The sequence below is a fragment of the Micromonospora globosa genome (assembly GCF_000717585.1).
Taxonomy (GTDB): Bacteria; Actinomycetota; Actinomycetes; order Mycobacteriales; family Micromonosporaceae; genus Micromonospora; species Micromonospora aurantiaca.
Genome location: NZ_JNZR01000002.1, coordinates 173014 through 288356, shown reverse-complemented (window position 1 = coordinate 288356; position 115343 = coordinate 173014). Strand labels below are relative to the sequence as shown.

The 115343-nt window shown below is 74.2% G+C and carries 86 protein-coding genes, 2 pseudogenes and 2 riboswitches (2 of these 90 only partly in view); of the genes and pseudogenes, 36 read left to right on the top strand and 52 right to left on the bottom strand.

Annotation, left to right across the window (positions count from 1 at the left end; genetic code table 11):
* The 4 genes from IF06_RS0103720 to IF06_RS0103705 all read right to left on the bottom strand — a co-directional run.
* A protein-coding gene (locus tag IF06_RS0103720; protein ID WP_030269010.1) for an alanine--tRNA ligase-related protein crosses the window boundary here: on the bottom strand, window positions 1–1060 show its 5' portion. Its footprint begins 134 nt before the window's first position; only the first 1060 of its 1194 coding nucleotides appear in the window; its start codon is at window positions 1058–1060; the stop codon falls past the left edge of the window.
* Window positions 1061–1516: 456 nt separating this feature from the next.
* Window positions 1517–2917, bottom strand: a complete 1401-nt coding sequence (locus IF06_RS0103715) for a glycosyltransferase family 4 protein (protein WP_030269009.1) — start codon at window positions 2915–2917, stop codon at window positions 1517–1519.
* A 169-nt stretch (window positions 2918–3086) separates the two neighbouring features.
* Window positions 3087–4226 (bottom strand): fatty acid desaturase family protein, encoded by a 1140-nt coding sequence (locus tag IF06_RS0103710; protein WP_013285873.1) that lies wholly within the window; start codon window positions 4224–4226, stop codon window positions 3087–3089.
* Between the two features lie 14 nt (window positions 4227–4240).
* On the bottom strand, window positions 4241–5332 hold the full coding sequence (locus IF06_RS0103705; RefSeq protein ID WP_030269008.1) for a ferredoxin reductase: 1092 nt from the start codon (window positions 5330–5332) through the stop codon (window positions 4241–4243).
* 84 nt (window positions 5333–5416) lie between these two features.
* Between IF06_RS0103705 and IF06_RS0103700 the strand changes: the two genes are divergently transcribed.
* The 12 genes from IF06_RS0103700 (at window position 5417) to IF06_RS33835 (ending at window position 17708) form a co-directional block, all read left to right on the top strand.
* Window positions 5417–6640, top strand: a complete 1224-nt coding sequence (locus IF06_RS0103700; RefSeq protein WP_030269007.1) for a PucR family transcriptional regulator — start codon at window positions 5417–5419, stop codon at window positions 6638–6640.
* A gap of 106 nt (window positions 6641–6746) precedes the next feature.
* Complete coding sequence (locus IF06_RS0103695; protein WP_030269006.1) at window positions 6747–7751, top strand: Acg family FMN-binding oxidoreductase; 1005 nt, start codon at window positions 6747–6749, stop codon at window positions 7749–7751.
* Between the two features lie 55 nt (window positions 7752–7806).
* Window positions 7807–8544 carry a serine/threonine protein kinase gene (locus IF06_RS0103690; protein WP_030269005.1) on the top strand — a complete coding sequence of 246 codons (738 nt, stop codon included), beginning with the start codon at window positions 7807–7809 and terminating at the stop codon, window positions 8542–8544.
* A gap of 837 nt (window positions 8545–9381) precedes the next feature.
* Window positions 9382–10695, top strand: a complete 1314-nt coding sequence (locus tag IF06_RS0103685) for a DegT/DnrJ/EryC1/StrS family aminotransferase (RefSeq protein ID WP_030269003.1) — start codon at window positions 9382–9384, stop codon at window positions 10693–10695.
* Window positions 10692–11876 carry an MFS transporter gene (locus IF06_RS0103680; protein ID WP_030269001.1) on the top strand — a complete coding sequence of 395 codons (1185 nt, stop codon included), beginning with the start codon at window positions 10692–10694 and terminating at the stop codon, window positions 11874–11876. Before IF06_RS0103685 ends, IF06_RS0103680 begins: the two co-directional genes overlap by 4 nt.
* Complete coding sequence (locus IF06_RS0103675) at window positions 11873–12844, top strand: sulfotransferase (RefSeq protein WP_030268999.1); 972 nt, start codon at window positions 11873–11875, stop codon at window positions 12842–12844. The genes IF06_RS0103680 and IF06_RS0103675 overlap by 4 nt, the downstream gene beginning before the upstream one ends.
* Before the next feature lie 4 nt (window positions 12845–12848).
* A complete protein-coding gene (locus tag IF06_RS0103670; protein WP_030268997.1) occupies window positions 12849–13679 on the top strand; it encodes an SDR family NAD(P)-dependent oxidoreductase in 831 nt (276 codons plus the stop codon).
* 29 nt (window positions 13680–13708) lie between these two features.
* Window positions 13709–14548 (top strand): class I SAM-dependent methyltransferase, encoded by an 840-nt coding sequence (locus tag IF06_RS0103665; RefSeq protein ID WP_030268995.1) that lies wholly within the window; start codon window positions 13709–13711, stop codon window positions 14546–14548.
* Between the two features lie 14 nt (window positions 14549–14562).
* Complete coding sequence (locus IF06_RS0103660; protein ID WP_013285863.1) at window positions 14563–15441, top strand: family 3 encapsulin nanocompartment shell protein; 879 nt, start codon at window positions 14563–14565, stop codon at window positions 15439–15441.
* A 13-nt stretch (window positions 15442–15454) separates the two neighbouring features.
* Window positions 15455–16735, top strand: a complete 1281-nt coding sequence (locus IF06_RS0103655; RefSeq protein WP_030268992.1) for an NAD(P)/FAD-dependent oxidoreductase — start codon at window positions 15455–15457, stop codon at window positions 16733–16735.
* Window positions 16732–17433 carry an aspartate/glutamate racemase family protein gene (locus IF06_RS0103650; protein WP_030268990.1) on the top strand — a complete coding sequence of 234 codons (702 nt, stop codon included), beginning with the start codon at window positions 16732–16734 and terminating at the stop codon, window positions 17431–17433. The genes IF06_RS0103655 and IF06_RS0103650 overlap by 4 nt, the downstream gene beginning before the upstream one ends.
* Window positions 17434–17537: 104 nt before the next feature.
* Window positions 17538–17708, top strand: a complete 171-nt coding sequence (locus IF06_RS33835) for a hypothetical protein (RefSeq protein WP_013285860.1) — start codon at window positions 17538–17540, stop codon at window positions 17706–17708.
* A 90-nt stretch (window positions 17709–17798) separates the two neighbouring features.
* Here IF06_RS33835 and IF06_RS0103640 read toward each other — a convergent pair whose 3' ends face one another.
* Window positions 17799–18059 (bottom strand): hypothetical protein, encoded by a 261-nt coding sequence (locus tag IF06_RS0103640; RefSeq protein WP_013285859.1) that lies wholly within the window; start codon window positions 18057–18059, stop codon window positions 17799–17801.
* Window positions 18060–18078: 19 nt separating this feature from the next.
* Complete coding sequence (locus IF06_RS0103635; RefSeq protein WP_013285858.1) at window positions 18079–19863, bottom strand: N-acetylglutaminylglutamine amidotransferase; 1785 nt, start codon at window positions 19861–19863, stop codon at window positions 18079–18081.
* A 233-nt stretch (window positions 19864–20096) separates the two neighbouring features.
* Here IF06_RS0103635 and glnA point away from each other — a divergent pair, with 233 nt between their 5' ends.
* Both glnA and IF06_RS0103625 read left to right on the top strand, forming a co-directional pair.
* Window positions 20097–21521, top strand: a complete 1425-nt coding sequence (gene glnA, locus IF06_RS0103630; protein WP_030268987.1) for a type I glutamate--ammonia ligase — start codon at window positions 20097–20099, stop codon at window positions 21519–21521.
* A gap of 141 nt (window positions 21522–21662) precedes the next feature.
* Window positions 21663–22805 carry a carboxylate-amine ligase gene (locus tag IF06_RS0103625; protein ID WP_030268985.1) on the top strand — a complete coding sequence of 381 codons (1143 nt, stop codon included), beginning with the start codon at window positions 21663–21665 and terminating at the stop codon, window positions 22803–22805.
* Window positions 22806–22839: 34 nt separating this feature from the next.
* On the opposite strand, the gene IF06_RS0103620 is transcribed toward IF06_RS0103625, so the two are convergent.
* Entirely contained in the window at window positions 22840–23667 is an 828-nt protein-coding gene (locus IF06_RS0103620; protein WP_030268983.1) for a PIG-L family deacetylase, read from the bottom strand.
* 73 nt (window positions 23668–23740) lie between these two features.
* Between IF06_RS0103620 and IF06_RS0103615 the strand changes: the two genes are divergently transcribed.
* The gene (locus IF06_RS0103615; protein ID WP_030268981.1) at window positions 23741–24454 is read left to right on the top strand and encodes a hypothetical protein; all 714 of its coding nucleotides are present in this window, start codon (window positions 23741–23743) and stop codon (window positions 24452–24454) included.
* Window positions 24455–24506: 52 nt separating this feature from the next.
* Here IF06_RS0103615 and IF06_RS0103610 read toward each other — a convergent pair whose 3' ends face one another.
* From IF06_RS0103610 to IF06_RS0103595, 4 genes and pseudogenes are all read right to left on the bottom strand, one after another.
* A complete protein-coding gene (locus tag IF06_RS0103610) occupies window positions 24507–27317 on the bottom strand; it encodes a glycosyl hydrolase family 95 catalytic domain-containing protein (RefSeq protein WP_030268979.1) in 2811 nt (936 codons plus the stop codon).
* An 88-nt stretch (window positions 27318–27405) separates the two neighbouring features.
* A pseudogene (locus IF06_RS31945) lies at window positions 27406–28712 on the bottom strand (cellulose binding domain-containing protein).
* 36 nt (window positions 28713–28748) lie between these two features.
* Window positions 28749–30113, bottom strand: coding sequence for a glycoside hydrolase family 43 protein (locus tag IF06_RS0103600; RefSeq protein ID WP_030268977.1), 1365 nt, complete (start codon window positions 30111–30113; stop codon window positions 28749–28751).
* 14 nt (window positions 30114–30127) lie between these two features.
* On the bottom strand, window positions 30128–31516 hold the full coding sequence (locus IF06_RS0103595; RefSeq protein ID WP_030268975.1) for a glycoside hydrolase family 43 protein: 1389 nt from the start codon (window positions 31514–31516) through the stop codon (window positions 30128–30130).
* 387 nt (window positions 31517–31903) lie between these two features.
* On the opposite strand from IF06_RS0103595, the gene IF06_RS0103590 reads away from it, so the two are divergent.
* Window positions 31904–32941 carry a LacI family DNA-binding transcriptional regulator gene (locus IF06_RS0103590; RefSeq protein ID WP_013285849.1) on the top strand — a complete coding sequence of 346 codons (1038 nt, stop codon included), beginning with the start codon at window positions 31904–31906 and terminating at the stop codon, window positions 32939–32941.
* Window positions 32942–32953: 12 nt separating this feature from the next.
* Here IF06_RS0103590 and IF06_RS0103585 read toward each other — a convergent pair whose 3' ends face one another.
* The 5 genes from IF06_RS0103585 to IF06_RS0103565 all read right to left on the bottom strand — a co-directional run bounded on the left by IF06_RS0103585 (window position 32954) and on the right by IF06_RS0103565 (window position 39892).
* A complete protein-coding gene (locus IF06_RS0103585; RefSeq protein WP_013477139.1) occupies window positions 32954–33964 on the bottom strand; it encodes a nitroreductase in 1011 nt (336 codons plus the stop codon).
* 2 nt (window positions 33965–33966) lie between these two features.
* Window positions 33967–35049: a GNAT family N-acetyltransferase gene (locus tag IF06_RS0103580; protein WP_030268971.1), complete on the bottom strand. Its 1083-nt coding sequence runs from the start codon at window positions 35047–35049 to the stop codon at window positions 33967–33969.
* On the bottom strand, window positions 35046–35486 hold the full coding sequence (locus IF06_RS0103575; protein ID WP_013285846.1) for a hypothetical protein: 441 nt from the start codon (window positions 35484–35486) through the stop codon (window positions 35046–35048). Before IF06_RS0103575 ends, IF06_RS0103580 begins: the two co-directional genes overlap by 4 nt.
* A 3-nt stretch (window positions 35487–35489) precedes the next feature.
* A complete protein-coding gene (locus IF06_RS0103570; RefSeq protein WP_030268968.1) occupies window positions 35490–37052 on the bottom strand; it encodes a phenylacetate--CoA ligase family protein in 1563 nt (520 codons plus the stop codon).
* 89 nt (window positions 37053–37141) lie between these two features.
* Window positions 37142–39892, bottom strand: a complete 2751-nt coding sequence (locus IF06_RS0103565) for an AfsR/SARP family transcriptional regulator (RefSeq protein WP_198039645.1) — start codon at window positions 39890–39892, stop codon at window positions 37142–37144.
* Between the two features lie 179 nt (window positions 39893–40071).
* Here IF06_RS0103565 and IF06_RS0103560 point away from each other — a divergent pair, with 179 nt between their 5' ends.
* From IF06_RS0103560 to IF06_RS0103550, 3 genes are all read left to right on the top strand, one after another.
* The gene (locus IF06_RS0103560; RefSeq protein WP_052166123.1) at window positions 40072–40842 is read left to right on the top strand and encodes an endonuclease/exonuclease/phosphatase family protein; all 771 of its coding nucleotides are present in this window, start codon (window positions 40072–40074) and stop codon (window positions 40840–40842) included.
* A gap of 111 nt (window positions 40843–40953) precedes the next feature.
* Window positions 40954–41364, top strand: coding sequence for a hypothetical protein (locus tag IF06_RS0103555; protein WP_030268962.1), 411 nt, complete (start codon window positions 40954–40956; stop codon window positions 41362–41364).
* A 7-nt stretch (window positions 41365–41371) separates the two neighbouring features.
* The gene (locus IF06_RS0103550) at window positions 41372–42415 is read left to right on the top strand and encodes a polyprenyl synthetase family protein (RefSeq protein WP_030268959.1); all 1044 of its coding nucleotides are present in this window, start codon (window positions 41372–41374) and stop codon (window positions 42413–42415) included.
* Here IF06_RS0103550 and IF06_RS0103545 read toward each other — a convergent pair.
* From IF06_RS0103545 to IF06_RS0103510, 8 genes are all read right to left on the bottom strand, one after another.
* Entirely contained in the window at window positions 42412–43383 is a 972-nt protein-coding gene (locus tag IF06_RS0103545; RefSeq protein WP_030268957.1) for an acetylxylan esterase, read from the bottom strand. The two genes, IF06_RS0103550 and IF06_RS0103545, sit on opposite strands and share 4 nt — an antisense overlap.
* Complete coding sequence (locus IF06_RS0103540; RefSeq protein ID WP_030268955.1) at window positions 43374–44063, bottom strand: N-acetylmannosamine-6-phosphate 2-epimerase; 690 nt, start codon at window positions 44061–44063, stop codon at window positions 43374–43376. Before IF06_RS0103540 ends, IF06_RS0103545 begins: the two co-directional genes overlap by 10 nt.
* Complete coding sequence (locus IF06_RS0103535; protein WP_030268953.1) at window positions 44060–44989, bottom strand: ROK family protein; 930 nt, start codon at window positions 44987–44989, stop codon at window positions 44060–44062. The genes IF06_RS0103540 and IF06_RS0103535 overlap by 4 nt, the downstream gene beginning before the upstream one ends.
* Window positions 44990–44991: 2 nt before the next feature.
* Window positions 44992–45930 carry a dihydrodipicolinate synthase family protein gene (locus tag IF06_RS0103530; protein WP_030268951.1) on the bottom strand — a complete coding sequence of 313 codons (939 nt, stop codon included), beginning with the start codon at window positions 45928–45930 and terminating at the stop codon, window positions 44992–44994.
* The gene (locus tag IF06_RS0103525; RefSeq protein ID WP_013285838.1) at window positions 45927–46994 is read right to left on the bottom strand and encodes an oligopeptide/dipeptide ABC transporter ATP-binding protein; all 1068 of its coding nucleotides are present in this window, start codon (window positions 46992–46994) and stop codon (window positions 45927–45929) included. The genes IF06_RS0103530 and IF06_RS0103525 overlap by 4 nt, the downstream gene beginning before the upstream one ends.
* Window positions 46991–48949 carry a dipeptide/oligopeptide/nickel ABC transporter permease/ATP-binding protein gene (locus tag IF06_RS0103520; RefSeq protein ID WP_030268949.1) on the bottom strand — a complete coding sequence of 653 codons (1959 nt, stop codon included), beginning with the start codon at window positions 48947–48949 and terminating at the stop codon, window positions 46991–46993. The genes IF06_RS0103525 and IF06_RS0103520 overlap by 4 nt, the downstream gene beginning before the upstream one ends.
* Window positions 48949–49905 (bottom strand): ABC transporter permease, encoded by a 957-nt coding sequence (locus tag IF06_RS0103515; RefSeq protein ID WP_013285836.1) that lies wholly within the window; start codon window positions 49903–49905, stop codon window positions 48949–48951. Before IF06_RS0103515 ends, IF06_RS0103520 begins: the two co-directional genes overlap by 1 nt.
* 102 nt (window positions 49906–50007) lie before the next feature.
* Complete coding sequence (locus IF06_RS0103510) at window positions 50008–51633, bottom strand: ABC transporter substrate-binding protein (protein ID WP_013285835.1); 1626 nt, start codon at window positions 51631–51633, stop codon at window positions 50008–50010.
* A gap of 138 nt (window positions 51634–51771) precedes the next feature.
* On the opposite strand from IF06_RS0103510, the gene IF06_RS0103505 reads away from it, so the two are divergent.
* From IF06_RS0103505 to IF06_RS32770, 5 genes are all read left to right on the top strand, one after another.
* Entirely contained in the window at window positions 51772–52503 is a 732-nt protein-coding gene (locus IF06_RS0103505; protein ID WP_013285834.1) for a FadR/GntR family transcriptional regulator, read from the top strand.
* Window positions 52504–52626: 123 nt separating this feature from the next.
* Window positions 52627–53583: a hypothetical protein gene (locus IF06_RS0103500; RefSeq protein ID WP_030268946.1), complete on the top strand. Its 957-nt coding sequence runs from the start codon at window positions 52627–52629 to the stop codon at window positions 53581–53583.
* Between the two features lie 59 nt (window positions 53584–53642).
* Window positions 53643–54134, top strand: a complete 492-nt coding sequence (locus tag IF06_RS0103495) for a hypothetical protein (protein WP_013285832.1) — start codon at window positions 53643–53645, stop codon at window positions 54132–54134.
* Between the two features lie 121 nt (window positions 54135–54255).
* Window positions 54256–55254, top strand: coding sequence for an ArsR/SmtB family transcription factor (locus tag IF06_RS0103490; protein ID WP_030268944.1), 999 nt, complete (start codon window positions 54256–54258; stop codon window positions 55252–55254).
* 139 nt (window positions 55255–55393) lie between these two features.
* The gene (locus IF06_RS32770) at window positions 55394–57148 is read left to right on the top strand and encodes an exo-alpha-sialidase (RefSeq protein ID WP_052166122.1); all 1755 of its coding nucleotides are present in this window, start codon (window positions 55394–55396) and stop codon (window positions 57146–57148) included.
* Between the two features lie 43 nt (window positions 57149–57191).
* Here IF06_RS32770 and IF06_RS0103480 read toward each other — a convergent pair whose 3' ends face one another.
* Genes IF06_RS0103480 through IF06_RS0103450 form a run of 7 tightly spaced genes read right to left on the bottom strand, consistent with a single transcriptional unit; the run spans window position 57192 to window position 64934 of the window.
* On the bottom strand, window positions 57192–58784 hold the full coding sequence (locus IF06_RS0103480) for an amidohydrolase (RefSeq protein ID WP_030268942.1): 1593 nt from the start codon (window positions 58782–58784) through the stop codon (window positions 57192–57194).
* A gap of 32 nt (window positions 58785–58816) precedes the next feature.
* Window positions 58817–59215, bottom strand: a complete 399-nt coding sequence (mnhG, locus tag IF06_RS0103475) for a monovalent cation/H(+) antiporter subunit G (RefSeq protein ID WP_013477152.1) — start codon at window positions 59213–59215, stop codon at window positions 58817–58819.
* Window positions 59212–59475: a monovalent cation/H+ antiporter complex subunit F gene (locus IF06_RS0103470; protein WP_013285827.1), complete on the bottom strand. Its 264-nt coding sequence runs from the start codon at window positions 59473–59475 to the stop codon at window positions 59212–59214. Before IF06_RS0103470 ends, mnhG begins: the two co-directional genes overlap by 4 nt.
* Entirely contained in the window at window positions 59472–60071 is a 600-nt protein-coding gene (locus tag IF06_RS0103465; RefSeq protein ID WP_030268940.1) for a Na+/H+ antiporter subunit E, read from the bottom strand. The genes IF06_RS0103470 and IF06_RS0103465 overlap by 4 nt, the downstream gene beginning before the upstream one ends.
* Window positions 60068–61639 (bottom strand): Na+/H+ antiporter subunit D, encoded by a 1572-nt coding sequence (locus IF06_RS0103460; protein ID WP_013477154.1) that lies wholly within the window; start codon window positions 61637–61639, stop codon window positions 60068–60070. The genes IF06_RS0103465 and IF06_RS0103460 overlap by 4 nt, the downstream gene beginning before the upstream one ends.
* Complete coding sequence (locus IF06_RS0103455; RefSeq protein ID WP_030268938.1) at window positions 61636–62103, bottom strand: Na(+)/H(+) antiporter subunit C; 468 nt, start codon at window positions 62101–62103, stop codon at window positions 61636–61638. Before IF06_RS0103455 ends, IF06_RS0103460 begins: the two co-directional genes overlap by 4 nt.
* A complete protein-coding gene (locus IF06_RS0103450) occupies window positions 62100–64934 on the bottom strand; it encodes a Na+/H+ antiporter subunit A (RefSeq protein WP_030268936.1) in 2835 nt (944 codons plus the stop codon). Before IF06_RS0103450 ends, IF06_RS0103455 begins: the two co-directional genes overlap by 4 nt.
* Window positions 64935–65125: 191 nt before the next feature.
* Here IF06_RS0103450 and IF06_RS0103445 point away from each other — a divergent pair, with 191 nt between their 5' ends.
* Together IF06_RS0103445 and IF06_RS0103440 are read left to right on the top strand one after the other, a co-directional pair.
* Complete coding sequence (locus IF06_RS0103445; RefSeq protein ID WP_030268933.1) at window positions 65126–66034, top strand: hypothetical protein; 909 nt, start codon at window positions 65126–65128, stop codon at window positions 66032–66034.
* A gap of 80 nt (window positions 66035–66114) precedes the next feature.
* Window positions 66115–67341 carry a PucR family transcriptional regulator gene (locus IF06_RS0103440; RefSeq protein ID WP_013285821.1) on the top strand — a complete coding sequence of 409 codons (1227 nt, stop codon included), beginning with the start codon at window positions 66115–66117 and terminating at the stop codon, window positions 67339–67341.
* 42 nt (window positions 67342–67383) lie between these two features.
* Here IF06_RS0103440 and IF06_RS0103435 read toward each other — a convergent pair whose 3' ends face one another.
* A complete protein-coding gene (locus tag IF06_RS0103435; protein WP_013285820.1) occupies window positions 67384–67614 on the bottom strand; it encodes a hypothetical protein in 231 nt (76 codons plus the stop codon).
* Between the two features lie 451 nt (window positions 67615–68065).
* Between IF06_RS0103435 and IF06_RS0103430 the strand changes: the two genes are divergently transcribed.
* The 3 genes from IF06_RS0103430 to IF06_RS0103420 are packed head-to-tail and all read left to right on the top strand — an operon-like array spanning window position 68066 to window position 70215.
* The gene (locus IF06_RS0103430) at window positions 68066–68905 is read left to right on the top strand and encodes a rod shape-determining protein (RefSeq protein WP_013285818.1); all 840 of its coding nucleotides are present in this window, start codon (window positions 68066–68068) and stop codon (window positions 68903–68905) included.
* Window positions 68906–68907: 2 nt separating this feature from the next.
* Complete coding sequence (locus tag IF06_RS0103425) at window positions 68908–69219, top strand: TraR/DksA family transcriptional regulator (RefSeq protein WP_013285817.1); 312 nt, start codon at window positions 68908–68910, stop codon at window positions 69217–69219.
* Between the two features lie 48 nt (window positions 69220–69267).
* A complete protein-coding gene (locus tag IF06_RS0103420) occupies window positions 69268–70215 on the top strand; it encodes an acyltransferase domain-containing protein (RefSeq protein WP_030268930.1) in 948 nt (315 codons plus the stop codon).
* Here the strand turns inward: IF06_RS0103420 and IF06_RS0103415 are convergent, their stop codons facing one another.
* The 6 genes from IF06_RS0103415 to IF06_RS0103390 form a co-directional block, all read right to left on the bottom strand.
* Window positions 70216–70791, bottom strand: coding sequence for a hypothetical protein (locus tag IF06_RS0103415; RefSeq protein ID WP_013285815.1), 576 nt, complete (start codon window positions 70789–70791; stop codon window positions 70216–70218).
* Between the two features lie 49 nt (window positions 70792–70840).
* A complete protein-coding gene (locus tag IF06_RS0103410; RefSeq protein WP_030268927.1) occupies window positions 70841–72064 on the bottom strand; it encodes a multidrug effflux MFS transporter in 1224 nt (407 codons plus the stop codon).
* A gap of 176 nt (window positions 72065–72240) precedes the next feature.
* Window positions 72241–74304 carry a 2-oxo acid dehydrogenase subunit E2 gene (locus IF06_RS0103405; protein WP_030268925.1) on the bottom strand — a complete coding sequence of 688 codons (2064 nt, stop codon included), beginning with the start codon at window positions 74302–74304 and terminating at the stop codon, window positions 72241–72243.
* Window positions 74301–75203, bottom strand: coding sequence for a thiamine pyrophosphate-dependent dehydrogenase E1 component subunit alpha (locus IF06_RS0103400; protein WP_030268923.1), 903 nt, complete (start codon window positions 75201–75203; stop codon window positions 74301–74303). Before IF06_RS0103400 ends, IF06_RS0103405 begins: the two co-directional genes overlap by 4 nt.
* Window positions 75200–75439 carry an acyl carrier protein gene (locus IF06_RS0103395; RefSeq protein ID WP_232236612.1) on the bottom strand — a complete coding sequence of 80 codons (240 nt, stop codon included), beginning with the start codon at window positions 75437–75439 and terminating at the stop codon, window positions 75200–75202. Before IF06_RS0103395 ends, IF06_RS0103400 begins: the two co-directional genes overlap by 4 nt.
* Window positions 75436–76446, bottom strand: a complete 1011-nt coding sequence (locus IF06_RS0103390; protein WP_013285810.1) for a 3-oxoacyl-[acyl-carrier-protein] synthase III C-terminal domain-containing protein — start codon at window positions 76444–76446, stop codon at window positions 75436–75438. Before IF06_RS0103390 ends, IF06_RS0103395 begins: the two co-directional genes overlap by 4 nt.
* Window positions 76447–76491: 45 nt before the next feature.
* Between IF06_RS0103390 and IF06_RS0103385 the strand changes: the two genes are divergently transcribed.
* Window positions 76492–78807, top strand: a complete 2316-nt coding sequence (locus IF06_RS0103385) for a lantibiotic dehydratase (RefSeq protein ID WP_030268917.1) — start codon at window positions 76492–76494, stop codon at window positions 78805–78807.
* Here IF06_RS0103385 and IF06_RS0103380 read toward each other — a convergent pair.
* From IF06_RS0103380 to IF06_RS0103330, 11 genes are all read right to left on the bottom strand, one after another.
* Entirely contained in the window at window positions 78775–84081 is a 5307-nt protein-coding gene (locus tag IF06_RS0103380) for a non-ribosomal peptide synthetase/MFS transporter (protein WP_030268915.1), read from the bottom strand. The two genes, IF06_RS0103385 and IF06_RS0103380, sit on opposite strands and share 33 nt — an antisense overlap.
* Window positions 84078–88415 (bottom strand): SDR family NAD(P)-dependent oxidoreductase, encoded by a 4338-nt coding sequence (locus IF06_RS0103375; protein WP_030268912.1) that lies wholly within the window; start codon window positions 88413–88415, stop codon window positions 84078–84080. The genes IF06_RS0103380 and IF06_RS0103375 overlap by 4 nt, the downstream gene beginning before the upstream one ends.
* A complete protein-coding gene (locus IF06_RS0103370) occupies window positions 88412–90727 on the bottom strand; it encodes a lantibiotic dehydratase (RefSeq protein WP_030268910.1) in 2316 nt (771 codons plus the stop codon). The genes IF06_RS0103375 and IF06_RS0103370 overlap by 4 nt, the downstream gene beginning before the upstream one ends.
* A complete protein-coding gene (locus tag IF06_RS0103365; protein ID WP_030268908.1) occupies window positions 90724–94239 on the bottom strand; it encodes a non-ribosomal peptide synthetase in 3516 nt (1171 codons plus the stop codon). The genes IF06_RS0103370 and IF06_RS0103365 overlap by 4 nt, the downstream gene beginning before the upstream one ends.
* Window positions 94236–95885: a beta-ketoacyl synthase N-terminal-like domain-containing protein gene (locus IF06_RS0103360; protein WP_030268906.1), complete on the bottom strand. Its 1650-nt coding sequence runs from the start codon at window positions 95883–95885 to the stop codon at window positions 94236–94238. The genes IF06_RS0103365 and IF06_RS0103360 overlap by 4 nt, the downstream gene beginning before the upstream one ends.
* Entirely contained in the window at window positions 95882–98230 is a 2349-nt protein-coding gene (locus tag IF06_RS0103355) for a non-ribosomal peptide synthetase (protein ID WP_030268904.1), read from the bottom strand. The genes IF06_RS0103360 and IF06_RS0103355 overlap by 4 nt, the downstream gene beginning before the upstream one ends.
* Window positions 98227–99582, bottom strand: coding sequence for a DUF6002 family protein (locus tag IF06_RS0103350; RefSeq protein WP_030268902.1), 1356 nt, complete (start codon window positions 99580–99582; stop codon window positions 98227–98229). The genes IF06_RS0103355 and IF06_RS0103350 overlap by 4 nt, the downstream gene beginning before the upstream one ends.
* Window positions 99579–100730 carry a hypothetical protein gene (locus IF06_RS0103345; RefSeq protein WP_030268900.1) on the bottom strand — a complete coding sequence of 384 codons (1152 nt, stop codon included), beginning with the start codon at window positions 100728–100730 and terminating at the stop codon, window positions 99579–99581. The genes IF06_RS0103350 and IF06_RS0103345 overlap by 4 nt, the downstream gene beginning before the upstream one ends.
* Window positions 100711–103338: an amino acid adenylation domain-containing protein gene (locus tag IF06_RS0103340; protein ID WP_030268898.1), complete on the bottom strand. Its 2628-nt coding sequence runs from the start codon at window positions 103336–103338 to the stop codon at window positions 100711–100713. The genes IF06_RS0103345 and IF06_RS0103340 overlap by 20 nt, the downstream gene beginning before the upstream one ends.
* The gene (locus tag IF06_RS0103335) at window positions 103335–104348 is read right to left on the bottom strand and encodes a class I SAM-dependent methyltransferase (RefSeq protein ID WP_013285799.1); all 1014 of its coding nucleotides are present in this window, start codon (window positions 104346–104348) and stop codon (window positions 103335–103337) included. Before IF06_RS0103335 ends, IF06_RS0103340 begins: the two co-directional genes overlap by 4 nt.
* Window positions 104349–104509: 161 nt before the next feature.
* Entirely contained in the window at window positions 104510–105274 is a 765-nt protein-coding gene (locus IF06_RS0103330; RefSeq protein ID WP_232236611.1) for a thioesterase II family protein, read from the bottom strand.
* A gap of 81 nt (window positions 105275–105355) precedes the next feature.
* Here IF06_RS0103330 and IF06_RS0103325 point away from each other — a divergent pair, with 81 nt between their 5' ends.
* Together IF06_RS0103325 and IF06_RS0103320 are read left to right on the top strand one after the other, a co-directional pair.
* Window positions 105356–107506: a hypothetical protein gene (locus IF06_RS0103325; RefSeq protein ID WP_030268893.1), complete on the top strand. Its 2151-nt coding sequence runs from the start codon at window positions 105356–105358 to the stop codon at window positions 107504–107506.
* A 118-nt stretch (window positions 107507–107624) separates the two neighbouring features.
* A complete protein-coding gene (locus IF06_RS0103320; protein ID WP_030268892.1) occupies window positions 107625–109262 on the top strand; it encodes an ABC-F family ATP-binding cassette domain-containing protein in 1638 nt (545 codons plus the stop codon).
* Window positions 109263–109271: 9 nt separating this feature from the next.
* Here IF06_RS0103320 and IF06_RS0103315 read toward each other — a convergent pair whose 3' ends face one another.
* Window positions 109272–110288 carry a sensor histidine kinase gene (locus tag IF06_RS0103315; RefSeq protein WP_162881604.1) on the bottom strand — a complete coding sequence of 339 codons (1017 nt, stop codon included), beginning with the start codon at window positions 110286–110288 and terminating at the stop codon, window positions 109272–109274.
* 8 nt (window positions 110289–110296) lie between these two features.
* Complete coding sequence (locus tag IF06_RS0103310; protein ID WP_030268889.1) at window positions 110297–110995, bottom strand: response regulator transcription factor; 699 nt, start codon at window positions 110993–110995, stop codon at window positions 110297–110299.
* Between the two features lie 101 nt (window positions 110996–111096).
* On the opposite strand from IF06_RS0103310, the pseudogene IF06_RS0103305 reads away from it, so the two are divergent.
* From IF06_RS0103305 to IF06_RS0103295, 3 genes and pseudogenes are all read left to right on the top strand, one after another.
* Window positions 111097–111662: pseudogene (locus IF06_RS0103305) on the top strand (DM13 domain-containing protein).
* A gap of 30 nt (window positions 111663–111692) precedes the next feature.
* A riboswitch (cobalamin riboswitch) is annotated at window positions 111693–111900 on the top strand.
* A gap of 130 nt (window positions 111901–112030) precedes the next feature.
* A complete protein-coding gene (locus IF06_RS0103300; protein WP_030268885.1) occupies window positions 112031–112543 on the top strand; it encodes an acyl-CoA thioesterase in 513 nt (170 codons plus the stop codon).
* A gap of 3 nt (window positions 112544–112546) precedes the next feature.
* Complete coding sequence (locus tag IF06_RS0103295) at window positions 112547–113170, top strand: LysE family translocator (protein ID WP_030268882.1); 624 nt, start codon at window positions 112547–112549, stop codon at window positions 113168–113170.
* 91 nt (window positions 113171–113261) lie between these two features.
* Here IF06_RS0103295 and IF06_RS0103290 read toward each other — a convergent pair whose 3' ends face one another.
* Window positions 113262–114107, bottom strand: coding sequence for a PrsW family glutamic-type intramembrane protease (locus tag IF06_RS0103290; RefSeq protein ID WP_030268878.1), 846 nt, complete (start codon window positions 114105–114107; stop codon window positions 113262–113264).
* A gap of 120 nt (window positions 114108–114227) precedes the next feature.
* A riboswitch (cobalamin riboswitch) is annotated at window positions 114228–114444 on the top strand.
* 114 nt (window positions 114445–114558) lie between these two features.
* On the opposite strand from IF06_RS0103290, the gene IF06_RS0103285 reads away from it, so the two are divergent.
* Window positions 114559–115343: the 5' end (the start) of a ribonucleoside-diphosphate reductase subunit alpha gene (locus IF06_RS0103285; protein WP_013285789.1), read on the top strand. It continues 1612 nt past the right edge of the window; only the first 785 of its 2397 coding nucleotides appear in the window; the start codon lies at window positions 114559–114561; its stop codon lies beyond the right edge, outside the window.

Genomic DNA, 115343 nt, shown 5'->3' with positions numbered 1-115343 from the left:
GCAGCCCGCGGAAGCGGCGTTCCTCGTCCACCAGCGTCGTGTGCAGCGAGCCGACGTCGACCGGCCGCGTGCTCGGATCGGGCACCTGGCGAAAGCGACGCAGCGTGTCCGCGTACACCTGGGGTGGCAGGTCGTCCAGGGTGCGCGCCGGGTCGTCGCGCCACAGCACTGTCAGCGCGCGGCGCAGCAGCCGCCGCAGCACGTACCCGCGGCCGGTGTTGCCGGGGCGTACCCCGTCACCGAGCACGACCACCGCGGACCGCAGGTGGTCGGAAACCACGCGCAGGTCCTCACCGCGCAGGTCCCACCGGTCGCGGACGACGTCCACCCACGGCCGCAGCCCGTCGCCGGTGAACACGGACCGGTCGCCGCGCAGCACCATCTCCAGCCGTTCCAGGCCCATGCCGGTGTCGATGCTGGAGTGCGGCAGCGGCGTGAGCCGCCCGTCGGGGTGCCTGTGGTAGCGCATCTGCACGTGGTTCCACACCTCCACCCAGCGCGTGTCGGTGCTCGGTGTGCCGGTGGGCGGGCCGTCGCCGGTCCACACGAAGATCTCCGAGTCCGGTCCGCAGGGGCCGGTCGGGCCGTTGGACCACCAGTTGTCCTCGCCGAGCGCCTCCACCGGGACGCCGAGCCCGGTCCAGGTGTCCCGCGCGGTGTCGTCCGGGCCGAGCCGGTCGTCGCCGCCGAACACCGTCGCGTGCAGTTCTCCCGCCGGGATGCCGAACCCGTCGGTGAGCAGCTCGAAGCCCCAGCGCAGGCTGGTCGCGATGTCGTAGTCGCCGAGCGACCACGAGCCGAGCATCTGGAACACGGTCAGGTGGGTGCTGTCGCCCACCTCGTCCAGGTCCGTGGTGCGCAGGCACCGCTGCACGTTCGCCAGTCGCCGTCCGCCCGGGTGCGGGCGCCCCAGCAGGTACGGCGTGAGCGGGTGCATGCCGGACGTGGTGAACAGCACCGGGTCGCCGGGTGGCGGAACGAGCGAACTCTCCGGCGCACGCCGATGGTCGTGCCGCTGGTAGTGGTCGAGGAACGTCCGGGTGATCTCGTCGGGTGTCATGGCGGGTGCCTTCCGGGTACGGGTGACCGGACGGCCCGCCGCGCGCGTTCACGGCGTCGACACGACGACGCAGGCGGACCGTTTCCGGTCGCCGGCGTGGGTGTGGGGCAGGTCAGGCGGCGGCAACCGGCGAGCGGGAAGCTCGCGCGGCTGCGGCGGTAAAGGTGCGCCTGCTCTGCATACTCCGACGGTAGCCCGCCCCGCACCGTCCCGCCCAACCCTTTTCCGCGCGCCCGCGTGCCCCGTGCGCCCCGTGCCCCGCGCCCCGCGCCCCGTGCCCCGCGCCGGCGCAAGATCAACGCAACTCCCCCGAGAAGGCGGGGTCACCGGCCCTCGGATGCCGCCATTTCGCCGATCTGGAGTTGACCATGGCCCCTGGAGACGAGGGTGGAACGCCATGGGTGTCAAAACGGGCCGGAGACACCCATGGCGTTCCACTCGGGCAGGCGGCGGGCGTCAGCGGGTGGGGGTGAGCAGGCAGCGGTAGAGCGCGTCCAGGCGTTCGGCCTGCGCCTCCCACGTCCACCCGGGCAGCGGCGAGTCCGGCCCCTCGTAGGCGGCGCGGTAGCGGGCCGGGTCAGCGAGCACGGCCCGGACCGCGCGGGCCAGGTCGGCGGCGTCGCGGGCGCGGAACACCTCGCCCTGCCCGGTGGCGCGGACCGTCTCGGCCATGGTCCGTACGTCGCTGACCACGATCGGCAGCCGCGCGTGCGCGTACTCGAAGAACTTCGTGATCAGCGCGATCTCGTGGTTGGGCCAGTGGTGCAGCGGGATCAGCCCGATGTCGGCGGTGGCGAGGAACGCGACGAGCTGCCGGTGCGGCACGTACGGCAGCACGTGCACCCGGTCGCCCACCTGATGCCGGGCCGCGCGGGCGACGACCTGGCGGACGTAGGCCGCGTCCGGGTCGGCGACGACAAGGGCCAGGTGTACGCCGGGCAGCAGCGGCAACGCCTCGACCACCGTGTCCACGCCGCGCTGGACGGCCATCGCCCCGCTGTAGACGAGCAGCGGCGTGTCCGGGGGCAGACCGCAGCGCTCCCGCAGGTCGGAGGCGGGCAGGTCTGCGGGCTCGGGGGCGGTCGGCTCGGAGGGCGCAGTCGGCTCGGGGGTGGCGGTGACCGGGGCGTTCAGGATCACTGTGGGGCGCTCGGGCAGGGCGTGGTCGCGTACCAGCAGGTCGGCGAGCGTGTCGGAGACGGTGACCACCGCGTCGGCGGCGCCGACGTACTCGCGGACGTACCCGAGATGCGCGGGCAGCCAGCGGGCGTTGTCGCGGCGGGGCCGGGCGCCGGGCAGCCACTCGTGCGCGTCCCAGACCAGCTTGGTGTCACGTCCGGCGGCGCGGGCGCGGTCCACGGCGCGGGCGGCCACGCCGAGCATCCGGAAGTCGTGCGCGTGGATCAGGTCGGGCCGCAGCTCGTCGACGACCGGTCCGGCGACCCGTTCGTAGTCCCAGAGCCCCGGCTCCAGCCGCCGCCAGGCCCCGTCGCGCAGCCGGGCCCGCCAGTAGCGGACCTGGGCGTGCTCCACCGGCCGGCGTGCCAGCCGGGCCGCGCGCAACGGCAACCCGCCCCGGGCCACCAGCCGCGTCCGCAGCCCGGACACGCCGCGCGGGCCGGAGACGGCGGACGGTGGAGTGGCGCGCGCGGCGGCGAGCGGCAGGACGCGCACCTCGGCGTCGCCGAGCCGCCAGCGGCGTTCGGCGTCGACGTGGGCGCAGCCGATCAGCGTGACGTCCCAGCCCGCGTCGGCGGCCGAGCGGGCCGCCTTCTGCACCCGCGAGTCACCCTCGACCGCGTTGTCGACGAGCATGACCACGCGCCGGCCGAGCCGCATCGTGTCGTCGCGCCCCATCGGCGATCCACCCCTTCACCCGTACGCCCGGACGGGCGCGAGTGTACGGGGATGCGGGACCGTCACGACGGCCGCGAAACCGGCCCTGAGCTGCGGTGACGCCGACTGTGCAGCCGACGGTCAGGTGCCGGCCGGTGGAAGTTCACCGGCCGTGCACCGGACGGGCTGGTCAGGCCGTACCGGAGGAGGCCAGCGCTGCCGGGGCGACCGGCTGCCGGCTGTCCTTGCGGTTGGGCAGCGACAGGCGGATGACCTTCCACCACGCGGAGGCGACCTGCTTGGGCAGCGGGCCGGTGGTGTAGTGCAGGCCGTACCTGTCGAACAGCGCCCGCACCTGCGGGGCGATCTCCTGGTAGCGGTTGCTGGGCAGGTCGGGGAAGAGGTGGTGCTCGATCTGGTACGACAGGTTGCCGGTCATGATGTGCAGCAGCCGGCTGCCGCTGATGTTGGCCGAGCCGAGCATCTGCCGCAGGTACCACTCGCCGCGGGTCTCGCCGTCGATGGAGGTCTTCTCGAACGTCTCCACGCCGTTGGGGAAGTGCCCGCACATGATCACGGAGTGGCTCCACACGTTGCGCAGCAGGTTCGCGGTGAACGTGGCGGCGAGCGTGGACAGGAACGACGGCCCGGACAGCAGCGGGTGCACCACGTAGTCCTTGAGCACCTGGCGGCGGATCTTGCGCCCGACGGCCCTGGCCTTGGCCCGGAACTTGGGGTCCTTGAGCTTGCGCTGCTTGAGGTGGTCGCCCAGCTCCATGTCGTACGCGGCGATGCCGTACTCGAAGAACGCGGCGTTGAGCAGGTTCCACAGCGGCTGCCCGAGGTGCATCGGGTGCCAGGGCTGGTCCTCGTCCACGCGCATGATGCCGTACCCGAGGTCGTTGTCCTTGCCGACCACGTTGGTGTACCTGTGGTGCAGCTCGTTGTGCGACTGCTTCCACTGGTCGGCCGGGGAGACGTGGTCCCACTCCCAGGTGGTGGAGTGGATCTTCGGGTCACGCATCCAGTCCCACTGGCCGTGCAGGACGTTGTGCCCGATCTCCATGTTCTCCAGGATCTTGGCGACCGTGAGCCCGGCCGTGCCGACGATCCAGGCCGGCGGGAACAGCGAGAACAGCAGCACCGCACGGCTGCTCATCTCCAGTGTCCGCTGGGTCTTGACCACCTTGCGGATGTAGCGGGCGTCCCGCTCCCCCCGGTCGGCGAGGACCCGGTCCCGGATCGCGTCCAGTTCCTTGCCGATGATCTCGATGTCCTCGGCGCTCAGGTGGGCGATCGGGTTGACGGCCTTCTTCTGGATCACGGTCACGTGGGTGGCTCCTGTCAGATATCGATGTCGCAGGTACCGGCGGCGGCCGACACGCACGTCTGGACCAGCACGCCGTCCCCCGGTACGGCAGTGGTGACGTCGCCGTTGCGCAGGTCGCGGACAGCTCCCTGGCGCAGCGGTACGACGCAGCCGAAGCAGATGCCCATCCGGCACCCGGAAGGCATCAGCACTCCGGCGTTCTCCCCCGCGTCGAGCAGTGTGGTGGCGCCGTCGGCCTCGACTGTCACGCCCGCCCCGGTGAAGGTCACGGTGCCTCCCTCGCCCGGCGTGATCACCGTCGGGCGGAACCGCTCGGTGTGCAACCGCTCGACGAGACCGTTCGAGGACCAGTACCCCTCGACCGCGTCGAGCATGCCGATCGGCCCGCACGCCCACGCCTCCCGGTCGAGGTGGTCGGGCACCAGGCCGGCCAGTTCGGCAACGTCGAGCAGGCCGTCGGTGTCGGTGTGCCGCTCGACCAGACGCAGCGCGCCGCGGTCGGCCAGGGCGCGCAGCTCCGTACCGAAGATGACGTCGTCGCGGGTCGGCGCCGAGTGCACGAGCACCACGTCGGCCCGGTCGGCCAGCCCGGAGCGCAGCATCCCCATGACCGGGGTGATGCCGCTGCCCGCGGTGAGGAACAGGACGCGCTCGGGCGTCGCGGCGGGCAGCACGAACTCGCCCTGGGCCTGGTCGAGGTGCACGATCGTGCCGGGCCGCAGCCGGCGTACGAGATGGTTGCTGACCTTGCCGTCCGGGATGGCCTTCACGGTGACGGAGATCCGGCCGTCTGTGGCGTCCGGCGGCGAGGTGAGCGAGTAGGCGCGCCACTGACGCACCCCGTCGACGTCCACGCCGAGGCGGATGTACTGCCCGGGCGTGTGGCCCTGCCAGGCGCGGCCGGGTTGGATCACCAGCGTGGCCGCGTCCCGGGTCTCCGGGCGTACCGCGACGATCTTGCCGCGCAGCGGGGCGCCCGCGCGCAGCGGCGCGATCAGGTCGAGATAGTCGTCCGGCAGCACCGGCGTGGTGACCGTTCCGGCCAGCCGCAGCAGCCTGTCCCGGAAGGTGACCTTCTGAGGGCGGCGGGAGGCAGTTGTGGTCATATGACCAGCGTGACCGCCCGATCGCATAACATCTTGACCGGCAAAGGTGAAACGGTCGCAGGTTTTTGTTCGGAGGGAACAAACATGACGTCGGAGGCCGGCACGGGGCAGCGCGCCGCGCACCTCAACCTCGACGCCGGGGTGGCGGAGACGCTGCGCGCCCGGCTGCCGATGGTCGCCGAGCGGACGGTCTCCGCGATCACCGCTGAGGTGCCGGACTACTCCGGCGCGCTCACCGGTGCCATGCGGGCGAAGATCGAAAACGCCGTACGCATCGCACTCGGCACGTTCCTCCAGCTCATCGAGGGTACCCAGGCGTTCGACCCGAGCACTCCCCTGGCCCCGGCGCTGGAGGCGGCGTACGCGCTGGGCAGCGGCGAGGCCCGCTCGGGGCGCAGCATGGACGCGCTGCTGGCCGCGTACCGGGTGGGTGCCCGGGTGGCCTGGCGCGAGGTGTCGACCACGACGGTACGCAGCGGGCTGGCCGCCGAGACGGTGGCCGAGTTCGCCGAGCTGATGTTCGCCTACATCGACGAGCTGTCCGCGGCGAGCGTGGCCGGGCACGCCGACGAACTGGCCAGTGCCGGCCGGATGCGCCGCCGCAGCCTGGAACGGCTCACCCAGCAACTGCTGGCGGGCGAGCCGGAGGAGTCGTTGCGGCGCAGCGCGGAGCGCGCCGACTGGCCGCCGCCGCAGACCCTCACAGTGGTGCTGCTGCCGCGCCGGCACCTGCGCGCGGTGCTGGCGCTGCTCAGCCCGTACACGCTGGAGAGCGGCGAGGACCTGCCCGGCATGAACCCGGTCGAGGAGCTGGCCGTACTGCTGGTGCCGGACATGCACGGCGGCCGGCGCCGCCAGCTCACCCGGCTGCTGCACGGGCACCGGGCGGTGCTCGGCCCGGCCCGGCCCTGGCACCGGGTCGCCGCGTCGTACCAGCGGGCCACCCGGGCGCTCGCGCTCGGCCTCGGCGAGGCGGACGCCGGGCCGGTCGACACCGAGCGTCACCTGGCGACGCTGCTGCTCAGCATGGATCCGGAAGCCCTGGCCGACCTGCGCGCGCAGGCGCTCGCGCCGCTGGCCGCGCTGCCCCCGGCCACCGCGCACCGGCTGGCCGAGACGCTGCGGTCGTGGCTGCTGCACCAGGGACGCCGCGACGACGTGGCGGCCGACCTGTTCGTGCACCCGCAGACCGTCCGCTACCGGATGGGCAAGCTGCGGGAGCTGTTCGGCGACCGGCTGCACGACCCGGCCACTGTGCTCGACCTGACCATCGCTCTGGCCGTACCTCCGGAGCCGGAGGAGGCCTGACGCCGCGCCGGGGCGCACGGCCCGGTGCGGCCGGGACCTCCGGCCCTGTCCGCCCGCGACGGTGGCGGGCAGGGTCGGAAGGGGACGAGCAACCAGGAGGGCCGCCATGAACAGCTCATCGACCCGCATCGAGCAGGACCCGAGGGTACGGGTGCTGGAGGCGGCCGCCCGGCAGTCCCTGCACGCCCCGTCGGTGTTCAACACCCAGCCCTGGCGCTGGCAGGTCACCGGCGACGCGCTGGAGTTGCGCGCCGACGCGGACCGGCAGCTCGCCCACACCGACCCGGACGGCCGGCTGCTCATGCTGAGCTGCGGCGCCGCCCTGCACCACGCGCGCGTGTCGCTGACGGCGGTCGGCTGGGCGGTCACCGTGGAGCGGCTGCCCGACCCGGGCGACCCGTCGCTGCTGGCCCGGGTGCGTACCACCGGCCCGGCCGACCTGGACGTCCCGGCGGGCCGCCTGGTCGACGCCATTCCGCGCCGCCGCACCGACCGGCGGGCGTACGGGGACCGGCCGGTGCCGGAGGCGGTGCTGGCCCGGCTCGGCGACGCCGTGGAGGCCGAGGGCGCGCACCTGCACGTGGTCCGGCCGGACCAGATGCCGATGCTCGCCGTCTCCACCGGTCGCGCCGCCGACGCGGAGCTGGCCGACCCCGCGTACCGGGAGGAGCTGCACCGCTGGACCCACCGCCCGGAGGGCAGCGGCGACGGGGTGCCCGCCGCCACCGCCGTGCGGCCGTCCCCGCGCCGGGTGCCGCTGCGCGACTACGCCCCCGGCGGGGCGGCCGGGCTCAGCGCGGGCGCGGACTTCGACCGGGGCGCGGCGTACCTGATCCTGTTCGGCGAGTCCGACGAGCCGGCCGCCTGGCTGCGCGGCGGCGAGGCGCTGTCGGCGCTGCTGCTCACCGCCACCGCCGAGGGACTGGCCAGCGCGCCGCTCAGCGACGCCGTGGAGCTGGCCTGGCCCCGCCGGATGATGCGCGACCTGCTCGCCGGCATCGGCGACCCGTACCTGGTGGTGCGCGTCGGCTGGGGCCCGGACGCGGAGCTGCCGCCGGCGCCGCGCCGCGCGCCCACCGACGTGATCGAGGTGGTGGACCCGCCGCGGTGACCCGGCGCGGTCCGGAGGGCCACCGCCGGCGCGGCGGTCGTCGTAGCCTCGACGCGTGTGGGATTTGGACCCGGCCGCCGCGTTCGTGGTCTTCGGCGACCAGGACTCCGGATGCGTCTCCTACGGCGTGGAGTCGGCGGGCCGGCGCTGGTTCGTGAAGCGGGCCGGGGCACCCGCGCCGCGAGAGTCGCTGACCCGCGCGTTGGGCCTGCACGCCGCGGTCCGGCACCCGGCAGTGGTCCGGCCCGAGCTGGTCCGCGACGGCACCGACGGCCCGACGCTGGTGTACCCGTGGTGCGACGGCGTCGTGCTCAACCACGCCACCATCGGCGGTCGCAGCGACCGGAGCGGGCTGGACCGCTTCCAGCGGCTGCCGGTCGCTGAGGTACGCGCGGCGCTGGACATCATCCTCGACGCCCACCTGGCCGTGAACGCGGCCGGGTACGTGGCGATCGACCTGTACGACGGTTGCTTCCTCTACGACTTCGACGCCCGCCGGATGCGGCTGATCGACCTGGACGAGTACCGGCCGGGACCGTTCGTGCTCGACTCCGACCGGCTGCCCGGCTCCCATCGCTACCTGTCGCCGGAGGAGCTGACCCGGGGCGCGACGATCGACGAGCGCACCACGGTCCATGCGCTCGGTCGTACGCTGCACCACCTGCTCGACGGTCCGTCCGGCTGGCGGGGCACGGCCGCCGAACGCGCGGTCGCCGACCGGGCCGCCCGGTCCGATCCGGCGGAGCGGTACGCCACTGTGTCCGCGTTGGTCCGCGACTGGCGAGCCGCCTGATCGACGGGCCTTGTCAGGCCGGGTCTCGACGACGCGCGCTCACCCCTGCGCGTAACTTTCCGTTACCGCGGCCCGATTCGACAGTGAATCACGGAGGGTGACGGCAGTCGCCGGGGCCGAATGGGTCGGATTGTCCGCAGCATGCTCCTGAACAGCGACGATGTGCGGCGAGCCGAGAGCTGGACGCACACCCCTTCGCGCCCTTTGCTCTGCAGCCACATACGCGGCAGTGGCCGTGAGTCACCGATGCGCCGATGGCTGCAGAGCAAAGGGCGCGGGGTGAGTTCTGCCGGGGAGCTGCGGAGGCTACTGTCGGTGACGGCAAGTCCCGACGGCGGCCGGACCTCGGCGCGGCCTGATCCCGCACGATCGGGCGCGGTGCAATCAGGCGCCGCACGACCAGGCCCGGTGCGATCAGGCCCGGTGTGATCAGGCCGGCTGCCATCGGGCCCGGCGCGACCAGGGGCCGCCCGACGTGCCGGGCGACCCCTGGGGCAGTGGATCGAGGCCACGGGACGGGCGCCGGGTCCGGCGGTCGGAGGCGCCGGGCCACGCCGACGGATCAGCGGGACGGCAGCGACAATTCCGCATAGTCCACTGTCGGCACGGCCCGGCGCCGAACATATTCACGTCTATCTGTTGACGAGTACAGGATCGACGACAATCATTACTCTCGCTGGATCGACGTACCATGAATGTCGGATCTGGTGGCATTTCTTACCCCTCGACGGGATCGCGCCGGGACTGCGATTCCGCCGGGCGACCATGCCCGGCGCACGCCCGGCCAATCCTACCGAGCTAATAGGAATTGTCGCCGCTCGCCCGAGGAGTCCGCCGGTGGACGGGAACAACGACGCTCCCGCACCGAGCCCGCCGAGGCCGGTGCAGAACGGCTCTGAGCTGCCCGAACAGCTCGCCCTGCACGGCGGACAGCCGGTGCGGCGCACGCCCTGGCCGACGTACGACAAGGGCGCCGTGTTCGTGCACACCGAAGACGAGGACGCGGCTATTCGCGCCGTCCGCAGTCACCTCTACTTCCGATACGACCATCGGCCGCCGAACGAAACCGAATGCGGGCGGTTCGAGGACGAACTGTGTCGCTATTTCGGCACCCGGCACGCGCTGGCCGTTTCCAGCGGGACCGCCGCACTGGCGCTCGCCCTGATGGGCGCCGGAGTGCCGCCGGGATCATTGGTGGCCTGCCCCGGATTCACTTTCGTCGCCACCCCCAGCGCCATTGTCCTGGCCGGTTGCCGGCCATTCCTGGTCGAGGTCGACGACGACCTGCGGATGGACCTCGACGACCTGCGCCGCCGCTGGCACCCCGAGATCCGCGCCGTCATGGTCGTGCACATGCGCGGCTTCGCCGCCGACGTCGAGGCGCTGTCCGCGTTCGCCGCCGAGATGGGCGTGCCGCTCATCGAGGACGCGGTGCCCGCGCTCGGCGCCGAACTCAACGGCCGCAAGCTCGGCACGTTCGGGGCCGCCGGGGCGTTCAGCACCCAGTCCGACAAGGCGCTCAACTGCGGCGAGGGCGGTTTCCTGATCACCGACGACAGCACGCTGTTCGCGCGGGCGGTGGCGCTGTCCGGGGCGTACGAGGGGCGGCTGCGGCGGCACTTCCCGGACGGCGAGCCGCCGCTGACCGGCCTGGACCTGCCGCTGCTGAGCCTGCGGATGGACGAGATCCGGGCGGCACTGCTGCGCGCCGAGCTGACCCGGCTGCCGCAGCGGCTGGCGCTGTTCCACCGCAACTACGCGCACGTCAGCGGCGCCCTGGCCGGGCTGCCCGGCATCGCGGTCCGGCGGCCGGTCGCGCCCGGGGCGTACCTCGGGGAGGCGTTCGTGTTCCGCGTACCAGGCGGCGACGCGGGCTGGTTCGCCCGCGCGCTGCGGGCCGAGGGGATCGACGCCCGCAACATCGGCGCGGACGACGACCTCAACGTCCGGGCGTTCTGGAACTGGCGGTTCCTGTACGACAGCGCCGACCCCGGCGAGATCCGCGCGACGCTGCCACGTACCGCACGGCTGCTGACCGAGACCGTCGACGTGCCGCTGTCGTCCAACCTCACACCCGGGGACTGCGACGACCTGGTCCGCGCGGTCCGCAAGGTGGCCGCCGCCCGTGAGACAGCCCTGGTCGGGTCGTGACCGGCGCGCAGGCCCCCGCCCGGCCCCTGCCTCGGCTCGCGCTCGCCGGGCTGCTCGGCGGACTGTTCACCGGCTACCTCGGACTGACAGCGGTGATCCCGGTGCTGCCCGGATTCCTGCGCGAACGGCACGACGCCGGCGACCTGACAGTCGGCGTGGTGGTCACGGTGACCGCGGTGACCGCGCTGCTGGTCCGGCCGGTCGCGGGCGCGCTCGCCGACCGGCACGGCCATCGGACGGTGATGCTGGCCGGGGCGCTCGTGGTGGCCGGTGGCGGCCTGCTCTACCTGGCCCCGCTGAGCGTGCCCGCGCTGGTCGCGGTCCGGCTGCTGCTCGGTGCCGGTGAGGCGGCGCTGTTCACCGCCGGTGCGGTGTGGATCGTGCAGCTCGCCCCGCACGAGCGGCGCGGCCAGCTCATCGGCCTGTACGGGGTGAGCATGTGGGGCGGCATCTCCGCCGGCACGTTCCTCGGCGCGACAGTGCAGCAGGCCGGCTATCCGGCGGTGTGGCTGCTCAGCGCGGTCGCCCCGGCGGTCGGCGCGGCGCTCGTCGCGCTGGTGCCCGCGCCGGCGCGTACCGCACCCGCGGCCAAGGGCGCCGGGCTGCTGCTGCGCCCGGCGCTGCTGCCCGGCATCGCGCTCACCTTCGGCGCCGCCGGGTACGCGGGTCTTGCCGCGTTCGTCGTGCTGCACCTGGACGCCCGGGGCATCGGCCACGGCGTGGTGGTGCTGAGCTGCTTCAGCGCCGTGTACGCCGGCACCCGCCTGGTCATCGGGCACCTGCCGGACCGGCTCGGCCCGCGCCGGGTGGCCGCCTGGTGCGGCGTCGGCGAGGCGGTCGGGCTGCTGGTCATCGCCGTCGCGCCGAACCTGCCGGTGGCGGTGGCCGGCAGCGTGGTGATGGGCGTCGGGTTCTCCCTGCTGCACCCGTCGCTGGCGCTGATGGTGATGAACCGCACCGACCCGGCGCGGCAGGGCGCGGCGATCGGGGCGTACACCTCGTTCTGGGATCTGGGCCTGGCGGTGTGGGGGCCGGCGACCGGCCTGGTCGCGGCCGGTCTCGGCTATCCGGCGGTGTTCGTCGCGGGTGCGGCCGGCGCGGCCGTCGCCGCCGCGATGGCGTTGCGCATCGGCCGGCCGGCGCCCGCGCCCGCCCAGGCGGTGGAGGTACGCGCGGCATGAGCGCACCGGTGACCGTCCTGAGCGTCAACGGCTGGTGCCGCAACGGCAGCACCATCATCGGCAACGTCCTCGGCGAGGCGCCCGGTGTGGTGCACGTCGGTGAGCTGCACTTCCTGTGGAAGAACTCGACCGGGCGCGGGGTGAACGACAGGTGCGGCTGCGGCGCCGCGCTGACCGCGTGTCCGCTGTGGTCGGCGGTGCTGCCGCTGGGCCGCCCGGCCGGGATGCCGGCGGACGCGCACGCCGCCGAGGTGATCCGGCGGCAACGGGCCCGGCTGCGGACCCGGCACACGTGGCGGGTGCTGCGCCGGGGCGCGTACGACGCGGACACCCGGGCGCACGCGGACCTGCTCGGCGCGGTCTACCGGGAGGTGGCCGCGCGCACCGGTGCCCGGGTCATCGTGGACAGCACCAAGATCCCCGGCGAGTCGGCGTTGCTGCCGCACGTGCCGGGCGTCGAGGCGTACTGGCTGCACCTGGTGCGCGACCCGCGTGCGGTGGCGCACTCGTGGCGGGAGCCGAAGGAGTACGTCTACGCGATGTCGGCGGCGCGCAGCACCGCGTACTGGCACGGGTTCAACCTCGCGTCGGCGGCGATCAACAGGCGGTACCCGGACCGGTCGGCGCTCCTGCGCTACGAGGACTTCACCGCCGACCCGGCCGGGACGATCGGCGCGCTGCTGCGGCTGGTCGGCGTGGACCCGGCGGCCAACCCGGTACGGGACCGGAGCGTCGAGCTGCGCGGCAACCACACGGTCACCGGCAACCCGGACCGGTTCCGGACCGGGCCGACCGTCATCCGGGACCGCGACGACGGGTGGCGGCGCACGCTCACCGGCCGGCAGCGGCTCGCGGTGGCGGCGCTGGCCTGGCCGCTGTCCACCCGGTACGGCTACCGGTCCGGCGGGCCGGACGGCGACCCGGCGTACCCCGGCGCGGCGGCCCGCGTCGGCGAGACGGAGAGGTGAGGACGTGGATCTGGGGCTCAAGGGCCGGGTGGCGCTCGTCGCCGGCGGCACCAGCGGCATCGGGCTGGCCTGCGCGAGGGAGTTCGCCGCGGAGGGCGCGCACGTGGCGGTCTGCGGGCGTGACCCGCAGCGGCTGGCCGCCGCCGAACGGGAGCTGACGGCGGTGGCGTCCGGCCGGGTCAGCGCGACCGGCGTGGACCTCACCGACACCGGCGCCGCCGCCCGCTGGGTGGACCGGGTCGCCGAGGAGCTGGGCGGGGTGGACGTGCTGCTGGTCAGCGGCGGCAGCCCGCCTGTGGGCACCGCCACCGGGTTCGGCACGGACGACTACCGGGCGGCTGTGGACCGGGTGCTGCTGCCGGCGGTAGCGGTGTCGATGGCCGCGCTGCCGCACATGCGTGCCGCGGGCTGGGGCCGGCTGCTGCTGGTGGCCTCCGAGACCGCCTGCGTGCCGATCGGCCCGCTCGTGCTGTCCGGGGTGACCCGGGCGGCGCTGGTCCGCTTCGCCCAGGGCCTCGCCGTCGACGTGGGCCGCGACGGCATCACCGTGAACGTGCTCGCGCCCGGCGGGGTGCGGACGCCGCCGATGGAACGCGCCGCGGCCCGGCTCGCCGGCGCGGACGGCGACGTCGAGGCGCGGCTGGCCGCGATGGGCCACCACAGCGCCGTCGGGCGGCTGGCCCGGCCCGAGGAGGTCGCCGCGGTGGCCGCGTTCCTGGCCGGCGAATGCGCGTCGTACGTGACCGCCGGGGTGCACCTGATCGACGGCGGCGCCGCCGCCACCGGCCCCGACCTGCCCCACCTCACCGGCGTCCGCAAGGACACCTACGCCTGACCCACCGATCGCCGCACAAGGGAGTGCCCATGTCCACGACCAGCCGGTTCACCGAGCGGGACGTCTCCGAGTTCTTCGACCAGACCACGCAGACCTACCTCAGCTTCTGGGACAGCGAGGGCGTGCTGCACACCGGCTACTTCGCCGGGGAGGACGACACCGACTACCACGCGGCGGCCGACCGGACCTCCGACATCCTGGCCGCGGACGCCGGGATCGACGCGTCGTCGAACGTGCTCGACGTGGGCTGCGGCTGCGGCAACTTCCTGCTGCGCCTGGCCGCCCGTACCGGATGCCGGGGCGAGGGGCTGGACCTGAGCATCGAGCGGGTGCGCTTCGCCGAGCAGCGGCGCGCCGAGCGGGGCGCCTCGCTTCCGGTGTCGTTCCGGCACGGCTCGGCCACCGCCCTGCCGTACGACGACGGCACGTTCACTCACGTGGTCAGCCAGGACGCGCTGTTCCTGGTGCCGGACAAGCCGCGCAGCCACGCCGAGATGTTCCGGGTGCTCGCCCCCGGCGGGGTGCTCGCGGTGTCCGACTTCCTCCAGCCCACCGAACGGATCGGCGAGGCGGCCCGCCGGCACGTCTACGACCGGGTGCGCTGGAACGACGGCTACTCGCTCGACGGCTACCGCCGGGCGCTGACCGAGGCCGGGTTCGTGGACGTGGTCGCGCGCAGTCTCGACGCGCACATCAGGCAGACGTACCGGGTGCTGGGCCGTACCGCCCGGGAGCGCGCGGAGACGACGGCGGACGAGGCGGCGCGGACCTGGATCCTCGGCTTCGCCGACTCGTGCGACGAGATCCAGGCGGCGATCGACAGGGGCGAGTTCGGCTGGGGCATGTTCGTCGCCCGCAAGCCGGCCTGAGGGAGGGACAGCAGATGTCGCAGCGCACCGACACCGTGAAGCGGACGATCGCCGAGGTGGTCGCCGAGCGGAAGACGCAGATGTCGCCCGGCGCGGCGTTCGTCGAGGCGTTCGCCAAGGACGGCTTCGACACCAGCGTCGACTACGACGTGACGATCACCGACTCGCTCACCAGTTCCCGGCGCAAGCCCCGCTACCCGTCGCGGAACATGCTCAAGGTGGTGGACCTGTCCCGGGATCCGCAGGACTACTACTGGCACGAGAGCCCGCCCCGCCCGGACGACCCGGCGGTGGACGGCGCGGACCTGCGCCGGGAGGCGGCCAACCACTTCCACCGCTCCCCCATCCCGCCGCTGCTCACCACCACCGCGTGGGTGCAGGTGCCGGACACGTTGTGGGAGGACCCGGTCAGCTTCGCGCAGTTCATCGACTACCGGCTGGTGGTGCGGCTGGCCACGGCCGAGAACCACACCATCCTGCGCGGCGAGGGCGGGCTGCTGACCATGCCGGACCTGGGCCGGCTCACCGACCCGGGACCGTTCGCGTCCACCGTCCTGGCCGCGTGCAACGAGGTCGAGCAGATGGGCAGCACCGCCGACGGGCTGATCATCAACCCGGCCGACTACTACCGCCTGCTGGGCAGCGGCTCGCTGATGCGGGACGTGGAGGACAACGGCGTGTTCATCGTGCGTACCCGGCTGGTCGACCCGGGCACCGCGATCGTCGGGGACTTCGGACACGGCGCGCTGCTGTTCGACGCCGGCCGGTCCACCATCGCGTTCGCCGAACCGCCGCCGGGCACGTTCGCCGAACCCGGGGTGGCACTGCGCGCCGAGATCTGGGAGCGGGTCGTGGTGAACCTGCCCACCTGCTTCTTCGTCGTGACGCTCTGACCGGCGGCGACTGATGACGACGCCGGGCCGTACCGACCCCGACGTGCTGGTGGTCGGCGCGGGCGTGGTGGGCCTGTGCTGCGCCTGGTTCCTGCGCCGCGCCGGGCTCAGCGTGACGGTGGTGGATCGGGGCGAGGTCGGCGACGCGGCGGCCTGCTCGGCCGGGAACACCGGCTTCGTCGGCACCCAGGGCTCGGCGCCGCTGGCCGAGCCGGGGGTGCCGGCCACCGGGATCCGCTGGCTGTTGCGCCCGGAGAGCCCGTTCGCGGTCCGGCCCCGGCTGGACGGCGCGCTGCTGGCCTGGCTCTGGCACTTCCGCCGGCACTGCACCGAACGGCACGCCCGCGCCGGGTTCGAGACGCTGCTCGCGCTCAAACAGCGCAGCCTCGCGCTGCTGCGCGAGATCTGCGCCGAGGACGAGCTGGCCGGGACGCTCACCGAACGCGGCATGATCCTCGCCTGCCACACCGAGCAGGGGTACGCGAAGGCGCGCCGGACGATCCCGGCGGCGACCGCGCGTGGCGTGCCGCTGCGCGAGCTGGACCGGGCCGAGCTGGCCCGGCTGGAACCCGGCGTCGACTTCGCGGTGGCCGGGACGCTGCTCAACGAGGAGGGCGCCGCGCTGCGCATCCCGGCGTTCCTGGTGGCACTCGCGCGGGCGCTGCGGGCCCGGGGCGTGGACGTCGTCACCGGCGCGGAGGTACGCGACTTCGAGGTGACCGGGCGGCGCGTACGCGCGGTGCGCACGGCCCGGGGCGAGCTGCGCCCGGCCGAGGTGGTGATCGCCGCCGGGGTGTGGTCGGCGGCCTGCGCCCGGATGCTCGACGTCGGGCTGACGCTGCAACCGGCGAAGGGCTACACCGTCACGCTGCCCGCCGGGCCGGGCACGCCCACCCGGCCGGTGCTGCTCAGCGAGGGCAAGGTCGCCGTGATGCCGCTGGGTGACCGGGTACGCGTCGGCGGCACGCTGGAGCTGTCCGGGCTGGACACGTCGATCTCACCGCGCCGCGTCGACGGGATCCTGCACACCGCGCGGCGGTACCTGCCTGCGCTGGACACCGGCCGCCGGCTGGACGTGTGGAGCGGCCTGCGTCCGTGCACCCCGGACAGCCTGCCGCTGATCGGGCGGGCCGACGGCTACGACAACGTCAGCGTGGCCACCGGGCACGGGCACATCGGGATGGGCCTGGCCCCGGCCGGCGGACGGCTGCTCGCCCAGCTCGTCTCCGGCGCCGAGCCGGACCTGCCGCTGGAGACGTTCGCCCTGGACCGCTTCCGGAAGGGGATCTCGTGAGCGACCGGCCGGAGATCGGCGTGCTCTGCCTCGACACCAGCTTCGACAAGATCCCCGGGCACATCCGCAACCCGGACACGTTCGACTTCCCGGTGCGCTACCGGGTGGTGGAGGGCGCCACGCCGCAGCGGCTGGTCCGCGAGGCCGACCCGGCGCTGCTGCGACCGTTCGTCGACGCGGCCCGCGACCTGGAGGCGGCCGGGGTCGCCGGGATCACCGGGGCGTGCGGGTTCCTCGTGCTGTTCCAGGCCGAACTCGCCGCCGCGGTGCGCGTCCCGCTGTGGTCGTCGAGCCTGGTGCAACTGCCGATGGTGCACCGCATGGTCGGGCGCCCGGTCGGGCTGCTGGTCGCCGACGAGGCCGCGCTGACCCCGCGCCACCTGGCCGCGATCGGCGCCGCCGACGTCCCGGTGGCGGTCACCGGCATGGCCGGGCAGCCGGAGTTCCGCGAGGTGATGCTGGAGGGGCGGCGCGACGCCCTCGACGTCGGGCGGCTGGCGGCCGAGGTGGACGAGCGGGTCGACGCGCTGGCCCGCGCGCACCCGGACCTGGGGGCGCTGGTCGTCGAGTGCACCGACCTGGTGCCGTTCGCCCACCGGATCCAGGCGCGGTTGGGTGTGCCGGTGTTCGACATCGTCACGCTGACCACGATGGCGTACGCGAGCCTCACCCGGCGGCCGTACCGTCCCGGTGGGTGACCGCGGGGCCGTCGCGCGGAAACCGGCTCCCGGCGCCCGTCCGGCGCTTAGCGTGGGACGAGGGGCGGCCTGCCCGGGGCGCCGGTGAGCGGAGGGAGAACGCGGTGACGGAGCCGGAGGAGGAGCAGGAGAAGACCCGCAAGACCGATCGGGTGCTGTTCTCGCCCGACGGCGACCCGCACCACACGCTCGCCGAGGCGCCCCAGCCGGACGAGCACCTGCCGCCCACCGTCACCCGGGACGGCCACACGGACGTGCTCGACGACGAGCAGTGAGCGCACCGTCCCGCCCGGGCTCGTCGGCCGGACGGGACGTGTCGCGGCCGGACCGGCGGATCGCCGTCACGCCGCCAGGACGTGCCGCGGTCAGACCGGCGGGATGCCGGAGCGGCCGATGTCCGACATGTCGTCGCCGATCTCGGTCCGGGTGCCGGCCACCGGCCCGGCACCGGCCTCGGTCCGGTCCTCCACGCAGGCGTCGCCCAGCCCGTGCATCAGCTCCCCGACGACCGCGAGCGCCGAGCCCTTGTCCGGGCAGGGCGCCCCGGTGGCGAGCACCTGACCGTCGCCGCCGACGACCGTGAACCCCACACTGCCGTCGGCCTCGCTCTCGATGACGAACTTCACAGCGCTCCTCCCGCTCAGCTCAGCTCACGCCGTGCGTCTGCAACCACAGCTCCAGCAGGCCCAGTTGCCACAACTTGTTGCTGCCGGCGGCGGCCTGGGCCCGGTCCGGCTCGGCCAGCAGCTCGTCGACGTACGCCCGGCGGAACAGCCCGCGCCGGCGCGCCTCGGGCGCACCCAGCGCCTCGACCACCAACTCTCGCACGGGACCGTCGACGTTGCGCAGCGCCGGCACCGGGAAGTAGCCCTTGGGCCGGTCGATGACCTCGGCCGGCAGCACCTCGCGGGCCACGTCCTTGAGCACACCCTTGCCGCCCTGCGCCAGCTTGTGCTCCGGCGGGCACGCCGCGGCGAGCGTGACCAGGTCCTGGTCGAGGAAGGGCGTACGCACCTCCAGCCCCCACGCCATGCTCATGCTGTCCACCCGCTTGACCGGGTCGTCGGGCAGCATCAGGTGCGTGTCCAGGCGCAGCACCGCGTCCACGGCGGTCTGCGCGCCCGGCGCGGCCAGGTCCGCGGCGACCAGTTCGCCGGAGGCGTCACCGTCGCAGGCGTACGCCGGTTCGACCACCTCGGTCAGCTCGGCGTGGTCGCGGTCGAAGAACGCGGCGGTGAACTCGGCCGTCGCGTCCTCTCGGGGCGAGCGGGCCAGCCGGTGGTGGTAGCCGTAGCCGGCGAACACCTCGTCGGCGCCCTGGCCGGACTGCGCCACCTTCACGTGCTTGGCGACCTGCTCGGAGAGCAGGTGGAACGCCACCACGTCGTGGCTGCCCATCGGTTCGGTCATGGCCGCCACGGTGGCGCGTACGGCCGGACCGAGATCGCCGTCGGCGAGCCGGATGCGGTGGTGGTCGGTGCCGAACGTGCGGGCCACCAGGTCGGAGTAGTGGAACTCGTCGCCGGTCTCGTCGCCGCGGCTGTCGAAGCCGATGCTGAACGTCTGGAGGTGGTGCTGTCCGGCGTCGTCGAGCAGCGCCACGATCATGCTGGAGTCGAGCCCGCCGGAGAGCAGCACCCCGACCGGCACGTCCGCGACCAGCCGGCGGCGTACGGCGGTGCGCAGCGCGTCCCCGACGGCGGCCCGCCAGTCGGCGGCGTCCATGCCGTCGTGGGCCGGGTCGCGCCGGTACTCGGGCCGCCAGTAGACGCGCTCCCGGCTGCGCCCGTCGGCCTCGATCACCCGGACGGTGGCCGGCGGCAGCTTGCGTATCCCGCGCAGGATCGTGCGGGGCGCCGGCACGATCGAGTGCCAGGACAGGTAGTGGTGCAGCGCGACCGGGTCGATGCCGGTGTCGACGTCACCGCCGGCCAGCAGCGCCGGCAGCGTGGAGGCGAACCGGAGCCGGCCGGGCGACTCGGCGAGGTAGAGCGGCTTGATGCCGAGCCGGTCGCGGGCCAGCACGAGGCGGCGGCGCCGCCGGTCCACCAGCGCGACCGCGAACATGCCGACCAGGTGGTCGACGAACCGCTCCCCCCACTGCGCGTACGCCACCAGGATCACCTCGGTGTCGCTGGTGCTGCGGAAGGTGTGCCCGGCCGCGCGCAGCTCGTCGCGCAGCTCCGGGTAGTTGTAGACGCAGCCGTTGAAGACCAGGGCCAGGCCGAGGTCGTCGCGGACCATCGGCTGGGCGCCGGCCTCGGACAGGTCGATCACTGTCAGCCGACGGTGCCCGAGGGTGATCCAGCCGTCACTCCACGTGCCCTCGCCGTCCGGGCCGCGTGAGCGCATGGCAGCGGTCATCCGGGTCACCGCGGCGGCGTCGGGGGCGGCCCCGTCGAATCTGGCCTCACCGCTGATCCCGCACATCTCAGCGTCCACCGGTCAGTCGGGGAGCACCCACCACGCCAACCTCCCGCCACGTCGTCTCCCGGGCGGTCCGCCGGGTACGGCGACTACCCGGCCTGTGGCGAAGGAAACCCGGATGGGCTGTTGGCGAGCCGGGCACGGCGCGCCGTCGTACGGTGGCGGTACGGGCCATGTCCCCGGGCGGTCCGGCCACGGGACGTGGCCAGGATCAACGACGCCTGCCAGGAGGACGTGTGTTCGCCAATTCCGAGGAACTCCTGCGATACCTCACCGACGAGGACGTGAAGTTCGTCGACGTACGTTTCTGTGACCTGCCCGGCGTGATGCAGCACTTCAACCTGCCGGTCGAGTCGTTCGACGACAGCGTGTTCACCGACGGTCTCGCCTTCGACGGCTCGTCGATCCGTGGTTTCCAGTCGATCCACGAGTCGGACATGCTGCTGCTGCCGGACGTGGCGACCGCGTTCGTGGACCCGTTCCGCACGCAGAAGACCGTCGCGTTGAACTTCTTCGTCCACGACCCGTTCACCCGCGAGGCGTACTCCCGCGACCCGCGCAACGTGGCGAAGAAGGCCGAGGCGTACCTGGCGGCGAGCGGCATCGCCGACACCGCGTACTTCGGGGCGGAGGCGGAGTTCTACATCTTCGACTCGATCCGCCACGAGACCTCGGCGCACCAGTCGTTCTACTACATCGACTCGATCGAGGGCGCCTGGAACAGCGGGCGGATCGAGGAGGGCGGCAACCGCGGCTACAAGACCGCGTACAAGGGTGGCTACTTCCCGGTGCCGCCGGTCGACCACTACGCCGACCTGCGCGACAGCATGGTCCGCCGGATGGTGGACGCCGGTTTCACCGTGGAGCGGTCGCACCACGAGGTGGGCACCGGCGGGCAGTCCGAGATCAACTACAGGTTCTCGACGCTGCTGCACTCGGCCGACGAGCTCCAGCTGTTCAAGTACCTGATCAAGAACGAGGCGTGGGCCGCCGGCAAGACCGCCACGTTCATGCCCAAGCCGCTGTTCGGTGACAACGGCTCCGGCATGCACACCCACCAGAGCCTGTGGCGCGGCGGCGAACCGTTGTTCTACGACGAGACCGGCTACGCCGGCCTGTCCGACACCGCCCGCTGGTACATCGGCGGCCTGCTGCACCACGCACCCTCGCTGCTCGCCTTCACCAACCCGACCATCAACTCCTACCGTCGTCTCGTCCCCGGCTTCGAGGCGCCGGTCAACCTGGTCTACTCCCAGCGCAACCGCTCCGCCTGCACCCGCATCCCGGTGACCGGCAGCAACCCGAAGGCCAAGCGCGTCGAGTTCCGGGTGCCGGACCCGTCGAGCAACCCGTACCTGGCGTTCTCCGCCATGCTCATGGCCGGTCTCGACGGCATCAAGAACAAGATCGAGCCGCCCGCGCCGATCGACAAGGACCTCTACGACCTGCCGCCGGAGGAGTGGGGCGACGTCAAGCAGGTCCCGGGCTCGCTGCCCGAGGCGCTGGCGGCGCTGGAGACCGACCACGACTACCTGCTCGACGGCAACGTCTTCACCGCCGACCTGATCTCCACCTGGGTCGACTGGAAGAACGCCAACGAGGTCGACCCGGTCCGGCTGCGCCCGACCCCGCACGAGTTCGCGCTCTACTTCGACTGCTGAGCCGTACCGCCACCGCCCCCGCCACCCGCGGGGGCGGTGGTCGGCGGAAACGGCCTCGGGCCGGCCCCCGCCCTCGTACCGTCGAGACATGACTCCGCCTCACGACGACACGCCGACCGTTCCGTGCCGGTGGAGCCGTCGGTGAGGCCGCGGCCCACCACCACCGCCACCACCACCCCGCAGATCCCCACCGTCCTGACCCTCGGGGTGGAAGAGGAGTTCCTGCTGCTGGACCCGGCCACCGGCGAGAGCATGCCGGTCGCCGACCGGGTACGCGGCGCGCTGTCCGGCACCGCCCGCGAGCAGAGCCGGCAGGAGTTCCGGCACAGCATGGTCGAGATGGTGACGCCGGTCAGTCCCGATCTCGGAGAGCTGCGGGAGCACCTGGTCACGCTGCGCCGGGCGGCCGCGCAGGCGGCCGACGCGGCCGGGGCGCGGCTGGTCGCCGTCGGCGCCACGCCGGTCTGCGAGGCCCACCGCACGGTGCCCGACGAGCAGCGCTACCACGACATGTCCCGCCGGTTCGGCCCGGTGGCCCACGACCCGGCGGTCTGCGGCTGCCACGTCCACGTCGGCGTGCCGGACCGGGAACTGGCAGTGCAGGTCTGCAACCACCTGCGCCCGTGGCTGCCGGTGGTGCAGGCGCTCACCGCGAACTCGCCGCTGCACGACGGGCGGGACACCGGCCACGCGAGCTGGCGCTCGATGCAGCTGGAACGGTGGCCGAGCATCGGACCGACACCGCACTTCGACTCCGCCGCCGACTACGACGCCACGGTGGCGGACCTGATCACCGCCGGGATCATGCTCGACGCCGCGATGGTCTACTGGTACGCCCGCCCGTCCGCGGCGTACCCGACGGTGGAGGTCCGGGTCGGCGACGTGTGCCCCACAGTCGACGACACGGTGTTGGTCGCCGGGCTGGTCCGGGCGCTCGTGGCCACCCTGATCGACGACGTCCGCGCCGGTGTGCCGGCACCCCGCATCCGGGACTGCCTGGTCGCCGCCGCGCACTGGCGGGCCGCCCACGACGGCGTCGACGGCAAGCTCGTGGACCTGCGCTCCGGTCGGCCCCGGCCGGCCTGGGACCTCGTCGACGACCTGGTCGTCACCGTCACGCCCGCGCTGGCCCGCCACGGTGACCTGGGTCTGGTCCGGCGCGAGCTGGACCGGGTGCGCCGGGACGGCACCGGCGCCACCCGGCAACGACGGATCATGGCCGGGACCGACGGGGACGTCCGCGCCGTGCTGGCGCACCTGGCCGCACAGACCGTCTCGACGTGAGTCGATGACCTCCCCGGACCGGACCGGCGACCGGTCAGCGCAACCCGGCGAACAGGTCGTCCTCGGGTGTGGCCGCGCCGGTGGTGTCCCGCACCCGCACGAACGTCTCCATGCTCATCAGCTCGGTGAACCGCTCCTGCCCCAGGCGCAGGAAGAAGATGTTCTCCGCCTGGCTGGCGTGCGCGGCGAGCGAGGCGAACTTCTGCCCGCCGTAGCCGCTGGTGTCGACCCAGGTGGTGATCTCGTCGTCCGGCAGGCCCAGCGCCGGCATCTCGTCGGTCGCCTCCGGCTCGGGGAACTCCACCCCGATCTCCTTCATGACGGTGCCGAACTGCTGGAACGCGCTGCGCGGCACTGTGGTCCAGTAGACCTTGGCCGGGATGCCGGTCTGCTCCACAGCGGCCATGGTGATCCGGTGGGCCTGGATGTGGTCCGGGTGGCCGTAGAAGCCGTTCTCGTCGTAGGTGACCACCACGTCGGGGCGGTAGCGCCGGATCAGCTCGGCCAGCCGGTCGGCCGCCTCGGCCACCGGCGTGTTCCAGAACGCGCCGGGCGCGTCGTTCGTCGCCCAGCCCATCATCCCGGAGTCGCCGTAGTCGAGCGTCTCCAGGTGGGTGACCTTCAGCGCCTCGCAACTGGCGGCCAGCTCGGCGCGGCGCATCTCGACCACGGCCTTCGGGTCGTGCCGGGGGTCGCCCGGTTTGATCCCGCCGGGACCGTCGCCGCACCCCCCGTCGGTGCACGTCACGAGCACAGTGGTGACGCCCTCGGCCGCATAGCGCGCCAGGACGCCGCCGGTGCTCGTCGCCTCGTCGTCGGGGTGCGCGTGCACCGCCATCAGGGTCAGGGATCGATCGGTCACCCCGTCACCATACGAGCATCGGCCGACGAACTAGCATTGCCCGGTCCGCAGACGGCGACGGAAGCGAGGCGCGATGGGTTGGCTCCAGCGGTTGCTCGGTGGCGGACGGGTCGAACTGGACCCCGCACGTCAGCAGGAGCTGCTGCGGGACGTGCGGCGGTCCTACGGGGCGCACGCCCGCCTCCGGTTCCCGGAGCAGGCCGACGCGATCACCCGGCTGCTGTCCGATGACGACGGTCTCGTGGTTGCCGCCGGGATCGTCTGCGAGGCCGCCGACCAGGCGCACGCCGACCTCCAGGGCCAGGCGCAGGAGGTGTTCCGGCGCACCGGGCGGCGGCTGCTGGTGCACCGCCGCAACTACCGGCCCCTGTGGAAGGAGGCCGGGCCGGCGCTGCGCTGGCCGCTCGGCGCGCTACCCAGCGGGCTGCACCCGTACGCGCAGGTCAGCGCCGCCGTGGCGGTGGTCGGCGGGCGAGCCGACCGGCTGGACCGGGTGACCGACCCGCAGCCGTTCGTGACGCGCCTGTTCGAGGTGCTCGACCTGACCACCGCCGGCTGGGAGTTCGGCCGGGTGCGTGTGGACACCGACAGCGCGACGCTCGTGGAGCGGCTGATGGGCACCGGCGCGCGGGTGCTCGCGACGATGGACGAACCGCCCCGGCTGCCGCCGGCCGTGCGGGAGATGATGCGCCGCAATCACCGCATCGCCGTGCACGACCCGGCCGGTCCCCGCGTGGTCGGCGAGCTGAACCTGGGCGCGCGGCTGCGCGAGACGCTGCTGGCCTGACCGGCGGCACACCCCGCCCCGGCCGGGTGGCCGAAGCGGGGTGCGTCGGTGCTCAGGTGGTCGTGCAGGTGAGGTTCGCCGGCGGGTTGTTGCTGCCGTTGACGGCACCGATGAAGCCGAACGTGGTGGAGCCGCCGGCCGGCAGCGAGCCGTTGTAGTCGACGTTGCGCACCGTCACGTTCGCGCCGTTCTGGGTGTGCGTGCCGCTCCAGATCTGGTTGATCACCTGCCCGTTCGGGAACGTCCAGGAGACCGTCCAGCCGCGGATCGCGGTGGCGCCGGCGGTCACCGTGACCTCGGCCTGGAAGCCGCCCGACCAGGAGCCGGTGATCGCGTACGTGGCACGCGCGCCGGACGGAGCCGGGGAGCTGGTGGTGGGCGCCGGGCTCGGCGTCGTACTCGATGTGGGTGTGACGGTCGGGGTCGGCGACGGCGTCACACCGGGCCGGGCCGCGCGGTAGGTGTGCCCGGCGCGGACGGTGAGCGCGACGACGTCGGACTCCGGCCGGGTGGTGGCGGGTGTGCTGCCGTCGGTGACGTCGGCGAGGGTGAAGCTCCCGGTGAACAGCCGGGACCGCAGTCGCAGCGTGCCGTCGCGGTCGGCGCGGACGGTGATCTCGTCGGCTTGGCCGCTGCTCCAGGTCAGCGACACCGTGTAGCCGCCCCGGCCGCGCAGGCCCGCGACCTGCCCGGCGGGCCAGGCGGTCGGCAGCGCGGGCAGCAGGTGCAGCTCGCCGGTGTGGCTGTGCAGCAGCATCTCGGCGATGCCCGAGGTGGCGCCGAAGTTGCCGTCGATCTGGAACGGCGGGTGCAGGTCGAACATGTTCGGCGCGAGCCGGTCGGTACGCACCAGGTCGCGCAGGAGCTTGTGGGCGCGGGCGCCGTCCTCCAGCCGCGCCCAGAAATTGATCTTCCAGGCGAGGGACCAGCCGGTCCCGTCGTCGCCCCGCAGCTCCAGCGTCCTGCGGGCGGCCTCGTACAGCGCCGGGGTGCCGCGCCTGGTGATCTGGTTGCTGGGATGCAGCCCGTACAGGTGGGAGACGTGCCGATGGGTGCGTTCGGTCTCGACCCAGTCGGCCAGCCACTCCTGCACGTTCCCCCGCGAGCCGACACGGCTCGGCGGCAGCCGGTCCCTGGCGGTACGCACCTGGGACCGGAAGGTGGTGTCGACGCCGAGCACCTCGCTCGCCCGGGCCGCGGCGTCGAACAGGTCGCGCAGGATCTGGTTGTCCATCGTCGGGCCGGCGCAGACGCTGGCGTTCGCGTGGTGCGCCAGCTCCGGCGAGTTCGACGGGTTCGTCACCAGGTAGCCGAGCGTCGGGTGGGCGACCAGGGTGTCGAGGAAGAACTGGGCGGCGCCCTTGAGCGCCGGGTAGTTGGCCTGGAGGAAACCGCTGTCGCCGGTGAACAGGTAGTGGTCCCAGATGAGCGTGCTCAGCCAGGCCCCGCCGGTCTGCCACATGCCCCAGAACGCGCCGTCCACGACCGACGCGCCCCGCCAGGCGTCGGTGTTGTGGTGGGTGACCCAGCCGCCGGCGCCGTACTGCGCCTGGGCGACCCGCGCGCCGGTCACGGTGAGGTCCTTGACCATGTCGAAGACCGGCAGGAAGCACTCGGACAGGTTCGTGGTGTCGGCCGGCCAGTAATTCATCGGCAGGTTGGCGTTGACCGTGTACTTCGAGTCCCAGGACGGCGTCAGCGAGTCGTTCCAGATGCCCTGGAGGTTCGCCGGCTGGGTGCCCGGCCGCGACGAGGAGATCAGCAGGTACCGACCGAACTGGAACAGCAGCGCGGCGAACTGCGGGTCGTTGGTGCTCGCGTGCTGCGCGATCCGTACATCGGTGGACTGGTCGGCGGCGGCCGTGCGGCCCAGGTCGATCGTGACCCGGTCGAACAGCGCCTGGTAGTCGGCGCGGTGGCGGGTGCGGAGCTGGTCGACGGCGACGCTCTTGGCGGCGTTCAGCCGGTTGCGGGCGATGCCCTGGTAGTCGCCGTTGACGGTGCGGTAGTTGACGTAGCTGGTGCCGATCGAGATCAGGACCGTCACGCTGGTGGCGCCGGACACCCGCAGCGTGCCGCCGGAGCTGCTGACCGTGCCGCCGGTGACGGCGGCGTTCGCCAGCGCGAGGAACCGTACCGAGCCGGTGACCCCCTCCATCGACCCGGAGACGCCGTCGAGCGCGATGGTCGCGCCGTCCGGGCTGGACACGGTGGTCCGCTGCGGGCTGTCGAACGCGGCGGAGAACGTGATCGCGTTCGCGCGGTCGGCGGTCAGCCGGAGCACCATGACCTGGTCGGGCGCGCTGGCGAACACCTCCCGCTGGTACCGGACGCCGCCCTGCACGTACGTGGTGGTGACGGTGGCGGTGGTGAGGTCGAGCGTCCGGTTGTACTGCGTCGCCCCGCTCGCCGAACCGAAGGCGAGCCGGAGGTCGCCGACGGTCTGGTACGCGAGCTGACCACCCGGGCTGCCCATCATGGTCTGGTTGATCAGGTCCTGGGCCGAGGTCCACTGGTCGGCGAAGACCCGACGCCGGATCTCGGCCAGGTTGGCCGCTCCCCTGGTGTTCGCCGAGTCGTACGGGCCGCCGGCCCAGACGGTGTCCTCGTTGAGCTGGAGCCGTTCGGTGTCGACGTTGCCGAACACCATCGCGCCGAGCCGCCCGTTGCCGATCGGCAGGGCACGCAGCCAGTCGGTGCCGGCCGGTTCGTCGTACCAGAGTGCCAGGTCGTTCGCGGCCAGCACCTGTGGTGGCGCCGCCGAGCCGGCGCGTGCGGCGGCGCTCCAGGCGGCCGGCACCAGCGCGGCACCGGCCCCGGCCGCGCCGGCCTTGAGGATGTTCCTTCGGGTCACGTCGGACATGGTCTTCTCCTCGCAGGCGGGTCGGGTGGTGGTGCGGCCGGTGCGCGGGCGGGTCGGCGTCGGCCCGCCCGCGCACCGGGTGCGGTGGCTACCTCGCGCAGGCGACGCCGTTGAGGGTGAACGCCGCCGGTGCGGCCGTGTTGCCGGTGTGGTTCGCCTGGAAGCCGAGGCTGACCGAGGCGCCGGGCGCGATGGTGGAGTTGTAGGAGACGTTGCGGGCGGTCACCTGACCGGACCCGGGCGAGTAGGTGGCGTTCCAGCCGGAGGTGATGGTCTGCCCGCCCGGCAGGGTGAAGACCAGCGACCAGCCGTTGATCGCGCTGCCGCCGGTGTTGGTGACGGTGAGGTCTTCGGTCAGGCCGGTGTTCCAGGCGTTCACCGTCGCGGTGACCCTGCAGGCGACGCCGGACGGCGGCGGGGTGGTCGGGCCGGGGGTGGTCGGCGCGGGTGTGGTGGGCGGCGGCGTCGTGCTCTGGAACTGGGTGAAGAACTGCCACGTCTCCCCCGGCAGCCAGGTACGCGAGCCGCTGTCACCCGGCGCGCCGTCCTGTGGGGCGGCGATGTGCCCCTCGTCGAAGGCCGCCCACACCACCGGGTACCCCGCCCGGCAGCCGTGTACGTGGTGGTGCGGTGGCTCAGGCTGCCCTGGCCCGGCTCGGGCGGGTTCTGCGTGGCGCAGCCGTTGTTGCGGACGAACCGGTCGCGCATCGTCCGCCCGCCGGCGATGCCGAGGACGCCGTCGCGGATGCCGTGCGCGGCGAAGTACGCGATCGGCTGCGTGCCGCCGCTGCATCCGCTGAGCTGGCCGCCGGCGTAGACGGCCACCGCCCGGAAGACGGTGGGCCGGGCGCAGGCGACCGCGTAGCTCATGGCGCCGCCGTAGCTGAACCCGAGCGCGAAGCGCTGGCTGGTGTCCACACACAGGCCGGCGTCGACACGGCGCAGGATGTCGTCGACGAAGGTGATGTCCTCGCCGCCGGCGTTGGCCCAGCCGTTGTTGAGCCCCTGCGGCGCGACGAAGATGGTGCTGTTGTTCGCCAGCCGCTGCAACCCGTAGTACGACCACACGTCGCGTTGGACGGTCTGGCCGGTGGCGACGTCGGTGGCGGTGCCGCCGCGCCAGTGGAAGCCGACGACCAGCCGGTACTGGCGGTTGACGTCGTAGCCGTCGGGCACCCGCAGGATGAACGTGCGGTTCTTGCCGCTGCTGGTGACGGTGTGCGTCCCGCTGGCCAGCGTCGGGGCCTTCCCGCAGCCGGCCGTCGCGGCCGCCGCGCCGACGTCCGCGGCCCGGGCGCTGCCGCCCAGTGAGCCGCCGACCATGGCGGCGCCCATGCCCAGGGCCAGCAGGATCGCGGCGGTGACCGACCCGGCTCTCGTTCTGCGCTTCGACATCTGAGGTCTCCTCCGGTGATGGTGGGGTGGGCCGGTCTAGCGGAACTGCCACCAGTTGACGTTGAGCAGGTAGCCGCTGCCGCCGGCGAAGCGCAGGAACACGTCCTGGGTGCCGGTGGCGCCACTGACCGGGCAGGTGACCGTGGTCCACGTCTGCCAGCCGCCGGTGCCGCCGACGGCGCAGGTGCCGGCCACGGCGCCGGTGGGGCTGCCCAGCCGCACCTCGATCCGGCCGCCGGCCGTCGCCGAGGCCACCCGGGCGGTGAACGAGCCGGCGCCGGCGCCGAACGCGACGCCCTTGACCTTGATGTAGTCGCCGTTCTCGATCCAGCCGACGTTCCTCCCGCCCTCGCTCGACGGTTCCGTCTCGACGCCCGCGGACCAGGCGATCGTCTCCGCCTCCTGGCGCACGTACGGGTTGAGCGTGCCGACCTGCGGTGCGCCGGCGCTGGTCATGTTGATCGTCGGGATGGTGCCGTCGGAGCGGTAGCTGAACTTCTCCACCGCCACGGACCGGGTGAAGCCGCCACCGCCCGGCAGCGCGCCGTTGTGGTAGAAGAAGTACGAGCCGCCGTTGAAGTCGATGATCGAGGCGTGGTTGGTGAAGCTGCCGCCCTGGCGGGGCATGATCGTGCCGCGGTAGGTCCACGGACCGGTCGGGCCGGGTGCGGTGGAGTAGCCGATGAACTCCGAGCAGCACTCGGCCGCGAAGACGTTGTAGTAGGTCCCGTTGCGCTTGTAGACCCAGGGCCCTTCCTCGTACAGCGTGGGACGGCTGGTGTTCCCGCTGCGGGCGCCGAAGCCCGCTGTGGTCAGCGGGATCTGGGTCGGGCCGCCGGAGAACGACACCATGTCGGCGTTCAGCCGCACGTACCAGAGGTTCGGGTTGCCCCAGTACAGGTACGCCTGCCCGGTGTCGTCGACGAAGGCGTGCGGGTCGATCTCACCGTTCTCCACCAGCGGACGGCCGATGGCGTCCCGGAACGGGCCGGTCGGGCTGTCGGAGACACCGACGCCGATCGCCATCCGGCCGGTGGCCCGGTTCTTGACCGGGACGTACCAGTAGAAGCGGCCGTTGCGGTAGACGGTCTGGCCGGCCCACGCGTCGGCGCTGGCCCAGCTGAAGGTGGCCAGGTTCATCGGCGAGCCGTGGTCGGTCCAGTTGACCATGTCGGCCGACGAGTAGACCCGCCACTCCTTCATGGTGAAGTAGGTCGAGCCGTCCTCGTCGTGGCCGGTGTAGAGGTAGACCCGGCCGTTGTGCACCAGCGCCGCCGGGTCGGCCGTGTAGATGGTCTGGACGACGGGGTTGTCCGCGTGGGCGACAGCAGGCGTCAGCGCGACCGCGCAGAGCATGCTCGCGAACAGCGCGACACCGCGTCGCAGGAGTCTTCTGGTCATGACGGCCTCCTCGGTCAGGGCGTGATGCGGAAGGTGGCGTCCTGGCGGTCGCTCGCGCTCGACGCCGAGCCGAGTGGGTCGATCCGCAGCAGGTAGTTGGCGTGCCGCAGGTAGCGGTCCGGGAAGTTGTGCGACCGGAACGAGGTCCACGACCCGTCGGCGAGTCCCGCGGTGCGGTGGAAGGTGGCGTCCGCCCGGAACGTGGCCGACCCGTCGTTCGGATCGAGGCGGATGGCGTAGTTGCTGTGCCGCAGAAAGCTGCCCGGCCGGTTCACCGACTCGAACGACACGGCGGCGGGGTCGGCCAGGCCGGCCACCATCCGCCACATCTGGTCCTGGTAGGGATCGAACGGGTACGCGTCGACCCGGCCGACCCCGTTGCTGTGCCGTACCACGTGGTCGGGCAGGTTCGACGACTTGAGCCGGACCCAGTTCGGGGTGCCCCACCGGGAGATCATCGCGTTGTACTCGGCGTCGCTGATCCCGACGATCGAGCCGTGCTTGGCGTTCAGCGGCGGCGTGTAGTCGCGCTGGTTGAGCGCGGTCCACGAGTTGCCGCCGATGTTCGAGGTGGACCAGATGTAGTAGTCGGCGTTGACCGGGCTGAACGAGTCGCCCCAGAGCCGCCAGCCGCTGCCGTCGTTGTTCTTGACCAGCAGTGGCGCCTCGATCGCGTTGCCCTGCCGCAGTCCACTGGTGTACGTGGTGAAGCTGTTCGGCGCGCCGGTCGAGGAGCGGGCGCCGTGCAGCAGGCCGGTGGACAGGTTCTTGTAGTAGAGGTACGTGGTGCCGCCGTCGACGACGACGTCACCGTCGAGCACACCGAAGCCGGGGCTGAAGAACACCTGCTGCGGGCCGACTGTGACGAAATCGGTTGTGTAGTTGACCATCAGCACGTCGCCGCCGCTGTTGCAGGAGTAGACGATGCCGTACTGGCCGCGGCCGGCGTCCCAGAACGCCGTGGGCGCCCAGGTGTGCGAGCTGGGCAGCGTGTGCATCCGGATCCGGCGGTAGCCGGTGAGAGCGGTGAGGTCGGTCGAGTCCCACACGTGCAGGTACTGGCTGTTCAGGCCGAAGTTGGTGCCCTTGAGATCGGTGGCCAGGATGACGAACCTGCCGTCCTGCTTGCGGAACACGAACGGATCCCGCAGGCCCATCTGCCCCTGCGTCGGGGTGACCACCGGGTTGTTCTGGTTCAGCGGCGTCCAGTTCAGACCGTCCCGGCTCACCGCCAGGTGCAGCCCGTAGTCCGCGCCCTGGAAGTTCGGCGTCTCGGTGAAGTAGGCCATCGCGTACGCGGTGTTCGCCGCCCAGGCCACGCCGGGAAGGCCGGTGACCGACGCCGCGGTGAGTGCGCCGGATGCGGCCACGGCCTTGATGAGTGCTCGTCGACTGATCGCCACGGATCGGAACCCCTCTGCCGCCACGCTCGTGCGCGTGGATGGGTGGGACGTGATGACGCGGGCCGGACCGGCGTCTGATGTCGGCAGGAAGGGCTGGTGTTAGCGCTAACAGGATGCTGCCCAGGCATCCTTTCCGTACGCGCTCCGCCACCCCACCGGCGCCGGGCTCCCGTCCGTGCGCCGCATCTGCCTATATGGACTCTCATGGATGGAGGCGTCGGCCGTCAAGATGTGACGAACAGGTTTCGCGAAAGTTCCCGCGGAAAGCCGGAGATCCACGACCCGACCCGGCAAAGTCCTCCGGGGCGCGAAATGTTATCGATAACCTTTCGCGGGCGGTCTGAGCGGCGCGTACTCGCCCTCGCGCCGCAGCCATAGACTTCCCTCGTGATCGAAGAAGGACCGCGGCCGCACCTGCGCAAGCCCCGGCGCGGTGACCTGCCCCTCGCGACGATCGCCGAACTCGCCGGAGTGTCCCCACCCACCGTCTCCAAGGTCCTCAACGGCCGGCGCGGGGTGGGCGAGCAGACCCGTCAGCGGGTGGAAGCCCTGCTCCGCGACCACGGCTACCGGCGACGGCAGACCACCGGCGCGGCCCTCTGCGTCGAGGTGGTCTTCCACCGGATGCTGTCCTCGATCGCCATGCAGATCCTGCGCGGCGTCCAGGAGGTCGCCGCCGCCCACGACCACACCGTCGGCTTCACCGACGTGCACCGGCTCGTGTCGGCCGGGCTGCCCTGGGCGGAGCAACTGCTGGTGCGGCAGCCGACCGCCGTCATCACGGCGTTCGCCCTGGTCACCGCCGAGGACGGCGAACGGTTCGAGGCCGACGGGATACCGCTGGTCGCCATCGACCCGACCGGCGACCTGTTCCCTACCCCCGCCGTCGGGTCCAACAACTGGAGCGGCGCGCTCGCCGCCACCCGGCATCTGCTCGAACTCGGCCATCGCCGGATCGGCGTGATCACCGGACCGGTCCGGGACCTGTCCGCGCGCGCCCGACTGGACGGGTTCCACGCCGCGCTGGACTACGCCGGTGTCCCGTTCGACCAGAGCCTCGAACAGCGGGGCGTGTTCACCTTCGAGGACGGCCGCGACCTCGGCGCTCAGCTGCTCGCCCGGCCCGACCCGCCGACCGCTGTCGTCTGCGGCGACGACCTGCAGGCGATGGGCGTCTACGCGGCGGCCCGGGACGCCGGTCTGCGGATACCGGAGGATCTCAGCGTGGTGGGCTTCGACGACGTCGAGCAGGCGGCCTGGCTCGCGCCACCGCTGACCACGGTGCGGCAGCCGTTCGCCGAGATCGGCGCCACGGCCGCCCGGCTCGCCCTGACCCTGGCCGACGGCCGCGCCCCGGCCCAGGAGCGGTACGAACTCGGCACCACTCTCGTGGTACGGGCCAGCACCGCGCCGCCGTCGCGATGACCCCCGGCGGTCCTACCCCACCCGGACCGCGGCGTCCCGCATCAGCACTCCCCCACCCGTGCGCTCGACCCGGCGCGCCGAGCGGGGCGCGGGCGCGACCGGCCGGCCCACCCGGGCCACGTGCACGATCCGCTCCGGCGCCACGTCCAGCAGCGTGCCGAGCGCGTCCCGGGTGGCGGCCACGTCGACGAGCTGACTGAGCGGATGCGCGGCCAGCCCGGCCGTGTGCAGCGTCAGCCACATCCGCATGAGCACGCGTCCGAACTCGACCTGCCCGGCCGCGTCCAGACCGGGCGGCGCGACGAGCGCCAGCACCCCGCCGCCCTGCGCCAGCGGGTCACCGCCCGCGGCGGCGAGCAGCCGGGGCAGCCCCAGCGGGCGCAACGCCGGGTACGCCGCGAGCGCCGCCCGCAGTCCGGTGGCAGTGGCCCGGCCCAGCCCGAGGCACCTGTCACTGAGCCCGTCCGCCCGGTAGCGCGGGCCCGACCGGTCCAGGCGCAGCCAGCGGCGCAGCTCCGCGACCACCGCCGGGTCGGCGTACACCTGCCGGTCGGCCGTGCGCAGCAACGCGCGCAGCCGCCCGGCCGCCGGCACGGCACGGACCGCGCCACCGGCCCGCCGGGCGACCGCGTCCACGGCCGCGACCACGTCGGCGTCCGGCCCGGCGGTGAACCGGCCCCGGTGGGTACGCCGGTCCCACACGTCGGCGGTGCGGAACGGCGTCCGGTACGGCTGCCGTCCCGGCCGTAGCCGCCCCACCCGCCGGTCGGACTCGTCGTGGTCGGCGGCCCAGTCCAGCCGCAGCCCCGCGTCGGCGGCGACGATCAGGCAGGTCTCCACGAACGCGCCCAGCGACAGCCGCAGGTCGCGCCCGGTCGGGTCGCCCGCGGGAAGCGCGTCGGCCGGATCCCAGCCGACGGTGATCGCCCAGCGCTCGTAGCGCAGCCGCCACGGCTGGGTGTTGTGTGCGCTCGGCGCCCGCCAGCACAGCGGCTCCAGCGCGTGGAACGCGGCGAGGTCCATGCTCACCGCTCCCTGGCGTAGAACGTGTAGCCGTGCAGCGGGCGCCCGCCGAGGCGTCGGTACTGGGCCGCCGACGCCGGGTTGTCCCACCCGACGTACGTGCTGCGCAGCGCCGTGTAGCCGCCGTCGTGCAGGTTGTGGTGCAGGTGCGCGGAGAGCAGCCGCTGGTAGCCGCGCCCCTGGAACTCCGGCACCACGCCCTTGACGATCAGCACCGCCTCCCGCCGGTACCGGCGGCGGGTGGCCAGCAGCCGAAGCTGGTTGACCGGGTTCAGGTCGCCGCGGACCGCGACCAGGAAGTCGCTGATGTCCGGCACGCAGAGCACGAACGCCACCGGCCGCCCGTCGCGGGTCAGGTAGAGCAGGAGCGACTCGTCCAGCAGGTACGCCAGGCCGTCGGTCTGCCGCCGCAGTTGCGCCGCGGAGATCGGCGTGTAGTAGCCGAGCTGGGCGAAGGAGTCGTTGAGCATCCCGCGCAGCAGGTCGAGCTGCTCGTCGAGCCGCCGCGTGTTCCCCCGGTGCAGTTCCAGCCGCGCGCCGTCGGGCTGGACCCCCAGCGCGGGCGGCGGCTCGACCGGCGGCGGGACCGGGCAGATCCACGTGTCGGAGACGAACCGCCCGGTGAACCCGTTCTCCTCGTACGCGTCCGGGTAGTACGGCGGGTTCCACGCGCTGTCCACGAAACCCCGGTCGGCGTACCCGGAGGTGATCACGCCGCCGGCCTGGTTGGGCAGCAGCGCCACCGGCCCGAACAGCAGGTCCCGGCCGGGCGTCGCGTACGCGCCGATCGCGTCGAACAGCGGCCGGGCGGCCGGCGCGGTGAACTCGGTGAGCCCGAACAGCTGGCAGCGGCGCCCCATCTCGGCGTCGAAGTCCGCGTCGGTGTGCAGCGTGGTCCGCCCGGCCACGGCGCCGGTGGCGTCGCGCAGCACGTACATCGGCACGCCGTCGCGCCACCAGCGGCGGATCTGCTGCCGGGGCGTCGGCACGTACCGGGGCTCGTCGGCGTACAGCCGGTCGGTGAGGGCGAGGAAGTCGCGCAGGCCGCGCCGGCCGGTCACGCGCTCGAACCGGTGGCCGGTCACCGGCGCACCGCCGGTCCGGTCGTCTCCGCGCCCAGCGGCGTGAACCGCTCGATGTGGCCCATCGCGCCGTCCTCGGCCCGCCACGCGCCGTTGGAGTAGCCGTCCGGGGAGGCGGTGTAGAGCCGGATGAACCCGGCGGTGGCGTTGCGGTCGCCGTCGGTCAGCCACATCATCAGCTTGCGGTGGTGCCGGGTCCGGGCGAAGCGCAGCAGCGCGTCCCGGTCGGTGAAGAACGCGATCGTGCCGAGCGTCAGCGGGAACTGCCAGTAGACGGTGTGCCAGCAGTAGCCGGACATCCGGCGCATGTCGCGCACCATCCGGATCCAGTCGGGGGCCAGGCGCAGCAGCACCAGCGGGTTCGCGTACCGGGTGCCGCCGATGAACATGGCGCCGGCGCGGGCCTGCGCGGGGGCGCGGGAGAAGTCACGGGTACGCATCGCTCACCTCACCAGGTAGACGTTCTTGAGCTTCTGCATGTCGGCGAACGGGCCGCCGTCCGGTTCGTGCAGCTCGACCCGCAGGTCGCCGGCGGTCGGGTCCTCCACCAGGGACTGCGCGAAGTCCCGCGACACCGAGGTCAGGTGCGCGCGTACCCCGTCGCGGCAGGCGTCGGCGAGCGCCGCGCGTGCCGCGGCGTCCAGCGGACGGCGCAGCTCGACGTGGATCACCGGCCGGGTCTCCAGCGCCGCGTCCTCGTGCAGCGTGAGACAGAACCTGTTGATCTCGGCGGCGTACGGGTTGCCGGTGTAGAGGCCGTACTCGACGTCCTGCGGGTAGAGGTTCGCGCCCAGGTAGGACACGGTGGAGTCGCTGCGGCCGAACAACAGCAGCAGCGGCAGCGTCATCCGCTCCTCCGCCACCGCGGTACGGAACTCGGCGCGGCGTACCGGGTCCGCGTTGGCCAGCTCGACGATCCGCCGGTACGGCACCAGCAGCGCCTCGTCGCCGACGTTGTAGCGCAGCCGGGGCTGGAGCACGTGCGGGCTGGCCACAGTGCAGAGCAGTTCCCGCCGCTCGTTCGTCTCCAGGTAGGTGGCGAACGGGTTGTACTGGAACACCATCGGCAGCCGCTGCTCGCCCCGGCCGAGCAGTTCCGCGCGCAGTCCCGCGTCGGTGCGCAGCCGCCGCCGCAGCCACACCGTGAACCGGGTCTCCGCGCCGATGCCGATGGTCAGGTCCGACGCCCCGTACGCCGAGCGCACCCGCACGAACCGCTGCTCCAGGTAGTCGCGCAGTGCCTCGGTCATCCCCTCGCCGCCGCAACTGGCGAAGATCCGGTACCGCGACCACTGGAAGTCCTCGGCGTCGAGCCGGTCCCGCAGGTGCTTGAGGAACGGCGGGTACGCGGTCACCAGGTAGTCGTGGCCGGGACCGAACTCGCGCAGCGTGTCGACGATCTTCCCGAGGTCCGGGCCGGTGTTCTTCACGGTCGCGATCCGGGCCATCGCCGCACCGGTGGTGGTGCCGGTCGCCCAGGCGCCCATCGAGTACGCGTTGATCACGAACGGCCGGCGCATCGGGAACGCCAGTCCGGTGTAGCCGGCGATGTCCCGGTGCACCGCCCGTAGTTCCCGCTCGCCGCGTGGCCAGTTGAACGGCCGCCCGGACGAGCCGGCCGACTCGTCGACCACCACGCCCCGATCCGGCATCCGCCCGTCCCGGCAGCGGGCGGAGGCGTCGTACGCCATGACGTACCCGCGCTTGTCGGTCTCCGGGAAGTCCCGCAGCCGGCGGCGCAGGCCGCCCGGGCGGGCCCGCAGGAACGCCTGGTAAGCAGGCACCCGCCGGGCGGCCCGCACGCAGGTCGACCGCGCGTTCGCGGCGGCGAGCCGGTCGAGGACCGGGTGGTGGCGCCGGGCCAGCCAGCGCCAGCCGGCGGGGTGGTGGGCGACGAGCCGGGCCAGCGCGGCGACCGCGCGGCCGGCGGGGGCCAGCGCGGCCTCGGCGGGCAGGGGCGTGTCGACGGTACGTGCAGCGGCGTGTCGGTGCAGCGTCTCGGCCATGACAAGCATCCTGTCGACGCCGCCGCGCCCGCACATGAGCGACGGGACGGTACTGCGCTGAGTACGCGTACCCAGCCGGGCGACGGCCGTCAGCCCAGCGCGGTCAGTTCGGCCACGACCTCGTCGGCGTCGGGGTGGCCGAGCCGCTGGAAGATCACCAGTGCGCGCCGCCACGCCTCGCGCGCGGCCCGGTGGTCGCCGGCGTCCCGATAGGTCTCGGCGAGCCGGCACAGACAGCCGCCTTCGCCGTAGCGGTCCTCAAGGTCGTGGCTGAGGTCCACGGCCCGCCGGTAGGCGGCCACCGCCCCCCGAAGGTCGCCGCGGCGATGGTGGACGAAGCCGAGTGTGTCGTGCACGGCGGCTACGGGATGACGGTGCACGGTGGACGTGAGGAGCGCCAGCGCCTCCTCGCAGTGGGCGACCGCCTGCGCGTAGTCGCCGTCCATCGCGTGCAACCAGGCCGCGTTGTTCAACGACATGGCCTGGCCCGACACGTCACCGGCGCGCCGGTAGAGGTCGAGCGCGCGCCGGTTGTGCGCGAACGCCTCGTCCCGGCGGCCGAGCCGGGCACACAGCCCGCCGAGGCTTCGCCGGGCCTGCGCCTCGCCGGCCGTGTCGTCCACCGACCGGAAGAGGTCGACGGCGGCACGGTAGCCGGCTTCGGCCTCGCCGGTACGGCGCAGGTAGGCGTCGGCCCGGGCGAGCGAGTGACGGGCGTGTGCCTCCGCCGCCGGGTCGGCCAGCCGGCGGGCCGCGGCGAGCGCGGTGCGCTGCACGGCGGTCAGCTCGTCCCAGTGGCCGCCGTCCTCCAGGTGGTACCGCAGGGCGAAGGCGAGCCGGCAGGCGTGCCTGTCGAACCCGGTTTCCGCCGCCCGGTGGCAGGTCGCCACCAGGACGTCGTGCTCGGCCCGGAACCAGGCGACCGCCTCGTCGCGTACGGCGAAGGGGCCCGCCGCGCCCGGACCCGCCGCCTCGTCCGGGTCGCGACGCCGGTCGGCGGCCTCGGCCAGGTCCGCGTAGTGGTCGAGCAGCCGGCGTGACGCCTCGTGCCGCTCCCCCGCCGACCCGGCGCGCTCGGCCGCGTAGAGGCGGACCAGGTCGTGTAGCTGGTACCTGCCGGGGGTGTGTTCCACCAGCAGGTGAGCGTCGACCAGCTCGCGCAACAGCGTCACGCACCTGCCTGCGGTCAGGCCGGCCGTGCCGGCGACCGCCGCGAGGCCGATGTCCGGACCGGCGGTGAGGCCCAGCAGGTCGAAGAGGCGTGCCGCGCCGGGGGTCAGGACACGGCACGTGGCGGCGAAGACGGCGCGCAGGTCGGCGCTCAGGTCGTCGGTGCTGAGGTAGTCGAGCCGGGTGCCGTGGTCACGCAGTCGCCCGGCGAACGCCGCGAGCGGGAGGTCGGGGTGCGTGACGGCGTGCGCCGCCGCGATACCGAGCGCCAGCGGCAGGCCCGCGCAGTGGGCCAGGATGTCGGTGACAGCGGCCGGGTCGGCGTCCGCCGGGTGGCCCAGCCGGCCGGTCAGCAGCTCACGGGCGTCGCGGTCATCGAGGAGGTCCAGGGGAACCGGGACCGCGCCGTGGCCGGTGACCAGACCGAGGAGCCGGCGTCGGCTGGTGACCAGCACGGTTGCCGACTCCGTACCCGGGAGCAGCGGCGTGACCTGCGCGGTGTCGTGGGCGTTGTCGAGCAGGATCAGCATCCGCCGGCCCGCCACGAGGCTGCGGTAACGCCCGGCCAGGGCGTCCGGGTCGGCCGGCATGGCATCGACCGGCACGTCGAACGCGTCGAGGAAGCCCCGCAGCGCCACCGCGGCCGGTGTCCGCTCCGTGACCGGGTCGAAGCCGTTGAGGTCGACGTGGAGCTGCCCGTCCGGGAAGCTCTGCCGGTTGTCGTGGGCCCACCGCAACGCGAGCCAGGTCTTGCCGATCCCGCCCGCGCCACTGATCACCGCGACGGGCATCCGCCCCTCCGCGTCGGCTCCGCGGACGGCGGTGTCCAGCCGGGCCAGGTCCCGGGCCCGGCCCACGAACCGGGTCGGGGGTGCGGGAAGCTGCCGCGGAACGCTGCGGCGCGGCACGGCCGTGGCCCAGGAGAGCGCCAGCGACGGATCGGCGTTGAGGATGCGGCGGTGGAGCTGCTGGAGGTCCGGATGCGGGTCCAGCCCCAGCGCCTCCCGCAGGTCCCGCCGCAGCCGGTGGTAGCGGTCGAGGGCCTCAGCCTGCTGCCCGCAGCGGTACTGGGCGAGCATGAGCTGCCCGGCCAGTTGCTCGTCCAGTGGATGCTCGCCGCTTCGCCGGACCAGGTCGGGCAGCACCACCGCGTGCCGGCCCAGCCGCAGCGCCTTGTCCGTCCGGTCCCGCTGGGCCGCCGCCCGGTCCTGCTCCAGGGCCTGCCGCACCAGGTCGAGCCACGGGCTGTCCAGGTGCGCGAACGGTTCCCCACGCCATAGGCCCAACGCCTCGTCGAACAGACGTGACGCCTTCTCGTCGTCGTCGGCCGCGCGCGCCTGCCCGGTCAGCTCGCGGAACCGGTGCATGTCGACCGCGGCCGGATCGGCCACGAGCACGTAGCCGCCGGAACGCCGCTCCAGGCGGGCGTCCGCGGCACCGGCCAGGAGCCCGCGCAGCCGGGACAGGTACGCGTACAACGCGCTGCGGGCGCGCTGCGGGGGCCGGTCGCCCCAGACCCGTTCCAGCAACTGGTCGGTACGGACGACGACGTTCGCCTCGGCCAGCAGCACCGCGAGGACGCACCGCTGCCGGGCGTGACCGGTCTGGACGAGACGGCCGTCGATCCGGAACTCCAGGTCACCGAGCAGACCGAACCACGCCCTCGACACCCGGCAGACCTCCCCATTGCCGCCCGTCGGCGTGCCGACACCCGCGGATACAAGGTTCCGGCAAGGTTTCGAGCGTACCGCCTCCGTCACTGTGAGCACAGAACGTCCGCTGTGGACGACCGACCCGAGGGAAGCTGAGGTACGGAGTGAGACGAGCGTGGCGACTCGTACTGTCGGGAGTGTCGGCGAGCCTGCTGCTGATCACCGCGTCTCCGGCGGGAGCATCGGCCGAGCCGTCGGCCGCGGCCGGTACGCGGTTCATGACCTGGAACCTGTTCGCGCCGGGCGACGCGGAGCCCGTCGACTACGCCCGGGAGATCGCCCGGCACAGGCCGGCGGTGCTGGGGGTGCAGGAGGCCTGCCGGGGGGCGGTGGAGAAGACCGTGGCGCTCCTGCGGGAGCAGGGGATGCACTACTACGTACGGTACGGAACGGTGATGAACGACCGCTGGAACTGCGGCTTCTGGGGTGGCAACGCCTACGGCCAGGCGATCCTCTCCCTGACTCCGCTCCGCAATCCCGTCAACCGCAGGTACTCGCAGGGAGGCACCGAGCCGCGCGGCTGGATGGCCGTCACCACCACCGTGAACGGCAAGGCCACCCGGATCTTCAACACCCACCTCGCCCAGGCGGGGCAGGCCGACGTCCGCGCCGTCCAGGTGAACGAACTGCTGCGCGCGACCCGCTCCTACCGGCGGGCCGTGGTGCTCGGTGACTTCAACACCGAGCCGCACCGGCGGGAGCTGCGGCCGGTCTGGAACACGTTCCGCGACGCCGATCCGCACTGCGGGCCGCAGGAGAACCCGCTGTGCACCCCGACTGCCGACGCGAGCCCGCATCGCAAGAAGTTCGACTACATGTTGCTGAGAGGGATCCAGCCGCCGGGCGTGCAGGCCGTCGACTCCGTCCACTCCGACCACGACGTGGTGATCGCCGAGCTGGCCGGATGAGCTGGGTGCCGGGCTCGTGAGGGGGCGAGCCCGGCACCCGATCGTTACCGTCAGTCACCATGACGACACATCCCTAGCCCGCCGGGCCGAGACCGGTGGAGACTCCGCCGCATGGAGAACGTGGAGCGTGAGCGCACGAACGAGCGCTTCGAGAAGGTGGCCGAGGAGACCTCGGAGACCGTGACCCACGCGGCCACGGTGCTGGAGGAGGAACTCGCGGCGGGGCTGGCCGGCGCCCGGCGGCTCGAGGAGAAGCTGACCGAGAGCCGGCGCGTGGACCCGGAGGCGTTCGACGAACTCGTCGCCCGGGTCCGCACCGACGGGCACGCCCTGATCGACACCGTGGTCGGGCAACTGAAGATGGCCGACGACCAGCGCGGCGAGGTGATCCGGCGGTACACCTCGGATGCCCACGACGCGCTGGACACCGTACTCAATCTGGCGCGGCTGGCCCCCGAGATCGCAAACGGGCTCGCGGACCGGCTGGCGTCGCCGGCCCCGAAGCGGCCGACGGACCGGTAGCCGCGCGATGGCGCCGACCACCGGGGTGGCCGGCGGGCACGTGGAACGAATGCTGGAGCGCTATCGCGGGCTCGCCCTCGGCGCGCTGCTCGACGACGTGCCCGACGACGGCCCGCGATACCTCTACGACCTGGTCGCGGAGTACCCACGGCGGTGGGGCAAGGGGCTGCGCGCCGCGCTGTGCCTGGCCACGTGCCGGGCGTTCGGCGGCGGCGACGCGGTGGGCCTCAACGCCGCGGTGACTGTGGAGCTGTTCCACAACGCCTTCCTCATCCACGACGACATCCAGGACGAAAGCGAGCAGCGGCGCGGTGGGCGGACCCTGCACGCCGAGTACGGCGTGGGCGTGGCCCTGAACGTCGGCAATATGACGAACCTGCTGGCGTTGCGGCGGCTGGCGGCGAATCGGGCGGCGCTCGGCTCCGGGATCGCCTGGCGGCTGTTCACCGAGACCGAGCTGATGATGCGCCACTCGCTGGAGGGGCAGGCCATCGAGATCGGCTGGATCCGCGACAACGTGTGCGACCTGGACGCCGACGACTACTACCGGATGTGCCTGAAGAAGACGTCCTGGTACACGTGCATCTACCCGTGCCGCACGGGGATCCTCGTGGCGACCGGCCGGGAGAACGCGGTCGACGTGCTGGACCGCTACGGCTGGTACCTGGGTGCGGCGTTCCAGATCCAGGACGACGCGCTCAACCTCACCGGCGACTACGCCCGGTACGGCAAGGAGATCGCCGGTGACCTGTGGGAGGGCAAGCGCACGCTGATCCTGATCGACTTCATGCGGCGGTGCACACCGGAGGAACGCGAACGGCTCGTCCGCCTGCTGAGCCGGACCCGTGCGGAGCGCACCGACGCCGAGGTGCGCTGGCTGCACGGGCGGCTGCTCGCGTACGACTGTGTGGAGTCGGCGCGGCGCAGCGCCCGGGATCTCGCGCTGGCCGCCCGGCGCGAGGGTGAGCGGGCGCTGGGCGACGCTGCCGACACCGACGACGGCCGTTTCCTGCTGGAGCTGACCGACTACGTGGTGGAACGCGCGCGTTAGCCGCCCAGGATGCCGCGCAGCCAGGTGAGCTGTTCGCGCTGGTGCTCGGCCTCGCCGCCCTCGTGGTCGTTGAACTCGTACACCCGCACGTCCTTGTCGCCGCCGTAGCGGTGGTAGGCGGCGAAGCAGGTCGACGGTGGGCAGACCTGGTCCCGCAGGGCGATCGAGAACAGCGCCGGCGCGGTCGCGCGCGGCGCGAGCACCGCGGCGTCCAGGTAGGACAGGGTGCGGAACACCTGGTCGGCGCGGTCGCGGTGCAGCGCGAGGTAGTCGACGACCTCGGCGTACGGGCTGTCCGGGCCGGCGACGCGCACGCCCCGGCGGATGTCGCACAGGAACGGCACGTCCGGCATGACGGCGGCGACGTCCGGGCACAGCGCGCCGGCGGCGAGAGCGAGGCCGCCGCCCTGGCTGAAGCCGGTGACCGCCACCCGCGCGGGGTCGACGGCGGGGTGCCGCCGGGCGGCCTCGGCGAAGCGCACCGCGTCGGTGATGAGCCGCCGGTAGTAGTGGTCGGCCGGGTCGGCGACGCCCCGGGTGAGGACGCCGGGCACGGTGCCGGCCGGGTAGGGGTGCGGGTCGGGCGTGCCGCCGGTGGCGGCGCTCCAGCCCTGGCCCCGGCTGTCCATGATCAGGTGCGCGAAGCCCGCCGCCGCCCAGAACAGCTTCTCGTGCGCCAGGCCGCGGCCCCGGCCGTAGCCGAGGTACTCGACCAGGCAGGGCAGCGGCCCGTCGGCCCCGGCGGGCAGGTGCAGCCATCCGCGTACCGGTTCGCCGCCGAAGCCGGGGATCGTGGCGGCGTACGTGCGGATCTGGGTCAGGCCGGTGTCGACCGGCTCGTAGACCGCCGCCTCCGGGTCGCCGCCGCCGCCGAGGGTGCGCGACCAGAACGCGTCCAGGTCCGCCGGCACGTCCAGCTCCGGCCGGTACGCGAGGCAGCCGGCCAGGTCGAGGTCGGTCAGCGGCACGACGCGGCCTCCTGCACGGCGGCGGCGAACCAGCCGGTGATGGTGCTCGGGTGGGTGATGGCGGTGCCGACCACGACCGTCCACGCGCCCGCCCGCAGCGCCTGCGCGGCCTGCTCGGGCGTGTGGATGCGCCCCTCGGCGACCACCGGGACGTCCACCGCGGCGGCGAGCCGGGCGACCAGGTCCAGGTCCGGCCCGTCGCCCTTGGTGGTGTACGCGGTGTACCCGGCGAGCGTGGTGCCGACCAGGTCGGCGCCAGCGGCGGCCGCCGCGATGCCCTCATCCAGCGTGGAGCAGTCGGCCATCACCAGCGCGCCGGTGCGCTCGTGCACGGCCGCGATCGTGTCGGCGAGGGTGCGGCCGTCGGGCCGGGGCCGGGACGTGCCGTCGAGCGCGACGACGTGCGCCCCGGCGTCGGCGACGGCGAGCGCGTGCTCCAGCGTCGGGGTGATGAAGACGTCGTCGTCGCCGTCCTTCCAGAGCCCGATCAGCGGCAGGTCCACCGCCGCGCGGATGGCGGCGATGTCAGCCAGTCCCTGGGCGCGGATGCCGGCGGCGCCGCCCCGGGCGGTGGCGAGCGCGACCCGGCGCATGGTGTCCGGGTCGCGCATGGGCTCACCCGGGTACGCCTGGCAGGAGACGACCAGGCGGTCACGGAGCTGGTCGACGAGCGCGTTCATGAGACCTTCCAGGCGAGCGAGGCGGCGCCGAGCAGCGGCGCGTCGGGGCCGAGGGTGGAGGCGAGCACGGGCACGCCGGCCAGGCCGGGCAGCGTCTCGGCGCGCACCGCGTCGCGCAGCGCCCGCCACCACGGCTCACCGAGGCCGGTGACGCCGCCGCCGATCACCACGGCAGCGGGGTCGAGCACGTTGACCAGGCCGCCGACGGCGGAACCGGCAGCGGCGCCGCCGAGCCGGACGACCTCCCGGGCCGCCTCGTCGCCGTCCGCGGCGAGCGCGGCGACGGCCCGCAGGTCGGCCACCGGCCGGCCGGTACGCCGGACGTACTCGGCTGCGAGCGCGGGACCGGCGGCGATCGCCTCCAGGTGCCCGCGCCCGCCGCACGTGCAGGCAAGCGTTCCGGCGTACGGGGACGGCTGGTGCCCGGCGTGCCCGGCGGCGCTGTGCGCACCGGCGAGCACTGTGTCGCCGAGGACGAACGACGCCCCGACGCCCGTGCCGACGGCGACGTAGAGCACTGTGTCGTACCCGGCGGCGGCGCCGTGACGCGCCTCGCCCAGCGCGTGGGCGTGCACGTCGTTGATCACGGTGACCGGCACGCCCAGGCGCCGGCTCAGGTCGCCGCGCAGATCCGTGCCGGTCCACCCGGTCAGCACGTCGGTGGCGGACAGCACCAGGCCGGAGCCGCTGTCGATGACTCCGGCGCTGCCGACGCCGAGCGCCCGTACGACGCCCGGCGCTTCCGCCCGCAGCTTCTCCACCAGGCCGGCGGCGGTGTCGAGCACCGCGGCGGCGCCGGAGCGACCAGGCGTCGGCGCGGTGCGCCGGCCGACGACCTCGCCGGAGGCGGTGACCAGGGCGGCGGTGGTCTTGGTGCCGCCGATGTCGAGCGCGGCGACCAGACCGGTCGTGCTCACCTCGGGCATGGTCAGAGCAGCCCGGCCAGTTCCAGCTGGGTACGCACGCGGCCCGTCTCGGCGGCGTCCAGCGGCCGCAGCGGCAGCGACACCGCGTTGCCGGCGATGACGCCGAGCAGGGACAGCGCGGTCTTGAACGCGCCGATGCCCCGGGTGGCGCCCGCCGAGGTGGCCGGGTCGGCGGCGTCGACGATGCGGAACAGCCGGGTCAGGCGGTCCTGCTCCCGGCGGGCGGCGGCCCAGTCGCCGGCCATGCAGGCGCGGTGCAGCCGCACGTACCCGGCCGGGTCCACGTTGCCCAGTCCGGGCACCGAGCCGGAGCCGCCCGCGAGCATCATCGCGTCGACCACCACCTCGTGGCCGGTGAGCAGGCTGAAGTCGCGCTCCGGCGCGTGCTCGGCGACGGCGAGCGCCAGCTGGCGGAACGCGACGTCGTCACCGCTGGAGTCCTTGACACCTGCGAGCACGCCGTCGGCGGCGAGCCGGGTCAGCAGGTCGACGGAGAGCTTGCTGTGCACGCAGACCGGGATGTCGTACGCCAGCAGGGGAAGCTCGACCGCCGCGGCGACCGCGCGGAAGTGCCGCTCGATCTCGTGCGGGCCGACGATGGCGTAGAACGGCGCGGTCACGACCAGGCCGTCCGCGCCCAGCCGGGTGGACGCCTCGGCCCGCTCCACGACCCGGCGGGTGGTGGGTTCGATGCAGCCGGCGATGACCGGCACGGCACCGCCGGCGGTCTTCACGATGGTCTCCAGGGCCAGGTCCCGCTGCCGGTCGGTGAGGAAGACCGTCTCGCCGGAGCTGCCGAGGGCGAAGATGCCGTCGACGCCGGCGTCGAGCAGCCACTCGACCAGCCGTTCCAGCGAGTGGACGTCGACCTCGCCCTCATCGGTCAGGGGGGTCACGGCCGGCGGCACGACTCCGGCGAACCGCGGGGCTGGGGTGGTCACAGGTTCTCCTCGACAGACTCAGTTGTGGTGCGGCCGGTCGCCGAGGTGGCGAGCGCGACCAGTTCGGTGTTGGCGGTTCCGGCGGGCACCGGGTGGTGGCAGCGGAACTCGTGGCCCTCGCCCTCGGCGGGGCGCGGCGCCGGCATGTCCACGGCGCAGCCGTCGGTGGCGGCCCAGCAGCGGGTCCGGAACGGGCAGCCGCTCGGCGGCCGGGTGGCCGACGGGACCGGGCCGACGAGCGGAATGGGCTCGATCGGGGAGAGCAGGCCCGGCGTGGCCGAGAACAACGCCCGGGTGTACGGGTGCCGGCCACCCTCGGGCAGCAGGTCGGCGGGCGTCTGCTCGACGATGCGGCCCAGGTACATGGTGACGACCCGGTCGCTGACCCGCTTGACGGTCTGGATGTCGTGCGACACCAGCACCATCGCCAGGCCGAGCCGGTCCTTGAGGTCCAGCAGCAGGTTGAGGATCTGGGCCCGCACCGACACGTCGAGCGCGCTGGTCGGCTCGTCGGCGATGACCAGTCCCGGTTCCAGGGCCAGCGCGCGGGCGATTGACACCCGCTGGCGCTGGCCGCCGGAGAGCTGGCTGGGCAGCACGTCGGCGACCGAGCGGGGCAGGCCCACCAGTGCCATCAGCTCGGCCACCCGCTGCTCGCGCTGCTGCCGGGTGCCCCGGCGGTGCACGTCGAGCGGGTCGCGCAGGATGTCGCGTACCGGCATGCGGCGGTTCAGCGAGGTGGCCGGGTCCTGGAAGATCATGCCGACGCCCGCGCCGATGTGCTCACGCCGCTCGGCGGCGCTCATCGACCACACGTCCTTGCCGGCGAACGACACCGTGCCGGCGGTCGGCCGTTGCAGGCCGACGAGCACCTTTGCGAGCGTCGACTTGCCGCAGCCGGACTCGCCCACGATGCCGACCGTCTCGCCGGCCCGGATGACCAGGTCGGCGCCGGTGAGCGCGTAGACCTTCTCCCGGCTGAACATGCCGCCGCCGCGCGCGGCGTGCACCACGTGCACGTCGCTCAGCTCGGCGATCGGCCGGTGCTCGGCGGTGGCGCTCATCGGGCCGGCTCCTTCTCGCTGACGGTGACGGCGGGGTGGTGGCAGGCGTACCCGTGGCCGTCCGTCCCCTCCAGGGCGGGTGCGGTGTCCCGGCAGATCTCGGTCGCCATCGGACAGCGGTCGGAGAACCGGCAGCCCTTCGGGAAGTCGGCGGGTGACGGCACCACGCCGCGGATCTGGGTGAGCCGTTCCGCGCCGGTCTCCAGGGACAGGACGGAACCGAGCAGGCCGCGGGCGTAGTGGTGGGCGGGCGCCTCCATCACGTCGGCGGTCACGCCGGTCTCCACGATCTGCCCGCCGTACATCACCACGACCCGGTCGGAGACGTCGCTGACCAGGGCGAGGTCGTGGCTGACCAGGATGAGGGCGAAGCCGAGCCGCTCGCGCAGGTCCAGCAGCAGCTTCATCACCTGGGCCTGCACGGTGACGTCGAGCGCGGTGGTCGGCTCGTCCGCGATGATCAGCTTCGGGTCGCGGGACAGCGCCATGGCGATCACCACGCGCTGCCGCTGCCCACCGGACAGCTCGTGCGGGTAAGCGGCGAGCGTGCGCTGCGGGTCCAGTCCGACCAGCCGCATCAGTTCCTCGGCCGAGCGGGTGCCGCCGCGGCGGATCATCTGGGCGAGCTGGGCGCCGACGCGCAGCGCCGGGTTCAGCGCCGACAGCGCGTCCTGGTAGACCATGGCGATCTCGCGGCCCATCAGGGCGCGGCGGCCCTTGGCGTTCAGCTTCAGCAGGTTCGTGTCCTGGAAGCGGATCTCGCCGCGTACCCGGGCGCCCTGCGGCAGCAGGCCCATCACCGCGAGGACGCTGAGCGACTTGCCGGAGCCCGACTCCCCCACCAGGCCGACGACCTCGCCGGGGCGGACGTCGAAGGAGAGCCCGTCGACGATGTCCACGCCGCGGTGGCGGCCCTCGAAGCCGATGGACAGGTCGCTGACCTGAAGGACCGGCTTGCCCTGCGGCAGCGGACGAGCGCGTTCGCGCAGCCGCTGCGCCGCCTCGGCGAGACCCGGCAGCTCGACCACCTCGCCGGTGCCGGGCTTCGCCTGCTCCAGCGCGTCACCGCTGGTGGTGGACGTGGCACGGCGCGCGGCCGGGGCGGCCCACGCGTCGGACATGCCCTCGGAGAGCACGTTGAGCGCCAGCACGGTGAGCAGGATCAGCAGGCCGGGGAAGAACGTGGCCCACCAGCCGCCGATCTGCACCATCTCCTTGCCGAACGCGATCACCGAGCCCCACGAGGAGGCCGCCTCCTGCGGGGCGAGACCGCCGCCGATGAAGGACAGCGACGCCTCGAAGACGATCGCGTCGGCCACCATGACGGTGACGAAGACGAGGATCGGGGCGGCGCAGTTGCGCAGGACGTGCCGCCAGAGGATGTGCGGTCGCCGGGCACCGATGATGCGCTCGGCGGCCACGTAGTCCTCGCCGTACTGGGACAGCACGTTGGCGCGGACGATGCGCGCGACCGACGGCGTGAACACGAAGCCGATCGCGATGACGAGGACCAGCAGGCTGTTCTTGCCGAACGAGATGATCAGCAGCGCGGAGAGCACGATCGTGGGGAAGGCCATGACCACGTCGAGGCAGCGCATGATGATCTCGTCGACGACTGTGCGGCTGCTGCCGGCGACGGCGCCGAGGATCGCGCCGAGCACCAGCGCGATGCCGGCCGCGCCGAACCCGACGATCAGGGAGCGCCGGGTGCCGGCGACCAGCCGGGAGAAGACGTCGCGGCCGAGCTTGTCCAGGCCGAACCAGAAGTCGCCGTTCGGGCCGGTCAGCGCCGGTCCGAGCCCTGTCTGGGTGGGGTCGTGGCGCAGCAGCAGCGGGGCGAGCACGCCGACCACGACGATGAGCGCGACGAAGCCGAGCGCGAACCGGGCCGCGAGACCGAGCCGGGCGAAGGCCATGCCGGGGCGGGACAGCCGCGTGGTGAGGGACCGGCGCATCAGTGGCCTCCGCGCAGTCGGGGGTTGGCGAAGAGGTAGAGGATGTCGACGACCAGGTTCACCAGGACGAAGCACAGCGCGATGGTCAGCACGGTGCCCTGGGCGAGCGCGGTGTCGTTCTGCTGGACGGCGCTCATGATCTGGGTGCCCATGCCTGGTAGCGAGAAGATGGCCTCGATGACGACGGTGCCGCCGATGAGGTAGCCGATCCGCAGGCCGAGCGCGGTGAGCGGGTTGACCAGCGCGTTGCGCAGCACGTTGCGGCCGATCACCACGCGCGGCGGCAGTCCGGCGCCGATCGCGGTGCGGACGTAGTCCTTGTCGAGTTCCTCGACCATCGACGTGCGGACGATGCGGGCCAGCGAGCAGCCGACCGGTACGGCCAGCGCCAGCGCGGGCATGGCCAGCGACTGCAACCACAGACCGACCGAGTCGGCGGGGTTGACGTAGCCGCCGGTCGGGAAGATCGGTCGGCGGACGGAGAACTCCTGGATGAACAGCAGGGCCAGCCAGAACGAGGGCGTGGCGATGCCGGCCATGGAGACGATCCGGATGACCTGGTCGGGCCAGCGGTCCCGGTACAGGGCGGCCGGGATGCCGAGCGCCAGCGCGATGACGAGCGCGCCGACGACGCCGAGCGCGGTGAGCTGGATGGTCAGCGGCAGCGCCATGGCGATCTTCTCGGCGACCGGGACCGACGGCGGGAACGTCATGCCGAGGTCGCCGCGGACGAGGTCGCCGAGGAAGTGCAGGTAGCGCAGCGGCAGCGGATCGTTCAGGCCGTTGGCGGCACGGAACGCCTCGACCTGCGCCGGCGTGGCCTGGTCACCGAGGACTGACAACGCCGGGTCGATCGGGGAGAACTGCATGATCACGAAGACGAAGAGCGTGATGCCCAGCACCAGGGGGATCAGCGTCAGGAATCGTCGTGCGACCAGGTTCAGGACGGTCAGCATGGATTCTCTTTCTCGTGGCGGGGCGCCGGGACGTCCCGCCCGGCCGCACGGGTCACGTGGGCCGGGCGGGACGTCTGCGGGGCCGGAACCCCGCGCGTGGGCTCAGCCGGTCCGGCCGGTGCCCAGGAAGTACAGGCCGGTGGTGGAGGCGCCGGAGAAGCCGTCCACCTTGGCCGGGTCGTACGCGGTGACGACCTTGGTGTGCAGGATCGGGTACAGCGGCACCTGGTCCGCCGCCATGTCCAGGGCCTGCTTCCACAGCGCCTTGCGGGCCGTCTCGTCGGAGGTCTGCGCGGCCTTGTCCAGCAGGTCGCCCATGGCCTTGCGGTCGGCGTCGCTCCAGCGGTAGCGCTGGCCCGGCCAGGTCTCGCCGAAGTAGTACCAGCGCATCAGCAGGTCGGTGTCGACGCCGAAGACGCTCGGGTCACCGGTGGCCATGAGCACCCGGAAGGTGTCCTTGGGGACGATGTCGCCGTAGATGGCCGAGGACGGCACGGTGTTCAGCGTGGCGTTGACGCCGATCTTCTTCCACTGCTCGATGACCAGCGGGGCGACGTCCTTGACCACCGAGCTGTCGGTGGTGTCGAGCCGGAACGACAGGTTGGTGACGCCGGCCTCCTGGAGCAGGGCCTTGGCCTTGTCCGGGTTGTAGTCGTAGACGGTGGCGGCCTTCTGGTAGGCCTTGTTGCCCTCGTCGAGGTAGCTCGTCGCCGGGCTGCCGTAGCCGTTGAGCGCGGTCTTGATGACCGCTTCCTTGTCGATGGCGTAGTGCAGGGCCTGGCGCACCCGCTTGTCGCTGAACGGCGCGGCGGAGTTGTTGAACATGAGGAAGACCTGGTTGAAGGCCTGCTTCACGTCGATCGTGTACTTGTCCTTGAGCGAGTCGACGTTCAGGTAGGGCACGGCCTCGATGGCCTGCACCCGGCCGCCCTGCAGGTCCGACACGCGGGCCGACGCCTCGGTGGTGGTGTTCCACGTCATCGTCTCGACCTTGGCGGCGCGCGGGCCGTTGTAGTTCGCGTTCTTGCTCAGCTTGATGCCGGATTCCTTGGACGCGCTGTCCACCTTGAACGGGCCGGAGCCGATAGGGGCGGTGTCGAACGCCTTGGCCGCGGCGGCGTCGCCGGTCTTGGCCTTGGGGACGATCTTGATGACCGCGATCCGCTCGCTGAACAGGGCGAACGGGTACTTCAGCTTGAACTCGACGGTCGTCGCGTCCTTGGCGGCGACGCTGTCGAGGAACGACACGAAGCCCTGCATCAGCGGCGGCGCCTTCGGGTCCGCGGGCTTGAGCACGCGGGTGAAGGACCAGGCCACGTCCTCGGCGGTGACCGGGGTGCCGTCGGAGAACTTCGCCCCGTCACGCAGCGTCACGGTGTAGGTCCGGCCGTCGGCCCCGGGGGTCGGGTCGCTCTTGGCCAGGGCGTTGTAGGGTTCCCGCGTGATCGGGTCGAGGTCGACGAGGCCCTCGAAGACGTGCTGGTTGACCGCCGTCGCCACGGCCGAGGAGGCGTTGCTGGGATCGAAACCGCTGGAGAGCGTGAAGGCCAGCGTGGCCTCGATGGACGTGCCCCCCTTCCCGTCGCCCACGGCGTTGGTCGAGGCGGGACCGCCACTGCAGGCCGCCAGCGCGACCGCGAGGCCACCCGCGAGGGTGGCGACGGCCAGGGAGCGGACGCGGCCCCGGGGGACGCGCCGGCTCCTCGACGGCTTACCGGTGGTGCTCACGTAGCTGCCTCCATAGGCTCTTCATGCGCTCGCGTGACCGCTCGCGCTCGGGGATGTGAAGCATAAGGTGTATGACGTCTGATGTCTGATGCCGGTAGGGTGAGGGTGTCAGATTCGGGAACGAAGGGCAAGGGGCAGATGACGACCATTGACGCCAGTCCGCTACGCGGCGCCGAGCGGCCCAGCCCTCGCAGGCAGGAGGTCGCCACCAGGATCAAGGAGTACATCCTGCGCAACCGCCTGAAGCCGGGAAACCTCCTGCCCACCGAGGCGGAACTGTGCGAGGCCGTCGGCGCCAGCCGATCCAGCGTCCGCGAGGCCGTCAAGATCCTCTCCGCGCTCGACATCGTCGAGGTGCGCCACGGGCACGGCACGTTCGTCGGCCGCATGTCCCTCAACGCCCTGGTGGAGAGCCTGACCTTCCGCGGGCTGCTCAGCGGCGAGGACGACCACCGCGTACTGGCCCAGGTCGTCGACATCCGCCAGACGCTGGAGCAAGGGCTGGCCGCCACCGTCATCGACGCCTTGGACGAGCAGCACCGGTCGGAGCTGTCCGCGCTCGCCGACGAGATGCACAGCCGGGCGGCCCGGGGCGAGGACTTCCTCGACGTCGACCGCGCGTTCCACCTGAAGCTGATGGAACCCCTCGGCAACGACCTGCTGGTCCAGCTGACCGAGGCGTTCTGGCAGGTGCAGGCCATCGTCGCGCCCACGCTGCAGACCGAGCCGGAGGACCGGGTCATCACCGCCCAGCGGCACCAGGCGATCGTCGCCGCCCTCACCGCCGCCGACGCGGCGGCGCTGCGCTCGGCCGTCGCCGAGCACTACGCGCCCATCCGGGCGAGCATCGCCCGCGCCGCGCAGACCTGATCCGCCGTACGCCGGGGCCTGTCGTTCGAGCCTGATCGAAGGTCTCTGTCCCGGGGCTCGCCCCGCGCCGAAGCTGTCTTCTGACGGGCGCATCGGGCGCCCCGGACGGCCGAGGTGCATGTCATGGCGGTGGTGTCGCGCCGAACGCGGTCATTGTGGTACGCCGTCGCGGTCCCCGCCGCTCTCGCGGCGGCGGTGGCCGGGGCGCTGGGCGCCCGCCCGGACATCGCGCCGCCGTCCGAGGGTCACGCCTCGGCCGGGCCGCCCGCGGCGAGCGCGGCCGCCGTGCCGGTCCCGCCCGTCTCCGGTACGCCCGCCGAGGTGCGGTACGCCGCCACGCAGGCGCTGATCCGCGACTGCATGCAGCGTCGCGGGTTCCGCTACTGGCCGGTGCCCCGGCAGCCGGTGCCGGAGCTGCGCGAGTTCCCGTACGTCCTCGACGACGTGTCCTACGCCCGCCGGCACGGATACGGCACCGCCCTGGAACGCCGCCTCCAGGAGACGATGGCGGCCGACCCGAACGTGCGGTACGTACGGGACCTGCCCCCGGAGCGCGGCGCCGCCGCCGTACGCGCGGTGAACGGCGACCCCGGCGAGCCCGACGCCCTGCGCGCGACGCTGCCGGCCGGCGGGGTGCTGCGCCGCAGCAGTCACAGCTGCACGTCCGAGGCGGAGCGACAGCTCTATCGCGACCTGCCCGGCTGGTACCGCGTCACCAGGATCACCGACAACCTGGCCGGGCTGCGCGTCGGCCGGGTGCTCGCCGACCCCCGCTACGCCGACGGTGTGAGGGCGTGGCGGCGGTGCATGCGCGCCGCCGGGCACGACTCCGCCGACCCGGCATCGGCCCGTGCGTCGGCACCCGAGCCGACGTCCGGCTCCGTCACGCCCGGCGAGATCCGGCTCGCGGTGTCCGAGGCGACCTGCGCGACGCGGACCGGGCTCGGCCGGCTCGCCCGGCGGCTCGACGCCGAGCACCGCCGCGCCCTCGACCGGCAGTTCCACACCGAGGTCGCCGAACGGCTCCGCCTGGAGTCCGCCGCGCTGCCGCGGGCCCGCGCCGTGCTGGCCGCCGGCTGACCCACCCCAAGACTTCCGTGGCGGCCCGCCACGGCAGAACCCGACCGGAGGGAAGCATCATGAGAGCAGTACGGTCCGTGCTGGCCACAGTGGCCGCGGCGGCAGCCGCGCTGGCCTTCACCGCCACCGCCGCCCAGGCCGCGCCGCGGCCGACCCCGCACGCCGACGCGCAGCGTGCCGCCGCGGGCAGCGGCTACCTGTACGTCAGCCAGGACGCCAACTGGGCCGGCCGGTGGTGCTGGTGGTACAACGCCGACAACAACTGGGACACGATCAACACGGCGGAGAACGCCAACTGCGACAACAACAACCGGGCCAGCATGCGCAACCTGGCGTCCTCGGCGTGGAACGACTCGAACGGCGGCCGGCCGGTCGCCCTCTACATCCACCCCGACTACACCGGCGCGTACGCCTGCCTGGGCGCCGGCGACGCGTGGGACAACCTCACCGGCGTCTGGTTCAGCTGGGGCTCCAACCGGGACGGCTACATGGCGAACGCCAACGACAACATCGCCTCCCACCGGTGGCGCACGAGCTGCAGCGCGGGCTGAGCCGACACACGGCGGGGCGGCAGCCGTGCGGCTGCCGCCCCGCCCTATCCCTATTCAGTGATAGATGTCAATGTCGCAGACGAGACTGAGCGCGGCGGCACACGTCGGAACACTGTGCGTCATGGGGACGCTGCGCATCCACTTCACGGCCGGGGACCTCAGCCGCACCCGGCTGGCGGCCCGGCCCGATCCACTGTGGGAGATCATCTGCAGCCTGCACCGCCTCCAGACCCGGGCCGGTTACGCGGGTTACGCCCGGTGGCACCGGCAGATCCGCCCGGACCTGGAGCGCGCCGGTCTCGTCCCGGTCGTCCGCGAACGGCTGCTGCCCGTCGCGCCGCTCAAGCGGTACTTCCCCGACTTCCTCACCCCCGGCCCGGTCACCGACCTCGACGAGGGGATCGACCGGGTGCTCGGCACCCCGGCCCGGCGGATCCGCACCGAACTGGGGCGGATGGTGACGCCCGTCGACAGCGCCTGGCTGGTCGACCTGGCCGCCGGCCGGCCCGCCGCGCGACACGGCCTCGGCGACGCGCTGCGCGCCTACTTCCGGGTCGCGCTCGCTCCGTACTGGACGCAGATCACCGCCGCCGTCTCCGGCGACCGGGCGCTGCGCGGGACCTGGGTCCTCGACAGCGGCGCCGGGCAGATCCTCGACGACCTGAGCCCGGAGACCTCCTGGGATTCGCCGGTGCTGTCCGTGCACGGCTACCCGGAGGACCGGGACATGCATCTCGACGGCCGGGGCATCACGCTGGTCCCGTCGTACTTCTGCTGGCACGCGCCGATCACACTGGCCGATCCCGAACTGCCGCCGACGCTCGTCTATCCGGCACGCCGGCAGCGACCGGAACCGACGCCGCCGGCGGGCTCGCAACGCCGGCTCGGGCCGCTGCTCGGCCACACCCGGGTGGCGGTCCTGCGCGCCGCCGCGAGCGGCGCCACCACCGGTGAGCTGGCCCGGCGCGCCCGCATCTCGCCGGCCACGACCAGCCATCACACCACCATCCTGCGCGAGGCCGGGCTGATCACCAGCCAGCGGCACGGCAACCTCATGCTGCACCGGCTCACCGCGATGGGCGAGGCGCTCCTGGGCGAGACGCCCGGGCAGGACGGCTGAAGGCTCGCGAACCGGACGGGGACGTCGACCGGAACCGATCCTTGACGGGCCGGGGTGAAGCCGCCTAGCGTGCAGACATCGGACATCTGACGTCAGATTGATGCCCGATTCCCCCTCCCCCGTCCCCGAAAGGAACCACGTGTCCCCTCGCCGCGCCATACCGCGCCGCGCAACCGTCCTCGCGGCGGCCGCCCTCACCCTGCTCTCCGTACTGCCCGCCACCGCGGCCCAGGCCGCCGCCCCCGCCGGCGTGACCGCCACCGTCGGGGCCGACTGCACCGCCGGCCGGCTGCTGCTCGACCTCGACAACCGCAGCACCACGACGCAGACCTACACCGTCACCTGGCCGGGTCGCTCCGGCTCGCCGTGGACCCGCACGGTCGCCGCCGGTGGCACCGCCGAGCTGTACTGGACGCTGTCCCCCGGCACGCCGTACACGCTGCGCACCACGACCCCGACCGGTCTGGACGACACCACCAGCGGCATCTTCCACTGCGGCACCGGCATGTCCGCGCTGGCCGGCTTCGACTGCACGAACGGCCGCCTCCAGCTCGCCCTGGAGAACCGCACCACGACGGCCCGGGACTTCACAGTCACCTGGCCCGGACGCACCGGCTCGCCGTGGACCCGCACCGTCGCCGCCGGCGGCAACTACCTGCACTACTGGACCGTCGGCGCCGGCACCCCGTACACGCTGCGGGTCACCGCGCCGGGTTTCGACACCACGCTGCGCGGCACCACCTCCTGCGACCTCGCCGCCGGTAACCCGCAGCTCGCCACCACCACGCTGCTGACCACGCAGACGGTGATCCGCGACCTCAACGGAGCCGGTGGCCGGTACGACGGCACCGTCGCCTCGGTCCGCATCCCCGGCCTGGCCGTCACCAACAACGGCACCGTCGTCGCCGTGGCCGACGCGCGCGTGAACGGCTCGTACGACCTCGGCGGCGGCACCAACAACATCCAGATCGTGATGATCCGCAGCACCGACGGCGGCCGCACCTTCGAGCAGCCCCGCGTCATCCACGCCCCGCCCACCACCAGCGAGGGCGTCGGCGACCCCAGCCTGCTCGTGGACCGCGCCACCGGCGTCGTCTACTGCTTCTTCACCTACTCCCCCCGGCCCGGCATCAGCTTCTGGTCCGGCGGCTCCGGCCTGAACACCGCCGACGACCCGAACAGCATGCACCTGCGTTACATCACCAGCCGGGACAACGGCGCCACCTGGAGCGCGCCGGTCGAGCTGAACCCCGCGGTCAAGGACCCCACCTGGCGGCAGGTGTTCTTCTCCTCCGGCCACGGCATCCAGACCAGCACCGGACGCCTGATCCAGCCGATCGCCTACCGGGACTCCGCCGGCACCAGCCACGCCGCGAACATCTACAGCGACGACCACGGCGTGACCTGGCGCCGCGGCGGATCCGCCGGCGGGAACATCAACGAGAGCAAGGCGATCGAGCGCGGCACCGGCGCGGTGGTGCAGAACATGCGGCACAACTCGACCCGCAGCCGGTTCTACGCCACCTCCGCCGACGGGGGCGCGACGTTCGGTACGGCGACGGCGAGCGCCCTGCTGCCCGACCCGCTGTGCAACGCCGACGAGATGTCCTACCTGCGCCCCGCCGAGGTCGGCGCGAACCGGGCGCCGGTACGCACCCGCACGGCGCTGTTCAGCAACAACGCGCACCCGACCGCGCGCAACGACCTCACCGTACGGCTGTCCACCGACGACGGCGCGACCTGGCCGGCGCGGGCGCTGGTCAAGCCCGGCGGCGCCGGCTACTCGACGATGGCGGTCCTGGCCGACGGCACGGTCGGCAACCTGTACGAGGTGGGCAACACCGGCGGCATCTACTTCGCCCGGTTCAGCCTCGACTGGGTGAAGGGCGCCTGACCGCCGTGTCCCGCCCGGACGGCGTCGTCCGGGCGGGGCACGGTCAGCGCTGCCAGCGGACCACGCCACCGACCACCGTCAGTGCCACTGTCAGATCCCGCAGCCGCGCCGGTTCGACCCGGTACGGGTCGGTGGGCAGCACGATGAAGTCGGCGAGCATGCCGGGGCGCAACCGGCCCTTCAGGTGCTCCTCGTAGGAGGCGTACGCGCCGGCCTCGGTGAAGCACCGCAGCGCCGTGTCCAGGTCGAGCCGCTCGTGCGGGTCGACGCCGCCGGGCGGGGTGCCGTCGGGCTGCTGGCGGGTCACCGCGGCGTGGATGCCGAAGAACGGGTCGGGGTCCTCCACCGGGGCGTCCGACCCGAACGCCACTGTGGCCCCGGCGTCGAGCAGGCTGCGCCAGGCGTACGAGGCCAGGCCCCGGCCGGCGAGCATCCGGGTGGTGAGCGGGATGTCGCTGGTGCAGTGGGTGGGCTGCATCGAGGCGATCACGCCGTGGCGGGCGAGCAGCGGCACGTCGTCCGGCAGCAGGTGCTGGGTGTGCTCGATCCGGTGCCGCAGCCGCGCCACCGGGCCCGGACCGGCCGACTCGCGCCAGCGCGCGTACGCCCGCAGCACCATCCGGTTCGCCGCGTCGCCGATGGCGTGCGCCGCCACCGCGATCCCGGCTCCGGCGGCGGTCGCCACCAGCCGCTCGAACTCCGCGGCCGGGGTGACGGCGATGCCGTGGTTGCCGGGCTCGCCGTCGTACGGCTCGGTCATCAGGCAGGTGTGCGAGCCGAGCGCGCCGTCGGTGAAGATCTTCACCGGGCCGGTGCTCAGCCAGCGGTCTCCGTCGCCGGTGGCCCAGCCGGCGTCGATCGCCTCGTCCAGGGCGGTGGCGGGGATCGTCTTGTGCACCCGCAGCGGCAGCTCGCCCCGGGCGTACAGCGTCTCGTAGGCGGCACGGGCGTCCTGCCCGTCGAGGTCGTGGATGCCGGTCAGGCCGGTGGCGAGCAGCCGGGGCAGGTGGACGCGGAGCTGCGCCACCAGGTCACCGGCGTGCGGGGAGCGCACCACCGCGTACGCCGCGTCGGCCGCCGCCTCGCGCAGGATGCCGGTCGGCTCGCCGTGCTCGTCCCGCGCGATCTGCCCGCCGGGCGGGTCGGGGGTGGTGGCGTCGATGCCGAGGCGGGCCAGGGCGGCGCTGTTCACCCAGATGGTGTGGCCGTCGATGCTCGGCAGCGCCGCCGGCCGGTCCGGGCAGACCCGGTCCAGGTCGGTGCGGGCCGGCTGCACCGGCCGGGTCCATCTGTTGCTGTCCCACCCGCCGCCGAGCAGCCAGGCGTCCGGCGGCAGCGCGGCGGCGTGTCCCGCGATCCGGGTCAGCGCCTCGTCGAGGCTCGCCGTGCCGCGCAGGTCCACCTGGTCCAGCCCGCGCACGTAGGACGCCGCGTGGATGTGGCTGTCGATCAGGCCGGGCAGCACGGCCATCCCGCCGAGGTCGACGTGGCGCGCGCCGCCGCCGGCCCGGTCCCGGCATCCGGCGAGGTCGCCGACGGCGACGATCCGCTCGCCGCGGACCAGCATCGCCTCGGCGTACGGGCGGTCCGGGTCGAGGGTGTGGATGCGGGCGTTCTCGTAGACCGTGCCGCTCATGGGCTCCCCTGCCTCGGCGCTCGTACGGAGTGTCAGGACGTGCGGACCGGCGCCGTCTCCTCCGGCTCACCGGCCCGGTCCGCGCGGATCCGGTCGATGTGGTCGGCCAGCTCGTCGGTGATCAGCAGGTCCCGCCGGATGTCGTCGTGCGGGTACGCGGTCCGCCCGACCATGTGCGCCGCGACCGGGGCGGTGGCGAGCTGGAACAGGCCGACGAGGACCAGCGTGGTGATGTCCACCCCGGTACGCAGCCGCAGCGCGCAGCCGAGCAGCACCAGCAGCAGCCCGAGCACCTGCGGCTTGGCGGCCGCGTGCATGCGTGACAGCACGTCCGGGAAGCGGACCAGCGCGATGCCCGCGGCGAGGCAGAGCAGGGCGCCGGCGATCAGGCAGACGCTGGCGACGATGTCCAGGATCGCGTCGGCGGTCACTTCGGGCTTCTCCGGGACGCGAACCGGGCGACGCTCACCGAGCCGACGAAGCCGACGAGCGCGAGGACGACGAGGACCGGCAGCGCTGTGGCGTCCCGGCTGTAGGCCGCCTCGGTGGCGATGGCCGCGACCGCGACGGCGAGCAGCACGTCGGTGGCGACGGCCCGGTCGAGGATGGACGGCCCGCGGATGATGCGGACGAGGGTGAGTCCACCGGCCGCGACGAGCAGCGCGGTGACGATCACGGCGACGACGGTCACGTCGGTGCTCCTTCCAGTTCGACCGAACCGGCGGGTTCGGCCTCGTCGTGGCGGATCCGGTCGCGCTCCTCGGCCGAGCCGACGGCGGCGACGATGCGCGCCTCCAGCTCCAGCACGCTGCGCCGGAACCGTTCCACCTCGTCGGGGCTCCGGATGCCGATGACGTGCACGTAGAGCGTCCCGGTACTCCGGTCGGCCTCCAGGATGAGACTGCCCGGCACCAGCGACAGCGCCTCGGCGTTGAGGGTCAGGTTGAGGTCGGTGTTCACCCGCAGGCGCACCGCGATGATCGCCGAGTGCGGGTGCCCGGGCCGGACGGCCAGCCAGGCCACCTGGGCGGACGCGACCACCAGGTCGTACAGGAAGCGGACCAGGAACCGCAGCAGCGGCACCGGCCGGATCCGGCCGGCGAACGTGACAGGGGGCAGCGGGAAGACGACGAGCAGCACGGCAGCGACCACGAGTCCGCTGATCACGTTGGCCCAGCTGAAGGTGCCCCACAGCAGCACCCAGACGGTGACGAGGCCGGTCACCGCGATGGCCCGGTTGCGCCAGCGGTCACGGCGGGTCAGTGGCGCTTTCGGCTGACTGGTCACGGCGGTCCCTCCGGGAACACGGCCTCGACGTACGGGGCACGGCGCAACAGGTCGTCGGCGGCGTCGGTGCTGATGTCGAACAGCGGTCCGGCCACCACCGTCAGCGCCAGACCGAGCACCACGAGGGCGGCGGTGGACACCGTCATCAGCCGGGGCAGCACCGCCCCGGCCGGCGCCGGGCCGTCGTGCGGCTGCTCGGCGCCGTCGGTGCGGGCCGCCTGGTCGGCGTCGCCGGGCTCCGGCATGTCCGCGTGCGGGGCCCGCCAGAAGGCGAGGTTCCACACCCGGGCGATGGCGTAGAGCGTGAGCAGGCTGGTGAGCAGTCCCCCGGCGACGAGCGACCAGGCCAGGAACCCGCCGTCGTCGACGCCGGCCTGGACCAGGCCGAGCTTGCCGAGGAACCCGGAGAACGGTGGTATGCCGGCCAGGTTCAGCGCGGGCACGAAGAACAGCACGGCGAGCAGGGGCGACAGCCGGGCCAGGCCGCCGAGGCGGTCCAGCGCGGTGCTGCCGCCGCGTCGTTCGACCAGGCCGGCGGCGAGGAACAGCGTGGTCTGGATGGTGATGTGGTGCACCACGTAGAAGATCGCCGCGGACAGGCCGAGCGGGGTGGTCAACCCGACCCCGAACAGCATGTACCCGATGTGGCTGACGAGCGTGAACGACAGCAGCCGTTTGATGTCCGACTGGGCCACCGCGCCGAGGATGCCCACCACCATGGTCAGCGCCGCTATCACCATGAGCAGGTCGGCGGTGCGGCCGCCGGGGAACAGCAGCGTCTCGGTACGGATGATCGCGTACACGCCGACCTTGGTGAGCAGGCCGGCGAAGACCGCCGTCACCGGGGCGGGCGCGGTCGGGTAGCTGTCCGGAAGCCACGCCGACAGCGGGAACACCGCCGCCTTGATCCCGAACGCGAGCAGCAGCATGCCCTGCAGCACCAGGCGGATGTCGTCGGGCAGCGCGTCCAGGCGGTCGGCGAGCTGCGCCAGGTTCAGCGTGCCGGTGGCGGAGTAGACCAGGCCGATCGCCACCAGGAAGATCAGCGACGAGAGCAGGCTGACCACGACGTACGTGGTGCCGGCCCGGATCCGCGTCTCGGTGCTGCCGAGCGTCAGCAGCACGTAGCTCGCCACCAGCAGGATCTCGAAGCCGACGTAGAGGTTGAACAGGTCGCCGGAGAGGAAGGCGTTGCAGACGCCCGCGGTCAGCACCAGGTAGGTCGGGTGGTAGACCGACAGCGGCGTCTCCTCGTTGCCGTCGGCCATGCCCTGCCCGATGGAGTAGACGAGCACGCACAGGGTGACCGAGGCGGACACCACGAGCATCAGCGCGGCGAGCTGGTCGGCGACGAGCACGATGCCCATCGGGGCCACCCAGCCGCCCACCTCCACCACGAGCGGGCCGTCCAGCGAGGAGCGGACCAGGAGCATCGCGGCCACCGCGACGGTGGCGGTGAGCACGATGATGCTGACCCACCGCTGGGCGCGGGCCCGGCGGGCGAGCAGCAGGGTGAGGGCGGCGCCGAGCAGCGGCATCACCACCGGCAGCGGGACGAGCCAGGTCATCGGACGGCCTCCGCCTCACCGGCGGCGAGCACCCGGGCCTCGGGGCTGCCGTCGTCGGCCTCGAAGTTGTCCGAGTCCGAGGTGCCCGGGCCCTCGTCCCGGTCGGCCAGCTCCATGATCCGGCGGTCCTCGACGTCGTCCTGCACCTCGTCGTGCCCGTTGAGGTGCCAGCTCCGGTAGGCCAGGGCGAGCAGGAACGCGGTCATGCCGAGCGTGATCACGATCGCGGTCAGCACCATCGCCTGCGGCAACGGGTCGGACATGTCCTCCTGGGCGGTGGTGCCGACGATCGGCGGGCCACCGGCCCGGCCGCCGGTGAGCAGCAGCAGGTTCGCGCCGTTGCCGAGCAGGATGACCCCCATCAGGACACGGGTGAGGCTGCGTTCCAGCAGCAGGGTGACGCCGGTGGCGAACAGGACGCCGATCACCACGACGTAGACCAGGTTGGGGACGTTCGGGCTCATACCAGCTCCTCTTCCCGTACGCCGGCCGGTCCGGTCTCCTGTTCGTCGACCTCCTCCTGGCGGTCCATCTCGGCGCCCAGGCTGCGCAGGATGTCCAGGACGAGGCCGACCACGATGAGATAGACGCCGACGTCGAAGAAGACCGACGTCACGAAGTGCACGTGGCCCAGCAACGGCAGGTGGAAGTCGAGCGTCGCGCTCTGGAGGAACTCGCCGCCCAGCAGCATCGCGGCCACGCCGGTGCCGACCGCCACGAACAGGCCCGCGCCGAGCACCAGGCCGGCGTCGACCGGCGCGGCGCCGTTGAGTTCGGTACGCCCACCGGCCAGGTATCGCACGGCGAGCCCCAGCCCGGCGACCAGCCCGGCGGCGAACCCGCCACCGGGAGCGTTGTGGCCGGAGAAGAGCAGGTAGATCGAGAACAGCAGGATGGCGTGGAACAGCAGGCGGGTGACCACCTGGAGGATCACCGACTGCTGCCGGGAGGTCGCGCCGGTGGTGAGCCAGCGCGGGCGCGACGACTGCTGCCGGCCCGCGCCGGGGATGCCGCTGCGCAGGTCCAGCGCGCGGGAGCGGCGGAAGATCAGGCTGGCCACGCCGGTGGCGGCCACGACCAGCACGGCGATCTCGCCCATCGTGTCCCAGGCGCGGATGTCGACGAGCGTCACGTTGACGACGTTCTTGCCGCCGCCGTAGGAGACGGCCTCCTCCGGGAAGCCGACCGAGATCGGCGTGGCGGTCCGGCTGCCCGCCGCCACGTACGCCATCCCGGCGGTGACCACGCCGACGGCGACGCCGAGCGCGACCCGGAACCGCCGGGTGGCGCGGATCGGGCGGGCCGAGAACCGGCGCGGCAGGCGGCGCAGCACCAGCACGAACATCACGATCGTGACGGTCTCCACCAGGAACTGGGTGAGCGCGAGGTCGGGCGCGCCGTGCAGGATGAACATCAGCGCCGTGCCGTAGCCGGTCACGCCGACCAGGATCATCGCGGTCAGCCGGCGGCGGGCCCGCGCGGCCACTACCGCCGCGACCACGATGACCGCGCCGGCGACGGCCTGCAACGGGGTGTCCCAGAGCTGGAACCGCCGGGCCCACGGCGCGCCGGCGAGCACCGCGCCGCCGGGCAGCACGACCAGGACCAGCAGGATGACGCCGAGGTAGAAGGGCAGCGAGCCGCGCTGGGTGGCGCCGGTCAGCTCCACCGCCGCGCGGTCGACCGCGCCGGCCAGCCGGTCGTAGCCGGTGGCGCCGTCGAACGGCAGCCGCGGCAGGTAGGGCCGGCGCCGGTGCAGCAGCAGGAACAGCCCGAGACCGGCGGTCACCGCCAGCGCCGACAGGCCGAGCGCCGGGGTCAGCCCGTGCCAGAGCGCGAGGTGGTAGCCGGGGTCGGCGGTCGGGAACTGATCGGCGTACGGGGCCAGCACCCGGTCCACCGCGGGGGCGAGGACGCCGACGGCGAGACCGGCGAGGGCGAGCACCGCCGCCGGGCCGATGAACGCCGGCTCGATCCGGTGCGGCCGGGTCTCCGCGACGCCGGGCTTGGCGGCGAACGCGCCCCAGAGGAACCGCGCGGTGTACGCGACGGTCAGCGCCGAGCCGGTCACCACTCCGGCGAGCACGACCAGTTCGGTGGTGCCGCCGTGCAGGAACGCCTCGAGCGCGGCCTCCTTGGCCACGAAGCCGATCAGCGGCGGCAGGCCCGCCATCGAGGCGGCCGCGAGTCCGGCGACCGCCGCGAGCACCGGGGCGCGCCGGCCCAGGCCGCTGAGTTCGCGCAGGTCGCGGGTGCCGGTGACGTGGTCGACGACGCCGACGACGAGGAACAGTGTGGCTTTGAACAGGGCGTGCGCCAGCAGCATCGCGGCGCCGGCCAGCGCGGTGTCGCGGGTGCCCGCGCCGAGGATCACCATGAGCAGGCCGAGCTGGCTCACAGTGCCGTACGCCAGCAGCAGCTTCAGGTCGACCTGCCGCAGCGCCGTCCACCCGCCGAGGAACAGGGTGATCAGGCCGCCGGCCAGCAGGACGCCGCGCCACACGGTGGTCTGGCCCACCGCCGGGCCCATGAGCGCGGCCAGGAAGACGCCCGCTTTGACCATGGCCGCGGCGTGCAGGTACGCGCTGACCGGGGTGGGCGCGGCCATCGCGCGCGGCAGCCAGAAGCTGAACGGGAAGATCGCCGACTTGCTGGTCACGCCGAGCAGGACGAGCACCAGCGCGACGGTGAGGTAGCCGCCCTCGGGCAGGTTCCCGGCGATCTCCGACCACCGGTACGAGCCGGCGTGCTGGCCGAGCATCACGAACCCGGCGAGCATCGCCAGGCCACCCAGTGTGGTCACCAGCAGCGCCTGCATCGCCGCGCGGCGGCTGGCCCGTTTGGTCGGGTCGCTGCCGATCAGCAGGTACGAGAAGACGGTGGTGAGTTCCCAGAACACGTACAGCAGCAGCAGGTCGTCGGAGACGACCAGGCCGAGCATCGCGCCGGCGAACGCGACGAACACCGCGGCGAACCGGCCGAGGCCGGGGTCGTCGGAGTGGAAGTAGCGCGCGCTGTAGGCCAGCACGAGGGCGCCGACCCCACCGACGAGCAGCACCAGCAGCCAGGACAGCGTGCCCATGCGCAGCGCGAGTTCCAGGCCGAGCTGCGGCACCCAGGTGACGGTCTCGACGACGGGCCGGCCCGCACGGACCGGTTCGGTGCGGGTCACCGCCCAGATCAGGGCCGCCGCCGGGACGGCCGCCAGCAGGTAGAGCGCCCGCCGACCGAGGAGGCGTACCAGCACGGGGGCGGTCACGGCTGCGAACGCATGGACCGCCACCAGAACCAGCACACACACTCCTCAAGATCGACCTGCGGTACGTCAACCCTAACCGGCGATCCGGCGAGGCGGTATGTCGAGAGAATCACGCGAACGTGTCGTGTCGGCTCCGCTCTGTTTCGGGTAAGGAGTGAGGTTCACTCCGCCCGGTACACCGGTCGGCGTCCGCCGGTCGCCCCGATAGGGTGGTCGGCGTGCTGCCGATGCGAGCCGCCCTGGCGGGCACCACCGGGAACGCGATGCTGATGGGCCTCGCCGAGGTCAGCACGCCGGTCGGCTGGGTGCTGCTGCCCGGCCTGCTCGGCGTCTCGGCCCGGCCCCGGGTGGCGGCGCTGGTGTCGGCGTGGGCGGGCGTGCTGGTCGCGCTGTCAGTCGTCGTACCGGTGATCCCCGGCCACCGCAGCGACCCGCAGGCGCTGCTCGCCTCGGCGGCCGGCCTGGCCGCGGTGCCGGTCCTGGCCTGGGCCCGCCGCCGGACGCGTACCGCGACCGTGGCGCGCGCCGCCGCGCCGCCGGACGTCGCCGTGTTCACCGTGCCGGCCGGGGCCGGGAGCGCCGCGCTGGCGATCTGCGGCACCGCCGGCGAGATCGGCGCCGCCGTCCCGGTCCGCGGCGGTGGACTGCGTGTCCTGCTCGGCACGGTCAGCGGCGCCGCGCTGGACACCCCCGCCGGACCGCGGCGCACAGTGCCGCACCTGGTCGACGCGCTCGACCGGGTGGTACGCGATCTCGCCCCGGCGGGTCACCTGCGTGCCACGATCGTGGACGTGGACCGCGCCGGGGCGGTCCGGGCGGTGCGGTGCGGATCGCCGGATCTCGTGGTCGCAGCCGGGAACCGCGCCGAACCCGCCCGGGTGCCGGACGGGCCGGCGATCGGGTCGACGGAACCGGCCGGACGCGCCACGCCCGGCCCGGTCACCGGCCGCCGGATCGCCGTCGTCGGCACCGGCTTCACCGACGCGCACGGAGAGCGCTGGTTGCGCGTACTCGATCAGGTGGCCGCAGGCGACGACCCGGCGCGGACGGCGCAGCTGCTGACCCGCGGCCCTCGCGGCGGGCGGCGGACCGGCCCGGCGCTGGTGATCGACCCGGAACCACAGTCGCGGGGATGACCGGCGGACCGGCCGGACCCGCCGCCTAGGCTGGTGTGGTGGGCCGGCGTCCGATGCCGGCCCCGTCCGGGGAGACCGCGATGACCGACAACGTCCGCCGGCCGGCACCGGTGGCGGGCGGCGAGGACGAGCAGTGGCTGGCCGAGGTGGCCCGCGAGGCGGGTGCCGACGCGGGCGGCGTGCCGGTGGAGCTGCTCGGCGACTACCTGCGGCTGCTGACCGACGCGGCGGTGACCGGCCGCCGTCCCCGCCGCGCCGAACTCGACGCGGTCGGCGCGCTGGGCCGGCGCGCGGCCGAGCAGGGGATCTCCGCCGGCCGCGCGGTGCGCCTCTACCTGTCCGCGGCGCGGCGTGTCTGGCGGCAGCTTCCCCACCTGGACCGGTCCGACGACAGCGAAGCGGTCCGCGCCGCCGCCGACGCCGTCCTGCACGTGGTCGACACCGCCGTGGCCACGCTCGCCGAGGGGTACGCGGTGGCCCGCCGGGAACTCGTCCGGCGCGAGGAGTCGCTGCGAAGGGAACTCGTCGACGACCTGCTGCGCGGCGACTCCGACCTGGGCGGGCTGGTGGAACGGGCCGAGCCGTTCGGCCTGGACCTGGCCCGGGTGCACCAGGTCGCTCTCGCCGCGCCCGGCCGTCGGCTGCCGGACACGGAGGCGGCGATCAGCGCGCTGGAGCGGGTCATCTTCGACCGGCTCGGTGACCGGGACGTGCTGGTGGCCACGAAGGAAGGGCTGCTCGTGGTGGTCGCCCCGGCGGACCCGGTCACCGCCGACCGGGGCCGCGGCGCCGGAGCGACCGGCAACCTGGGCACGCTGATGCACGGCGAGCTGGACCGGCTGGTGCGGGGCCGGCCGTGGCAGGTGGCGGTGGGCCGCCCGCACCCGGGCGTCTACGGCATCGCCCGCTCGTACGAGGAGGCCCGGGAGGCGCTCACCACGGCGCGGCGCCTGCACAGCGAGGCATCCGTGATCGATGCGCACGACCTGCTGATCTACCGGGTGCTGCTGCGCGACCAGCCCGCCATGGTCGACCTGGTACGGGCGGTGCTGACGCCGCTGGCCCAGGCGCGCGGCGGCGCCGAGCCGCTGCTGGACACACTGAACGAGTACTTCGCCTGCGGCGAGGTGTCGACCGAGGCCGCCCGCCGGCTGCACGTGTCGGTGCGCACGGTCACCTACCGGCTGGCCCGGATCCGGGCGTTGAGCGGCTACGACCCCGCCGACGCGCGGGACCGGTTCACGCTGCACGCCGCCGTGCTCGGCGCGCGGGCGCTGGACTGGCCGCGCCGGCCGCTGCCGGCATAGCGCCGCCGCCGGTCCGGGTCCGCCGCCGGTGTGACAGGCGGCTCAGGCCGGTACGGCGACCAGCTCCGGGAAGCCGAGCAGGTTGGCCAGGGCCGACGCCTCGTCGCGGGTGAGGGTGAGCGTGACCATGCGGTCCGGGTCGTCCGGGTCGTCGTGGACGACGTCGCGCCGGCCGCCGACCTGGTAGTCGATCACGCCGATGCGGCGGCCCTCCTCCGTGGTCAGCGTGTGCCGGACCCCGATGCCGGGGAGGGTCGTACGTTCGATGATCACGGGGACCTCCTTCGGACGCGGCCGCCGTGGGGCCCGCCGGAGCCGGCCGGCGCTAGGGCGACGCGGTGGACGTTCGAGCTGAGCTCGCGTTCTCCATGTGTCAACCATAGCCACGGGGGACGGGCGGATCCGGGTTCCGGCCACCGGCAATCATTGCGCCCTTTGTTGGCCGGTGGCGTGCACTGCCGCGCGTGGTGTTCCAGGCGACGCTGGAGGTCCGAGGCGGTACCCGAGCAGCGAGGAGGTGGTGAGCATGACCCGCACGTCGATGGCTCCGCCACCGGTGTCCGCCGGACTCCTCGCGTCCCGATCTGCGAGCGGCGACCAGAAGCGCGTCTGAGCCCCCGGCCGCCGGCGTCGTCGAGTGAATCCGACGCCCGCGGCCCCGGCCACGCCCCTTCCCCGCACCGTCCACCGCCCGGTTGGGCACCCTGATCCGAGAGAGGTCGGTATGCCGCACCTTGTCACAGCCATTCGCCCTCCGGCCCGTACCGGCATGCTGATCGGCCGCTCCCACGGCAGCCGCCCGCCGGTCACAGTCGACGCGGCGCCGATCGCCGTGGACCTCGGCAGCAGCCTGCTGCGGATCTGGCTGGGACCGGGCCGGACGCTGAGCGTCCCGCTCGGTCACGGCCTGCGCAGCCCGGTCGTCCGGCGCGGCCGGATCGTCGACGGTCCGGCCTGCGTCTCCGAGCTGCGCCGGATCCTGCGCGACCACCGCACCCCGGTCCCGGTCGGGGCGCTCGTCGTGGCCTGCCGTCCGGTGCTCGCCGCGCCGGCCGAGCAGGAGGCGACGCGCCGCGTGCTCACCGCCGTGCTCGCGCCGTCCCGGCTGCTGTTCCTCGACAGCGTCCGGGCGGGCGCCATCGGCGCCGGCGCCGCCGCCGGCACCCTGCTGGTCGCCGACATCGGCGCCCAGCTCACCGAGGTGGCGCTGCTGGAGGACGGCCGGGTGGTCGCCGCCCGCCGGGCCGAGGTCGGTACCCGGGACCTCAACCACGCGACGACCGCCGCCATGCTCGCCGACACCACCTCCCGGCTGGTACGCGAGCTGCGTCAGGACGCGACACTGCGACCTCTGGTCCGCGACGCGCTGGCCCGTGGCCCGATCGTCATCGGTGACGGCGCCACCCGGCCCGACGTGACCGCCCGCCTGGTCGCCACGCTCGGCGCGACGGTGCACCGCGCCGCGTCACCCCGTACCGCCGCGCTGACCGGCGCCGGCATGGCCGCCATCTCGGCCCTGCGACACCCGCACGACACCCAGCGCCGCCCGGAAAGGAGCGCCTGATCATGACGCACGCCCTCGACCGCACCGACACGTTGCGCGAACTGCTGGACCGGCAGTTCGGCGAGTACACCGACCAGCTCACCGAGCTGACGCTGCACACGCGGCAGCCCGACTACGGCGGCCACGACCCGGACACGCTGCGCCGGCTGATCGAGACCGCCCGGCAGGGCGTCGCGGACACCGCCCAGGCGCTGAAGCGGATGTCCGAGGGCACGTACGGCGTCTGCGAGCGGTGCGGGCAGGACATCCCGACCGCCCGCCTGGAGATCCTGCCCTCGGCCCGCTTCTGCGTGCCGTGCCAGCAACGCCGCTGAGCACGCACGGGGCTGTCGGGGCAGGCGCCGGCCGGTAGCGTCACCGCCATGGATGTCGATGACGTCGCCGGCCGGCTCGGCGTGCCCGCCGAGGAGGTCGACCGGGTTCACCGGCTCGCCGGTGACCGGCCCTCCGCGCCGCTGCCCGACCGGGCGGACGCGCCCGCCCTGCTGGCCCGGCTCGCGGTCCGCCCCGACGACGCCGCCGAGATCCTGGCGGGCTGGCCGGAGCCCGGCTCGCCACTGTGGACCCCGGAGCTGCGCTGGCTGCTCGACCGCTCGATCGCCCTGGTTTGCGCCGACCTCGGCGGCCACGCCTGGCTACCGCCCGGCCCGGCGCTGCCCCGCGAACGGGGCCCGGCCTGGCGGCACCTCTACACGTACGCGTACCTCGCACTGGTCGACGTGGTCCGGGCCTACCACAGCGACCACGGCGTCCCCGACGACGTGTCCTGGGCGACGCTCGCCGACCTGGGCAACAACCTCGCCGTCGACAGGCGGATGAACGGCGAGGGCTGGCCGGTCATGCAGTGCTGGCTGACGCTGCACGCGCGCGGCGGCCTCTACGAGCTGGGCCGGCTCCAGCACCAGCGCGGCGACGCCGAGGCGATCGACCTGCACATCCCGGACGCCGGACCGCTGACCCCGGAGGCGGTCGACGCGTCGCTGGACCGGGCCCGCGCGTTCTTCCCGCGCCACTTCCCCGGCGAGCGCTACACCGCGTTCTCCTGCGGCTCCTGGCTGCTCGACCCGCAGTTGCGCGAGTACCTGCCGGAGGACTCCAACATCGTCCGGTTCCAGCGGCGGTTCACGCTGGAGCCCTACCAGGAGCAGCCCGGGCTGGACGGCGACGTCGAGGTGCTGCGGTTCGTGTTCCGCACCCTGGACACGCCGCTGGACCGGCTGCCGCGCCGTACCGTGCTCCAGCGCGCGGTCATCGACCACCTCCGGGCCGGTCGGCACTGGCAGTGGCGCCGGGGCCGCTTCCCCATGTAGTCACGTCAGCGGCCGCAGGCCGCCCCGGTCCGGACCGGGATGCGGCGGCAGCGGCGCTCCGCGGGCCAGCCAGGCGTCGAGCGCGGCCTGGTCGCCGAACAGCAGCACCGGCGGTCCGGCCGGGTCGGCCGCCCAGGCCCGCAGGCGTCGGCGTGCCCGGCCGAAACCGGTCAGGTGCCACACCAGGATCGAGTCCCGGGACAGCACGCTGCGCAGTGTCTCCCGGTTGCCGTTGCAGATCAGCTCCCCGCCGGCCAGCCGCCGCAGCGTGCGCCGCAGCAGCCGCCGGAACGAGACCCCGCGCGGAAGGTCCAGGCCGATCACCAGGTCGGCGCGGCCGAGGACCACGTCCCGCCAGCCGTGGTACGCGCCGTCGAGGATCCAGCTGTCGCGCCGACAGATCGCCTCGATCCGGCGACGCTGCTCCGCCACCGGCACCTCGACCCAGCCGGGCTCCCACAGCAGGTCGTCGACCGGATGCCAGGGCAGGCCGAACCGCTGCGCCAGATGCGCGGCGAGCGTCGACTTGCCGGAGCCGTGGATCCCCTCGACCAGGATGCGGGCCGGGGCGGTCATGGCAGCAGCGTAGGCACCGCGCGCACCCGGTGCGATCCGGGCGGCCCGGTCAGTGCGCGACGGCGACCGCCGGCGCCGCCTCCAGTCCGGCGAGCTGGGACGGCCGCACGACCGCCAGCAGCACCACCAGCGCCACCACCATGCCGCCGGCCACCACCAGCGCCATCGCCACCGCGCCGGTGCCTAGCACGCCCACCAGCGGCGCGGCCACCGCGCCCACGCCGAACTGCACCGCGCCGAGCAGGGCCGAGGCGGTGCCGGCCGCCTCCCCGTGGCGGGACAGCGCCAGCGCCGGGGCGTTCGGCATGGCCAGGCCCGCCGCCGCCAGCACCAGCCACAGCGACACCAGCAGGGCGGGCAGCCCACCGAAGCCGGTCGCGGCGAACACCACCAGGGCCAACCCGGCCACCGTGCCCGCCACCAGCGAGGTCACCAGGATCCACTGCGACGGGTAGCGCCGCAGCAGCCGCACGTTGTACTGGGTGGCGCCGATCAGGCCGATCGCGCCCGCGCCGAACGCCAGGCCGAACTGCTGCTCGTCGAGCCCGTACCCGTCCTGGAGGACGAACGACGAGCCCGCGACGTACGCGAACAGCGCGGCCATCGCGAGCCCGGCGACCAGGACGAGGCCGACGAAGACCCGGTCCCGCAGCAGCCCGCCGTACGTCATCACGGTCGCGACGACTCCGCCGCGCCGGCGGCGCGCGGGCGGCAGCGTCTCCGGCAGCGCGAGTGTGGCCAGCGCGACGAGCAGCACCCCGAAGACGGCCAGGACCACGAAGACACCGCGCCAGTCGGTCCACCGCAGCACGCCGCCGCCCAGCGTCGGGGCGAGGACCGGCGCCGCGCCCATCACCAGCAGCAGCCGGGACAGCATCGTGGCGAACGCCGACCCGGTGAACAGGTCACGCACCACAGCCATCGCCACCACAGCGGTCGCGGCGACACCGAGGCCCTGCACGACGCGCAGGACGCCCAGGACGGCGATGTTCGGGGCGACCACGCACAGCGCCGACGCCACGATGTGCAGCATCAGACCGGCGATCAGCGGGCGGCGCCGCCCGACCGCGTCCGACAACGGCCCGATCAGCAACTGCCCGACGGCGAGCCCGGCGAGCGTGCCGGTGAGCGTCAACTGGACCGCCGCCGACGTGGTCGCGAAGTCGGTGACGATCGCGGGCAGCGCGGGCAGGTACATGTCGATCGTCAGCGGACCCACGGCGATCAGCGAGCCGAGGACCAGCACGAGCTTGAGCCGCCGGCTCCGGCTCATCAGGTCGCCCGGGGTGGGCGTCGGGGCGGCATCGGTCGTCTGGGGCGTCCCGGCCCGGTCGTGCGACCGGGCGCGGGAGGGTGCGGCACTCACACAGTGAGTCAAATGCGCCCCCGGTGATCACATTCCCGTCCCGGCGAGAGGTAACGCAGGTCACGCGCCCCGGGCGGGCCTCCTCACCGTTGCAGCGCGTCGCCGAGCGCGGCCAGGTACGCCCCGGCCTGCGCCCCGTTGACCAGCCGGTGGTCGTAGGCCAGGCCCAGGTCCGCCACCGTGCGCTCGCGTACCCCGCCGTCGCCGTCGAGCACGACCTCACGGTGCACGTCCGGCACCGACAGGGCACAGGTGACGCCGGGCGGGATGATCGGCCGGGCCACCGTGACGCCGGGTGTGTCGTTGAGCGCGACCAGGACGTTCATGCCGGCCATGTCCTCCTCGCGGAGCCGGCCGCGCAGCGCCTTCATCCGCAGCGCGACCACGGCGTCGGCGAGGTCGCCGAGGTCCAGCCCGGCCGCGTCCCGGATCACCGGCAGGAACAGTCCGGTGCCGACGTCGACGGTGAGCCCGATCGACGGCGCTTCCGCGTCGAGGATCAGGCCGTCGTCGGTGAGCCGGGCGTAGAGAGCGGGGAACCGCTCGTGCAGCGCGGCCACGGCGGCGATGACGACCTCGGTCAGGCCGACCGCGGCGCCGGTCTCGTCGGCGGCGCGGCGGGCGTACGCGAGCGCGGCCGTCACGTCGACGCGCACGGCGGTGAAGGCCACCGGGATCTCCCGGTGCGAGGTGGCCACCACGTCGGCGATGCGGCGCTGTGCGGGTGGCAGCGGCCGTCCCGGCGGCACCGGGGCGGGCACAGCCGGCAGCGGCACCGGGGCGGGCACAGCCGGCAGCGGCACCGGGGCGGGCACGGCCGGCAGCGGCACCGGGGCGGGCAGGATCCGGCCGATGGGTGCGCCCGGCGCACAGTCGGCGCCGACGGCCACGTCCTGGCGCAGCACGCCGGGCTGTGTCGCGGCCAGTTCCTCGATCGCCTTGGACGTCTCGACCGCCGCGACCGGCTCACCGGCCTCGACCGTGGCGCCGTCCACGACCAGCCATTCCAGCAGCACGTAGCTGTCGTCGTTGGGGTTGAGCCGGGGTACGTCCACCGGGACGCCCGACGGCGCCGCCGAGGTCGGATCCGGCGGCGGCGGACCGGCAGGCGAGGAATCGGTGCGCGGCACCGGAACCGCGGCGGGCAGGCGCATGATCTGGTCCAGGATCGCCTCCGTGCCGAGCAGCACTGTCCGTTCCAGGTGCGGCGCGGACGGGATGACCCGGTCGGCGGAGCTGACCAGCTCGACCGGGCCGCGCAGCAGCGGCCAGGCCTCGGCGTGCAGGCGGGCGGCGACCTCGCTCCCCCACGTACCGCCCGCGCTGCTCTCCTCGGCGACGATCACGCCGTGCGCGCCGTCGAGCAGGCCGCGCAGGCCGTCCACGTCCACCGGGTAGAGCCGCGCCGGGACCAGCACCTCGACCGCACGTCCCCGCTCGGCGGCCCGGGTGGCGGCGGCTATCGCCCGGTCGGCGACCCCGCCCGGCGCGATGACGAGCGTGGGCGCGCCGGTGGCGTCCGGGTCGTGGACGCGGGCCCAGTTGCCGTCCGTGCCGCGCAGTTCGAAGGCGAGGCGGTCGTCGACGCGGCCGTCCACGTACCGCCGCCGGGTGTAGAGGACCTTGTCCTCGAACAGCATCGCCGGTTCGTCGCGGCGCAGCGCGGCGGCCAGCACGTCGGCCGCGTCGTGCAGCGGGGACAGCTCGTAGAGCGCGAGGTGCGGGATGCCGATGAAGTGCTTCTGCGGGCTCTGGCTGTGCGTCGCGCCGTAGCCCCGCCCGCCGCCGACCGGGCAGCGGATCACCACCCGCATCGGGGTCCGCTCGCCGTACATGGAGACGGACTTGGTGATCAGGTTGAGGATCGGGTCGAAGGCGAGACCGGCGAAGTCCCCGAACATGATCTCGACGATCACTGTGTCGCCGCACAACGCCAGGCCGCCCGCGACGCCGGTGATGCCGTTCTCGCTCAGCGGCGTCGACAGCACCCGGTCCGGGTAGGCGGTGGAGAGCCCCTGGGTCACCTTGAACGCCCCACCGTACGGGTCGGCGACGTCCTCCCCCAGCAGCCAGGCCCGCTCGTCGGCGGCGAACAGCGCGTGCAGGGCCCGGTTGAGGTTGCGGCTGACCCGTTCGGCGCGCGTCACGCCGCCGCTCCGCGCGCGAGCGGCCGGGCCAGCACCTCGGCCGAGACCTCCGCCACCCGCTGCCGGGCCCGCGCGTCGGCGGCCGCGAACCGCTCCGGGTACGCCTCGGCGTACCGCTGGAGCCAGTCGAGGCGGCGCAGCCGGTCGAGTTCGCCGGCGGGCCGGGTGTCGTCGCCCTTGCTGTGCGGGCCGAGCCGGACCGTGTGCTGCACGAGCACGTGCGGCGTCCGGGTGGCGCGGACCCGCTCGACGTGCGGCGCGGCGGCGGCGCGCACCTCGGTGAGGTCGAGCGATTCGGACTCGCTGACGGTGATGCCGAACCCGGCGACCCGGCCGGCGATGGTGCCGGCGAGCTGCGCGGTGGTCGGGGTGGACTGGGCGATCCGGTTGTGCTCGACCACCACGAGCAGCGGCACCCGCCACAGCGCGGCCATGTTCAGCGCCTCGTAGACAGCGCCCTCGCCCCAGGTCCCGTCGCCGATGTACGCCACCACCATCGCGTCCTGCCCGGCGCGGTTGAGGTGCAGCCCCACGCCGACAGCGGCGGGCAGGCTCTCCCCCTGCACGCCGGTGGACAGGAACCGGTCCCGGCGCAGGTGCTGGCTGCCGCCGTACCCGTGGCACACCCCGCCCTCGCGGCCGAGCAGTTCCGCCAGCAGGCCCGCCGGGTCGCCGCAGTGCGCCAGGTAGTGCCCGTGGCCGCGGTGGTTGCTGAACACGAAGTCGCCGGTCAGCAGCGGGGCCAGCGCGACCGGGACGTACTCCTGGCCGAGGCAGGTGTGCGTGGTGCCGGCGAGGTGACCGTCGGCGTACAGGCGCAGCAGGTGCTCCTCGAAGCGGCGGATGAGCAGCCCCGTGTCGAGGTCGGCGTCGTCGAGCGGGGCCGGGGCGGTTGTCACTCCGGCACACCCCGCTGGGCGAGCAGCGCGCGCAGGTCGGCCACCGACCGCACGGTCCGGATCTCCCGGGGCGTCAGCGAGATCCGGTACGCGTCCTCGACGGCCGCGACGATCTGGAGGTGACGCAGGCTCACCCACGCGGCGCTGGTCGCGGGGCCGGTCTGCGCGTCGACCTGGTCGACGGGCAGTTCCAGCGCGTCGGCGACGAGCCGCACCAGCCGGCTGGACATGCTCATACCTCGATGATCGTACAGGCCCAGTGGGTGCCCCGGCCCAACGAGATCAACGCGACCCGGTCGCCGTCGTGCAGCTCACCGGCGTCGAACAGGCGGCTCAGTCCGAACAGCTGGTCCGCCGCGCCGAGATGCCCGTACTCGGCCGCCAGCTCCCGGTTGGTCCGCTCCGGCGGCACCTTGTGGGCCTCGGCGAGCGACGTCATGGCGCGTTCGTTGTCGGCGACCAGGATCAGCCGCGCCAGGTCGGCGACTGTGACGCCGGCTCGCTCGCAGGCGCGTTCGGTGACCCGCACCATCCGCTCGTCGAGGTGGCGGGCGTACTGCGCGAACTGCTCGGGGTCGTAGTCGAAGAACTCCATCACGTGCCACACGTCGCGGGCGGCGGGCGGCTCGGCGCCGGGTGCGAACGGCGCCGCCGCGCCACCGCCGTCGAGCCGGTAGAACCCGGCGTAGCGGCCGTCGGTGGCCGCCTCGGTGACCTGCCAGCGCAGCCGGGGATGCCCGCGCCGGGCCACTGTGGCCACCGCGCCGTCGGAGAACACCATCGGCTGGGTGTCCATCCGGTTCCAGTACGCCTCGCAGGTCCGGTTCGCGGCCACCACGAGCGCGGTGGCGTACTCCGGGTGGGTGGCGAACTTGCCGGCGACGGTGTCGAGGCTGAGCACACCGGTGGTGCACGCCTGGGTGAGCAGCACCGCTTCGGCGCCGGCCGCGCCGAGCCGGTACGCCAGGTCGGCGGCGGCGTCCCAGTAGAGGTGTTCGGTGAGGTCGGTGACGGCGAGCACCAGCAGGTCCACCTGCGCGGCGGGCAGCGTGGCGGCGTCCAGGGCGCGGCGGGCGGCCCGCTCGGCGAGGTCGGTCAGGCCGACGTCCGGCGCGGCGCGGTGCACCCGCCGGTAGCCGTACCCGAGGACGCGGTTGACGTCGTCGGTGTACTGCGCCACCACGTCGGCGACGGGCGCCGGGTCGCCGAGCGCCTCACCGAAGGACACCAGCCCGAAGCTCATGCTCGACCGTCCCGCCGCAGATCCGCCGCTGCTTACCATTCCCCCATGCCCCGAGAGCATCTCACGTCCCTGCCCGGAACCCGTTGGCACGTATGGCGTTCCGCGTTGCTCCGGTCGGCCGGTTTTCCGGCCGACGGGATGAGCCGGTTCGCCGCTCCGGCGCTCGCGGAGGCGGCCGACCGGCACCTGCGCGGGGACGGCGACGCCGCGGAGTTCGCTGCGGCGTTCGACGCCGCCGCGGCCGACCTCGGGCAGGCGGTCTACGACATCGCCTGCGACGACGCCTTCCGTACGGCGCTGACCTGGCAGAACCCGGCGGTCCTGCTCGCCGTCGACGCGATCCGGCGCGACGGCCCGCACGCCCCGCGCAACCTGCGCCGGCGGCACCGGGAGGAGGTCGTCGCGAAGTACTGGCAGCGGTACTGCCTGAAGAACGACACTGTGGGCTTCTTCGGCCCGATCTGCTGGACCGAGCTGGGCGGCAGCGGTCCGGTCGCGACGGTGCGTCCCGGCGCGGCGCTGACGCGTACCCGGAAGGTGTTCCTGGAGCGGTGGGGCCTGGACGCGCTCGCGGAGGCCTTCGCCCGCGTGCCCGGCGTGCGGGACTGGCTGCCGGTGCGGCTCGCCCCGCACCTGAGCCTGCGCGACCGCGTGCTGCGGCATCCGCACCATCCACCGCAGACGCTCCCGGCGGCGACCGCCGTGCTGCTCGCGCTGGCGCGGCGCGGACCGCGCGTAACCGACCTGGTCGCCGCGCTGCTCGCGGACCCGGCGAGCGGCTTCCGCCGGGCCGCTGACGTGCACGCGCAGCTCGACGACCTGGCCGGGCGCGGCGTGCTGCGGATCGGCTTCGACCTGCCGGTCGACCTCACCGCCGAGGACGCGTTGCGCGAGCAGCTCGCCGCGATCGGCGACGACACGGTCCGCGAGCGGGTGCTCGGCGACCTCGCGACGGTGAGCGACCTGCGCGACGCGGTGGCCGCCGCCGACGGCCCGGACGCGCTGGCCGCGGCGATGTCCGCGTTGGACCGGCGGTTCGTGGAGCTGACCGGCCGGGCCGCGCGGCAGCAGCCCGGCGAGGTGTACGCCGGGCGCACGCTGTGCCACCTGGAGACGGTCCGCGACCTGGACGTCCGCTTCGGTGACGCGCTGCTGGAACGGCTCGCGCCGCTGGAACCGCTGCTGCTGTCGGCGCGGTGGCTGACCGCGGCGATCGGGCAGGCGTACGCCGACGCGCTGGCCGCCCTGTACCGCGACCTCGCGGCGGAGTCGGCCACCGACGACGTGCCGGTGGCCGACCTGTGGTTCCTGGCGCAGGCGGTGGTGTTCGGGGCGGATCCGCCCGCCGCCGCCGTCACCGCCGAGTTCCTGGACCGGTGGGCGACGGTGCTCGGCCTGGCCGACGCCGACTCCGACGCCCGGGAGCTGCGGTTCGACGCCGCCGCGCTGACCGAGCGGGTCGCCGTCGCGTTCCCCGCCGACGCGCCCGGCTGGGCCGCCGCCCGCATCCACAGCCCGGACGTGCACGTGTGCGCCCCGGACGAGGCGGCGCTGCTGCGCGGGGACTTCACAGTCGTGCTCGGCGAGCTGCACGTGGCCCTGGCCGCGTTCGACACGCACTTCTTCGCGTACGGGCACCCGGACCCGCAGCGGCTGCGCGACGGGATGCGCGCCGACCTGCCCGGCGGCCGGGTCCGGCTGCTGCCGCCGGTGGACTGGCCCCGGCACACCGCCCGGATCGCGGAGTGGCTGCACGGGCCCGGCGACGCACAGCTCGGGTTCGTCGACGCTCCCGGCGCCGACCCGGACCGCCTCGTGCCGATCACCACCCTGACCGTGCGGCCGGACGACGACGGCACGCTGACCGCGCACGCCGACGACGGGCGGCGGTGGCCGCTGCTGGAGGTGTTCGCGCCGCTGTTCGACTACCAGGTGTTCGACACGTGGAAGCTGGCCGGCAACGCCGGGCGCACGCCGCGCGTCACAGTCGACGACCTGGTGCTGGTCCGCGAGACGTGGCGCACCACTGTGGGCGAGACCGGCCTGCACACGGTCAAGGGCGAGCGGGAACGCTACCTCGCGGTACGGCGCTGGCGGCTCGCGCTCGGCCTGCCCGAGCGGATCTTCGTGCGGGTCGACACCGAACTCAAACCCAGCTATGTGGACCTGACCAGCGGCGTCTACACCCGGCTGCTGTGCACGCTGCTGCGCGGCGCGCACACCAAGGGCGGCGACGGGGTCGGACTCACAGTCACCGAGCTGCTGCCCGGCCCGGACGACGCCTGGCTGACCGACGGGTCCGGCCGGGCGTACGCCTCGGAACTGCGGCTACAGATCGTCGACCCGGCGCAGGTGCGGTAGCCACTCGGTGGCGTCCGCCGGCGCGTCGGGGGTCTCGGTGTCGAACAGGCGCAACCGGCGTACGCCGTAGGCGCCGAGCGCCACCACGGCCAGGGCCAGCCCGGACACCACGAACGCGAACCCGAGTCCACGGCCGGGGCCGGTTCCGATCAACGCGCCGACGCTGCCGGCCAGCGCGCCGCCGGGGGCGAACATCGGTTCCAGCAGCGACCCGCTCAGCGGCACCAGCACGGCGAAGCCCAGCGGCAGCGTCGCCCAGGTCAGCGTCTGGATGATCGCCAGCACCCGGCCGTGGAACCGCTGCGGCACCTTCACCTGGATGATCGACAGGTAGATGCCGTTGTGCAGGCCCAGGCCCAGTCCCACGCCGAAGCTGCCGAGCGCCACCAGCAGCAGGCTCGGGCGAACGCCGCTGAGCACCAGGCTGACCGCCACGCCGAACGCGATGGCGATCAGCGCGGGCATCCGGCGCCGGGTCGGGCCGCCCCACACCGCGATGGCGAGTCCACCGAGGACGGCGCCGAGCGCCTCGGCGAACGCCACGGTGCCGACCTGGCCCATCGTGCCGAACGCGAGCACCATCGGCGGCACCAGCAGAAGGCTCGCCAGGCACAGGTTGTAGAGCGAGAAGAAGCCCAGCATGGCCCGGAAGCCCGGCTCGGCCCACGTCATCCGCGCCCCGCCGATCAGCTCGGCCAGGAACGGCTCCTTGCGGCGCCGGCCGAGCAGGTCGGGGAACCGCACCGCGGCCAGCACACCGATCGCCACCACGTAGCTGACGATGTCGATGACCAGGACGCCGGCCAGGCCGATCGCGGCGAGCAGGCCCGCCGCCAGCAGCGGCACCGCGAGCGAGCTGAGCCCGACCGCGAGCTGCGCGATGCCGTTGGCGTGCCCCAGGTAGCGTTTCGGCACCACTTGCGGGATCGCGGCCAGGTAGGTGATGCGTTGGAACACCGACGCCGCGCCGAGCACGCACACGAGCGTGTAGACGGCCGCCAGTCCCAGCCGGTCGGTCCAGAGCAGCAGCGCCAGCAGCGCCTCCGCTGTCACCGCCGTCGCGCACGCGGCCAGCAGCACGCGGCGCCTGTCGAACCGGTCCGCGACCGCGCCGGCGACCGGCAGCGCCAGCAGCGCCGGCAGGTAGGCGATCACCCCGGACAGGCCGAACCACAGCATCGACCCGGTCTCCAGGTAGACCCAGACCGGCACCGCCCACTGGGTCAGCGCCGAGCCGGTCGACGAGATGAGCTGGCTGGCGGTGATGGCCAGGAACCGGCGTACGCCCGGTTGCACGCCGGTCTCGGCGGTGACCGGATCGGTGCTGGTGGCCGCCAGTGCCCAGCCGTTACCGGCGAGCTGTCGCGGCGCGGCGGACGGCTCGGCGAGCCGGGGATGGGTACGGGTGAGCACCTCGGCGAGCGCCTCGGCCCGCTGCTTGACGAAGTAGTGCCCGGCCTCGTCCAGCACCACGAGCGCTGTGGACTCGCCGAGGAAGCTCCACTCGCGGTACCGCTCCTCGTAGTACTCGGTGAGCACGTCGTGGGTACCGACGACGGAGATCACCGGTGCGGGCACCCGGACCGGCTCGCCGTCCAGCCACTCGGTGAACCGCTCCTGCGCCTCGGCGGCCTCCCGGCGTACGTGGTGCACGAACCGGTCGACCTGCGCCTGGTCCAGGTCGGCCAGTTCCGCGCCGATCGAGCGCAGGAACGTCTCGTACCGCCGGTCCGCGCCCCGGGAGTCGGCCCAGTCGACGAGCCGGCCGAGCATGTTGTCCGGCCGGGCGGTGGGGAACACGCCACCGGCGTAGATCGCCTCGATCGGGCGTCCCCGCTCGTGCAGCCGCCGGGCGATGCCGGTCAGCAGCGCGCCGCCGACGCAGTGGCCGTACAGGACCAGCGGGCCGTCCACCCGCTCCTGGATCTCGGTCACGCACCGCTCGACCAGTTCGTCGAAGGGCAGCTCGGTGTCGCGGACGCCGACGTCGTGGCCGGGGATCGCCACGGAGAACAGCGTGTGCCCGGCCGGCAGCGCGTCCGCGAGCGGCTGGTAGATGCTGGCGAGCCCGCCGCCGTACGGCACGCACACGTACGAGCGCACCCGCTGGTCCGCCGGGACCGGCCGGGTCAGCTCGTACAGCAGCGGACGCTGCCGCTCGCCCTCCGCCGGGGCGTCGATCAGCGCGGCCAGCCCCTGCACCGTCGGGTGCGCGAACACGTCCATCACGCCGACGTCGACCTGCCCGTACGCCTCGCGCAGCAGCGCCAGCATCCGGATCGCCAGCAGCGAGTGACCGCCCAGCTCGAAGAAGTCGTCGTCCAGGCCGACCTCGGGCACGCCGAGGACGTCGCGCCAGGTGGCGGCGACGGTCTGCTCGACCGGGGTCACCGGGGGACGGCGCTGCGCGGGGGCGACGCTGGACGAGGGTGCGGGCAGCGCGGCGGTGTCGAGTTTGCCGTTCGCGGACAGCGGCAGCGCGTCGAGCGTGACGAACGCCGACGGCACCATGTACTCGGGCAGCCGCCGCTTCAGCGCCGCCCGCAGCTCCGCCGGGTCCGGGGCCTCGCCCGTCAGGTACGCCACGAGACGCTGCTCGGCGGGCGTGGCGCCGCGCACGACGACGGCCGCGGAGCCGACGCCCGGCTGTTCGCGCAGCACCGCGGCGATCTCCCCCAGCTCGATCCGCAGGCCCCGCAGTTTCACCTGGTCGTCGATGCGGCCGAGGAACTCCAGCGTCCCGTCGGTACGCCAGCGGGCCAGGTCGCCGGTGGCGTACAGCCGGCCGCCGGGCTCGCCGAACGGGTCGGGGACGAACGAGGCGGCGGTGAGTCCGGGGCGGTTCAGGTAGCCGCGGGCCACCTGCACGCCGCCGAGGTGCAGCTGCCCGGCCACGCCGGCCGGGACCGGGCGCATCGCCTCGTCGAGCACGTAGGTGCGGACGTTGCGGATCGGCCCGCCGATCGGCACCCGGGTCACGCCGGTCAGCGCGTCGGGCGTGGCCGCCCAGGCGGTGACGTCGATCGCCGCCTCGGTGGGTCCGTACAGGTTGTGCAGCGCCGCGGACGGGATCGCGGTCACGGCGCGGCGGGCCAGGTCGGCGGGCAGTTCCTCGCCGCTGCACACGATCCGCCGCAGCGACCCGCAGCGGGCCGGGTCGGCCGGGCCGGCGGCGGACAGGAACGCGTCGAGCATCGACGGCACGAAGTGGACCGTGGTGATCCGCTCCCGTTCGATCAGCTCCCGCAGGTACGCCGGGTCGCGGTGCCCGCCCGGCGCGGCCAGCACCAGCCGCGCGCCCACGAGCAGCGGCCAGAACACCTCCCACACCGACACGTCGAACCCGATCGGCGTCTTGTGCAGTACCGCGTCGTCCGGTCCGAGCCCGAAGGCGTCCTGCATCCAGTCGAGCCGGTTGACGATCGCGGCGTGCTCGTTGACCACGCCCTTCGGCCGCCCGGCGGAGCCCGACGTGTAGATCACGTACGCCGCGTTCCCCGGTCCGGCGGCAGTGCCCCCGGCGGTGCGCGGCCGGTCCGGCGCGGTCAGCGGCAGCACTGTGCCCGGGACGGTCAGCCCGTCGGGCAGCTCGTCGGCCAGCAGCACCCCGGCGCCGGCGTCGGCGAGCATGAAGGCCAGCCGCTGCGGCGGGTGGTCCGGGTCCAGCGGCAGGTACGCCGCACCGGCCCGGTGGATGCCGAGCAGCCCGGCGATCAGGCGGCGGGAGCGGGGCTCGTGGATCGCGACCACCGACTCCGGTCCCACGCCGTGCGCGACCAGCCGCGACGCCACCTGCTCGGCGGCGTCGGACAGCTGGGCGTACGTCATCCGGGTATCGCCGTCGACCAGCGCGACCGCGTCCGGCGTACGGCGGGCCTGGGCGTCGAACAGCTCCGCCAGCGTGGTCCGGCGCACCGGGGCGGCGGTGGCGTTCCAGCCGGTCACGACCGCGGCGTGCTCGGCGTCCGGCATGACCGGCAGCGCGCTGACCCGGGTCCGGGGCGCGGCCACGGCCGCGGCGAACAGCAGCAGGTAGCGGTCCGCGAACGCCTCCATCGCGGCGCGCTCGAACAGCGCGGTGCGGTACTCCAGCCGCAGCTCGTCCCCGGCGATCTCCAGCGACAGGTCGTCCATGGCGCCGCCGAACGCCTCACCCCGGCCGGTAGGCAGGTGGTGGAACGTGAGCTGGTAGAGCGGCGGTACGCCCGGGTCGCGTCGTACCGCCAGCTCCTCGACGAGCTTCTGGAACGGCATGTCCTGGTGGTCCCAGGCGTCGAGCACGACCCGGCGGACCCGGCGCACGAGCGTCAGGAACGGTGGATCGCCCGACACGTCGACGCGCAGCACCAGCATGTTCATGAACATGCCGAGCAGCGGTTCCAGCTCGGCCCGGTCCCGGCCGGCCACCGGCATGCCGACCACCACGTCGTCGCTTCCGGACAGCCGGTGCAGCAGCGCCACGTAGGCGGCCAGCTGCACCATGAACGGGGTCGCGGCGGCCTGCTGGGACAGCTCCGGCAGCGCCGCCGTCACGGGCCCGGGCAGCGTCCGGCGGACGTCGGCGCCGTCGAACGTGAGCGTCGCCGGGCGCGGCCGGTCGGTGGTCAGCGCGTGCACGGCGGGCAGGCCGGTCAGCGCCTCCCGCCAGTGGTCGCGCAGCTCGTCCCACCGGGGCCCGTCGAGGCGGTCGCGTTCCCAGGCCGCGTAGTCGGCGTACTGGATCGGCAGTTCGGGCAGGTCCGGCGCGCGGCCCGCGACGGCGGCGGCGCACAGCTCGGTCAGCTCGGCGCGCAGGTGCAGCAGGGACGTGCCGTCGAGGATGACGTGGTGCCCGGCGAACAGCAGCCACCAGGTGTCCGGGTCGAGCCGCAGCAGCCGGGCCCGCCACAGCGGGGCCGCGTCCATCGGCAGGTCGAGGCGGGCGTACTCGGCGACGATCCGGGCGCGGGCGGCGTCCCGCTCCGGCCCGGGCAGCGCGGACAGGTCGGTGACCGGCAACTCCACCGGGACCGTGGGGTGGATGTCCTGGTAGAGCCGTCCGTCGTGCAGGCGCAGCGTGGTGCGCATGGCCTCGTGCCGGTCGGTGACCGTCCGCAGCGCGGCGAGCGCCTGCTCCGGCCCGGTGCCCGCCGGCAGGGTGACCGCGTCGGTCATCGTGAACAGCGGTTGCCCGGGGCTGAGCTGGGCGGTGAACCAGACCCGCTCCTGGGCGTACGAGGCGGGAACGGTGTAGACGTCGTCCACCGGCGTGACGTCGTGGCGTGACTCGGTCATCCCGGCCGTCCCGGTCGGCGCAGGCGCGGGATGGGTGCCTCGGCCGGCGGGGCGGCGCGCAGCGACTCGATCCGGGCGGCCATCGCCGCGACGGTGGGCGCGTCGAACAGCACCCGCATGGACAGCCGGGCGCCCACCGCCTGCCGGATGCGCAGCACCAGCTGGGCGGCCACGAGCGAGGTGCCGCCGAGCCGGAAGAAGTCGTCGTGCGGGCCGACCTCGGTCACGCCCAGCACGTCACGCCAGATCCGGGCGACGGTGTCCTGCAGGTCGCCGTCGGCGGCGGTCACCGTCGAGGCGGTGGCCGCCGTGGTCGCGGCGAGCCGCCGCTCGTGCCCGGCGACCGCCTCCACCGTGTAGGCGCCGATCGCCACCGAGCCGGTCCGTCCCTCGGCGAGGACCCGGCACGCCGCGCGCACCGCCGCGTCCGGGGCCAGCCCGTCGTGGTCGGGTACGCCCTCCTCCCGCCACGCGCCCCAGGCCACCGACAGCACCGGCGACCGCCAGCCGTGCGGGCTGCGCGCGTACGCGTCGAGGTACGCGTTGGCGGCCGTGTCGTCGGCGCGGCCCAGGCCACCGGCGAGCGCGGTCACCGAGGAGCTGAGCAGCACGAAGTCGAGCGGCATATCGCCGAAGACCGCGCGCAGCGCCAGCGTGCCGGTGACCTTCGGCAGCAGTTCGGCTGTCGCCTCGGCCGGCCGCGACCCGGTGGACAGCCCGGTGTCGGGCAGCCGCGCGGCGTGCACGATGCCGTCGAGTCCGCCGAGGTCGTCCTCGATGTCGGCGCGTACCGCCCGCAGCGCGTCCACGTCTGTCACGTCGGCGCGCACGTGGCGGACCTGCGCCCCGGCCCGTTCCAGCGCCTCGACCAGGTCCGGCCGGGCGGTCCGGCCGACCAGCACCAGCCGCGCGCCCCGGCGGGCCAGTTCGGCGGCGAACGCCCCGCCGATCCGGCCCAGTCCGCCGGTGATCAGGTAGCGCCCGCCGTCGCGCACTGCCGGCCCGGCACGCCGGCGCGCCGGTGCCGCCGCGAACCCGCGCGTCCAGCGGCGCCCGCCCAGCCGCAGCGCGACCGCCTCGGCCCGCTCGGCGCCGAGCAGCTCGTCCGCCAGCGCGTCCGCGCCCGGCTCGGCCGGGTCGGCGTCCACCCAGTGGCAGCGCAGTCCCTGACGTTCCAGCGGCACCGAGCGCACCACCCCGGCGACTGTGGCGTGTTCCGGGCGCAGCAGGTCGGAGCCGGTCACGTCGGCCGTCCCGGCGGTCACCACGTCCAGCGTCACGTCAACGGCCGGCAGCGCCTCCAGCAGGGTCAGCAGCGCGAGGTACCCGTGTTCCTGGGCCGCCGTCACGGCGTCGGCGTCCGGGCCGGCCGGGTCGCCGTCGAGCGCCCACGCGTGCACGATCCGGGCGGCCCGGCCGTCGTCGGCGCACTCGTCGAGCAGGCGCTGGTGGTCGGCGACGTTGGCCGGGCGCAGCCGGTAGCCGTCCGGGCGGACCGCGAAGGCCGGTCCGGGACGTACCGCTGTGACGTCCGCGCCGCGCTCGCGCAGCCGGTCCGCGAGCGCCGTGCCGCGCTCCCCGGCGGCGAACAGCAGCAGCGGCCCGGGCGCCTCGACGGGCGCGAGGTCGGGCAGTTGGCGCCAGACCGGCACCTCGGCCACGCCGTCGTCGTACCGCTCGTCGGTGGCCGGTTCGGCGGGCGCGGCCACCGGTTCCGGGTCGATCCAGTACCGGGCGCGCTGGTACGGGTAGCCGGGCAGCGGCACCCGGCGCGGCGTGCCGGAGGCGGGTAGCCGCACCGGCACCCCGGCCGTCCACAGGCGACCGGCCGCCTCGTACGCGGTCTGCCTGTCGGTCAGCCGCTCCCCCGGCGCGGGCAGCGTGCGCAGCGGCGCCCGGGCTCCCGCCGGCAGGCTGAGCCGGGCCAGACCGGCGAGTTGCCGGCCGGGACCGCACTCCAGCAGCAGCCAGTCGTCGGCGGCGCCGGTCGCGGCGAGCGCGGCCACTGTGGTGCCGAACCGCACCGGCCGGCAGAGCTGGTCGGCCCAGTACGCCGGGTCGGTGATCTGCTCGTCGGTGAACGGCGCGGCGGTCGCGGCCGAGAACACCGGCAGGTCCGGCGCCCGGCGCGGCACCGCCGCCACGAGCGCCGCGAACTCGTCGCGCACCGCCGCCAGCAGCGGCACGTGCATCGCGTACGGCGACCGCAGCGGCGTGCAGCCGATGCCGCGCTCGCGCAGGAGGACCTCGGCGGCGGCGACCGGTTCCGGCGCGCCGCCCACCACGCAGGTGTGCGGGCCGTTGCTGATCGCCACCGCGACACCGTCGGGCAGCAGCGCCGCGATCTCGTCGGCGCCGCGCTGCACGGCGAGCATCCGGCCCTCCGGCGCGGCCTGCACGAGGCGGCCCCGGGCGGCGGCGAGCCGCAGCGCGTCCGGCAGGTCGAACACCCCGGCCACGGTCGCGGCGACCAGTTCGCCGACGGAGTGGCCGATCATCGCGGCGGGCGTGACGCCCCAGTGCCGCCACAGCGTCGCCAGCGCGTACTCGACGGCGAACAGCGCGGGCTGCGCCACCGCCGGTCCGGCCAGCCGTTCGTCCGCACCGGGTCCGGCGTCGAAGATCATCCCGTTCGCGTCCCAGCCGAGGATCGCGGCGCACTCGTCCACGGCGGCGGCGAACACCGGCTCGGTAGCGGCCAGGTGCGCGCCCATGCCGGGGTGCTGCGCGCCCTGGCCGGGCAGGAGCAGGCCCACCCGGGGCGGCGCGGCGGCGTCCCCGGTGGCGCGGCGTTTCGGGTCGGTGAGCGCCGCTGCCGCCCGGCCCCGATCCACGGCGACGACGGCGGCCCGGTGCCGGTGCGCCGGCCGGCCCTCCCGCAGCGTGTACGCCACGTCGCGCAGCTCCACATCGGGCGCGCCGGTGAGCCGCTCGGCCAGCCGGGCACAGGCAGCGGCCAGCGCGTCGGGGGTCGCGGCGGACACCTGGAGCAGCTCGCCGCCGCCGTGATCCGGCTCCGGGGGTACGCGCGGCGGCGCCTCCTGGAGCACCAGGTGCGCGTTGGTGCCGCCGAGGCCGAGCGAGCTGACGCCGGCCCGCAGCGGTCGCTGGTCCTCGGGCTCCCACTTGGTCAGCGTGGACACCACGTAGAACGGGCTCGCCTCGATGTCGATGTCCGGGTGCGGCCGGTCGTGGTTGACTGTGGGCGGGATGAGCCGGTGCCGCATCGACAGCACGGTCTTGATCAGGCCGATCACGCCGCCGGCCGCGCTGAGGTGACCGATGTTGGCCTTCGTGGAACCGACGCCGCACCAGCCGCGCTCGGCGGTGCGCCGCCCGTACGCCGTGCTCAGCGCCGCCAGCTCGATCGAGTCGCCGAGGACGGTGCCGGTGCCGTGCGCCTCGACGTACCCCACCGAACGCGGGGCGACGCCGGCCACCGCGAGCGCCTGCGTGACCACCTCCACCTGACCGGTGACGCTCGGCGCGGTGAAGCTCGCCTTGGCCGAGCCGTCGTTGTTCACCGCGTTGCCGATGACCAGCGCCCTGATGTCGTCGCCGTCGGCGAGCGCGTCGGAGAGCCGCTTGAGCACGACCACGCCGACGCCGCTGCCGTAGACGGTGCCGTCGGCGTCCGCGTCGAACGGGCGGCAGTGCCCGTCGGCGGAGGTGTAGCCCTCGTCGGCGACGTACCCGACGCCGTGCGGCAGTTCCACGCACACGCCGCCGGCGAGCGCCGTGTCGCACTCGCCGCTGCGCAGCGCCTCGGCGGCCAGGTGCACCGCGACGAGCGACGACGAGCAGGCGGTCTGCACCGTCATCGCCGGCCCGCGCAGGCCGAGCCGGAACGCGACGGTGCTGGCCAGGTAGTCCGGCTTGTTGCCGAGCGACACGCGCAGCTCACCGGCGTCCGCGAGCGCCCGCGGGTTCCGCCGGACGTTCAGCCACTGGTACAGGTCGGCGTTGCCGCCCGCGTACACGCCGATCTCGCCGTCGTAGCGGGCCGGGTCGCAGCCCGCGTCGGTGAGCGCGGCGTGCGCGTGTTCCAGGAACAGCCGCTGCTGCGGGTCGGTCAGCTCCGCGTCGCGGGGGCTCATTCCGAACAGCTCCGCGTCGAACCGGTCCACGCCGTCGAGCACGGCGGCCACCGGCACGTACGCCGGGTCGTCGAGCTGCTCCGCCGGGACGCCCCGGGCCAGCAGCTCCGCGCGGGTGAACCGGGTGAGCGACTCGGCGCCGACGACCAGGTTGCGCCAGAACTCCTCCGCCGACGCCGCCCCCGGCACGCGCAGGCTGAGCCCGACGATCGCGATCGGCTCCACTGTCTCGTTCACGCCATGACCTCCGGCTCGGCCGAATCGCTGATGTGCAGGCGCAGTTCGCTCACGTAGCGGCGGCCCGCGCGGTCGGGCAGCCACGCCTGCCCGAGCGCCGGCAGCAGCTCCGACACGGTCACCGCCACGTCGTCGCCGCCGGCCCGCCGGGCGGCGCGCAGCAGCAGGCAGAGCCGGTTGGCGTAGAGCGGGCTGGTCAGGTCCACGTAGGTGGGCTTGAGTTCGGTGGCCACCCGGACGAAGACCCGTTCCGGCAGGCCCAGCGTGGCCCGCCAGCGGCGTACCGCGAGGTAGCGCCGCGCCTGGTCGACGGCGTCGGCCAGGCCGGTCGCCCCGACAGTGGTGCGCCAGGTCTCCCGGGCCAGCACCAGCCGGTCGACTGTCACCCGGGGGCTGTGCGGGCGGTCGGTCATCAGCTTGAACGCGTCACCGGCGTGCACCGCGATCAGGTCGGAGAACACCTCGACGAGTGGCCAGCGCGTGCCGTCCGGGCCGGTCGCCACCAGGACCCCGTCCACCTCGGACACGATCGCCGCGTTCGCCGGCACGAGCCGGTCGCGCGGCGCGCCGGGCGCGTCGGCGAACGCGAGCCGGTGGTCGTCCGGCCCGTGCAGGGACGCGGACAGCCGCCCGCCGACGCGGGGGAAGTCGACCGGGTAGAGCGGGCGCAGCCGTCCCGGGCCCAGGTCGGCCGCGTACGCGCGCCGCAGCCGGTCCACGTCGGGGTGACAGTGGGTGAACAGCTCGGCGTTGAACGTGGCGTACGCGGCGTGCAGCTCGCCGAGCACCGCCCCGAACTCGCCGGCGGCCAGCGCCTCGGGTGACTCGGCGAACAGTTGCAGGTCGGGGCTGTGCACCCGGCCGGCGCTCCAGCCGGGGCGGGTCGCCGGGAAGCGGTCGGCCACCAGGGGCGCCAGCTCGGCCGCGGCGAACTCCACCCGGGACGTCCCGGCGGGCAGTCCGGCCAGGCCGAGCACCCGGTCCCAGCGGGCGGCGAACTCGGCCGCGACCCGGTCCACCGGCCGGTCGCCGGGCCCGAACAGCGGCCCCTGCGCGACGAACCACAGGTCACCGAGCCGGACCGGTCCGTCGCCGCTGAGGTCGTCGTACAGGTCGCGCAGCGCGTCGCCGTACGCGGTGGCCAGTTCGGCGGTGAGCCAGCGTGCCGCCCGCAGCGGCAGGTCCAGCGCCGGGGCCAGGGAGTCGAGCAGGCCGCCGCCGACTGTGAGGTCCACGTCGCGTGCGGTCTCCTCGTGGCACAGCGCCCGCCCGGCGTAGTTCTGCCCGGCCCGGCGGCGCGGCGGCAGCCCGGTGAGCGCGGTGAACTCGGCGTCCAGCGCGGACAGCGCGCCGGTGAGCGCGGCCGGGTCACCGGCGGCGTCGGCGACCCGGGTGCGGGCGGCGGCCAGCCGGTCCAGCCCGTCCAGCGCCCGTGTGCGGCACTCCCGGTCACCGATCGCCGCGATCCGCTCCCGCAGGTGGTCCTGCGCGGCGAAGCCCTGCGGCAGGTCGAAGTCCCAGCGCAGCAGCCCTCGCTCGACGAGCTGGGTAAGCAGCAGGAACCCCTCCTCGGCGCGGCGTACGCCGGTCTGCCCGTCGCGCACGAGGTCGTCGACGACGTCCCGGGCCGGGCGGGTGCCGTCGCACCGGCACAGCGCGATCGACTCGCTCAGCGACACCGGTTCCGGGCGCTGGGCGGGCCGGTGCACGACCCGGCCCTCCAGGTGGACGTGCGGCGCCCGGACCGGGGCCAGCCACTGCCGGACCTGCGGGTCGGCGGCCAGCCGGTCCGCGTACGCGGCGAGCGCCCAGTGTTCGAGGTGGACGGCGCGGTGACGGAGCAGCCCGGGGCCGGGCACGGCGGTGACGCCGGGCGCACCCGGTGCCACGGTGCCCCAGCACACCGGCCCGAAGAAGCCGATGGTCTCGCACTTGGCGACGTAGCGCTGCCAGTACCCGGCGACGACGTTCTCCCGGCCCCGGCGGCGGACGTTGCGGGGTGCGTCCGGTCCGTCGCGGACCAGCCCGTCCAGCGCCACCAGCGCCTCCGGGTTCTGCCAGGCGACGGCCTCGCGGAACAGCGGGTCGGCGGCGATCCCGCACAGCGCCGCCGACGACGCCCGGACGGCGGTGGCGTACGCGGCCGTGAACGCCGTCTCGTCCAGGTCACCGTTCAGGTGCCGGTCGGCGGCGTCGGCGCAGTCCGGCGCGGCGAACCGGTCCAGTCCGTCGGCGGGGAACCCGGCGCTGCGCAGCAGCACGTCCCGCCACACCGACCAGCCGGTGTCGCCGAGGGGGACCAGGTACGTCACCGCGGCTCCTCCTCCGCCACCGGGCGGCGCTGGACCCGCTGGCGGCGCAGCGCGCCCCGGCGTGCCGCGCGTTCCACCGCCTCGTCCTCGGCGTCCTCGCCGGACGACGCCGCACCGAGGCTGTCCAGGTGCGCGGCGAGCGCGCGGACGGTCGGGTGGTGGAACAGGTCCACGACCCGCAGGTTCGTGCCGAGCAGCCGGTTGAGCTGCCGTTGCACGACCGCGACCGCGAGCGAGCCGCCGCCGACGTCGAAGAAGCTGTCAGTCGCGGCCACCTCCGGTACGCCGAGCACGTCGCACCAGACCGCGGCGATCCGCCGCTCGGTGGCGGTGGCCGGGCGGGCGGCGGGCACCCCGGCACGACCCACGGCCCGGTTGATCCGGGCGGCCCGGGGCACGTCGTCGGCCGTTCCGGCCGGGACGGCGGTCCAGGCGGGCAGCTCGGCCACCGGCCGCTCCGGGTCGGCGGCGCCGGCCCGCAGCAACCGCTCGACGTCGGCGAGCACGTCGCTGATCAGGGCCTCGCCGTAGACGTCCGGGTTGAAGACGATCTCCACGCGCAGCCGCCCGTCCCGGGTGATGCCGTAGAGCGTGAGGTCGAACGGTGAGCCGGGCGCGGGCACCGGCAGCGGCTCGGCGGCCAGCCCGGCCAGGTCCAGCCGGGGCTCGTCGAACGTGTACATGTTGAACAGCACCTGCACCAGTGGGCTGCGGTCGAGCAGGCCGCCCAGCCCGAGGCCGCCGACGATGCGTTCGACAGGTGCCTCCGGGTGGGCGAGCGCGGCGAGCAGTTCCTCCCAGGCGGCGCGGACGTGCGCGGCGAACCCGGCCCCGGGCGTCTGCCGCAGCCGCAGCGGCGCGATCTCGATGAAGAAGCCGACCATCGCCTCGAAGTCGGCGGCGCGCCGGTCCACAGTGGGGGTGCCCACCACCAGGTCGGGTAGGCCGGTGCGCCGGGCCAGCACCAGCGCGAACGCGGCGAGCACGGCGGCGGCGGGGGTCGCACCGAGCCCGGCGGCGAGGTCGGTGAGCGCGGCGGTGGCGGCCCGGTCCAGCCGGGTACGCACCGTCGCGCTGGTGTACGTCTGTTCGGCCGGCCGGTCCCGTCCCCCGGGGAGTCGCAGCACCACTGGCGCCCCGGTCAGGTGGTCCAGCCACCATTCCAGGTCGGCGGCGGCGCGGCGCCGGGCACGGTGGGCGCGCCAGGCCACGTAGTCGCCGTACGTGGCGGGCAGCGGCGGCAGCGGCGGCCCGTCCCCGAGCGCGGCCCGGTAGGCGGCGGCCAGGTCGGCGTAGAACAGCGACTGGGACCAGCCGTCGAACACGGCGTGGTGGGCGTAGACGGCCAGCACGTGCTCGTCGTCGCCGGTGCGGATCAGTTCGGCCCGCCACAGCGTGTCGGTCGCCAGCGCGAACGGCGTGGCGGCGCTCGCCGCGAGGTTGCCGGCGAGATCCGTGCCCGGGGCGAGGTCACGTACCGGCAGCGGCACCGGTGTGGACGGGTCGGCGACCGCGTACGGCACGCCGTCGCGCTCCGGGATGCGCCAGCGCAGGATCTGCTGACGGTCCGCGACGGCGGTGAGCGCCGTGGCGAGCGCCGCCACGTCGAGCGGGCCGGTGATCCGTTCGGCGAACGCGACGTTGTACGCCGACGCGGCGGCCGGGAAGTAGCGGTCGAGGAACCACAGCCGCTGCTGCGCCGGGGACAGCGCCGGTGGCCGTCCCCGGACGGCGGCGGCGTCGGCCGGGCCGGTTCCGGCGGCGGCGTCGGCGCGGGCGGCGATGCCGCGTGGCGTCCGCCCCACCAGCACGTCCTCGATGGCGAGGTCGCGGCCCAGCCGCTCGCGCAGGTCGGCGACCAGCCGCATCGCGGTGATCGAGTGCCCGCCCTGGTGGAAGAAGTCGTCGTCGCGGCCGACAGTGGACACGTCCAGCAGCGCCGCCCACGCCTGCGCGACGAGGCGTTCGGTGTCGGTGGCGGGCGGCTCGCCGGACGGCACGGAAGCCGGTCCGGCGACGTCGAGCGCGGCCAGCCGCTCGGTGTCGATCTTGCCGTTGATGGTGATGGGCAGCGCGGGCATCGTGTGCATCCGGGCCGGTACGGCGGCGGGCGGCAGCAGCCGGGCGCAGTAGTCGCGCAGCTCGGCGGTGTCGAGGCCGGTGGCCACGTACGCGACGAGTTCCTGACCGCCGGCGCCGGCGCGGACCTGGACGCTGGCCAGGTCGACGTCCGGGTGGCGGCGCAACACGGCCTCGACCTCGCCCAGTTCGATCCGCTGCCCGCGGATCTTCACCTGCCGGTCGGCCCGGCCGAGGAACTCCAGGCTCCCGTCCGGCAGCCACCGGGCCAGGTCCCCGGTGCGGTAGAGCCGCTCCCCCGGCCGGCCGGAGAACGGGTCCGGGAGGAACCGTTCCGCAGTATGGGCGGCGTCGAACAGGTATCCGCGGCCGAGCCCGGGACCACCGGCGAGCACCTCGCCGATCTCCCCCGGGCCGACCTCGCGCAGCTCGTCGTCGACCAGGTGGATGCGGTGGTTGGCGGCGGGCCGGCCGATCGGGATGGGCCGCGTCCAGTCGCCGCTGCCCTCGAACCAGGTCACCAGCACCGTCGCCTCGGTCGGGCCGTACACGCTGATGAAGCGGCGCCCACCCGCGGTCCAGCGGCCGACCTGTTCCGGGCCGGTGGCCTCGCCGCCGGTGATGACCAGCCGTACGCCGGGAAGCCGGTCCGGGTCCAGCAGCGGCAGGATCGGCGGCGGCAGCACCACCACGTCGACTGCCTGATCGGCGCAGATCCGGTAGAGCCGGGTCGGGTCGGCCCGCTCGGCGTCACCGGCGAGCACGACGGTGCCCCCGGCGGCGAGCGGGGCGAGCATGTCGACCACCGACGCGTCGAACCCGATCGAGGCGAACGCCAGGCACCGGGTCGCCGTGTCGAACCCGGAGAACTCCGCGATCGAGGTGACCTTCTCGGTCAGCGCCCGGTGCTCGATCACCGCGCCCTTGGGCTGCCCGGTCGACCCGGACGTGAACATCGCGTACGCCGTGGTGGCGAGCGTCGCCGGGGTCGGCTGCCAGGGCGCGGTGGCGGCGGGGACGTCCAGCACGGTCCGGCCGGTGAACACCTCGGCTGCGGGCGTACCCACGACGACGCGCAGCCGGGCCTCGGCGGCCAGCTCCCGCAACCGCCCGGGCGGCAGCGCCGGGTCGAGCGGGACGTACCCGGCGCCGGCCGCCTGCACGCCGAGCAGCGCGACCACCAGGTCCGGGCGGCGGTCCACGCAGACGCCGACGAGGTCGTCCGCGCCGATGCCGTGGTCCCGCAGCGACGCGGCCAGCGCGGCGGCCCGGCCGACCAGGTCGGCGTAGCTGAGCGTCAGGTCGCCCTGCACCACGGCCGGCGCGCCGGGACGCCGCCGGGCGTGCGCCGCGACCAGGTCGGGCAGGCACACCTCGGGGTAGGGCAGCTCGGGGCCGACCTGCTGGTCGCGCTGATCGTCGCGGCCGGTCATCGTCGTGCCTCGATCCAGTGCCGGGTCCGCCGGAACGGGTAGCCGGGCAGCGGCACCCGCCGGCCGGGCGGCACGGGCAGGTCGGCACCGGCACGCCAGGCGCGGACTGCCTCGTCGCCGTCGACCGGGTCGCCGGCCGCGAGCGCGGTCAACCCGGCCACCGCCTCCCCGGCGTCGGCGCAGGCGACCGCGTCCCGGTACGCCAGCCGCCGCCGTCCCACCGCGAGCGTGTGCGCCACGTCGGCCACCGCCAGGTCGCCGTCGGCCAGCCGGACGGCCAGCCGCCGGGCCAGCTCCCGCAGCGCCGCCGGGCTGCCCGCGGACAGCCCCAGCACCACCGGGCCGGGTGCCCCGGCATCCGGCGCGTCCGTCGCGGGCGCGGGCTCGACGAGTACGTGCGCGTTGGTGCCGCCGAGACCGAACGAGCTGACACCGGCGCGCCGCTCCCCGGCCCACGGCCGGGTCTGCGCGTCCACCTCGGCGCCCGCGGCGGCCAGGTCGATGTCGTCGTGCGCGGCGGTGAAGTGCGCGGTACCCGGCACCTGCCCGGTGCGGACCGCGTACACGGCCTTGATCAGGGAGATCACGCCCGCCGCGGCGTCCAGGTTGCCGAGGTTGCCCTTCACCGAGCCGAGCAGCAGCGGTGCGCGGGCGCCCCGGCGTACCCGGGCCAGCGCGTCCACCTCGATCGCGTCGCCCACCGGCGTGCCGGTGCCGTGCCCCTCCAGGTAGCCCACGTCGGCCGCGTCCCAGCCGACCGACGCCAGCGCCTCCGCCATCACCGCCGCCTGGCCGGACACGCCCGGCACTGTGAATCCGGGCCGGTCGGCGCCGTCGTTGTTCACCGCCCACCCGGCGAGCACGGCGTGCACGTGGTCGCCGTCGGCGCGGGCGTCGGCGAGCCGCTTCAGCACCACCGCCCCGGCGCCGTTGCCGAACACCTGCCCGGTGGCGGCGGCGTCGTACGGGCGGCACACCCCGTCGGCGGCCAGCAGCCCGCCCGGCCGCAGCCGGTACCCGGCCTGCCGGGTGGAGACCACCGCCGCGCCGCCCGCTATCGCCACGTCGCAGCGGTAGTCCAGCAGGCTCTGCCCGGCCTGGCACACCGCGACGAGCGAGGTCGAGCAGGCGGTCTGGACCGCCACGGCCGGGCCGGACAGCCCCAGCGCGAACGCGGTGCGCGTCGGCAGGTAGTCGCAGCCGGACCCGGTCAGCGCGTCGTCCCAGTCCTCGGCGAGCGTGCCCGCCGCCGGTGCCAGCGCGGGGTTGCCCAGCAGGTGGTGGTGCAGGTAGCGGTTGGGCGCGCATCCGGCGAACACGCCGATCTGGGCCGGGTCGCGGTCCGGGTCGATCCCGGCGTCCTCCAGGGCGTGCCAGGCGACCTCCAGGAACAGCCGGTGCTGCGGGTCGAGCAGCGCCGCCGCCGCGGCGGGACAGCCGAACAGGTCCGCGTCGAAACCCTCCAGGTCGTCGAGCCGGCCGAACGCCGGTACCCAGTCCGGTCCGCCCGGCGCGCCCTCGCCAGCCGGGGTCCGGCGCACCGAGTCCACCCCGGACAGCAGGTTGCGCCACAGCGCCGGCGCGTCGTCCGCGCCGGGTACCCGGCAGGACAGGCCCACCACCGCGATCCGGTCGTCCTCGCTCACGCCCGTCCCTCCCCGCCGCCGGCGGCCCGCGCGGCGGCGCGGCGGGCCATCCGGCGTCCGACCGCGGTCAGCCGGCCGTCCTCCGGTACGCCCGGAGCGTCCCCGGCCGTCTCCAGGTACGCGGCAAGCGCCGCCACCGTCGGGAACTCCACCAGCCGGGCCAGCGGCACCCGGCGGCCGAGGTGTTCCTCCAGGTACCCCTGCACCAGGGCGAGCTGGAGCGAGTGCCCGCCCGCCTCGAAGAAGTTCACCAGGCGGCCCACTGTGGGCAGTCCGAGCACCGTGCACCAGCCCGCGGCGATGGTCTGCTCGACCGGCCCGGCCGGCGGTCCCCCGGCGGTCGGCTGCCCCGCGTGCGGCCCTCCGGCGGCCGGGCGACCGGCGTCCGGGTCGGGCAGGGCGGCCTGGTCGAGCTTGCCGGTCGGGCCGATCGGCAACTCCGGCACCGCCACCACCGCCCGGGGCACCATGAAGTCCGGCAGCACACCGGCCAGCCGTTCCCGCAGCACTCCCGGCTCGACGTGCGTCCCGGCGGCGCCGACCACGTACGCGACGATCTCCTGCTCGCCCGCGCCGGACGCACCGCGTCGCGCCACCACCGCCGCGTGGGCCACCCCCGGCAGCGCCGCCAGGCAGGCCTCGATCTCGCCCAGCTCCACCCGGTAGCCGCGGATCTTCACCATCCGGTCGCCGCGGCCCAGGTAGACGAGCATGCCGTCGGGCAGCCGCCGCGCGATGTCACCGGTCCGGTACGCGCGCACCCCGTCGTGCTCGGTGAACCGGGTCGCGGTCAGCTCCGGCAGGCCCAGATATCCGAGCGCGACGTGCGGGGTGCGCACGACCACCTCGCCGGTGAGGCAGGCCGGGCGTCCGGCCGGGTCGGTCAGCACCACCTCGACGCCCGGCAGCGGATGCCCGATCGGCACGACTGCGCGCCCCGGGTCGGCGTCCGGCGGCAGGTGGTGCTGCGCGGCGAAGCTGATCTCGGTGGTGCCGTACCCGTTGACGAACACCACGCCCGGCGCGAACGACCGCCGGGCCAGCGTCACGTCGTGCCGGGTGACCTCCTCGCCGCCGAGGACGACCGCGCGGACCGACGGCAGCCGCCCGTGCTCGCCGAGGCTCGCCACCACGTACCGGAAGACGGTCGGGGTGGAGTGGTAGACGGTGACGCCCCGGTCGGCGAGCGCGCCGGTGAGGTGGCCGAGGCCGTGCGTGCGGACGTCGACCGGGACGGCGGCGGCGCCGGACAGCAGCGCGCTGAACGTGTCGGTGACAGCCATGTCGTAGCCGAACGAGGTGAGCACGCTCGTGCGGTCGTCCGGCCGGACGGCGAAGTTGCGCACGTGGTTGCGGACGCCGAACAGCACGTTGCGGTGGCTCTGCACCACGCCCTTCGGCTTCCCGGTGGACCCGGAGGTGTAGAGCACGTACGCCGGGTCGTCCGGGCGCGCGGGCCCGGACGGCACCGGCACGCCGGGTTCGCCCCGGCGCAACGACACGACACCCAGCTCCAGCCCGGCGTCGGCCGCGAGCGCGGCGGCCCGCCCTTCGTGGCCGGGGTCCGCGACGATCGCCCGGACGCCTGCGTCGCGCAGCATCGCGGCCAGGCGGGCCGCCGGGTACGCCGGGTCCAGCGGCACGTACGGCGACCCCGACGCCAGCGCCGCCAGGATGCCGGTGATCGTGGCGACGCCGTGGCGGCACAGCACCGCCACCGGCGCCGTGACGTCACCCGTCCCGGCCAGCGCTTCGGCGGTCGCGGCGACTGCCGCCCCGAGTTCCCGGTAGGTCACAGTCGCGTCGTCGGCGAGCACCGCCGGCCGTTCCGGGTACGCCCGCACCGCCGCGGCGAACGCGGCCGGGATGGTGTCGCCGCGGACCCGATCGGCCTCGGTGCCGTCGCCGCCGTGCAGCCGCCAGAGGTCCGGCGCCGGACGCCGCTCGTAGCTGGCCGACGGCAGCACCCCCGCCGACGAGGCGTCCGGGTTCAGCGTGGACAGGAACTCGGCCAGGTCGGCGCGGAGGTCGTCGGCGTACGCGGCGGGCAGCCCGGACACGGTGACGCCGGCCAGGTCGGCGCTCACCTCGACGGTGGCGTCGACCGGTTGGTCCGGCGGCGCCGGGCACAGCGAGCGGCACAACTCCCGGATCGGCGCGTCGGCGGTCAGGTCGAGCGTCACCGGGTCGTCGCCGTGCCGCAGCGTCACCACAGGGGATCCGGTGTACCGGCGTACCACCAGGGCCGTGGCGGTGAGGACGACGGCGGCCGGGTCGACGCCCGCGGCCTGCGCCCGGGCGGCGAGCCGCGGCGGCGGGCCGAGCGGCTGCGGGGACGGGCTCACCGCTGGTCCAGGACGGCGGCGACCACGTCGGCGAGCGTGGACACCTCGGCGTCGGCCTCGGCGATCCGGAAGTCGTCGCAGTAGCTGCCGGTGCCGTGCACCACGATCTCGTGCCCGGCCGGCACCAGGCCCCGGTCGACGGCGTTGCAGACGCCGGTCAGCGCCATCAGGATCGACCACTCCCGCAGCCGGGCCGGGTCCTCGGGCAGCGTCAGGCCGGCGTCGGCGAGCCACTGCCGGGCGACCGGGTAGCGCCGGACGCACTCGCGCCGCGACACCACGATGCCGTCGCCGCCGTGCCGCCGCACGAGCGCGTTCATGGCCGGGGAGGTCACCGGGCGGTGGGTGTAGAACGTCGGGTCGAGCACCTCGGCCGGGTCGTCGGTGACGGCCGGGAAGCGCAGGTCGGCGTCCTGCGTCCAGACGCCCCGGCTCTCGTCGAGCGTGTACGCCGGGCAGTGGTCCCGCTCGAACGAGCCGTGGCGCAGGCTGAGCACCATGTCCGGCGTGCCGAGATGCTGCACGAGCAGGAAACCGGGGCGGGCGGCCGGGTCGGCGTCGCCGGCCGCCTCCAGCACGTCGCGGCCCAGGTTGTAGCCGAGCAGGCCGAACGCGCTGGACACGGCGTGCGCGTGCCAGCGGGAACCGGTGGCGGGCGACACGTCGGCCTCGAAGGCGGCCCGGGCGGCGTCGGCGACCAGGTAGTTGCGCAGGTCGAGGGTGTACCAGAGGGTGACGCCGTGCTTGTCGTACGCGGTGGCCGCGTACTCGTCGACGAACGCGCGGCCGAGCGCCTTCACGCCCTCCGGGTCCGCGCCGGTGTACCGCAGCAGCGGGTTGACCGCACGGGTCGCGGGATCGGCGGCGAGCGCGTCGTGGCGGAACTTGTGCCGGGTCGCCGCCGGGGCCAGCACCACGATGGACAGCTGCTCCGGGGTCACCAGCCCGGCCCCGTACGCGCGCGCCACCGAGTCGCGCAGCGCCACGCCCTTGTTGCCGGAGGTCGGGGTGACGATGCACAGCCGCTCGCCGGTACGCCGGATGTGCTCCACCGCGCGGGCGACGATCACCATCGAGGCGAACGTCTTCGTGGTCCGGGTGCCCGGGTTGGCGGTCAGGTCGAGCATCGTCAGGTCGTGCCCGCCGTAGTGGCCCAGCGGGGACCAGCTGACGGTGGCGGCGGCGTAGAACTCGCGTACCGCGGGGGTCAGCTCGGGCAGGTCGAAGCCGGGCGCGAAGCCGGGCGTGCCGGGCGCGTCGCCGGGGACCGCGCCGCACCGGCGCACCGCCGACGCGATGACGTCGTAGTACTCGGTGATCATGTTGCGGGTGGCCGGGGTGGTCACGGTCATCGGGCTTCCTCCAACACACTCCGGGCCGGCGCCGGCGGCACCGTTCGCAGATGGTCACGCAGGGCGGTGAACCGGCAGGCGATCTCGGGCAGCTCGCTCGCGTGCCAGCCGCCGGCCAGGTCGGGCCGGTACGCCGCCAGCGCCGCCCGGGCGCGCTCCGGGTAGCGGACGTGGCCGCCGCCGACCTCGACGCCGTCGCGGCGCCCGGCGGCGGTGTTCCAGGCGACCGCCTGCGCCACCGGCAGCTCGGCCGGCAGCCGCAGCTCGGTCCGGCCGCCGGTGAGCCGGACCGGATAGCCGCCCGGCAGTCCCAGCGGGCCGGGCAGGCTCGCCGTCACCTCGTCACCGGCGGCGAGCGCAACCACCAGGGCGGCCCCGGCGTGCCCGGCGAGCGCGTTCAGCTCCGGCCGGGGAAGCGCGCGGTACCCGGCGAGCAGCCCGGTGACGTCCGGGACGGGCCGGCCGTCCAGCCAGGCGCGTACCTCGGCGGTGTCCTCGTCGTCCGGGCCGGGCGCGGCGAGGTGGGCGTGGTGGCCGAGCACCGCCAGCCGGCGCTGGCCGGGACGGCCGAGCGCGGCGTCCAGGCACGCGGCGAGCGTCGCCACGTTGCCGATGCCGCAGCGCACCGGCAGGTCCAGCGCGGCGAGCAGCGGGTTGACCGCGTCCGGGAACGCGCCGTTGACGAGCGTGGCGCCGGGCGCGCCGCCGGCCAGCGCGACGGCCAGCCGGGACACCAGTTCGGCCTGCAACGCCAGCGTCACCCCGAAGCCGGCCGCGGCGATCAGGTCCGTCCAGGCCGACGGCGCCGCCGCCCGCTCGTACGGCGACTGCGCGGACGCGGCGCAGACCAGCACGTCGGGCCGGAGCCGGGCCATCGAGGCGGCGTCGGCGGCGTACCCCTCCCCCGGGCCGGCGCCGGGTTCGGCGGTGAACGGCCGGGCGGTGACGGCGACGGGGGTTCCGGCGACTGTGGCGCGCACCCGCGCGGCGCGGGCGAGCGCGTGCGCCGCGTCCGGGTCGCGGGCCAGGACCGTCACGCGCAGCGGCGCCGGGGTGGGCGTCGCGGCCAGGGCGTGGCACAGCGAGCGGGCCAGCCGGCCGGCGCCCACCACGACGACGTGCCGCGCGTCAGCGGACCGGGCTGACATCGCGTCCCGCCTCCGTGACCCGGTCGACCCAGTCGGCGAACGACCCGGCGCGCAGACAGCTCGCCGGGGACACCTCCAGCCCGGCCATCTCCCGTACCCGCAGCGCCATCCGCAGCGCGGTCAGCGAGTGCCCGCCGAGCGCGACGAACGTGTCGTCGTCGTGCACCGCGTCGACGCCGAGCGTGGCCCGCCACGCCTCGCGCAACCGGTCGGTGAGGGCGCCGCCGCCGGGTTCCGCAGCAGGCCCGGTGGGCCGGGGCGGTGGCGGTGGCAGCTCCAGCCGTGCGACCTTGCCGTTGGGCAGGCGGGGCAGCCGGTCGACCAGGACGATCTGGTCCGGGCGCATCGCGGGCGGCAGCGCCGAGGCCAGGTAGCCCTGGAGCAGCCCGGTGGTCAGCAGGTGGTCGGCGGGCTCGTCCCGGGGCGTCGCCGCGGGTGGCGGGTCCTGCGGCCGTACGGCGTAGACGTAGCTGACGTCGGCGTCCGCGCCGACGTTCCAGTCGCCGATGTCGTGCACCTCGAACCCGGCAGCGCACAGCAGCTCGCGCACCCGCGGGGTGGTCACGCTGCTGCGCTCGACCTCCAGGCAGACCTGGCGGATGCGGGGCCAGTGCTCGGGGCGCAGCCCGCGCAGCACGCTCAGCTCGGCACCCTCGGTGTTGATCTTCAGCAGGTCGACGCGGTCCAGCCCGAAGCGGTCCAGCAGGTCCGACAGCGTCACAGTCGGCACCACGTGCGCCACCGGGGCGAGGCGGCGGCGGGCGTCCGCGAGGAGCGCTGCCTGTTCGGTCTCGTCGGCGTCGCCGCCGCCGTGGCGGTAGTGCGACCGGACCAGGTCGGAGGCGGCGCCGGCCCGGTCGGCGCCGAGGCCGGACAGGTAGCTCAGCTCGGGGAACGAGGTCAGCTCGGCGGTGCCCGCCGCGTCGGTCACGGCGGCCTCGACGACCGACGCGGACCCGGCGTAGAGGCCGAGGTTGGCGCGCAGGTACGGCAACGTGTCCGGGTTCGGTTCGACCGCCACCAGCCGCACGTCGCGCGCCTGCCGGGACGCCCAGAGCGAGAACAGGCCGATGTTGGCGCCGACGTCGAGGACCACGGCGCCGTCGCCGACGCGGACGCCGAAACGGGCGTACTCGGCCTGGTCGAAGATCTGCCGGTAGAGGAAGACCGCCTCGTCCGGCGACGCCGCCGTGACCGCCATGCCGTTCGGAAGCGGGAACCGCGGCAGCCCGCCGGCCGCCGGGGCCTGCCGGGGCTGCGGCACCACGTACCCGACCAGGCGTGGGCCGTCCTCGGCGTCGGGGACTGTCACCACCACCGCGTCGTGCACTGCCGGATGCTCGCGCAGCACGGCTGCCACCTCGCCCGGCTCCACCCGGACCCCCCGGATCTTGACCTGGTCGTCGGCCCGGCCGCGGAACTCCAGGAAGCCCTGCGGCGCGATCCGCACCAGGTCACCGGTGCGGTAGAGCCGCGCGCCCGGCCGCGCCGGGTCGGGTCGGAAGCGCTCCGCCGTCCGCTCGTCGTCGCGCAGGTAGCCGAGCCCGACCGCGACCCCGCCGATCCACAGCTCGCCGGTCCCGCCCTCGGGCACCGGGCGCAGGTCGTCGTCGAGCACGTGGGCGGTGACGCCGTCGATGATCCGGCCGATCGGGGCGATGCTGCCCGCGTACGGCTCGGCGCAGTCCCAGTAGGACACGTTGATCGAGGTCTCGCTCGGGCCGTACCCGTTGAACAGCCCGCACGGCAGCAGCTCGCGCAGCCGCCGGACCAGCCGCATGTCCAGCGCCTCGCCGCCGCACAGCACCCGCCGCAGCGTGACGCAGCCGGCGAACTCCGGCTCGTCGAGCACGTGCCGCAACATGGTCGGTACGAAGTGCGCGGTGGTGACCGCCTCCCGCTGGATCAGCCGGACCAGCCCGAGGCTGTCGAACTGCAGGCCCGGCCCGGCGACGACCACGGCGCCGCCCGCGATCAGCGGCGAGAGGATCTCGTGCACCGACGCGTCGAAACCGATCGACGCCTTGTGCAGCACCCGGTCGTCGGCGGTGAACCCGAACCGGTCGTGGCCCCAGGCCAGCCGGTTGACCAGCCCGGCGTGGTGCAGCACGACGCCCTTCGGCCGGCCGGTGGAGCCGGAGGTGAACAGCACGAGTGCGGCGTGCTCACCCGGCGGCAGCCAGCCGATGCGATCGGTCAGGTCGGCCGGCGACCCGGCCCGCGCGGTACGCACGTCCCGCCACCCGGTGGACGCGGGCGCGGCGACGGCGGGCGGACGGTCGGCGTACAGGACGAGCCGGGGCGCGGCCGCCGTGAGCATCTGCTCGGCCCGGCCGGAGGGCAGCTCGGGGTCGATCGGGACCGCCACCGCGCCCACCGCGAGCGTCGCCAGCAACGCTGTCACGTAGTCGGCGGACCGGTGCAGGTACAGGCCCACCAGGTCACCCGGCCGCACGCGGGCGCGGCGCAGCAGCTCGGCCGTCGCGCCGACCCGCTCCCACAACGCGGTGTAGCTCAGCTCGCCGTCCGGGCCGACGATCGCGGGCCGGTCGCCGCCGGCGCCGGCGGGCCGGTGCACCAGGTCGGTCAGGTAGCGCGGGCCGGTCACGGCGCTACCTGCGTCCTCGTCGCGACCGCGACGATCGCCATCCGGGGCACCTCGGCCACGAACTGCCCGTCGGCCCGGTAGACCAGCGGACGGGCCGGCACGTCGTCGCGGCCGATTCCGGCCAGGTAGCCGGTGTGGTCGAAGTGGCGGGTCAGCAGCCCCCACACCTCGTCGTCGGTGAGCGTCGCGAAGTAGTCGCGCACGCCGTACATGTCGCCGACGTAGTCGCGCATGCCCGCGGAGGCGGACTCGGCGCTGTCGGCGCGCACGATCAGCGGGTCGTACAGGTCGACGACGCGTACCGGCAGCCCGGCCCCGGTGAACAGGCCGGTCAGCTCGGCGCGGCTGAAGTGCCGGTAGTCGTGGCCGCCGGCGGCGTGCGGGTGCACCACCTCGCCGAAGAACCCGGCCATCGGGCTGGACTCGTCGAAGTCGTGCAGCACGATCCGGCCGCCGGGGCGGACCACCCGGGCCGCCTCCGCGACCGCCTGCGGCCGCCGGGCCGCCGGGATGTGGTGCGTGCCGTACGCCAGCAGCACCGCGTCCACGCCGGCGTCGCGCAGGAACAGGAAGTGCGCGGCCTGGCGGACGGCGGGCAGGCCGTGGGCCAGCGCCTTGTCGACCATGTGGCCGGACAGGTCGCCGGTGATGAACGCCAGTTTGGACTCGAAGCAGGCGGACTGGCTGCTCGCGGCGCGGGCCACTGTGCCGTCGCCGCCGAGCACGTCGAGGATGAGCGTGACCGGGGCGGCGGCGTCCGGGGTGGCGAGGTCCAGCAGCCGCCGCATGCCGGTCCAGCGGACGAGCGTGTCCCGCTGCGCCCGGCGATAGGAATCGCCCCGGCCGGTGGAGTCGGTGTCGAACTCGCTGACCGTGCCGGCCAGTTCCGCGAGGGCCTCGTCCGCGCCGGGGCGGCCAAAGTCGAGCAGCTCGCGCAGTTGCGGGTGGAGGGTCGCCACGGTGTGCAGGTAATCGCGCAGGACCAGGGACGGAAGGTACGGCCGGCTCATGAACACCTCGGCGCACGCGACAGTATGCCGCCTCGTCAGCGACGTCCCTTCGGCGAACGGATGGCGAACTTTAACACCGCTTCTCGGCCGTTCACCAGGCCGAATACCGGACATTGTGGAAGGTTCGGTACGGGTACGAGTCCTTACCCGTTCTTTGTCGCCTATTCCGCCACAGGGGTGTGACTGGCGACGACGTGTCGCATTAGGTCGATGATTTCCGGCAGATGGTCGGTAAGGAAGAAATGCCCGCCGGGAAACACGTGCCATCGCGGCTCGGTGACACATTCCCGGGCCCACCCTGCGGCCCGGTCCCGGTCCACGTGCTCGTCCCCGTCGCCGAGCAGCACGTGCACCGGCACCTCCAGCGGCGGCTCCGGACGGTAGGCGTACCGCTCGGACAGCGCGAAGTCGGCGCGTACCCCGGGCAGGATCAGCTCCATCAGGTCGCGGTCGGCCAGCAGCGCGGCCGGCGTGGCCCCGAAGTCGCGCAACGCCTCGATCAGACCGGCGTCGTCGAGGTCGTGCACGCGCCGCCGCACCAGCCGGGTCTGCGGCGCCTCCGCGCCGCCGACCAGCAACGCCAGCGGCGCGGGCGCGCCCCGGCGGCGCAGCTCCCGGGTCACCTCGAACGCCACCAGCGCCCCCAGGCTGTGGCCGAACAGCAGGAACGGCCCGGACGCCCGCTCGGCGACGGCTGTCGCCAGCGCGTCCACCAGCTCCGCGAGGTCGTCCACGGGTGGCTCGTGCAGCCGGGCACCCCGGCCCGGCATCAGCGCGACCTGCACCGACAGCTCCGGCGCGGCCAGTTCCTGCCACTGCGCGAAGGAGCCGGCGACGCCGCCGGCGTACGGGAAGACGAACACCTGGGCGTCGCCGGCCGGGGAACCGGCCGGCCCGAACCAGCGGCTCGCACTCACCTGGGGCATGGCCAGGAGCATAGGGCCGGACCACTCCCGGCTCGGCGGACGGGCCTGTGTGGACAGCCGGCCGCCTGGCACACTACCGGGATGCGGCGGGGGGTCTGGTCGGTGCTGGCGATGCTCGTCGCGGCCGGGCTCGGCGCATCGGTCGCCTGGCTGCCGAACGCCACCGACCGGCAGCTCACCCTGCTGCAGTCGGTCCTCGCCGTCCTGGCGGCCGGCGGCCCGATCCTGGGCTGGCTGTGGCGGCGCAACCACCGGGGCGCACGCCGCCCCGGCCCCGAGGCGCAGCGGGCGGCCGACGAGCTGGCCGCCGCCGTCCTCGCGCAGTGGAGCCGCGCGGCGACCGAGCGCGGGCTGTGGGCGCCGGTTCCGATCCGGGTCCACTGGCGGTGGTCGGACCGGCCGGTCACCGGGCCGGTGGACGCCGCCGCGACCGAGGGCGACCTGGTCCGGTTCCCGCCCCTGCCGGCCGTCCCGCCGGTGCGGGCGGCCGACCTCGCCCACGGCGACCTGCACGACCTGTTCCGGGTGTACGCGGGCCTGGGCTCCGGCCGCCTGCTGCTGCTCGGCCGGCCCGGGGCGGGCAAGTCGGCAGCGGTCGTCCTGCTGCTGATCGACGCGCTGGAGCACCGGCAGCGCCTGCCGGAGCAGGAACGCGCACGGGTACCCGTGCCGGTGCTGCTGACCGTGTCCGGCTGGGATCCGCGCCGGCAACCGGTCGCCGACTGGCTGGCCGCCCGGCTGGCCGCCGATCACGATGTCCTCGGCGGGCTCGAACCGGCCCGCCGGCTCGTCACGGGCGGGCACGTGGCGCTCTTCCTGGACGGGCTGGACGAACTGCCGCCGGACCTGCGACCGGTCGCCCTGCGCGCGCTCGACGTCCAGACCACGTTCCGGCTGGTGGTGACGACCCGCAGCCGCGAGCTGGTGGAGGCGGTGGCCGTCGCCCGGCACCTCTCCGGCGCCGCCGCCCTGGAGCTGGAACCGCTGACCGGCGCGGACATCGCTTCGTACGTCACCCGGAGCCGGACCCAGCCGTTGCCGCCGGGGTGGCAGCGGCTGGTGGACGAGGTGCGCGACCGGCCTGAGAGTCCCGTCGCGCAGGCGCTGCGCAGCCCGCTGATGCTGAGCCTGTTCCGGGACACGGTGACCACCGACGACGATGCCGCGGAGCTGCTCGACAGCTACCACAGCCGGGAGGCGGTGGAGGACGCCCTGCTCGACCGGGTGCTTCCCGCGGCGTACGCCGTCCAGCCCGGCGTGCCGGAGCCGCGCTACACGGCTGCGCAGGCGGCGCGCTGGCTCGGTCACCTCGCCCACCTGATGAACCGGGCGGGCAGCCGCGATCTGGTGTGGTGGCACCTGGCGTCGTTCACCTCCTGGGACCTGTACGCGGTCACGACGGTGCTCGTCACCGGTCTCGGCGCCGGACTGAGCGCGGGGTTGCTCGCCGGGCCGGCGTTCGGCGTCCTGGCCGGGCTGGCGTTCGGGCTGGTGCTCACGTTCACCGCCAAGCTGTCCCGGGACGTGCTGATCGGCCGGCGTCCGCTGCGGCTCCGCCGGATCAGATGGAGCCGGGTCGTCAGCCGTCAGCGGATGGAGAGCGTGCTCGGCGCCGGGCTCACCGGTGCGTTGTTCCTGGGCTTCTTCGGGCTCCTCGTCGCCGCGTGCGCCGATGTCACAGGCATCGGGTCCGGGCGGGCCTTCCCGGTCTTCCTCGCCTTCACCGCGACCGGTTTTCTCGGTTGCCTCTCCCTGGGCCTGTACCTGGCGATGGCCGGCTCGGCGGACGAGGACGACCCGGTGTCGTCGCGGCTGTCCTGGCGGCGGGACCTGTGGTCCGCGGTGGGCGGCGGCCTCTGGCTCGGGTCCGTGCTCGGTGTCCTGGGTGGCCTGGTGGGGCGGCTCGCCGGGTCGGCGGAAGGTGGCATCGCCTGTGGCATCGTCGGCGGCTTCCTGCTCGGCGTGACGTCCTCGCAGACCTGGCGCGCCCTGCTCGTCATGGTCGAGCTGCGCCGTACCGGGGTGGCGCCGCTGCGGCTGCTCCGGTTCCTCGACGACGCGCACCGCCGGTCGGTGCTGCGCACGGTGGGGCCGGTCTACCAGTTCCGGCACGCCCGTCTGCAGGACCGCCTGGCGACCACCGCCGGTGCTACGGTGGACCGGAGTGATCCAGTGGCGATCAGGCAGGCAGGGAGACCAGACATGGCGGGTGACGACGACATCTCCGGGTGAGACCGGACATGTGACCGACCGCAGGCGAGCGCCGTGGTCGTTCCGTCGTACCCCGAGACCGTGTCCCCCGCCGGGCGGCTGAGGTCCGCCCGCCCTCATCTTCGAGGTCGTCTTCCTGATGTCCGATTCCTTCGTCGTCTGCTCGAACCTGACCTTCTCCTGGCCGGACGACACCCCGGTCTTCCAGAACCTCTCCTTCACCCTCGGCGGCGGCCGGACCGGACTGGTCGCGCCGAACGGCGCCGGCAAGAGCACGCTGCTCAAGCTGATCGCCGGCGAGTACCGCCCGGCCGCCGGGTCGGTGACCGTCGACGGCGTGCTGGGCTACCTCCCGCAGAGCCTGCCGCTGGCCGCCGACCTCACCGTGGCCGAGGTCCTGGAGATCGCACCGCTGATCGCGGCGCTGCACGCCATCGAGGCCGGCGACGCCGACGAGAGGCACTTCACCACCATCGGCGCCGACTGGGACATCGAGGAACGCACGCGCGCGCAACTCGACCGGCTCGGCCTCGGCGGCCTCGCCTTCGACAGGCACCTGGGCACGCTCAGCGGTGGGCAGGTGGTCTCCCTCGGCCTGGCGGCGCAACTGCTCAAGCAGCCCGACGTGCTGCTGCTGGACGAGCCGACGAACAACCTCGACCTGGGCGCCCGGCACCGGCTCTACGACGTGCTGGAACAGTGGCACGGCTGTCTGCTGCTGGTCAGTCACGACCGGGCTCTGCTGGACCGGATGGACCGCATCGCCGAACTCGACCGCGGTGAGATGCGCTTCCACGGCGGCGACTTCACCTCGTACGAGGCGGCCGTGCGGGCCGCGCAGGAGGTGGCGGAGAAGAACGTCCGCAGCGCCGAACAGGACCTCAAGCGGGAGAAGCGGGAGTTGCAGGAGGCCCGCGAACGGGCGGCCCGGCGAGCCGGCAACGCCGCCCGGAACCTGAAGAACGCGGGTCTGGCGAGGATCGTCGCCGGCGGCTTGAAGCGGGACGCGCAGGTGGCAGCGGGCAAGGCGAACGAGATGCACTCCGGGCGGGTCGACGACGCCCGGGCACGGCTCGACGAGGCCGAGCGGGCGCTGCGCAACGAGAAGACGATCACGGTGGAGCTGCCCGCCACCACCGTCCCGGCCGGACGCACACTGCTGACCGCCGAACGGGTCCGGGTCCGGCACGGTGAGCGGTCGCTGTTCGCCGCCGACGGTGTCGACCTGACGATCCGCGGTCCGGAGCGGATCGCCCTGCTCGGCGACAACGGCGCGGGCAAGTCGACGCTGCTGCGCCTGATCGACGGCGATCTGGAGCCGGAGAGCGGCCGGATCACCCGCGCGGACGGCCGGATCGCGTACCTGTCGCAGCGGCTGGACCTGCTGGACCTGGACCGTACCGTGGCGGAGAACCTGGCCGCGTTCGCGCCGCAGGCCCCTGATGCGCAGCGGATGAACCTGCTCGCCCGCTTCCTGTTCCGCGGCCCGCGCGCGCATCTTCCGGTCGGGGTGCTCTCCGGCGGGGAGCGGCTGCGCGCCACGCTCGCGTGCGTGCTGGGCGCCGAACCGGCCCCGCAGCTCCTGCTGCTCGACGAGCCGACGAACAACCTCGACCTGGTCAGCGTCGGGCAGTTGGAGAGCGCGCTGCACGCCTACCGGGGCGCGCTGCTGGTGGTCAGCCACGACGAGCGGTTCCTCGCCGCGATCGACGTCGGCCGCTGGCTGCGCCTGGCGGACGGACGCCTGGTGGAGACCGGTCCCCCGGACGCCGGCTGACCGGCCCGGTCAGACCGCCGGCAGGCGGACCACGAACCGGCACCCGCCGGTCACGTTGTGCGCGTGCACCCGCCCGCCGTGCGCCTCGACCAGTCCGCGCACGATCGCCAGACCCAGCCCGCCGCCGGCCGGTGCCGCCTCGTCGGCGCCGGCCGGTGCGGGAGTACGGGCCCGGGTGCCCCGGAACGCCACGTCGAACACCCGGGGCAGGTCCGCCTCCGGAATGCCGCCGCAGGTGTCGGAGACGGCGAGCCACGCGTCGGCGTCGTCCCGCCCGGCGTCGATGCGGACAGTGCCGTCCGGTGGCGTGTACCGCACCGAGTTGACCAGCAGGTTCGTCACGACGCGGGCGAGTTCGGCCTCGGCGGCCCGGACGGTCGGCCAGCCGGTCTCCGGGGCGAGCACCCGGACCCGCCGGTCGGCGGCCAGCGGCGCGGTGGCGGCGATCGCGTCGGAGACCACGTCGCCGAGCGGCACCGGGGACAGCGCGGGCCGCAACGCTCCGGCGGTGATCCGGGACAGCTCGAACAGATCGTCGACCAGGCGCGTCATCCGGTCCGTCTCGACCCGGATCCGGCGGTGGTACTCGGCCACCGCCGCCGGCTCGTCGACCACCCGGTCCTCCAGCGCCTCCGCCATCGCCCGCAGCCCGGCCAGCGGCGTACGCAGGTCGTGGGAGACCCACGCGACCAGCTCGCGGCGGCCCGCCTCCAGCTGCCGTTCCCGCTGCCGGGCCTGGTCGGCCCAGACCGCCGCCTGGGCGAGGCGGCGGGCGAACGCCACCCCGACGGCCAGGCTGAGCGCCGCGGACGCGGCGACCGTGACGAGGACGACCTGGAGGTCGTGCGCGGACAGGAACATGGCCTGGGCAACGGCCGTGACGCCGGCCGTCACCGAGGCGATGGTGACCGCGAGCAGCACCGCGATGTGCGCGAGGATCGACCGGTGGCGCACCAGCCGCAGCGCGCCGACGCCGAGCGCGCCGACCGCAGCGCCTGCGAGCAGGGCGTAGAGCCCGATGACCATCAGCTCGTTCACCGGGACGCCTCCGACGGCTCGTACCGGTAACCGACGCCCCACACGGTGACGATGCGGCGCGGCTGCGCCGGGTGGTCCTCGATCTTCTCCCGCAGCCGCCGGACGTGGACGGTGACTGTGGACTGGTCGCCGAACCGCCAGCCCCACACGCGGTCCAGCAGCTCGGCCCGCGACCAGGCGCGTCCCGGGTTCGCGAGCAGGAACGCGAGCAGGTCGAACTCCCGTACGGTCAGCGACAGCGGCTGCCCGCCGCGCTCGGCGACGCGCCGGTCGGTGTCCGCGGTGAGGTCGCCGTCGCGCAGCACCCCTGTCGGTCCCCGGTCCTGCGGGGCCGCGCGCCGCAGCACCGACCGGATGCGCAGCACGAGTTCACGGGGCGAGAACGGCTTGGTCACGTAGTCGTCCGCGCCGACCTCCAGCCCGGCGACCCGGTCGGCCTCGTCCCCAAGCGCGGTGAGCATGACGACGGGCAGGCCGGGCAGCCGGCGACGCAGCCGCCGGCACACCTCGATGCCGTCGAGACCCGGCATCATCAGGTCGAGGACCACCAGGTCGGGTGGCTCCTCCTCGGCCGCGGCGAGCGCGTCCGGCCCGTCGAAGGACAACCGGACCCGGCAGCCGTCCTGTTCGAGGTAGCGCCGGACGACGTCGCTCACCGTCCGGTCGTCGTCGACGACGAGCACGTAGCGCCCCATGGGCCAGACGCTACCCATCGGCGTCCCGGTGCGGCGGCCCGCGGTCGACCCGTAAGCGGACGGAAAGATCTTTCCGCCGGCTACGCGCCTACCGTCGGAGCATGGGCAGAAGACGTGTGGTGTCGTCGGTGCTGGCCGTCGTGGCCGTCACCGGCCTCGGGTGAGCCTGTACCTGTTCCAGCCGTGGCGGCTGGTGACCGACCGCGAGGTACGCGAGACGCTGCCCACTGTGGCGGAGCCCTCACCGGCTCCGGCCGGCACGACCGGCTCGTCGCCGACCGGCGCGGCGCCCGCCGACGTGGTGCTCGCCGCCGGTGACTTCGTCACCCACGAGCACGACACGTCCGGCCGGGCGCAGCTCGTCCGTCTCGCCGACGGCCGCCGTCAGCTGCTCCTGCGCGGACTGGACACCTCCGACGGACCCGACCTGCGGGTGTGGCTGACCGACCGGAAGGTGCTCCCCGGCCGGGCCGGCTGGCAGGTGTTCGACGACGGCCGCTGGGTCGAGCTGGGCCGGCTCAAGGGCAACATCGGCGACCAGGCGTACGACATCCCGGCGTCGGTGGACCTGGACGGTCTGCGCAGCGTGTCGATCTGGTGCAAGCGGTTCGCGGTGTCGTTCGGCGCGGCGCCGCTTGCCGCTGTGACGGGATCGGCGCCGGCCTGACGCCTGTGCCGCCGGCCTCGGACGCTGGTCTACGCTGCGGGAAGCGCTGGTTCACCCGGTCGGCGACGGCCGGGTGTCGTAAGAGGGAACCCGGTGGGAATCCGGGACTGCCCCGCAGCGGTGAGTGGGAACGACAGCCGTCAACAGCACTGGGCCACGGCCTGGGAAGCGACGGCCAGTAGGCGACCTCGTGTCACGCCCGCGAGTCCGAAGACCTGCCCGCGTCGCGCGTACCACCGGTGCGCGCCGCCGTCGACCTCGCGGGTGGGTCGGGCGGGTGACACGTCGTGCGCAGGGCCGTCGGCGTGTCCTCGACGTGCACACCCCGGCCGGTCGGCGGTCCGCTTCTGCGAGGACGGAACCGCACAGTGCCCGACACCATCACGCTCACCGGCCGACCACCGTCGGCCTCGCACCTGACCCTGTCGCAGATCATGGACCAGCACCACACCAACCTGATGGGCACGGTCCACGGCGGGCGGATCCTCAACCTGATCGACTCGGTCGCCGGTGTGGTCGCCGCCCGCCACTCCGACGGCCCGGCCGTCACCGCCGCCATCGACGAGACCGCCTTCCTGCGGGCGGTACGCGTGGGGGACGTGGTCCACGTGGACGCCCGGATCACCTGGGCCGGCCGCAGCTCGATGGAGGTGGCGGTGAAGGTCAGCGCGGACCGGTGGGACCGCGCGGTGCCGCCGGTGGACGTGGCGACCGCGCACCTGGTGATGGTGGCGGTGGACGACGACGGGCAGCCCCGGCCGGTGCCGCCGCTGCACGCCGAGACCGACGGCGACCGGCGGCGCTACCGGGAGGCGCAGATCCGGCGCGAACACCGGCTGGCGCTGCGCCGGGCGCTGCTCGACGGCGCCGGGGAGGGCTGAACGGTGCTCGGACTGTCGGCGGCCACGCTCGCGGGTTACCTGGCCGCCATCGTGGTGCTCATGCTCACCCCGGGGCCGGACATGATGTTCGTGCTCGCCAACGCCACCCGGTACGGCCCACGGGCGGGCGCGGTGGCCGCGCTCGGGGTCGCCGCCGGGGAGGCGGTGCACGTCGCCGCCGTGGTGGCCGGGCTCGCCACGCTGATCGCCGCGTCCCCGGTGCTGTTCACCGCGATCCGGTGGGCCGGTGCGGCGTACCTGATCGTGCTGGGCCTGCGGGCGCTGCGCGGCACGGGCCGGCTCGGCGCACCGGCGGACCGGCCGGACGGCGGCGCCGGGCGGGCGTTCCGGCGCGGCCTGCTGACGAACCTGCTCAACCCGAAGATGATCCTGTTCAGTGTGGCGTTCCTGCCGCAGTTCGTCCGGCCCGAGGCGGGCCCGGTGGCGGCGCAGCTGGTGCTGCTCGGCGTGCTGTTCGTCGCGGTGCAACTCGCCGTGGACCTGGCGCTCGGGGTGGGCGCCGGGCGGTTCGCCAGGCGGTGGGGCGACAGCCGCTGGTCACGGCGCGTCGACCGGCTCTGCGCTGTCGCCTTCGTCGCGCTCGGCGTCCGGCTGGCCGCCGGCTGAGACGCACCGGGGCGCGGTGCGGGCGTCGGCTGGTCGGCGGTCGGCAATGCCCCGGCCGGTTGATCGACTCCATCACGCCGAGGTGGCGGCATCAGAAGTGCTCCGACCCCGCCACCTCGGCGAACTGGCGATGATCATGAGGCCGGTCCCGGTTCGGCTCCGCCGGCGTCCCGGACGCGGGCGGCCGCTCGCGGTCCAGGTGCAGGCGCAGCAGCACCCAGCCCAGCGACACGGCGCCGATGAACACGTACGCGGGCTGGGTGCCGAACGTGTCCCAGCAGGTGTGCAGTGTGACGGCGGCGGCGAAGGTGAGCAGGAACGCCGCCAGCTTCCGGCCGCCGGGCGCGGCGGCGAACGTGAACAGCGCGGCGGCGGTCAGCCCGGTCCAGGCCAGGTGCGCGGCGGGCGCGGTGAGACCGCGTACCAGCAGCGTCCGCTCGACCGCGCCGAGGTTGCCCTCCGACCCGACGAACGCGGCGAACGCGTAGCCCATGGTCTCCAGCGCGGCGAACCCGGCGCCGGAGGCCACGCCGATCACCAGGCCCTGCGCCGGGGACGGGTGCCGCCGCCACAGCAGCAGGATGCCGGCCGGCACGATCAGTTTGGCGGTCTCCTCGGCCAGGCCGACGAGCGCCATCGGCAGGACGCCGAGGCGGTGCAGGGTGCCGTACTCCAGCCAGCCGGCGGCGACCACGCCGACCACGCCGCCGAGGAGCGCGGCGACGCCGACGACGGAGCCGGGGACCGGGCGGCGGGCCGGCCGTCCCTGGGCGAAGGCCAGGAACGTGGCGGGCGCGACGCACGCGCCGAGCACGATCAGCGCCGGGACGAACGTGACGGTCCCGGTGCCGGCGAGTGTCTCCAGCACCAGCAGGTGAAGCCCGACGCCGACGAGCAGGACCGCCACCCACGCCCAGCGGCGTCCGGTATTCCCCATACCGCCGAGTATCGCGCCCGCCGGGTCGCGCCGGAATCGGGGGTAGGCACTGTGGACAGTGAGATCATTCCGACACGCCGACACGACATCTGGTGTTGCACGCAAGCCCTCACCGCCATATATGGTGGTGCCGCAGCTGGTTCGGCCGAGCCCTCCGGGGCGGGGCCGAGGCAAGAGGGAACCCGGTGGGAATCCGGGACTGCCCCGCAGCGGTGAGTGGGAACGACAGCCGTCAACAGCACTGGGCCACCGGCCTGGGAAGCGACGGCCGGTAGGCGACCGGCGACCCCGGTCGGGCCCGCGAGTCCGAAGACCTGCCAGCGCGCCGTACGCCTCCGCGTACGGCGGCCGGAGGTCGCGCGGGACGACCGACGCCAGCAGCCGGGCCGGCCGTGCGCCGCGCCCGTTGGCGTCTCCCGCCGTCTCCAGACGGTGACAGCGAGGAGAGGTCATGACTGTCGTGCAGGAGAGTCCCCCGTCCGGAACCGGCGGGTCCGAGACCCGCCGGCCGGCGATGCGGGTACGCAAGCGGGACGGCGACACCGAGCCGGTGGACGTCGGCAAGATCGTCCGGGCGGTCGAGCGCTGGGTCGCCGACCTGGACGAGGTGGACCCGCTGCGGGTGGCCACGAAGACGATAAGCGGGCTCTACGACGGGGCGACCACCGCCGAGCTGGACCGGTTGTCGATCCAGACCGCGGCGGAGCTGATCGGCGAGGAGCCGCAGTACTCGAAGCTGGCGGCGCGGTTGCTCGCCGCGTACGTGGACAAGGAGGTCCGCGGACAGGGCGTGGCGAGCTTCAGCCAGTCGATCGCCTACGCGCACGGGCTGGGACTGATCGGCGACGAGACGGCCGGGTTCGTGGCCCGGCACGCCCGCAAGCTCGACGACGCCGTGGACCCGGACGGCGACCTGCGGTTCGAGTACTTCGGACTGCGCACGGTGGCCGACCGCTACCTGCTGCGGCACCCGCAGTCGCGGCTGGTGGTGGAGACGCCGCAGTACTGGCTGCTGCGGGTGGCCTGCGGGCTGTCCCGCACCCCGGGCGAGGCGGTCGGCTTCTACCGGCTGATGTCCAGCCTGGCGTACCTGCCCAGCTCCCCCACGCTGTTCAACTCCGGCACCCGGCACACCCAGATGTCGTCGTGCTTCCTGGTCGACTCGCCGCGCGACGAGCTGGACTCGATCTACGAGCGGTACCACCAGGTGGCGAAGCTGTCGAAGTTCTCCGGCGG

Bases quoted from the DNA above. Each gene is read 5' to 3' on its own strand.
- IF06_RS0103715 (WP_030269009.1), bottom strand. From the start codon at position 2,917: ATGGGGCGCGACGACACGATGCGGCTCGGCCGGCGCGTGGTCATGCTC.
- IF06_RS0103705 (WP_030269008.1), bottom strand. From the start codon at position 5,332: ATGACCACAACTGCCTCCCGCCGCCCTCAGAAGGTCACCTTCCGGGAC.
- IF06_RS0103700 (WP_030269007.1), top strand. From the start codon at position 5,417: ATGACGTCGGAGGCCGGCACGGGGCAGCGCGCCGCGCACCTCAACCTC.
- IF06_RS0103695 (WP_030269006.1), top strand. From the start codon at position 6,747: ATGAACAGCTCATCGACCCGCATCGAGCAGGACCCGAGGGTACGGGTG.
- IF06_RS0103675 (WP_030268999.1), top strand. From the start codon at position 11,873: ATGAGCGCACCGGTGACCGTCCTGAGCGTCAACGGCTGGTGCCGCAAC.
- IF06_RS0103665 (WP_030268995.1), top strand. From the start codon at position 13,709: ATGTCCACGACCAGCCGGTTCACCGAGCGGGACGTCTCCGAGTTCTTC.
- IF06_RS0103660 (WP_013285863.1), top strand. From the start codon at position 14,563: ATGTCGCAGCGCACCGACACCGTGAAGCGGACGATCGCCGAGGTGGTC.
- IF06_RS0103655 (WP_030268992.1), top strand. From the start codon at position 15,455: ATGACGACGCCGGGCCGTACCGACCCCGACGTGCTGGTGGTCGGCGCG.
- IF06_RS0103635 (WP_013285858.1), bottom strand. From the start codon at position 19,863: ATGTGCGGGATCAGCGGTGAGGCCAGATTCGACGGGGCCGCCCCCGAC.
- IF06_RS0103615 (WP_030268981.1), top strand. From the start codon at position 23,741: ATGGGTTGGCTCCAGCGGTTGCTCGGTGGCGGACGGGTCGAACTGGAC.
- IF06_RS0103610 (WP_030268979.1), bottom strand. From the start codon at position 27,317: ATGTCCGACGTGACCCGAAGGAACATCCTCAAGGCCGGCGCGGCCGGG.
- IF06_RS0103600 (WP_030268977.1), bottom strand. From the start codon at position 30,113: ATGACCAGAAGACTCCTGCGACGCGGTGTCGCGCTGTTCGCGAGCATG.
- IF06_RS0103585 (WP_013477139.1), bottom strand. From the start codon at position 33,964: ATGGACCTCGCCGCGTTCCACGCGCTGGAGCCGCTGTGCTGGCGGGCG.
- IF06_RS0103575 (WP_013285846.1), bottom strand. From the start codon at position 35,486: ATGCGTACCCGTGACTTCTCCCGCGCCCCCGCGCAGGCCCGCGCCGGC.
- IF06_RS0103570 (WP_030268968.1), bottom strand. From the start codon at position 37,052: ATGGCCGAGACGCTGCACCGACACGCCGCTGCACGTACCGTCGACACG.
- IF06_RS0103555 (WP_030268962.1), top strand. From the start codon at position 40,954: ATGGAGAACGTGGAGCGTGAGCGCACGAACGAGCGCTTCGAGAAGGTG.
- IF06_RS0103550 (WP_030268959.1), top strand. From the start codon at position 41,372: ATGGCGCCGACCACCGGGGTGGCCGGCGGGCACGTGGAACGAATGCTG.
- IF06_RS0103540 (WP_030268955.1), bottom strand. From the start codon at position 44,063: ATGAACGCGCTCGTCGACCAGCTCCGTGACCGCCTGGTCGTCTCCTGC.
- IF06_RS0103535 (WP_030268953.1), bottom strand. From the start codon at position 44,989: ATGCCCGAGGTGAGCACGACCGGTCTGGTCGCCGCGCTCGACATCGGC.
- IF06_RS0103525 (WP_013285838.1), bottom strand. From the start codon at position 46,994: ATGAGCGCCACCGCCGAGCACCGGCCGATCGCCGAGCTGAGCGACGTG.
- IF06_RS0103520 (WP_030268949.1), bottom strand. From the start codon at position 48,949: ATGCGCCGGTCCCTCACCACGCGGCTGTCCCGCCCCGGCATGGCCTTC.
- IF06_RS0103515 (WP_013285836.1), bottom strand. From the start codon at position 49,905: ATGCTGACCGTCCTGAACCTGGTCGCACGACGATTCCTGACGCTGATC.
- IF06_RS0103505 (WP_013285834.1), top strand. From the start codon at position 51,772: ATGACGACCATTGACGCCAGTCCGCTACGCGGCGCCGAGCGGCCCAGC.
- IF06_RS0103500 (WP_030268946.1), top strand. From the start codon at position 52,627: ATGGCGGTGGTGTCGCGCCGAACGCGGTCATTGTGGTACGCCGTCGCG.
- IF06_RS0103495 (WP_013285832.1), top strand. From the start codon at position 53,643: ATGAGAGCAGTACGGTCCGTGCTGGCCACAGTGGCCGCGGCGGCAGCC.
- IF06_RS0103490 (WP_030268944.1), top strand. From the start codon at position 54,256: ATGGGGACGCTGCGCATCCACTTCACGGCCGGGGACCTCAGCCGCACC.
- IF06_RS0103480 (WP_030268942.1), bottom strand. From the start codon at position 58,784: ATGAGCGGCACGGTCTACGAGAACGCCCGCATCCACACCCTCGACCCG.
- IF06_RS0103460 (WP_013477154.1), bottom strand. From the start codon at position 61,639: ATGACCTGGCTCGTCCCGCTGCCGGTGGTGATGCCGCTGCTCGGCGCC.
- IF06_RS0103455 (WP_030268938.1), bottom strand. From the start codon at position 62,103: ATGAGCCCGAACGTCCCCAACCTGGTCTACGTCGTGGTGATCGGCGTC.
- IF06_RS0103445 (WP_030268933.1), top strand. From the start codon at position 65,126: ATGCGAGCCGCCCTGGCGGGCACCACCGGGAACGCGATGCTGATGGGC.
- IF06_RS0103440 (WP_013285821.1), top strand. From the start codon at position 66,115: ATGACCGACAACGTCCGCCGGCCGGCACCGGTGGCGGGCGGCGAGGAC.
- IF06_RS0103430 (WP_013285818.1), top strand. From the start codon at position 68,066: ATGCCGCACCTTGTCACAGCCATTCGCCCTCCGGCCCGTACCGGCATG.
- IF06_RS0103425 (WP_013285817.1), top strand. From the start codon at position 68,908: ATGACGCACGCCCTCGACCGCACCGACACGTTGCGCGAACTGCTGGAC.
- IF06_RS0103420 (WP_030268930.1), top strand. From the start codon at position 69,268: ATGGATGTCGATGACGTCGCCGGCCGGCTCGGCGTGCCCGCCGAGGAG.
- IF06_RS0103415 (WP_013285815.1), bottom strand. From the start codon at position 70,791: ATGACCGCCCCGGCCCGCATCCTGGTCGAGGGGATCCACGGCTCCGGC.
- IF06_RS0103410 (WP_030268927.1), bottom strand. From the start codon at position 72,064: ATGAGCCGGAGCCGGCGGCTCAAGCTCGTGCTGGTCCTCGGCTCGCTG.
- IF06_RS0103395 (WP_232236612.1), bottom strand. From the start codon at position 75,439: ATGAGCATGTCCAGCCGGCTGGTGCGGCTCGTCGCCGACGCGCTGGAA.
- IF06_RS0103390 (WP_013285810.1), bottom strand. From the start codon at position 76,446: ATGAGCTTCGGGCTGGTGTCCTTCGGTGAGGCGCTCGGCGACCCGGCG.
- IF06_RS0103385 (WP_030268917.1), top strand. From the start codon at position 76,492: ATGCCCCGAGAGCATCTCACGTCCCTGCCCGGAACCCGTTGGCACGTA.
- IF06_RS0103380 (WP_030268915.1), bottom strand. From the start codon at position 84,081: ATGACCGAGTCACGCCACGACGTCACGCCGGTGGACGACGTCTACACC.
- IF06_RS0103365 (WP_030268908.1), bottom strand. From the start codon at position 94,239: ATGACCGGCCGCGACGATCAGCGCGACCAGCAGGTCGGCCCCGAGCTG.
- IF06_RS0103350 (WP_030268902.1), bottom strand. From the start codon at position 99,582: ATGACCGTGACCACCCCGGCCACCCGCAACATGATCACCGAGTACTAC.
- IF06_RS0103345 (WP_030268900.1), bottom strand. From the start codon at position 100,730: ATGTCAGCCCGGTCCGCTGACGCGCGGCACGTCGTCGTGGTGGGCGCC.
- IF06_RS0103335 (WP_013285799.1), bottom strand. From the start codon at position 104,348: ATGAGCCGGCCGTACCTTCCGTCCCTGGTCCTGCGCGATTACCTGCAC.
- IF06_RS0103330 (WP_232236611.1), bottom strand. From the start codon at position 105,274: ATGCCCCAGGTGAGTGCGAGCCGCTGGTTCGGGCCGGCCGGTTCCCCG.
- IF06_RS0103325 (WP_030268893.1), top strand. From the start codon at position 105,356: ATGCGGCGGGGGGTCTGGTCGGTGCTGGCGATGCTCGTCGCGGCCGGG.
- IF06_RS0103320 (WP_030268892.1), top strand. From the start codon at position 107,625: ATGTCCGATTCCTTCGTCGTCTGCTCGAACCTGACCTTCTCCTGGCCG.
- IF06_RS0103315 (WP_162881604.1), bottom strand. From the start codon at position 110,288: ATGGTCATCGGGCTCTACGCCCTGCTCGCAGGCGCTGCGGTCGGCGCG.
- IF06_RS0103310 (WP_030268889.1), bottom strand. From the start codon at position 110,995: ATGGGGCGCTACGTGCTCGTCGTCGACGACGACCGGACGGTGAGCGAC.
- IF06_RS0103290 (WP_030268878.1), bottom strand. From the start codon at position 114,107: ATGGGGAATACCGGACGCCGCTGGGCGTGGGTGGCGGTCCTGCTCGTC.